The 115343-nt window shown below is 56.7% G+C and carries 110 protein-coding genes and 1 tRNA gene (2 of these 111 cut by a window edge); 58 read left to right on the plus strand and 53 right to left on the minus strand.

Going from position 1 to position 115343, the window contains the following annotated elements:
* A protein-coding gene (locus AC2FI9_RS06175; RefSeq protein WP_496766635.1) for an efflux RND transporter permease subunit crosses the window boundary here: on the plus strand, positions 1–2085 show its 3' portion. The gene continues 1053 nt to the left of window position 1, outside the view; the window shows 2085 of its 3138 coding nt (coding positions 1054–3138); the start codon falls outside the window, past its left edge; it ends in the stop codon at positions 2083–2085.
* A gap of 47 nt (positions 2086–2132) precedes the next feature.
* On the opposite strand, the gene glpD is transcribed toward AC2FI9_RS06175, so the two are convergent.
* Entirely contained in the window at positions 2133–3725 is a 1593-nt protein-coding gene (glpD, locus tag AC2FI9_RS06180) for a glycerol-3-phosphate dehydrogenase (RefSeq protein WP_496766639.1), read from the minus strand.
* A 194-nt stretch (positions 3726–3919) separates the two neighbouring features.
* Here glpD and AC2FI9_RS06185 point away from each other — a divergent pair, with 194 nt between their 5' ends.
* From AC2FI9_RS06185 to AC2FI9_RS06210, 6 genes are all read left to right on the plus strand, one after another.
* Entirely contained in the window at positions 3920–4681 is a 762-nt protein-coding gene (locus AC2FI9_RS06185) for a DeoR/GlpR family DNA-binding transcription regulator (RefSeq protein WP_496766641.1), read from the plus strand.
* A gap of 115 nt (positions 4682–4796) precedes the next feature.
* Positions 4797–4952, plus strand: a complete 156-nt coding sequence (locus AC2FI9_RS06190) for a DUF5993 family protein (RefSeq protein WP_496766643.1) — start codon at positions 4797–4799, stop codon at positions 4950–4952.
* 9 nt (positions 4953–4961) lie between these two features.
* Entirely contained in the window at positions 4962–5531 is a 570-nt protein-coding gene (locus AC2FI9_RS06195) for a disulfide bond formation protein B (RefSeq protein ID WP_496766646.1), read from the plus strand.
* A 34-nt stretch (positions 5532–5565) separates the two neighbouring features.
* Entirely contained in the window at positions 5566–5928 is a 363-nt protein-coding gene (locus AC2FI9_RS06200; protein WP_113788976.1) for a DUF3302 domain-containing protein, read from the plus strand.
* A gap of 21 nt (positions 5929–5949) precedes the next feature.
* Entirely contained in the window at positions 5950–7095 is a 1146-nt protein-coding gene (locus AC2FI9_RS06205; RefSeq protein ID WP_058273814.1) for an HlyD family secretion protein, read from the plus strand.
* Positions 7096–7106: 11 nt separating this feature from the next.
* On the plus strand, positions 7107–8669 hold the full coding sequence (locus AC2FI9_RS06210) for an efflux transporter outer membrane subunit (protein WP_282118646.1): 1563 nt from the start codon (positions 7107–7109) through the stop codon (positions 8667–8669).
* A 3-nt stretch (positions 8670–8672) separates the two neighbouring features.
* Here the strand turns inward: AC2FI9_RS06210 and mprF are convergent, their stop codons facing one another.
* Together mprF and AC2FI9_RS06220 are read right to left on the minus strand one after the other, a co-directional pair.
* The gene (gene mprF, locus AC2FI9_RS06215; protein ID WP_496766648.1) at positions 8673–11282 is read right to left on the minus strand and encodes a bifunctional lysylphosphatidylglycerol flippase/synthetase MprF; all 2610 of its coding nucleotides are present in this window, start codon (positions 11280–11282) and stop codon (positions 8673–8675) included.
* A 98-nt stretch (positions 11283–11380) separates the two neighbouring features.
* Positions 11381–11809: an Lrp/AsnC family transcriptional regulator gene (locus tag AC2FI9_RS06220; RefSeq protein ID WP_496722388.1), complete on the minus strand. Its 429-nt coding sequence runs from the start codon at positions 11807–11809 to the stop codon at positions 11381–11383.
* A gap of 86 nt (positions 11810–11895) precedes the next feature.
* Here AC2FI9_RS06220 and rocF point away from each other — a divergent pair, with 86 nt between their 5' ends.
* Genes rocF through ocd form a run of 3 tightly spaced genes read left to right on the plus strand, consistent with a single transcriptional unit; the run spans position 11896 to position 14786 of the window.
* A complete protein-coding gene (gene rocF / locus AC2FI9_RS06225; protein ID WP_496766650.1) occupies positions 11896–12816 on the plus strand; it encodes an arginase in 921 nt (306 codons plus the stop codon).
* Entirely contained in the window at positions 12816–13736 is a 921-nt protein-coding gene (gene ctlX, locus AC2FI9_RS06230; RefSeq protein ID WP_170557771.1) for a citrulline utilization hydrolase CtlX, read from the plus strand. The genes rocF and ctlX overlap by 1 nt, the downstream gene beginning before the upstream one ends.
* Positions 13737–13742: 6 nt before the next feature.
* Positions 13743–14786: an ornithine cyclodeaminase gene (gene ocd / locus AC2FI9_RS06235; protein WP_496766652.1), complete on the plus strand. Its 1044-nt coding sequence runs from the start codon at positions 13743–13745 to the stop codon at positions 14784–14786.
* 52 nt (positions 14787–14838) lie between these two features.
* Here ocd and AC2FI9_RS06240 read toward each other — a convergent pair whose 3' ends face one another.
* The 3 genes from AC2FI9_RS06240 to dctP all read right to left on the minus strand — a co-directional run bounded on the left by AC2FI9_RS06240 (position 14839) and on the right by dctP (position 17953).
* Entirely contained in the window at positions 14839–16242 is a 1404-nt protein-coding gene (locus AC2FI9_RS06240) for a TRAP transporter large permease (protein ID WP_058273820.1), read from the minus strand.
* A 3-nt stretch (positions 16243–16245) separates the two neighbouring features.
* The gene (locus AC2FI9_RS06245; RefSeq protein ID WP_496766654.1) at positions 16246–16875 is read right to left on the minus strand and encodes a TRAP transporter small permease; all 630 of its coding nucleotides are present in this window, start codon (positions 16873–16875) and stop codon (positions 16246–16248) included.
* A 61-nt stretch (positions 16876–16936) separates the two neighbouring features.
* Complete coding sequence (gene dctP / locus AC2FI9_RS06250) at positions 16937–17953, minus strand: TRAP transporter substrate-binding protein DctP (RefSeq protein WP_496766656.1); 1017 nt, start codon at positions 17951–17953, stop codon at positions 16937–16939.
* Positions 17954–18380: 427 nt separating this feature from the next.
* On the opposite strand from dctP, the gene acs reads away from it, so the two are divergent.
* The 8 genes from acs (at position 18381) to AC2FI9_RS06290 (ending at position 27776) form a co-directional block, all read left to right on the plus strand.
* The gene (acs, locus tag AC2FI9_RS06255) at positions 18381–20345 is read left to right on the plus strand and encodes an acetate--CoA ligase (protein ID WP_496766658.1); all 1965 of its coding nucleotides are present in this window, start codon (positions 18381–18383) and stop codon (positions 20343–20345) included.
* Between the two features lie 7 nt (positions 20346–20352).
* On the plus strand, positions 20353–21036 hold the full coding sequence (locus AC2FI9_RS06260; protein WP_496766660.1) for an adenylate kinase: 684 nt from the start codon (positions 20353–20355) through the stop codon (positions 21034–21036).
* A gap of 185 nt (positions 21037–21221) precedes the next feature.
* Positions 21222–21506: a DUF4212 domain-containing protein gene (locus AC2FI9_RS06265; RefSeq protein WP_496722375.1), complete on the plus strand. Its 285-nt coding sequence runs from the start codon at positions 21222–21224 to the stop codon at positions 21504–21506.
* 5 nt (positions 21507–21511) lie between these two features.
* Entirely contained in the window at positions 21512–23296 is a 1785-nt protein-coding gene (locus AC2FI9_RS06270) for a sodium:solute symporter family protein (RefSeq protein ID WP_058273825.1), read from the plus strand.
* Positions 23297–23405: 109 nt separating this feature from the next.
* Positions 23406–25229 carry a DUF294 nucleotidyltransferase-like domain-containing protein gene (locus tag AC2FI9_RS06275; RefSeq protein ID WP_496766662.1) on the plus strand — a complete coding sequence of 608 codons (1824 nt, stop codon included), beginning with the start codon at positions 23406–23408 and terminating at the stop codon, positions 25227–25229.
* Positions 25230–25253: 24 nt separating this feature from the next.
* Entirely contained in the window at positions 25254–25772 is a 519-nt protein-coding gene (locus tag AC2FI9_RS06280; RefSeq protein ID WP_496766664.1) for a hypothetical protein, read from the plus strand.
* Position 25773: 1 nt separating this feature from the next.
* A complete protein-coding gene (locus AC2FI9_RS06285; RefSeq protein ID WP_496766666.1) occupies positions 25774–27186 on the plus strand; it encodes a 3'-5' exonuclease in 1413 nt (470 codons plus the stop codon).
* Positions 27187–27275: 89 nt separating this feature from the next.
* Complete coding sequence (locus AC2FI9_RS06290; RefSeq protein ID WP_496766669.1) at positions 27276–27776, plus strand: flavin reductase family protein; 501 nt, start codon at positions 27276–27278, stop codon at positions 27774–27776.
* A gap of 3 nt (positions 27777–27779) precedes the next feature.
* Here the strand turns inward: AC2FI9_RS06290 and AC2FI9_RS06295 are convergent, their stop codons facing one another.
* The 3 genes from AC2FI9_RS06295 to AC2FI9_RS06305 are packed head-to-tail and all read right to left on the minus strand — an operon-like array spanning position 27780 to position 30012.
* A complete protein-coding gene (locus AC2FI9_RS06295; RefSeq protein ID WP_496766671.1) occupies positions 27780–28259 on the minus strand; it encodes a DUF6505 family protein in 480 nt (159 codons plus the stop codon).
* Positions 28259–28954 carry a biotin/lipoate--protein ligase family protein gene (locus AC2FI9_RS06300; RefSeq protein WP_496766673.1) on the minus strand — a complete coding sequence of 232 codons (696 nt, stop codon included), beginning with the start codon at positions 28952–28954 and terminating at the stop codon, positions 28259–28261. Before AC2FI9_RS06300 ends, AC2FI9_RS06295 begins: the two co-directional genes overlap by 1 nt.
* On the minus strand, positions 28951–30012 hold the full coding sequence (locus tag AC2FI9_RS06305; protein WP_496766675.1) for an Mrp/NBP35 family ATP-binding protein: 1062 nt from the start codon (positions 30010–30012) through the stop codon (positions 28951–28953). Before AC2FI9_RS06305 ends, AC2FI9_RS06300 begins: the two co-directional genes overlap by 4 nt.
* 132 nt (positions 30013–30144) lie before the next feature.
* On the opposite strand from AC2FI9_RS06305, the gene AC2FI9_RS06310 reads away from it, so the two are divergent.
* A complete protein-coding gene (locus tag AC2FI9_RS06310) occupies positions 30145–30873 on the plus strand; it encodes a c-type cytochrome (RefSeq protein WP_496766677.1) in 729 nt (242 codons plus the stop codon).
* On the opposite strand, the gene AC2FI9_RS06315 is transcribed toward AC2FI9_RS06310, so the two are convergent.
* Positions 30867–32819: a 4Fe-4S binding protein gene (locus tag AC2FI9_RS06315; protein ID WP_496766679.1), complete on the minus strand. Its 1953-nt coding sequence runs from the start codon at positions 32817–32819 to the stop codon at positions 30867–30869. The genes AC2FI9_RS06310 and AC2FI9_RS06315 overlap by 7 nt on opposite strands.
* 263 nt (positions 32820–33082) lie before the next feature.
* Here AC2FI9_RS06315 and AC2FI9_RS06320 point away from each other — a divergent pair, with 263 nt between their 5' ends.
* The 11 genes from AC2FI9_RS06320 to AC2FI9_RS06370 all read left to right on the plus strand — a co-directional run bounded on the left by AC2FI9_RS06320 (position 33083) and on the right by AC2FI9_RS06370 (position 42677).
* Positions 33083–33637 carry a DUF3305 domain-containing protein gene (locus AC2FI9_RS06320; RefSeq protein ID WP_082637104.1) on the plus strand — a complete coding sequence of 185 codons (555 nt, stop codon included), beginning with the start codon at positions 33083–33085 and terminating at the stop codon, positions 33635–33637.
* Positions 33634–34218, plus strand: a complete 585-nt coding sequence (locus tag AC2FI9_RS06325; RefSeq protein WP_496766682.1) for a DUF3306 domain-containing protein — start codon at positions 33634–33636, stop codon at positions 34216–34218. Before AC2FI9_RS06320 ends, AC2FI9_RS06325 begins: the two co-directional genes overlap by 4 nt.
* Before the next feature lie 4 nt (positions 34219–34222).
* Complete coding sequence (locus tag AC2FI9_RS06330; RefSeq protein WP_496766684.1) at positions 34223–34834, plus strand: TorD/DmsD family molecular chaperone; 612 nt, start codon at positions 34223–34225, stop codon at positions 34832–34834.
* 61 nt (positions 34835–34895) lie between these two features.
* Positions 34896–35084 (plus strand): ubiquinol-cytochrome c reductase iron-sulfur subunit N-terminal domain-containing protein, encoded by a 189-nt coding sequence (locus AC2FI9_RS06335; RefSeq protein WP_058273834.1) that lies wholly within the window; start codon positions 34896–34898, stop codon positions 35082–35084.
* 128 nt (positions 35085–35212) lie between these two features.
* Positions 35213–38107, plus strand: coding sequence for a formate dehydrogenase subunit alpha (locus AC2FI9_RS06340; RefSeq protein WP_496766686.1), 2895 nt, complete (start codon positions 35213–35215; stop codon positions 38105–38107).
* Between the two features lie 11 nt (positions 38108–38118).
* Positions 38119–38712, plus strand: a complete 594-nt coding sequence (fdh3B, locus tag AC2FI9_RS06345; protein WP_058273836.1) for a formate dehydrogenase FDH3 subunit beta — start codon at positions 38119–38121, stop codon at positions 38710–38712.
* Between the two features lie 111 nt (positions 38713–38823).
* A complete protein-coding gene (locus AC2FI9_RS06350) occupies positions 38824–39174 on the plus strand; it encodes a putative quinol monooxygenase (RefSeq protein ID WP_496733019.1) in 351 nt (116 codons plus the stop codon).
* A 27-nt stretch (positions 39175–39201) separates the two neighbouring features.
* Positions 39202–40401, plus strand: a complete 1200-nt coding sequence (locus AC2FI9_RS06355) for a formate dehydrogenase subunit gamma (protein WP_496766688.1) — start codon at positions 39202–39204, stop codon at positions 40399–40401.
* Positions 40402–41664 carry a c-type cytochrome gene (locus tag AC2FI9_RS06360; protein ID WP_496766690.1) on the plus strand — a complete coding sequence of 421 codons (1263 nt, stop codon included), beginning with the start codon at positions 40402–40404 and terminating at the stop codon, positions 41662–41664. It begins immediately after the preceding gene.
* 14 nt (positions 41665–41678) lie between these two features.
* On the plus strand, positions 41679–41804 hold the full coding sequence (locus AC2FI9_RS06365) for a hypothetical protein (protein WP_496722340.1): 126 nt from the start codon (positions 41679–41681) through the stop codon (positions 41802–41804).
* On the plus strand, positions 41805–42677 hold the full coding sequence (locus AC2FI9_RS06370) for a substrate-binding domain-containing protein (RefSeq protein ID WP_496766693.1): 873 nt from the start codon (positions 41805–41807) through the stop codon (positions 42675–42677).
* Positions 42678–42681: 4 nt separating this feature from the next.
* On the opposite strand, the gene AC2FI9_RS06375 is transcribed toward AC2FI9_RS06370, so the two are convergent.
* The 9 genes from AC2FI9_RS06375 to AC2FI9_RS06415 all read right to left on the minus strand — a co-directional run bounded on the left by AC2FI9_RS06375 (position 42682) and on the right by AC2FI9_RS06415 (position 51554).
* Positions 42682–43497, minus strand: coding sequence for an ABC transporter substrate-binding protein (locus AC2FI9_RS06375; protein ID WP_496766695.1), 816 nt, complete (start codon positions 43495–43497; stop codon positions 42682–42684).
* 20 nt (positions 43498–43517) lie between these two features.
* The gene (locus tag AC2FI9_RS06380) at positions 43518–44252 is read right to left on the minus strand and encodes an ATP-binding cassette domain-containing protein (RefSeq protein WP_496766697.1); all 735 of its coding nucleotides are present in this window, start codon (positions 44250–44252) and stop codon (positions 43518–43520) included.
* Positions 44245–44958 (minus strand): ABC transporter permease, encoded by a 714-nt coding sequence (locus AC2FI9_RS06385; protein WP_496766699.1) that lies wholly within the window; start codon positions 44956–44958, stop codon positions 44245–44247. The genes AC2FI9_RS06380 and AC2FI9_RS06385 overlap by 8 nt, the downstream gene beginning before the upstream one ends.
* A 153-nt stretch (positions 44959–45111) precedes the next feature.
* A complete protein-coding gene (locus AC2FI9_RS06390; protein ID WP_058274243.1) occupies positions 45112–46101 on the minus strand; it encodes an ABC transporter substrate-binding protein in 990 nt (329 codons plus the stop codon).
* A 56-nt stretch (positions 46102–46157) separates the two neighbouring features.
* Positions 46158–47003 carry an ABC transporter permease gene (locus tag AC2FI9_RS06395; RefSeq protein WP_496766702.1) on the minus strand — a complete coding sequence of 282 codons (846 nt, stop codon included), beginning with the start codon at positions 47001–47003 and terminating at the stop codon, positions 46158–46160.
* A complete protein-coding gene (locus AC2FI9_RS06400) occupies positions 47000–47932 on the minus strand; it encodes an ABC transporter permease (RefSeq protein ID WP_496766705.1) in 933 nt (310 codons plus the stop codon). The genes AC2FI9_RS06395 and AC2FI9_RS06400 overlap by 4 nt, the downstream gene beginning before the upstream one ends.
* Positions 47925–48719: an ABC transporter ATP-binding protein gene (locus tag AC2FI9_RS06405; protein ID WP_496766707.1), complete on the minus strand. Its 795-nt coding sequence runs from the start codon at positions 48717–48719 to the stop codon at positions 47925–47927. Before AC2FI9_RS06405 ends, AC2FI9_RS06400 begins: the two co-directional genes overlap by 8 nt.
* 55 nt (positions 48720–48774) lie before the next feature.
* On the minus strand, positions 48775–50229 hold the full coding sequence (hydA, locus tag AC2FI9_RS06410; protein WP_496766709.1) for a dihydropyrimidinase: 1455 nt from the start codon (positions 50227–50229) through the stop codon (positions 48775–48777).
* A 74-nt stretch (positions 50230–50303) separates the two neighbouring features.
* The gene (locus AC2FI9_RS06415) at positions 50304–51554 is read right to left on the minus strand and encodes a Zn-dependent hydrolase (RefSeq protein WP_496766711.1); all 1251 of its coding nucleotides are present in this window, start codon (positions 51552–51554) and stop codon (positions 50304–50306) included.
* Positions 51555–51725: 171 nt separating this feature from the next.
* Here AC2FI9_RS06415 and AC2FI9_RS06420 point away from each other — a divergent pair, with 171 nt between their 5' ends.
* Entirely contained in the window at positions 51726–52334 is a 609-nt protein-coding gene (locus tag AC2FI9_RS06420; RefSeq protein ID WP_496738714.1) for a TetR family transcriptional regulator C-terminal domain-containing protein, read from the plus strand.
* Positions 52335–52364: 30 nt separating this feature from the next.
* Here the strand turns inward: AC2FI9_RS06420 and AC2FI9_RS06425 are convergent, their stop codons facing one another.
* From AC2FI9_RS06425 to AC2FI9_RS06435, 3 genes are all read right to left on the minus strand, one after another.
* A complete protein-coding gene (locus AC2FI9_RS06425; RefSeq protein ID WP_496766715.1) occupies positions 52365–53822 on the minus strand; it encodes an NAD-dependent succinate-semialdehyde dehydrogenase in 1458 nt (485 codons plus the stop codon).
* A gap of 76 nt (positions 53823–53898) precedes the next feature.
* Positions 53899–54843, minus strand: a complete 945-nt coding sequence (locus AC2FI9_RS06430; protein WP_282168505.1) for a LysR substrate-binding domain-containing protein — start codon at positions 54841–54843, stop codon at positions 53899–53901.
* Between the two features lie 2 nt (positions 54844–54845).
* Positions 54846–55619 carry an aspartate dehydrogenase gene (locus AC2FI9_RS06435; RefSeq protein ID WP_496766719.1) on the minus strand — a complete coding sequence of 258 codons (774 nt, stop codon included), beginning with the start codon at positions 55617–55619 and terminating at the stop codon, positions 54846–54848.
* 145 nt (positions 55620–55764) lie between these two features.
* Here AC2FI9_RS06435 and AC2FI9_RS06440 point away from each other — a divergent pair, with 145 nt between their 5' ends.
* The 5 genes from AC2FI9_RS06440 (at position 55765) to AC2FI9_RS06460 (ending at position 60208) form a co-directional block, all read left to right on the plus strand.
* Positions 55765–56718, plus strand: coding sequence for a dihydrodipicolinate synthase family protein (locus AC2FI9_RS06440; protein WP_496766722.1), 954 nt, complete (start codon positions 55765–55767; stop codon positions 56716–56718).
* 95 nt (positions 56719–56813) lie between these two features.
* Positions 56814–57356 carry a 3-hydroxyanthranilate 3,4-dioxygenase gene (locus AC2FI9_RS06445; RefSeq protein ID WP_058273852.1) on the plus strand — a complete coding sequence of 181 codons (543 nt, stop codon included), beginning with the start codon at positions 56814–56816 and terminating at the stop codon, positions 57354–57356.
* A 24-nt stretch (positions 57357–57380) separates the two neighbouring features.
* Positions 57381–58355 carry a TRAP transporter substrate-binding protein gene (locus tag AC2FI9_RS06450; RefSeq protein WP_496766725.1) on the plus strand — a complete coding sequence of 325 codons (975 nt, stop codon included), beginning with the start codon at positions 57381–57383 and terminating at the stop codon, positions 58353–58355.
* A gap of 63 nt (positions 58356–58418) precedes the next feature.
* A complete protein-coding gene (locus AC2FI9_RS06455; protein WP_480735846.1) occupies positions 58419–58952 on the plus strand; it encodes a TRAP transporter small permease in 534 nt (177 codons plus the stop codon).
* The gene (locus tag AC2FI9_RS06460) at positions 58949–60208 is read left to right on the plus strand and encodes a TRAP transporter large permease (protein WP_496766728.1); all 1260 of its coding nucleotides are present in this window, start codon (positions 58949–58951) and stop codon (positions 60206–60208) included. The genes AC2FI9_RS06455 and AC2FI9_RS06460 overlap by 4 nt, the downstream gene beginning before the upstream one ends.
* Before the next feature lie 131 nt (positions 60209–60339).
* Here the strand turns inward: AC2FI9_RS06460 and preA are convergent, their stop codons facing one another.
* The 4 genes from preA to AC2FI9_RS06480 all read right to left on the minus strand — a co-directional run bounded on the left by preA (position 60340) and on the right by AC2FI9_RS06480 (position 64672).
* The gene (preA, locus tag AC2FI9_RS06465; RefSeq protein ID WP_496766730.1) at positions 60340–61644 is read right to left on the minus strand and encodes an NAD-dependent dihydropyrimidine dehydrogenase subunit PreA; all 1305 of its coding nucleotides are present in this window, start codon (positions 61642–61644) and stop codon (positions 60340–60342) included.
* Between the two features lie 18 nt (positions 61645–61662).
* Positions 61663–62499, minus strand: coding sequence for a methyltransferase domain-containing protein (locus AC2FI9_RS06470; protein ID WP_496766732.1), 837 nt, complete (start codon positions 62497–62499; stop codon positions 61663–61665).
* Between the two features lie 46 nt (positions 62500–62545).
* Positions 62546–63880 carry an NAD(P)-dependent oxidoreductase gene (locus tag AC2FI9_RS06475; RefSeq protein ID WP_496766734.1) on the minus strand — a complete coding sequence of 445 codons (1335 nt, stop codon included), beginning with the start codon at positions 63878–63880 and terminating at the stop codon, positions 62546–62548.
* Between the two features lie 159 nt (positions 63881–64039).
* On the minus strand, positions 64040–64672 hold the full coding sequence (locus tag AC2FI9_RS06480) for a cupin domain-containing protein (protein ID WP_496719995.1): 633 nt from the start codon (positions 64670–64672) through the stop codon (positions 64040–64042).
* 167 nt (positions 64673–64839) lie between these two features.
* On the opposite strand from AC2FI9_RS06480, the gene AC2FI9_RS06485 reads away from it, so the two are divergent.
* From AC2FI9_RS06485 to AC2FI9_RS06495, 3 genes are all read left to right on the plus strand, one after another.
* Positions 64840–65835 carry a GT-B fold glycosyltransferase domain-containing protein gene (locus AC2FI9_RS06485; protein WP_496766736.1) on the plus strand — a complete coding sequence of 332 codons (996 nt, stop codon included), beginning with the start codon at positions 64840–64842 and terminating at the stop codon, positions 65833–65835.
* 72 nt (positions 65836–65907) lie between these two features.
* Positions 65908–67200 (plus strand): O-acetylhomoserine aminocarboxypropyltransferase/cysteine synthase family protein, encoded by a 1293-nt coding sequence (locus AC2FI9_RS06490; RefSeq protein WP_282150981.1) that lies wholly within the window; start codon positions 65908–65910, stop codon positions 67198–67200.
* Positions 67201–67203: 3 nt separating this feature from the next.
* Positions 67204–67914 carry a GNAT family N-acetyltransferase gene (locus AC2FI9_RS06495; protein ID WP_496766738.1) on the plus strand — a complete coding sequence of 237 codons (711 nt, stop codon included), beginning with the start codon at positions 67204–67206 and terminating at the stop codon, positions 67912–67914.
* A gap of 2 nt (positions 67915–67916) precedes the next feature.
* Here the strand turns inward: AC2FI9_RS06495 and AC2FI9_RS06500 are convergent, their stop codons facing one another.
* Positions 67917–68612, minus strand: coding sequence for an SIMPL domain-containing protein (locus tag AC2FI9_RS06500; protein ID WP_496766740.1), 696 nt, complete (start codon positions 68610–68612; stop codon positions 67917–67919).
* A 164-nt stretch (positions 68613–68776) separates the two neighbouring features.
* Between AC2FI9_RS06500 and AC2FI9_RS06505 the strand changes: the two genes are divergently transcribed.
* Positions 68777–70933, plus strand: coding sequence for a hypothetical protein (locus AC2FI9_RS06505; RefSeq protein ID WP_496766742.1), 2157 nt, complete (start codon positions 68777–68779; stop codon positions 70931–70933).
* Between the two features lie 66 nt (positions 70934–70999).
* Here the strand turns inward: AC2FI9_RS06505 and hppD are convergent, their stop codons facing one another.
* Positions 71000–72097, minus strand: coding sequence for a 4-hydroxyphenylpyruvate dioxygenase (gene hppD / locus AC2FI9_RS06510; RefSeq protein WP_496766746.1), 1098 nt, complete (start codon positions 72095–72097; stop codon positions 71000–71002).
* Between the two features lie 146 nt (positions 72098–72243).
* Here hppD and AC2FI9_RS06515 point away from each other — a divergent pair, with 146 nt between their 5' ends.
* Positions 72244–72699, plus strand: coding sequence for an Lrp/AsnC family transcriptional regulator (locus tag AC2FI9_RS06515; RefSeq protein WP_239337826.1), 456 nt, complete (start codon positions 72244–72246; stop codon positions 72697–72699).
* 19 nt (positions 72700–72718) lie between these two features.
* Positions 72719–74599 (plus strand): monovalent cation:proton antiporter-2 (CPA2) family protein, encoded by a 1881-nt coding sequence (locus AC2FI9_RS06520; protein ID WP_496722288.1) that lies wholly within the window; start codon positions 72719–72721, stop codon positions 74597–74599.
* Between the two features lie 28 nt (positions 74600–74627).
* On the opposite strand, the gene cobT is transcribed toward AC2FI9_RS06520, so the two are convergent.
* Complete coding sequence (gene cobT, locus AC2FI9_RS06525) at positions 74628–75641, minus strand: nicotinate-nucleotide--dimethylbenzimidazole phosphoribosyltransferase (RefSeq protein WP_496766749.1); 1014 nt, start codon at positions 75639–75641, stop codon at positions 74628–74630.
* Positions 75642–75720: 79 nt separating this feature from the next.
* On the opposite strand from cobT, the gene cobS reads away from it, so the two are divergent.
* Positions 75721–76485 (plus strand): adenosylcobinamide-GDP ribazoletransferase, encoded by a 765-nt coding sequence (gene cobS / locus AC2FI9_RS06530; RefSeq protein ID WP_496766752.1) that lies wholly within the window; start codon positions 75721–75723, stop codon positions 76483–76485.
* Here cobS and AC2FI9_RS06535 read toward each other — a convergent pair.
* The 6 genes from AC2FI9_RS06535 to AC2FI9_RS06560 form a co-directional block, all read right to left on the minus strand.
* A complete protein-coding gene (locus AC2FI9_RS06535; protein ID WP_058277667.1) occupies positions 76482–77249 on the minus strand; it encodes a potassium channel family protein in 768 nt (255 codons plus the stop codon). The two genes, cobS and AC2FI9_RS06535, sit on opposite strands and share 4 nt — an antisense overlap.
* A 116-nt stretch (positions 77250–77365) precedes the next feature.
* Positions 77366–77884: a CarD family transcriptional regulator gene (locus AC2FI9_RS06540; RefSeq protein ID WP_496766754.1), complete on the minus strand. Its 519-nt coding sequence runs from the start codon at positions 77882–77884 to the stop codon at positions 77366–77368.
* A 285-nt stretch (positions 77885–78169) separates the two neighbouring features.
* Complete coding sequence (fdxA, locus tag AC2FI9_RS06545; protein ID WP_058273871.1) at positions 78170–78508, minus strand: ferredoxin FdxA; 339 nt, start codon at positions 78506–78508, stop codon at positions 78170–78172.
* A gap of 66 nt (positions 78509–78574) precedes the next feature.
* Entirely contained in the window at positions 78575–78940 is a 366-nt protein-coding gene (locus AC2FI9_RS06550; protein ID WP_496738733.1) for an RNA-binding S4 domain-containing protein, read from the minus strand.
* Between the two features lie 6 nt (positions 78941–78946).
* Entirely contained in the window at positions 78947–81778 is a 2832-nt protein-coding gene (locus AC2FI9_RS06555; RefSeq protein ID WP_496766756.1) for a helicase-related protein, read from the minus strand.
* 22 nt (positions 81779–81800) lie between these two features.
* Complete coding sequence (locus AC2FI9_RS06560) at positions 81801–82370, minus strand: tetratricopeptide repeat protein (RefSeq protein WP_496766758.1); 570 nt, start codon at positions 82368–82370, stop codon at positions 81801–81803.
* 69 nt (positions 82371–82439) lie between these two features.
* On the opposite strand from AC2FI9_RS06560, the gene AC2FI9_RS06565 reads away from it, so the two are divergent.
* The 3 genes from AC2FI9_RS06565 (at position 82440) to AC2FI9_RS06575 (ending at position 85602) form a co-directional block, all read left to right on the plus strand.
* Positions 82440–82730 (plus strand): SCP2 sterol-binding domain-containing protein, encoded by a 291-nt coding sequence (locus AC2FI9_RS06565; protein ID WP_058273875.1) that lies wholly within the window; start codon positions 82440–82442, stop codon positions 82728–82730.
* Positions 82730–83713 carry an alpha/beta fold hydrolase gene (locus tag AC2FI9_RS06570; protein WP_496766761.1) on the plus strand — a complete coding sequence of 328 codons (984 nt, stop codon included), beginning with the start codon at positions 82730–82732 and terminating at the stop codon, positions 83711–83713. The genes AC2FI9_RS06565 and AC2FI9_RS06570 overlap by 1 nt, the downstream gene beginning before the upstream one ends.
* 68 nt (positions 83714–83781) lie before the next feature.
* On the plus strand, positions 83782–85602 hold the full coding sequence (locus AC2FI9_RS06575) for a M3 family oligoendopeptidase (protein WP_496766763.1): 1821 nt from the start codon (positions 83782–83784) through the stop codon (positions 85600–85602).
* Here the strand turns inward: AC2FI9_RS06575 and AC2FI9_RS06580 are convergent, their stop codons facing one another.
* The 3 genes from AC2FI9_RS06580 to AC2FI9_RS06590 are packed head-to-tail and all read right to left on the minus strand — an operon-like array spanning position 85603 to position 87806.
* Complete coding sequence (locus tag AC2FI9_RS06580; RefSeq protein ID WP_496766768.1) at positions 85603–86490, minus strand: DMT family transporter; 888 nt, start codon at positions 86488–86490, stop codon at positions 85603–85605.
* A gap of 13 nt (positions 86491–86503) precedes the next feature.
* Complete coding sequence (locus AC2FI9_RS06585) at positions 86504–86773, minus strand: DksA/TraR family C4-type zinc finger protein (protein WP_472723549.1); 270 nt, start codon at positions 86771–86773, stop codon at positions 86504–86506.
* 58 nt (positions 86774–86831) lie between these two features.
* Positions 86832–87806: a Gfo/Idh/MocA family protein gene (locus AC2FI9_RS06590; protein ID WP_496766773.1), complete on the minus strand. Its 975-nt coding sequence runs from the start codon at positions 87804–87806 to the stop codon at positions 86832–86834.
* A 224-nt stretch (positions 87807–88030) separates the two neighbouring features.
* Between AC2FI9_RS06590 and AC2FI9_RS06595 the strand changes: the two genes are divergently transcribed.
* Complete coding sequence (locus tag AC2FI9_RS06595; protein WP_496766774.1) at positions 88031–89101, plus strand: fasciclin domain-containing protein; 1071 nt, start codon at positions 88031–88033, stop codon at positions 89099–89101.
* 41 nt (positions 89102–89142) lie between these two features.
* Here AC2FI9_RS06595 and rpoH read toward each other — a convergent pair whose 3' ends face one another.
* Together rpoH and AC2FI9_RS06605 are read right to left on the minus strand one after the other, a co-directional pair.
* Positions 89143–90039: an RNA polymerase sigma factor RpoH gene (rpoH, locus tag AC2FI9_RS06600; protein ID WP_058273882.1), complete on the minus strand. Its 897-nt coding sequence runs from the start codon at positions 90037–90039 to the stop codon at positions 89143–89145.
* 146 nt (positions 90040–90185) lie between these two features.
* Positions 90186–91220, minus strand: coding sequence for an RluA family pseudouridine synthase (locus AC2FI9_RS06605; protein WP_496766777.1), 1035 nt, complete (start codon positions 91218–91220; stop codon positions 90186–90188).
* Between AC2FI9_RS06605 and AC2FI9_RS06610 the strand changes: the two genes are divergently transcribed.
* Positions 91219–91524, plus strand: a complete 306-nt coding sequence (locus tag AC2FI9_RS06610; protein ID WP_496738744.1) for a DUF6476 family protein — start codon at positions 91219–91221, stop codon at positions 91522–91524. The genes AC2FI9_RS06605 and AC2FI9_RS06610 overlap by 2 nt on opposite strands.
* A 3-nt stretch (positions 91525–91527) precedes the next feature.
* On the opposite strand, the gene AC2FI9_RS06615 is transcribed toward AC2FI9_RS06610, so the two are convergent.
* The 7 genes from AC2FI9_RS06615 to AC2FI9_RS06645 all read right to left on the minus strand — a co-directional run bounded on the left by AC2FI9_RS06615 (position 91528) and on the right by AC2FI9_RS06645 (position 99855).
* Complete coding sequence (locus AC2FI9_RS06615; protein WP_496766780.1) at positions 91528–92511, minus strand: hypothetical protein; 984 nt, start codon at positions 92509–92511, stop codon at positions 91528–91530.
* Positions 92512–92542: 31 nt separating this feature from the next.
* Positions 92543–93541, minus strand: a complete 999-nt coding sequence (locus AC2FI9_RS06620) for a glycosyltransferase family 2 protein (RefSeq protein ID WP_496766781.1) — start codon at positions 93539–93541, stop codon at positions 92543–92545.
* Positions 93542–93649: 108 nt separating this feature from the next.
* Positions 93650–95665 (minus strand): hypothetical protein, encoded by a 2016-nt coding sequence (locus tag AC2FI9_RS06625; RefSeq protein ID WP_496766783.1) that lies wholly within the window; start codon positions 95663–95665, stop codon positions 93650–93652.
* Entirely contained in the window at positions 95662–96606 is a 945-nt protein-coding gene (locus tag AC2FI9_RS06630; protein WP_496766784.1) for a hypothetical protein, read from the minus strand. Before AC2FI9_RS06630 ends, AC2FI9_RS06625 begins: the two co-directional genes overlap by 4 nt.
* Positions 96607–96611: 5 nt before the next feature.
* Positions 96612–97595, minus strand: coding sequence for a glycosyltransferase family 2 protein (locus AC2FI9_RS06635; protein ID WP_496766785.1), 984 nt, complete (start codon positions 97593–97595; stop codon positions 96612–96614).
* Positions 97596–97987: 392 nt separating this feature from the next.
* Positions 97988–98380 carry a hypothetical protein gene (locus tag AC2FI9_RS06640; protein ID WP_496766786.1) on the minus strand — a complete coding sequence of 131 codons (393 nt, stop codon included), beginning with the start codon at positions 98378–98380 and terminating at the stop codon, positions 97988–97990.
* A 533-nt stretch (positions 98381–98913) separates the two neighbouring features.
* Positions 98914–99855, minus strand: a complete 942-nt coding sequence (locus tag AC2FI9_RS06645; protein WP_496766787.1) for a response regulator — start codon at positions 99853–99855, stop codon at positions 98914–98916.
* A gap of 557 nt (positions 99856–100412) precedes the next feature.
* Here AC2FI9_RS06645 and AC2FI9_RS06650 point away from each other — a divergent pair.
* A complete protein-coding gene (locus tag AC2FI9_RS06650) occupies positions 100413–101153 on the plus strand; it encodes an acyl-homoserine-lactone synthase (RefSeq protein WP_496738750.1) in 741 nt (246 codons plus the stop codon).
* A gap of 444 nt (positions 101154–101597) precedes the next feature.
* A complete protein-coding gene (locus AC2FI9_RS06655) occupies positions 101598–102689 on the plus strand; it encodes a response regulator (RefSeq protein ID WP_496766788.1) in 1092 nt (363 codons plus the stop codon).
* A gap of 66 nt (positions 102690–102755) precedes the next feature.
* Here AC2FI9_RS06655 and AC2FI9_RS06660 read toward each other — a convergent pair whose 3' ends face one another.
* Positions 102756–104006, minus strand: coding sequence for a cytochrome P450 (locus AC2FI9_RS06660; RefSeq protein ID WP_496766789.1), 1251 nt, complete (start codon positions 104004–104006; stop codon positions 102756–102758).
* Positions 104007–104389: 383 nt separating this feature from the next.
* Here AC2FI9_RS06660 and AC2FI9_RS06665 point away from each other — a divergent pair, with 383 nt between their 5' ends.
* Positions 104390–105823: a sensor histidine kinase gene (locus AC2FI9_RS06665; RefSeq protein ID WP_496766790.1), complete on the plus strand. Its 1434-nt coding sequence runs from the start codon at positions 104390–104392 to the stop codon at positions 105821–105823.
* A gap of 485 nt (positions 105824–106308) precedes the next feature.
* Here the strand turns inward: AC2FI9_RS06665 and AC2FI9_RS06670 are convergent, their stop codons facing one another.
* On the minus strand, positions 106309–106470 hold the full coding sequence (locus AC2FI9_RS06670) for a hypothetical protein (RefSeq protein WP_496722233.1): 162 nt from the start codon (positions 106468–106470) through the stop codon (positions 106309–106311).
* A 214-nt stretch (positions 106471–106684) separates the two neighbouring features.
* Positions 106685–106771: transfer RNA gene (locus AC2FI9_RS06675), tRNA-Leu, on the minus strand.
* 144 nt (positions 106772–106915) lie between these two features.
* Here AC2FI9_RS06675 and AC2FI9_RS06680 point away from each other — a divergent pair.
* On the plus strand, positions 106916–107575 hold the full coding sequence (locus AC2FI9_RS06680) for a DsbA family oxidoreductase (RefSeq protein WP_496766791.1): 660 nt from the start codon (positions 106916–106918) through the stop codon (positions 107573–107575).
* Positions 107576–107614: 39 nt separating this feature from the next.
* Entirely contained in the window at positions 107615–108271 is a 657-nt protein-coding gene (gene lipB, locus AC2FI9_RS06685; RefSeq protein WP_496722229.1) for a lipoyl(octanoyl) transferase LipB, read from the plus strand.
* A 298-nt stretch (positions 108272–108569) separates the two neighbouring features.
* On the opposite strand, the gene AC2FI9_RS06690 is transcribed toward lipB, so the two are convergent.
* Positions 108570–109517: a cation diffusion facilitator family transporter gene (locus tag AC2FI9_RS06690; protein ID WP_496766792.1), complete on the minus strand. Its 948-nt coding sequence runs from the start codon at positions 109515–109517 to the stop codon at positions 108570–108572.
* A gap of 84 nt (positions 109518–109601) precedes the next feature.
* Here AC2FI9_RS06690 and AC2FI9_RS06695 point away from each other — a divergent pair, with 84 nt between their 5' ends.
* A complete protein-coding gene (locus AC2FI9_RS06695) occupies positions 109602–110027 on the plus strand; it encodes a MerR family transcriptional regulator (protein WP_496738757.1) in 426 nt (141 codons plus the stop codon).
* Between the two features lie 11 nt (positions 110028–110038).
* Here the strand turns inward: AC2FI9_RS06695 and AC2FI9_RS06700 are convergent, their stop codons facing one another.
* Entirely contained in the window at positions 110039–110458 is a 420-nt protein-coding gene (locus AC2FI9_RS06700; RefSeq protein ID WP_496732967.1) for an HIT family protein, read from the minus strand.
* A 289-nt stretch (positions 110459–110747) separates the two neighbouring features.
* Between AC2FI9_RS06700 and ctaD the strand changes: the two genes are divergently transcribed.
* From ctaD to AC2FI9_RS06720, 4 genes are all read left to right on the plus strand, one after another.
* On the plus strand, positions 110748–112421 hold the full coding sequence (gene ctaD / locus AC2FI9_RS06705) for a cytochrome c oxidase subunit I (protein WP_496722223.1): 1674 nt from the start codon (positions 110748–110750) through the stop codon (positions 112419–112421).
* A 148-nt stretch (positions 112422–112569) separates the two neighbouring features.
* On the plus strand, positions 112570–113598 hold the full coding sequence (locus tag AC2FI9_RS06710) for a bestrophin family protein (protein WP_496766793.1): 1029 nt from the start codon (positions 112570–112572) through the stop codon (positions 113596–113598).
* 105 nt (positions 113599–113703) lie between these two features.
* On the plus strand, positions 113704–114303 hold the full coding sequence (locus AC2FI9_RS06715) for a 2-hydroxychromene-2-carboxylate isomerase (RefSeq protein ID WP_058273903.1): 600 nt from the start codon (positions 113704–113706) through the stop codon (positions 114301–114303).
* 44 nt (positions 114304–114347) lie between these two features.
* Positions 114348–114842: a DUF2244 domain-containing protein gene (locus AC2FI9_RS06720; protein ID WP_496766794.1), complete on the plus strand. Its 495-nt coding sequence runs from the start codon at positions 114348–114350 to the stop codon at positions 114840–114842.
* A gap of 21 nt (positions 114843–114863) precedes the next feature.
* Here the strand turns inward: AC2FI9_RS06720 and AC2FI9_RS06725 are convergent, their stop codons facing one another.
* A protein-coding gene (locus AC2FI9_RS06725; RefSeq protein ID WP_058274249.1) for a GatB/YqeY domain-containing protein crosses the window boundary here: on the minus strand, positions 114864–115343 show its 3' portion. 6 nt of this gene lie beyond the right edge of the window; 480 of the gene's 486 nt are visible here — the last part of the coding sequence; its start codon lies off the right edge, out of view — the gene reads right to left on this strand; the stop codon is at positions 114864–114866.

Genomic DNA, 115343 nt, shown 5'->3' on the forward strand with positions numbered 1-115343 from the left:
CTTGTGATTTCGGTGGTGTTTGTTTTCCTTGGAAGCTGGCGCGCGACGATCATTCCAGCGGTTGCGATCCCCGTCTCGTTGATCGGGACCTTTGCGTTCCTGCTGCTGTTTGGCATGTCGCTGAACACGATCTCATTGTTCGCTTTGGTGCTGGCCATCGGCATCGTGGTTGATGACGCGATTGTTGTGGTTGAAAACGTCGAACGGATTATCGCAGACGAAGGCCTTCCCCCTGCCGAGGCGACGCGCAAAGCCATGGGGCAGATCACCGGTCCGGTGATTGCGACAACGCTGGTTCTGTTGGCGGTGTTCGTACCCGTCACCTTTATGCCCGGCATCTCGGGGCGGCTTTATTCGCAGTTCGCTGTGACGATCTCGACCGCTGTTGTGATCTCGTCGATCAACGCGTTGACGCTGTCGCCTGCGTTGTGCGGGTTGGTGTTGAAGGCGCGATCCGGCCCACCCAAAGGGCTGTTGGCAGTGTTCGAGAACTTCATCGGTGGTGTTCGCAGTGGCTATGTCGCCATAGTCCGGAAACTACTGATCCTGCCTATCGTTGGTCTGGGCATCATCGTGGCGCTGGCCATGGGTACGGGCACAATCATGTCCAACACCTCAAGCGGCTTCCTTCCGCTTGAAGACAACGGATATCTGTTCGTGGATGTGCAACTGCCAGATGCTGCGACGTTGGAACGGACCGAAGCGGTCACTGCACGTGTCGACGCACAGATCCAACAGATCCCCGGCGTCGCAAGCACAGTTCTGATCAACGGCTTCTCGATCCTGAACGGCACAACGACAAACGGCGCCGCGATCTTTGTGAACCTCGACAACTGGGATGAACGGAAAGAGGATGACCTGAGCGCTGACGCGATCCTGCAGAAAGTACTGGCGATAGCCTATGGTGAATCCGCTGCATCGATCATCGCGTTCAACCCACCACCCATTCAAGGCTTGGGCAACTCGGCTGGCGTCGAGATGGAGGTGCAGCAGACCGGAGGCGGTACGCCTCAGGATCTGGCCTCGGCCGTTGGGTCGTTCGTCTATTCAGCCAACCAAAGACCGGAAATCGGTCAGGCCTACACCACATTCCGGGCCAACGTTCCTCAGTTGTTCGTGGATCTGGACCGCGAAAAGGCCAAGACGCTACAAGTGTCCGTGGCCGAGGTGTTCCAGACGATGCAGGCGCAGTTGGGGTCATACTATGTGAACGACTTCAACCTGTTCGGGCGTGTGTATCGCGTGATGATCCAGGCCGACGGTTCATATCGTGATAATGTCGACGATATCGCGAACCTGTATGTGCGATCGACCAAGGGTGAGATGGTGCCGTTGGGTACGCTCATCGATGTCGAAAACGTACTGGGTCCGGTCTTGCTGAAACGTCACAACCTGTTCCGTTCGGCGACCGTAACGGCGGTTCCGGCCCCTGGGTTATCCACCGGTGACGCGATTAATGTCATGACCGAGGAATCCACGACTGCCCTGCCCCCGGGCTATGCCTTTGAATGGACCGGTACTGCACAACAGCAATTGGCGACCGGTGGTCTTGTGGTCGTCATCCTCGGGCTGGCGATCCTGTTCGGCTACCTCTTCCTTGTGGGGCAATACGAGAGCTGGACCTTGCCTGTGTCGATCTTGCTATCAGTGATCGTCGCCTTGTTCGGGGCGGTGGCGGCAGTGGCAATCGTGGGCAGTGACATCAACCTTTATACGCAGATCGGGATGATCATGCTTGTGGGGTTGGCCTCAAAGAACGGCATTCTGATCGTTGAATTCGCGATGGAACAACGCGCCAAGGGGTTGTCGGTCAAAGACGCCGCAGCCGAGGCCGCTTATCAGCGTTTCCGTGCGGTAATGATGACGGCCCTGTCCTTCCTGTTGGGTGTTGTGCCGCTTCTGGCGGCCAGCGGCGCAGGTGCCGCCAGTCAGAAGGCCATCGGTGTCGCCGTGTTCGGCGGGATGCTGGCAGCCACTCTGGTCGGCGTGATCCTAGTGCCGGTCCTATACGCCCTGCTGCAAGGCATGCGGGAATGGATCAAGGGAACCAAAGATGATCCGGGCCCATCAGAAGAGGCCGCGTGATCCAAAACAAAAGCCCCGCCAAACTGGCGGGGCTTTTACTCTTTTGGTCAGGCGTTCACTGCGACGGGTTCAGTTTTGCGATCCATCCAGCCTTGAATGCCGGCGATCTGCTCGGCACTTAACCGCAGGCCCATCTTGTTTCGGCGCCAAACAACATCTTCGGCCGTGCGCGCATATTCTTTGTCCATCAGCCACGCCAATTCCCGTGCGGTTAGCGTCGCGCCGAAGTCCTCGCCCAGATCCGATGCGGACTTGGCATCGCCCAAAATTGTCTTGGCCTCAGTGCCATAGGCGCGAACCAGACGTTGCGCCCAGACACGATCCAGAAACGGGTAGTCGGCCGACAGTGCCTCGACCAAATCCGGTACGCCACCAACTGGAAAATCGCCGCCCGGAAGCGAAACGCCTGCAGTCCAGGGGCCGGGAAGATCGGGGAAATGCTCGGACACTTTGTCCATCGCACTCTCGGCAAGACGCCGATAGGTGGTGATCTTGCCGCCAAAGACATTCAGCACTGGCGCCCCACCCTGCGCGTCAACTTTTAGTGTATAATCCCGCGTTGCCGCGGTGGCGCTGCTGGCCCCGTCGTCATACAGCGGACGCACACCGGAATAGGTCCACACGATGTCATCGCGCGTAACCGGTTTTTGGAAATACTTCGAGGCAAACGCGCGCAGATAGTCCTGCTCTGTCTCCGTACAGGTCGGGGGCTCTGCTGGGTCTGGGTGATCCTTATCCGTTGTGCCGATCAGCGTAAAATCGCGCTCATACGGAATGGAGAAAATGATGCGCCCGTCTTCACCTTGGAAGAAATAGCACTTGTCGTGATCATAAAGCTTAGGCGTCACGATATGGCTGCCGCGCACCAATCGCACACCTTCACGAGAGTTGATGTGGATCTTGGTCTGGATGATGTCCCCAACCCAAGGTCCACCTGCGTTGATTAGCATTTTAGCCTGCACCGTCTGCGTGTCGCCGCTGTGCTTATCGCGGATGGTAATTTCCCACAGATCATCGACGCGTTTGGCCGCCAGAACTTCGGTCCGCACCAGAATATTCGCCCCACGTGCCTCGGCATCGCGGGCATTCAGCACAACCAGCCGTGAATCCTCAATCCAACAATCGGAATACTCGTAGGCTGTGTGAAACTTGTCCTGCAGCGGCCTGCCTTCCGGCGCGCTTTGCAAATCCAGTGAGCTTGTGCCCGGCAGGATTTTGCGCCCCCCAAGATGGTCATACATAAACAGGCCCAGACGGATCAGCCACGCCGGGCGCCGGCCCTTCATCCATGGCATTACTGTGCTGAGAAGTCGCGAGGTCGGCGTTTCGGAATCAAACCGCATATCCTTGTGATACGGCAACACGAACCGCATCGGCCAGCTGATATGCGGCATTGCCCGCAGCAGGGTTTCACGCTCGATCAACGCCTCGCGCACCAGACGGAATTCAAAGTACTCCAGATACCGCAGGCCGCCATGAAACAGCTTGGTCGAGGCCGAAGACGTCGCCGAGGCAAGATCGTTCATCTCGGCCAATGTCACGGACAATCCGCGCCCGGCCGCGTCGCGCGCTATTCCGCACCCGTTAATCCCACCACCAATGATGAAAAGGTCCGTGACCTTGTCCGTGTGCCGTTCCATGTCCGGATGATTCTCTTTGTTTGAAAAAACCGGGCTCATTAACCCGATGAACGCGCGTTTCGTCAACGTTTACTTTCGTTTATTTTCGTTTTATCACCGCAAATCGAAGTGTTTCAAGAGTTTGGTCAATCATATCTCTTGGAAACCCTTCGAAATTAGAACAAAAACGAACACACACCGTTTCGGAGCCGACCATGTCCCTTTCCTTTCGTCAGTCAGACATTCTGAACATCGCCAGACAGGATGGCCGTGTGATGGTGGATGACCTGGCCGCTCAGTTCGGGGTCACGGTTCAGACCATTCGCCGCGACCTGACTGAGCTGGCGGATCTGGGGAAGCTGGACCGGGTTCATGGCGGGGCCGTCATTCGCTCAGGCGTTTCCAATATTGGCTATGAGGATCGCCGGGCCCTGAACAATGAGGCCAAGGCGCACATTGCGTCGGCCTGCGCCCTAGACATCCCAGACGGCGCGTCGGTTTTCATGAACATCGGCACCTCGACCGAGGCGGTTGCGCGCCAATTGGTGAACCACAAGAACCTGATGGTCGTCACAAACAACATGAATGTCGCCAATATTCTGGCCGAGAACGCCGATTGCGAAATCGTTGTTGCAGGCGGTGTCCTGCGCAGATCAGATGGCGGGTTGGTGGGTAATCTGACGGTCGCAACCATCCGGCACTTCAAATTCGACTATGCGGTCATCGGCTGCTCGGCACTTGATGCCGATGGCGACCTACTGGATTTCGATTTTCAAGAGGTCCAGGTCAGCCAAACGATCCTGGCCCAGACACGGCGCACCTTTCTTGTGGCCGATCATTCAAAGTTTCAGCGTGCAGCCCCCGCGCGTATCACTTCATTGGCTGAGATCGACACGTTCTACACGGACCGGCCTCTGACGGACCGCCTAAGCAAGAGGTGTCAGGCGTGGAAGACCGACCTTCGCGTGTGCCAATAGCCCCCTAAGCAGTTCTCCTAAAAGGTGAACTGGGTAAGAGTTTTCTTGCCAGACCTCCCAGTGCCTGACAGTATCGCGATATTGCGGTCGTTGCACGGAAGGGGAGAACCGGGCCATGATAGCGCTTTTATTTGCGTTACTTACAGCCACCATGGGGCTGAATTATTTTCAACAAACAACGGCAGCCAATGCGCTGTTTTTCTTCACGCTGGCGTTGAGTGTGTACTGGCTGAAATTCCACGCCACCAGCCAATTGACCATCCAGTTGTAGGGGGCGGTGATGACACCAGAACTGTCCCGAACCCTGAACGCCATGGGCATGCTGGCCGTCAGTCTGGTGCTGCTTTTGGCCTTTGTTTACCAACTGACGCTTTACGAACTGCCCTGCCCGCTTTGCCTGCTGCAGCGCGTCGGCTTTGTCGCCGTGGGCGTTGGGCTGGGGTTGAACCTGCTATACGGCGCGCGGCCGCAGCACTATGCTTTGATGTTAATCGCAGCGCTTTATGGCGGCAGCGTTTCTGTCCGCCAGATCCTTCTGCATATCGTTCCCGGCACGGGTCATTACGGCTCGCCCGTGTTAGGGCTGCACTACTATACGTGGGCGGCCATTTGCTTTTTCCTGATCCTGTTGGGCACCGCGGTTATGCTGCTGTTTGATCGCCAATACGCTGACGACACTTCGGAGCAGCCGCGGTTTGGCGGAAGCACACTGGCCAAAACAGCCTTTTTTGTCATGTTTGGTTTGGCTGTTCTGAACGCCGGCTCGACACTGCTTGAATGTGGTCCTGGCATTTGCGCTGACCCGCCAACCACCTACAAAGTGATTGACGAACTGGGCTCCAACAATTGAGGATGGGAAAACCTTCCCGAACGGAGGCACGAAGATGGGGTTACTTGGGCAGCCGCTTGGCTACTATGACTACCTGACATTTGTTGCGTTGATCTTGCTGCTGGCCGCCGTCATGGCGCTGTTTCTATTCGTGATGGGATTGCCCGGCCGCATCGCAATTAAACGCAACCACCCTCATGCCGAGGCGATAAAGATCATGGGATGGATGGGGTTTCTCGCCATCGTACCCTGGGTCCATGCCTTCATCTGGGCGTTCCACGATGGAACGGTGGTCGATATCCGCCGTATGCCCGATGATGAGCGTGAGGCGGTTCGCAAAGAAATCAAGCGCTTGGGTGGTGAGTTGACGGAAGAATACCGTGACCCGCTGGATCCGGAAGAGACGCAAAAGAGCTAAGGCCAAAGGAAACTACAAAATATGTTTGTCGCCCTCGGCATTACGCTTTTCTACATCATTTTCGTCTGGCTTATTTTCTTCAAGTTCCAGTGGCTGAAGTTCAACATCATGTGGGGCATCGTATCCTTCTGGGTCGGTGCGCACCTGCTGTTGATCTTCCTTGTCGCCCTTCGGTTCTTTCAGCCGTTCTCTATCGACAGCCACGTGGTCCGCTCGACCATCCAGATCGTCCCACGGCTGACCGAACCGACGATATTGACTGAGGTACTGGTCGAGCCAAATACCGAAGTCACAAAGGGCGATCCACTGTATCGGTTCGACGACACTGTGTTCGCGCTTGAAGTTGAGGAAGCCACAGCGCAACTGGTCGCGGCCGAGCAGAACGCCAAGATCCTTGAACAGGACGTCATTGCCGCAGGGGAAGCCATTGAGCGTGCCAACGCTCAACTTGCCTACGCACAGACGCAGCAAGCCCGATACGAAAATCTTGTACCCGCAGGTGGTGCGCGTCAGGACGAGCTGGATCGCTGGAACGAACAGGTGACCGAGGATCAGGCTCAGGTCAAAGAGGCCACGGCCAATCTGGAAAAGGCGCAACTGGCGCTGGATTCCCAGATTGACGGCGTGAACACCGGCATCCTTCAGGCGCAGGCGCAATTAGACAAGGCCCAGTACTTCCTGGACAACACAACAATCTACGCCCCCGAAGACGGCATGATCGTGTCCCAACAAGCCCGTCCCGGTCTGGTCGTCGGCGATATTCGCCTGGGCGCCATTGCCAGCTTTGTCACCAAGGATAACCCTTATATTCTTGCGACCTACCGACAGCAGAACCTGAAATTTGTCGAGGTTGGCCAACCCGTTGAAGTTGCTCTTGATCTGTATCCGGGTGAAATCCTGACCGGCAAGGTCGAGGCAATCTGGTGGGCAACCCGACAAGGTCAGTACTTGCCGTCTGGCCGCCTGCCGGGGTTTGAGCTGCCAAAACTGCCCGGACGCATTGCCGTGCAAATCTCGGTCGATATCCCGGACGGGCACACCTTCCCTGCCGGTGGTCACGCGGCCGTGGCGATTTATACCGGTCAGGGCAAAAGCTTTGAGTTCCTAAGGCGGATCAACATTCGTCTCTATTCCTTCGCCAACTTCATTCGACCACTGGATATCTAAGGACGCATATGATGACCCGGGCCAGATTATACCGCCGACTAATGGGCACGGCCCTATGCGCCGCGCTGCTGGTCGGCTGCGCACCAGTTGGCCCGGATTTCGTGCGTCCAAGCTCTCCGGTCGTGAAGCAATGGATCGAGGTCAACAGCCCAAGCACTGGTCAAAGCGGTCTGACCTCGCGCAGCGCTCCGGTGGTGAAATGGTGGCAGACCTTCAATGACCCCACCCTCAATAAACTGATCGCCGAGGCCTATGCACAGAACCTGGACCTGCAGGTTGCCGGTGCGCGCGTTCTGCAGGCACGCGCGCAGTTGGGCATTGCATTTGGCGAGCTGTATCCGCAATCACAGGCCATCGGCGCATCCATTGAACGCCGTCAGGTCAGCGACAACCTCGGGCCTATTTCCGATATCCGTCGGATCATCCCGCTGGATACCGAGTTTTCAACCTCGCAAGTTGGGTTTGATGCCCAATGGGAGCTGGACGTGTGGGGCCAGCAACGTCGTGGCGTTCAGGCCGCGCGATCCAATCTTGCGCTGCAAGTGGCCAATTATGATGACGCACTTGTCACCCTGACCGGCGATGTCGCGGCGCTTTATGTCAACATTCGCGCCTTGCAGGAGTCGCTGGCAGTGGCGCGTGACAACATCCAGTTGCAACAGGAATCCGCAGATCTGACCCAATTGCGGTTTGACAATGGCGTGACAACCGAGCTGGACGTGCAGGAATCCACGGCCCTGTTGAACAATACCAAGGCCTTGGTGCCAGAGATTGAAAGTGATCTTCAACAGGCCAAAAATGCTTTGGCGGTGCTGTTGGGAACCACGCCGTCCCGCATGACCAGCCTACTAGGCAATTCCGGACGGATCCCCTCTGCACGTACAAATGTGTCCGTTGGCGTCCCTGCCGAGCTTCTGCGCCGCCGTCCAGACGTTCGCGCAGCCGAGTTGGCAGCGGCCACGCAATCGGCGCAGGTCGGGATCGCTTTGGCCGACCTTTATCCGCAATTCATCCTGTCAGGTGCAATTGGCCTGCAGGCCTCGGGCGGGCAGGACTTGTTTTCAGCAGGCAGCAACACCGGGCTCGCGAATGCCGGTGTGGTCTGGAACGTGCTGAACTATGGCCGGATCAAAAACAACGTCCGCGCGCAGGATGCGGCCTATCAGGCGTTGATCGCCAATTACCAGAACACTGTCCTGACCGCCTATTCCGAGGTTGAAAGCGCCATGGTGGCCTATGCCCAATCTCGCAAGCAAGTTGGCTTCTATGAAAAAAGCGTCGCGGCTTCGCGCAAAGCGGCTGATATCGCCATCGACCAGTATCGGGACGGTATCGCAAGCTATTCGCGTATCCTGAACACCCAAACAGCCCTGTTGCGATCACAAGCCAATCTGATTCAGGCCCGCCAGCAGGTGTCCAGCAATCTGGTTGCGGTTTACAAGGGATTGGGTGGCGGCTGGCAGATCCGGCAGAACCAAGAATTCCTACCAGAAACCGTTCTGGCCGAAATGGCATATCGCACAGATTGGGGCGATCTTCTGGAGAAAACCCCAACCCGTGCCAGTCTGAACTGAGTGTTACTTCGTCAGCCCGCGCAAACCGCCTGAAATCAGGATGTTCACCTCGTACAGAATACGTGGTGCTGCCAGACCACCGGGGCTGGCGAGGTAATTCGGGCTCCACTCCGGATCGAACTTCTGCTTGAAAGATCGCAGCCCTTCGAAGTGATAGAACTGCTCGCCGTGCTCATATAGGAACCCGCCGACGCGGTTCCAGAAAGACGCCAGTTGCCGGTTCTCTATTCCCGAAAACGGCGCCGCCCCCAGCGAGAACCAATGGAACCCCTGCTCTGCCCCCCAGGTCATCATCTCGGCAAACAAGGCGTCCATGATAAAGTTTGACCCGTCCGGCTCATACCGCATCAGGTCCAACGACAATTCGGACTTGTTCCCGCCTTGGAAGAGGTTGGCGAAGGCGACGATCTTTCCCGTATCTGCCTTCTTCAGCACCGCGAAATCGAAATAGGACAGGTATTCATCGTCAAACCCGCCCAAGGCGAACCCCTTCTCCTCGCCCGCCTTATGCTCCAGCCAATCGTCTGAAATCTTGCGCAGTTCGGGCAACACAGGGCCCACGTTTTCCTTCGGTATAATCTCGAACACATACCCTTCGCGTTCGGCCCGGTTCTTGGCCTGACGGAACCGCTTGCGAGATTTGCCGTCCAGCGAGAAATCCTTCAACGGCACGCGCGCGACCTCTCCGATCTTCAGAATAGACAGGCCCAGATCCAGAAACGTCGGCAAGTACTTAGTCGATACGCTGTAGAAGGCGCACAATTTGCCCTCGCGGTCCGCCATTTCGCGCAGTTGCCAGATCAGTTGCTTTCCGGCGGTTTCATCCCCAACCGGTTCCCCCTTGGTGATCAGCGCATTGCCTGTGTCGGTATAAGCCAGAAATGCGTCATCGTCCGGTGAAATCAAGAATTGCTTGTCGCCGGTCAGTGAAATCTGCGACTCGGTGTCTTCGCTTGCCATGACCAGACGTTCAACAACCTCGGGGATCTCCGTCCGGACCGGTTCCGGAACCTCGCGCCCGAACAAAGAATTCACGGCCACCACACCAAGAATAACCGCCACCACAAGGCTGGATCGCAAAAAGCGCGAGGCGTCACCGTTCCATGCGAACTCCCACCACAAGGCGTTCTGGTACTCGACATGCGAATAGGAAAACAGCCCGACCCAAAAGACGACCAGAAGCAAGGCGACCACGCTGACCAGCCACGGGATGTTCAGACGGAATATCGAGGCCCCGCTGACCCGGTAAAACGCTCCGCGAAACGTGGCCAGCAAGGCGATAGTGCCCAACATGCTGATCGCTTCGTGCGTATCCAGACCCTTGGCCAGCGATGCGACGAACCCGGCAACCATCAGCAGCATGGCCACTATCCATGCGCGATACAGCTTGCGGAACAGGCCGCGTGACACAAGGATCAGCAACACTCCAACAGCGCTGCCGGCAAGATGCGAAGCTTCAACGAAGGACAAAGGCAGAAAGTCCCGCAATGCGCTAAGGTTCTCGCTGCCTGCAGGCAACGCCCCGGACACCAGCAGAATGACGCCCGCCACAGCTGCGACACCGGCCGCGACCATCGGCACAATCGGACGGATCACGCGGTAAACCCACGTGGCGGCTCCGCTGATGTGATGTCGGTGCGTCAGGGCCGAAGCCACCGCGATGGACAGCGTCGCAATGGCGAACGGCAGGAAGGTATAAATCAACCGGTAAAGCAACAGGGCCGCGATCACATCAGACCGCCCCGAGGCCCCTAGCCCGGCGATCAAAGTCGCCTCAAATGCGCCAATCCCACCCGGAGCGTGGCTGAGAATTCCGACTGCAATGGCGCCAATGTAAATGGTGAAGAAGAACGGAAACCCGACCCCAAGGTCATCCGGCATTAAAACATACAGCGTCATGGACGCCCCAAACAGGTCGCCCACAGCCGCCAGCGTCAGCAATCCCGGCAACTTGCCGCCCGGCAGATTGAAACCCAAACCACCGGTGGCCAGTCTGCGTCCGCCCTTGGACAGCCAAGTGAACAGCGTTGCGAAACCCACAAGCAGGCACAGTCCCATCACGGTTTCGACGGTGTCACTTATGGGCAGAACTTTGGACACTCCATCCGGATGAAAGGTTAGCAACCCACCCAGAAGCAGAATGAAACCTGACCAGAATGCTATCCAGGATGTGGCAATCACCCCCGCAACCCGACCTAGATCAAGACCCAGGGACGCATAGATCCGATACCGGATCGCCGTGCCAGTAATGTAGGAAAACCCAAGGCAATTGGACACGGCGTAGCCACAGGCGCCAGCCATGCCTGCGACAGGCAAAGGGACCTCGCCATCTGCCACACTTTGCACGGCAAACACATCGTAAAGTGACAGTGACAAAAAGCTGACTGCCGTCCAGCACAGGGCGAAAAACATCAGTTTCCACGATGTGTTCGCGACGTCCGTTTTTACATCGGCCCATTTGACGTGCGAAGACAGTTCATGAAGGACAGTCAGGGCAATAAGGGTAACCAGAATCGGTATCGCGATTCGGACTACGGGCTTTTCAAGAAATCCCGATACCCGCTCGGCCAGGCGCACAGCCCAGAGTTCTTCGGCATTTTCATGAGTTGCCATGCTTTGTCCCTGCTCTCAGGCGCGATCACACTCTGAACAATCGAAACGCGCAGGCCGACTTTCGCACAATTTCGTTCTAGCTCAAAGCGCTACGGGCGTCAGACCCGACCTTTGCGCGTGGACAGCAACAGGTTAGTCTCGGATTTGGTTATCCCTTCCATGCGCCGGATCTGGAACAAAACCTCGTCCAGTTCGGCCAGGGTTTCGGTCCAGATTTCGGCGATCAGATCCCAGCTGCCGTTCGTGGAGTGAACCGCGCGCACCTGTCGCATAGCAGCAATACGAGCCATCGTACGTTCAGTCCCACGGCCCTCGATTTCCAACATCATCAGCCCGCGCACCGGGCTCTGCGCGACGTCCTGTCGGGTGAGGACGGTGAACCCAACAATTTCACCAGACTGTTTGAGCCGTTGCAGGCGGCTGCGGACAGTGGTGCGGGTTACCCCCAGCGTTTCGGCGAGTTCGGATAGCGATGCTCGTGCGTCGCGGTGCAATGCACTCAGCAGTCTACTATCCAAATCGTCCATAACCACTTCCCATTTCGCTTATCCGAATGTCATTTTGAACATTTTGCTGCCTTTTCGCAAGCCATCATGAGGGTCTAGATAGTCATATGGATACGCAAAATGTAATATTGGTTGGCGCACCGATGGACGCAGGCAAGCGTCGTCAGGGCTGCCGCATGGGCCCGGACGCCTATCGGGTGGCCGGTCTGGAACAAGCTCTAACTGACCTCGGACACCAAGTGTCTGATATTGGAAATGTCAGCGCCGATCCGTCAGATGTACCGGAGCATCCCCACCTTGTGGCCCTGCCCGAGTGCGTCGGTTGGACCAGCGCTCTGAGCCGCTCCGCACAGGAAACCGCGCCGAACGGACTGCCGATTTTTATGGGCGGCGATCACGCCTTGTCCATGGGCACAGTTGCCGGGATGGCAGCACATGCCGACGGGATCGGGCGACCTCTGTTCGTACTTTGGCTGGACGCTCATAGCGATTTTCATACACCCGACAGCACGGGCAGTGGCAACCTGCACGGCACACCGGTTGCTTATTTCACGGGGCAACCCGGATTTGACGCCTTCCCTACGCTGGCTGCCCCGGTCCCAACGGATCGAGTAGGCATGATCGGCCTGCGATCAGTGGACCCGGCTGAACGTGCACGACTGGAACAGGATCAGGCCATGCTGGCAGACATGCGCAGCATTGACGAGCACGGCATCAAAGCGCCGCTGATCGCGTTCCTCGACCGTGTCCGCGCGGCAAATGGCATTCTTCACGTATCTCTGGATGTTGATTTCCTCGACCCCTCGATCGCCCCCGCTGTCGGTACAACCGTTCCCGGTGGCGCAACCGAACGCGAAGCTCATCTGGCGATGGAGCTGCTGCATGAAAGCGGGCTCGTCTGTTCGCTGGATCTGGTCGAGTTGAACCCATTCCTTGATGAGCGTGGGCGTACCGCAAAGCTGATGGTCGACTTGGCCGCGTCCCTGCTTGGCCGTCGCATCTTCGACCGCCCGACCCGGAGTTTCTGATGAATTCCCTGCAATCTCCTTCCGCTGTCGTCATGGTTCGACCGCACGAGTTTGTGTCGAACCCAGAGACTCGCCATGACAATGCGTTTCAGACACTGGCACACCGATCCGCCGAAGCGACTTCAGCAGCCGCGCGCGATGAACATGATCGCGCAGTCGAGCAACTGCGCGATGCAGGCGTCACAGTTCATGTATTTGATGATCACGGTCAACAGAACACGCCGGACAGTGTCTTTCCCAACAACTGGTTCTCGACACATCCCGGCGGGCACGTTGCGATCTATCCGATGTTTGTTCCGTCGCGTCGACGCGAACGCCGCACAGATGTTATCGAGTTGCTGAAACAGGAATACCGCGTTCAGGACGTGATCGATTATTCGGGGCTGGAACAGGACGATCTCGCACTGGAAGGTACCGGAGCAATGGTTCTCGATCACGTCGGCCGCATCGCTTACACGGTCAAGTCAAACCGCGCTGATCCCGTTTTGTTGGAGCGGTTCTGCACGAACTTCAACTACGAACCCATCGCGTTCGAAGCTAGGGACGACGCAGGCCGAGACGTTTATCACACCAATGTCCTGATGGGGATCGGCACACATTATGCACTGATCTGCCTCGACATGATCATCGATGCCGAACGCCGCGCGACCGTACAGGCGCGATTGGAAGAATCCGGTCGCACCGTAATCGATCTGTCCCATGACCAGATCGCAGATTTTGCCGGAAACACCATCGAGCTTAGTGGTCGTGATGGGCTCGTGCTGGCTCTTTCCAGTCGCGCCAAAGATGCGCTGACACCCCAACAGACCGACATTATCGAAGACAGCGCCACTCTGCTGCCATTGTCAGTTCCAACCATAGAAACAGCCGGAGGATCAGTGCGTTGCATGATCGCCGGTATCCACCTTTCCCGCCGATAGGAGACCATGATGCAACCTTCCGACAAGGCGCTTGTGCCCTTTGTATCCGTCGACAACATGATGCGGCTGGTGCACCACATCGGGCTTGAAAAGATGATCACTCAGATCGCAGCTCAGATTGAATCCGACTTCAAACGCTGGGAGAGCTTTGACAAAACCCCCCGCATCCCGGCCCACTCACCCCATGGCGTGATTGAGCTGATGCCGACTTCGGATGGCGAGGCCTACGGGTTCAAGTACGTCAACGGCCACCCGAAGAACACGTCCGAGGGCCTGCAGACCGTCACCGCCTTCGGCCTGCTGGCTGACGTTTACACCGGCTACCCGACCCTGTTGACCGAGATGACGATGCTGACCGCGCTACGCACCGCCGCGACGTCAGCATTGGTGGGCAGTTACCTGGCCCCGAAAAACTCGCGCGTCATGGCGATGATCGGCAACGGCGCGCAGTCTGAATTCCAATGTTTGGCGTTCAAGGCCATGTGTGGAATTGACACCGTACGTATGTATGACACCGATCACGCAGCGACCGAGAAATGTGCAGCGAACCTCAAGAACACCGGACTGACAGTTGTGTTATGCAAAACACCTGAAGATGCCATCGAGGGCGCGCAGATCATCACCACCTGCACAGCGGATAAGAAATATGCCACTATCCTTACCGACAACATGGTTGGACCGGGCGTGCATATCAACGCCATTGGCGGAGACTGTCCCGGCAAGACCGAGTTGCACCGAGACATCCTTCTGCGGTCTGAGATCTTTGTCGAATACCCCGAGCAAACTCGTATCGAAGGCGAGATTCAGGCGTTGGATGACGATCATCCGGTGACCGAGATGTGGCAGGTGATGACAGGTCAGGCCAAGGGGCGCCAAGATGACCACCAGATCACGCTGTTTGACAGCGTCGGCTTCGCGATCGAGGATTTCTCTGCGCTGCGCTACATCCAGTCCGCCATCGAAGGCACTGATTTCTTTGAACCTTTGGACATGCTGGCCGATCCGGATGATCCACGGGATCTGTATGGGATGCTGATGCGGGCGAGCTGAAGAACCCGCACTTCACGTCGACTGGCCCCCGGTTCACCACCGGGGGCTTTTTCTACCCGGCCAATGACGGCAGGTAGAGTACGATACCGGGAAACGCCACGAGCAGCGCGATCGTTACGCCGTCGGCGATGAAGAACGGCGTAACGCCTTTGAACACGTCCTGAACGCTCAGATCCGGACGCACGCCTGCCACCACGAAACAATTCAGACCAATAGGCGGCGTGATCAGGCAAAACTCGGCCATTTTCACGACCAGAATACCGAACCATATCGCACACATCGGACCTGACATGCCAAAGGCGCTTTCTGCGGCGCTGACCGTCTCGCCCCCGTTCAGGGCCATGACCGCCGGGTAGACCACTGGCAGCGTTAGCAACAGCATGCCGATAGCGTCCATGAACATGCCCAAGACGGCGTAGGCCAGCAGGATACAGATCAGGATCAGCATCGGCGACATTTCCAACGAAGTGATCCAGTCCGAAAACGCGCCTGGAAGATCCGCAAACCCCAGAAACCGTACGTAGATCAGCACCCCCCAGATGATCGTGAAGATCATGGCCGTCAGTTTGGCGGTTTCCAGCAGCGCCGATTTCAGCTCGGGCCACCGCATCCCGTGGAAAAGGGCGAAACAGAAGACGATGAAGGCACCGATAGCCCCGCCTTCGGTTGGAGTGCCCCAAGCCTTTTCTCCAAACGGGTTATAGACAAAGCAAATGATGATCAGGATTACGGCGACAATCGGAAACGCGCCCGGCAGAGACGCAAAACGCTGCTTCCAGGTGAAACCTGTTACCGGTGGACCAACGTTTTTGAATACAACCGCGATGCCGACGATAAGCAGACCGTACACAACGGCCGAAAATGCACCGGGGATAAACCCGGCAAGCAGCAGTTTGCCCACATCCTGTTCCACGATGATCGCATAGATCACAAGGATCGCGGATGGCGGGATAAGGGATGCAAGTGTACCGCCCGCTGCGACCACTCCGGCTGCGAATTGCTTGTTGTAACCGACTTTCAGCATCTCGGGGATAGCGATCCGGGCGAAAACTGCCGAGGTCGCCACCGACGCGCCAGAAACGGCCGCGAACCCGGCTGTGGCGAACACAGTCGAAACCGCGAGCCCTCCGGGCACCCACGCAACCCAACGTTTAGCGGCCTCGAACAACGCGCGCGTCAGCCCTGCGTAATAGGCCAGATAACCGATCAAGATAAAGGTGGGGATCAGGCTGAGTGTATGGGCCGCAACCTTGGAATGGGGCACCTGCCCCGCCGTCTTGACCGCGACGGTTAGTGCTTTGCCGAAGCGATCAGGATCGTATCCAAACTTGGCCCAGAAAATCCAAACCAACCCGACCAGCCCCGCAAGAGCCGCCGCGAAGGCCACGCGCATTCCGGTCACAACCAGAACCAGTAGGCCACCCGTGACCCACAGGCCAATTTCAATCGAGTCCATGCGCTAGTCCTGCCCTTCGAATTGCTCGGCCTCGGCAGCGGCCTGAGCGGCCGCATCCTGTATCAGTGGAACGGCTACGGGGCTTTCGGCCCCTACGATCAGCGCGCGACCATATCCCCAGACCTGAAGCAGCAACCGCAAGCAGAGCACCGAGAACGCCACAGGTGCCAGCAATTTGGCCGGCCAAAGCGGGATGCCGATGTCGATCGAACTGTCGCGGCTCCACATAGGAGCGCCAAAGTCGAACGAGCGGTCAAAATGGGACCAGCTGCCCCACACTAAAGCCAACATCAGCAGAAGGATCAGAAGGACCGAGATTAGCTCGAACAACCAAAGTGCCCGCCCGTGCAGACGTGAGATGACAATATCCATCCGGATATGACCGCCATCGCGCTGTACATAGGAAATGCCCAAAAACGCAATCAGCGGCATCGCCTGTTCGATCCAGTCGACATAACCGGGCAAAGGTGCGTTGATCGCATTGCGTCCGCTGACCGAGACAACCGCCAGAACCATAAGACTGAACACGGCGATACCGCTGATCAGAGCCAGAAACCGTTCCAGCCTCAACAACTTACAATCCAAAGAACTCAGGAGGCTGCTGTCCTCAAGCACCGTGGCCTGTCCTGCCATTGCGGTGTTCCCCTGTATTTATTGGTGTCCGGGCGCCCCGATGGGCACCCGGATTTTTGGCTTAGTTGCCGCTACGTTGCTGTTCCAGCGTGGACTGGACCAAGTCGTACAGGTCCTGCGCAGGCAGACCCTGAGCGGACATATCTGCGATCCACTGCTCGCGGATCGGGTCAGCGGCCTTTGTGCGGAACTCGGCGATCACGGCGTCGTCGATCTGTACTTTTGCGACGCCCTTTTCATCCAGAACGCTGTCCCACTGTTCCAGCAGCGATCCATAATTGGCCAGATAGTGATCAATCGCTTCGTCGATCGAACTGTCCAGCGCCTCGCGATGCTCAGCCGGCAGTGCCTCATAGGCATCGATATTGACCACAACCGGGCAATTCACAGTGCCGGGGTTCAGGTTGGCCGTCCACCAATCTGCTTCGTTGATCGTGCCAAAAGACAGGTGCGCGTGCTGAGCAAAGGCAACCGTGTCAACGACACCGGACTCCATCGCGTTAAAGGCTTCGGTTGCAGGAACCGAAGTCGGCACACCACCTACCGCCTCGAATGCCTTGCCCAGACCACCTGTGGCACGGACACGCATGCCTTCGAACTCGGCAAGTTCGTCACGCGGGTCGCCGGTTCCGACAATATTGTACTGCGGCATGGGTGAGGTCATGATGATACGCGCATTCCACTGCGCCATCTCATCCTTAACGGCAGGGTGATCGTAAACCGCGTGGCTGACGGCAACTTCCTCATCCAAGTTGTTCACGCCCAGGAACGGCAGTTCCAGAACGGTGATCGCGCGGTTTTTGTCGCGATGATACCCGGCACAGAACTGCGCCATCTCAAACGCACCAATTTCGATTCCATCCAGATTTTCGCGCGGCTTGGACAGGCCACCATAGCTGACATTGATGGTGAAATCGCCGTTTGTCTTTTCGCTGACCAACTCAGACAGTTTCTCAACATGCTCGGTGAACGCACGACGTTTGCCCCAGACCGAAGCATTCCATTCAGTTGCGGCTGCCTCGGACACGAACGCAACACACAAGGCGGCCACAGCAGAGCCGCTCAAGATCTTTTTCATACTGATTTCTCCCTTTGCTGCACCCCCTTACCGAGGCGCTTGGCGTCAAAGCTAGCGCCAACATCGGAATGTGCCAACCCCCGGTCAACATTCCTGACCAGCTGGGAATGGCACCGTTGAGCGCTAACAACCGAAAGGTGAGTCACAGATGCAATTTAGTTGTAACCGGTCAGCCTATTTCCACAGAAATTTTCATTACAGTCAAAGCTATGTAAAAAAACTACTTTTCCCAATAATGGCCTCTTTCTTTACAAAATCACTCTGGGTCAAAAAAATAATTTACAAACTAATCGTGAGAAATCGGTAATTTATTTCCTTGTTTTCAGCTCTCCGTATTATTGCGCTTAAGGAGGAAACAGATCGACATCGCCAGTTCAGCAGGCAAAATCGGTCTGATTCAATATGATCCAGAGGGAGGAGCCTCAGAATGACAACCGCTGCCCAGGCAGAAGCCAATACCTTTCCGCCGTCCGCCGAAACCGTGGCCCGCACGCATGTTAATGCTGAAAAATACACTGAGATGTATGCGGCTTCGATCAACGATCCCGTCGCGTTCTGGGACGAACAAGGCAAGCGGATCGAATGGATCAAGCCCTACACACAAGTCAAAGACGTAAACTATGATTTCGGCTCGGTCGGAATCAACTGGTACGCTGACGGCACGCTGAACGTTTCGGCCAATTGCCTGGACCGCCACCTGAAAACCCGCGGCGATCAAACTGCGATCATCTGGGAACCGGATGATCCAAAAGACGAAGCGCAGCACATCACCTATGCCGAGTTGCACCGCCGGACATGCCGGATGGCCAACATTCTGGAATCGCTGGGCGTGCGTAAGGGCGACCGCGTCGTGATTTACATGCCGATGATCCCCGAGGCCGCCTATGCCATGTTGGCCTGCGCACGAATTGGTGCGATCCATTCGATCGTCTTTGCGGGCTTCTCACCCGACGCTCTGGCAGCGCGGATCAATGGCTGCGACGCAAAGGTTGTAATCACTGCCGACGAGGCCCCGCGAGGCGGCCGCAAAACCGCGCTGAAATCCAACGCGGACGCCGCCCTTCTGCACTGCAAGGACACCGTTAAATGCCTGGTGGTCAAGCGCACCGGCGGTCAGACCACATGGATCGACGGCCGCGACTATGACTACAACGAAATGGCGCTTGAGGCCGATGACTACTGCGCCCCTGCTGAGATGAGCGCCGAAGACCCGCTGTTCATCCTCTACACCTCGGGCTCGACCGGACAACCCAAGGGTGTGGTGCATACCACTGGCGGCTATCTGGTTTTTGCATCACTGACCCATGAGATCACTTTTGATTACCACGAGGGCGACACCTACTGGTGCACGGCCGACGTGGGCTGGGTCACTGGGCACAGCTATATTGTCTATGGCCCGCTGGCCAACGGTGCGACGACGCTGATGTTCGAAGGCGTTCCCACCTACCCCGACGCGGGTCGTTTCTGGGAGGTTTGCGCCAAGCATAAGGTCAACCAGTTCTACACCGCACCAACTGCGATCCGCGCGTTGATGGGGCAAGGCAATGAGTGGGTCGAGAAGCATGATCTGAGCGACCTGAAACTACTGGGCACCGTGGGTGAACCGATCAACCCTGAAGCCTGGAACTGGTACAATGAGGTCGTCGGCAAGGGAAATTGCCCCATTGTTGACACGTGGTGGCAGACCGAGACCGGTGGTCATCTGATGACTCCCCTGCCCGGAGCACACGCGAAGAAGCCTGGTGCCGCGATGAAGCCTTTCTTTGGCATTCAACCGGTCGTGTTGGACCCGCAGTCTGGTGTCGAGATCACCGGAAACGGTGTCGAAGGTGTTCTGTGTATCAAAGACAGCTGGCCCGGCCAGATGCGCACCGTCTGGGGTGATCATGAACGATTCGAGAAGACCTATTTCTCGGATTACAAAGGCTACTACTTTACCGGGGACGGCTGCCGTCGTGACGAGGATGGTGATTACTGGATCACTGGCCGGGTTGACGACGTGATCAACGTCTCGGGCCACCGCATGGGCACAGCCGAGGTCGAAAGCGCTCTGGTCGCGCACGGCGCGGTCGCTGAAGCTGCTGTAGTTGGCTATCCCCATGAAATCAAAGGACAAGGCATCTATTGCTATGTCACTCTGATGAATAACCGTGAGCCGTCGGATGAGTTACTGAAAGAGCTGCGCACATGGGTCCGGACCGAGATCGGCCCGATTGCATCGCCTGACGTAATCCAGTGGGCGCCCGGCCTGCCCAAGACCCGCTCGGGCAAAATCATGCGCCGTATCCTGCGCAAGATCGCCGAGAACGACTTTGGCGCATTGGGCGACACTTCGACATTGGCTGATCCGTCGGTGGTCGAAGACCTGATCAAAAACCGTGCGAACAAGTGAGGATGTGATGGACGCTGCCACGATCACCACACCCGCTGTTCTGATCCTTCTCGGCCCTCCGGGTGCCGGGAAGGGAACACAGGCCCGTATGCTCGAGGATAAGTTCGGGTTGGTTCAACTCAGCACCGGCGACCTGCTGCGCGCCGCTGTCGCAGCGGAAACCGATGCTGGCAAAGCCGCAAAGGCCGTGATGGAAGCTGGTGATCTGGTCAGCGACGACATCGTCATTGCCATCCTTCGTGATCGCCTAGCTGAGCCGGACTGCGCCAAGGGCGTCATTCTGGACGGTTTTCCTCGCACCACGGTTCAGGCCGAGGCGTTGGACGGGTTGCTGTCGGAAACCGGGCAGAAGATCAACGCCGCCATCAGTCTTGAAGTCGAAGATGGCGAAATGGTTATCCGTATCTCGGGCCGCTACACCTGTGCCGGATGTGGCGAAGGGTTCCATGACACGTTCAAGGTCCCTGTTGTTAAAGGCAAGTGTGACAAGTGCGGCAGCACCGAGTTCAAGCGCCGTGCTGATGACAACGCCGAAACCGTCGCCTCGCGGCTGGCTGCGTATCACGCGCAAACCGCGCCTTTGATTACTTATTACCAAGACCACGGCGTTCTAAAAGGCCTGAACGCCATGGGCAATATCGATGACATCGCGGGCAATCTGGAAAGGATTGTCAGCGACGCCATGAACTAAGGGAAGACGGCCCGCCCTGAATAAGGGCCCAATTCCTAAAGGAAAACTTCAAAGTACCCGCCTTGGCGGATCGGAGAAGTCGTGCCTGATGCCACCCTGGCATTCGGCATTTCGAAAAGCGACCCCGCGCGTTGGAGGTTTTGGACAACGGGTCGCCCATGGAAGAAGCGAAGGAGGAACCCGCAATGGCGGATCAATCAACACACTCCGCGCAGACTGCCGAGGCCGACAAGGGCTATTGGCAGGCGAACCTGCGTCTCATCTACATCAGCCTCGTGATCTGGGCGCTGGTGTCTTTTGGATTCGGCATTCTGCTGCGTCCATTGCTGTCCGGCATCGCCGTTGGCGGCACCGATCTGGGCTTTTGGTTCGCTCAGCAAGGATCGATCTTGGTCTTTTTGGTGCTGATCTTCAACTACGCCTGGCGCATGAACAAGCTGGACGCCGAATACGGCGTGGATGAGGAGTAAGCGGAATGGACCAGTTTACCATCAACCTGCTCTTTGTCGGCGCGTCCTTTGCGCTGTACATCGGCATCGCGATCTGGGCCCGTGCGGGTTCCACATCGGAATTTTACGCCGCCGGTCGCGGCATTCACCCAGTCACCAACGGCATGGCAACAGCGGCAGACTGGATGTCTGCGGCCTCGTTCATTTCGATGGCGGGCCTGATTGCCTTTACCGGCTATGACAATTCGACCTTCCTGATGGGTTGGACTGGCGGTTACGTGCTGCTGGCACTGCTGCTTGCGCCCTATCTGCGTAAGTTTGGCAAATACACTGTCTCGGAATTCATCGGCGACCGTTTCTACAGCCAGACCGCGCGTATCGTTGCAGTGATCTGTCTGATCGTTGCATCGGTGACTTACGTGATTGGTCAGATGACCGGTGTGGGCGTGGCCTTTGGCCGCTTCCTCGAAGTATCGAACACCTCTGGTCTGCTGATCGGTGCTTGTGTCGTGTTTGCTTACGCAGTGTTCGGTGGGATGAAAGGCGTGACCTACACTCAGGTCGCACAGTACTGCGTACTGATCACTGCCTACACAATCCCGGCGATCTTCATCTCGCTGCAGCTGACCGGCACGCCGGTTCCGGCGCTGGGTCTGTTCAGCGATACTGCCAGTGGTGAGCCTTTGCTGACCAAGCTTGACGCGATCGTGACCGAGCTGGGCTTTAACGAATACACTGCCCACCACTCGAACACACTGAACATGGTTCTGTTCACACTGTCGCTGATGATCGGCACCGCCGGTCTGCCGCACGTGATCATGCGCTTCTTCACCGTACCGAAAGTGTCGGATGCCCGCTGGTCCGCTGGCTGGACGCTGGTCTTCATCGCTCTGCTGTATCTGACCGCCCCTGCGGTTGGCGCAATGGCGCGTCTGAACATCACCGACATGATGTGGCCCAATGGTGGCATCGAAGGTGGCGCTGTCTCGGTCGAGGATATCGACAATGATCCGCGCTATGACTGGATGCAGACGTGGCAGAAAACCGGTCTGTTGGACTGGGAAGACAAGAACGGCGACGGCAAGATCCAGTACTACAACGACAAGAACGCCGACATGCAGGCACTTGCCGAAGAAAAAGGCTGGGTCGGAAACGAGCTGACCAAGTTCAACCGCGACATTCTGGTTCTGGCCAACCCCGAGATTGCCAACCTGCCGGGTTGGGTGATCGGTCTGGTCGCTGCCGGTGGTCTTGCGGCTGCTCTGTCGACCGCTGCGGGTCTGTTGCTGGCGATCTCGTCGGCGGTATCCCACGACCTTGTCAAAGGTGCGATCAACCCGCAAATCTCTGAAAAAGGAGAACTGCTGGCTGCTCGTATCGCCATGGCCGTGGCCATCGTTGTCGCAACCTATCTGGGTCTGAACCCACCGGGCTTTGCGGCGCAAACCGTGGCCCTGGCGTTTGGTCTGGCGGCTGCCTCGATCTTCCCGGCGCTGATGATGGGGATCTTCTCGACCCGTATCAACAACACCGGTGCTGTCGCAGGTATGCTGGCTGGTCTGACCGTAACCCTGGTCTACATCTTCCTGCACAAGGGCTGGCTGTTCATTCCGGGCACCAACTCGTTCACTGATGCTGATCCGCTCCTGGGTCCGATCAAGTCGACCTCGTTCGGCGCCATCGGTGCAATGATCAACTTCGGCGTCGCTTACGTCGTCGCCGGAATGACCAAAGAGACTCCGCCGGAGATCGTTGAATTGGTCGAAAGCGTCCGCATTCCCCGTGGCGCTGGCGCAGCTCAGAACAAGTGAGCATGATGCGGCATAAGGTTAACTTTCCTGTGCCGCGTCTTTCGATCAACTTTTCCCGTCCGGCACTCCACCGGGCGGGATTTTTAAACCAGAAACCAAGGAGTGATTGATGCCCCTGTCCCATGACCAGATCACCCGGTTTCTAAAGTCCGTACATCCCTATGATGCCCTGCCCCCGGAAACGTTGGATCAGGTCGCAAAGCAGATCGAGGTATGGGAGGTCGACGAGGACTTTCCCGTATACGAATTGGGGCACACCCTGCCCGGCGTCTTTGTGATCTACGAGGGGCAAGTTGAGATTACCGATGAGAACGACGCTGTCGTGTCCCATCTTGGTCTGCGAAACTCGTTCGGAGAGCGCGGCCTGCTAAAGGACGGCAAGGCCGCGACTAAAGCGCGGGCGCATACGCCATCCGTGTTGCTGGTTTTGCCCCCCGACCTGGTGCGTCAACTTATAGATGGCCACGACGTCGTTTCGAAATTCTTCAATCGGACCCGATCGAACCGGTCCGGTCCGCAAAGCCTGGCCACCAGCGCCATCGACGTTCTGATGGCACATAACCCTACGACGTGTCCGCCAGGCACACCGGTTCAGGAAGCCGCCCGGATGATGCGCGACAAGCACATTTCTTCGCTTTGTGTCACCGAGGCGGATGACCTTCTGGGCATCGCCACACTGCGCGACATCTCAGGTAAATTCGTGGCCAATGGCATGCCTGCCGACACGGCGATCTCAGCGATTATGACGGCAAACCCGATCACCCTATCACCTTCGGATATTGGCTCGGACGTTCTGCATGTGATGATGGAACGCGGGATCGGCCACATTCCGGTCAGCGAGGGGGGTCGTCTGGTCGGTATCGTGACGCAGACGGATCTGACCCACTATCAGGCGGTTAACTCGGCAGAGTTGGTCCGCAGGATTGTACAAGCGGACACGGCAGATAAAATGGCGGCGGTGACCGCTGAAATCCCGCAACTGCTGGTGCAATTGGTTGCAGCCGGAAACAGGCATGAAATCGTAACCCGCCTGATCACCGATATCGCAGATACGGCGACCCGTCGCCTGCTTAAACTGGCCGAAGACAAACTGGGACCCCCACCGGTTCCCTACCTGTGGCTGGCTTGCGGATCACAGGGGCGGCAGGAGCAGACCGGCGTATCCGATCAGGACAATTGCCTGATGCTGGATGACAGCGTTTCGGACGCGGATATGGGCTACTTCGCAAAGCTGGCAAAATTCGTCTCGGATGGGCTGGATGTTTGTGGTTATTTCTATTGCCCTGGCGACATGATGGCCACTAACCCGCGCTGGTGTCAGCCCGTCCGTGTCTGGCGCGAGTACTTCAACGGCTGGATCGCCAAACCGAACCCCGAGGCACAGATGCTGGCTTCGGTCATGTTCGACCTGCGTCCGATTGGCGGGGCCTTTCACCTGTTCGACGATCTGCAGGCCGAGACTTTGGCAGCCGCCAACGCAAATTCGATCTTTGTCGCGCATATGATCTCGAACTCGCTAAAACACACGCCTCCGCTGGGTCTGTTGCGCGGGATTGCAACCATTCGGTCGGGTGAGCATCGCAACACGCTGGATCTCAAACATAATGGCGTGGTCCCCGTCGTTGACCTTGCACGGATCTACAGCCTTCAAGGGCAACTTACCGAAGCCAATACCAGAGCACGCCTGAACGCCGCCGCATCAAGCGGTATCCTCAGTACCTCCGGGGCGCGGGATTTGCTGGATGCCTATGATCTGATTGCAGAAACCCGGCTTGAACATCAGGTCAGGCTTGTGAAGAGTGATCGGAAACCCGACAATTTCCTTCCGCCCTCGGACCTGTCGGATTTTGAGCGAAGTCATCTTCGGGATGCGTTCGTTGTGGTAAAAACCATGCAATCGGCAGTTGGTCACGGCAAGGGAATGCTGGGCTAAAGCGGCAGACACACGGAGAGATACATGTTTCTGGAACTGATCGGCACTATTTTTGCAGGCTTTGCTTTTGCCGGCATCGTAATGGTTCTAAACAAATTGACGGGTGGCCGCCTGCCCCGCTGGATGACACCCGTTGCCGCAGGTCTCGGTATGATCGGTATGACGATCACCAGCGAGTATTCCTGGTACGACCGCACCCGCGATACCCTTCCCGAAGGTATGACCGTCATTCAAGAGGTCGAAAGCCGCGCCTTCTATCGCCCCTGGACCTATGCCGTGCCTTTCGTGGACCGCTTTGCCGCCATTGATGCCGGTTCCGTGCGCACCAATGAACAGGTTCCCGAACAACGGTTGGTGGAACTGTATCTCTTTGGTCGCTGGGCCCCGGTCTCAAAACTACCTGTAGCGGTCAATTGCAAAGAGTTCAGCCGCGCCAATCTTGCGGATGGGGCAGAATTCGCGGATGACGGGCGGCTGCTGAACGCCGACTGGATCGACGTCACCTCCAGTGACCCAATTGTCGAGGCAACCTGCGGAGTGTGACATGCTGAACCGGTTAAGCCTGCGTCTGCGCATTTTCCTGTTCTTCTGCCTGCTGGCCATTGGCGCTCTGACCGTCAGCTCTCTGGCACTGTGGATCAGCTATCGGCGCGTTGCTGATCCTGACTTGGTCGACGCGTTCATCTTTGCCGAAATCCTGATGGGTTTTGGCTTTCTGGCTTTGACTGCGGCGGTTTGGTTATTGTTCGACGACAATGTTGCAAAGCCAATCGAACGGATATCCGCCCAACTCAGGGCGCGCGCGCATGCCGGGGTCAGCACGGAATTGGACGCGCAGGCTGCGCGGTATCTGGGTGATCTGGCACCAGCCGCGGCCGGGCTAGCGGACCAGCTGTCCGGCAAAACACTGGACGTGGCGCAGGCCGTGGCCGAGGAAACCGCGCACCTGGCGGCAGAGAAACAACGTCTGACGGCCCTTCTGACCGAAATCCCAGTTGCGATGCTGTTGGCCGGCCCTACCCACAAGATCGTTTTGTATGATGGTCAGGCTGCCGAGGTGCTTGCACAGATTGCGCATCCCCGGCTGAATGCTTCGTTGCTGGAATATCTGAAGTCTGATTCGTTGGAAGAAGCTCATGCCAAGTTGGTGAAGACCGGGCTAGAGGTCACCTGTACACTGACCAGTGTTGATGGTGCCCAGAGTTACAGGGCGCGCATGAAACCCTTGGGCAACGCACCGGGGTATATGCTGGTTTTTGAGGACAGTGCTGCAAACATCGCGCCCGAGGCTGCTCGACCCTTGGTCTATGACTTCGACTTGTTGAACACGTCCACGGACGAGGCCATCGACAACCTTGCTCTGCGGGACTTGTGCTTTGTCGTGTTTGACACCGAAACCACCGGACTACTGCCCCACAAGGACGAAATTGTTCAGATCGGGGCCGTGCGAGTTGTCAACGGGCGGATCGTGGAAGGAGAACAACTGGACATGCTGGTTGATCCCGGCATCCCGATCCCGCCGGCCTCGACCAAGGTGCACAAGATTAGTGATCATATGGTTCAGGGTGCGGCGGGCATTGCCGAGGCCGGGCGGGTGCTGCATCAGTTTGCCCGCGATGCAGTGATCGTGGCCCACAACGCGCCATTCGACATGGCGTTTCTACGGCGGCATGCCAAACGCATGGATGTCGATTGGGATCACCCCATTCTGGATACAGTTCTGTTGTCTGCCGTGCTGTTCGGGGCAAGTGATAAACACACGCTGGACGCCCTGTGCGAACGGTTGGACATCACCATCCCCGAACAACTGCGCCATACCGCTTTGGGTGATGCGATTGCTACCGCCCAAGCGCTGGTCAAAATGCTACCGATGCTGCAGGCGCGCGGCATGACAACCTTTGGCCTGGTCGTTGAGGCAACGCGCCAACATGGTCGTCTGTTGGAAGACCTGAACTAGTTCGGAAAACACGCATACCGGACGCAGCTTTTAATGGACAAACCCCGCGCGTCGTGGCACCTGAGGCACGGCCACGGGATGAGCGCGCAATGACGGAAAAACAATTCACTCCAACCCCGGATCGAAGCACCGCTTTCCGTGAAGCGTTGGGGTGTTTCGGAACCGGTGTGACGGTGATCACCACAAACACTGATCAGGGCCCTCGGGCCATCACGGTCAACTCATTCGCGTCGGTATCGCTGGACCCGCCCCTTGTCTTGTGGTGCTTGGCCAAAGACTCCAACCGGTTCGACGATTTCAATGCCAGCCGACATTATTCGATCCATGTGATGGGGCAGGATCAGCAGGAACAGGCCCTGCGCTTTGCCCGCGACGGCAAGGATTTTTCGCACGCGGAATGGGCCCACGACACTGCGCGCCGACCGCAATTATCCGGTTGTCTGGCCCGGTTCGATTGTCAGGTGCACGCACAACACGATGCGGGGGATCACCTGATCATTGTTGGCGAGGTTCAAAAGGTCATGTACCGCACCGGCAAAGGTTTGATCTTTAAGCGCGGTCAATTTGGCGGCTTTGCGGATCTAATCTGACGGTTATTCGTCCAACGACCCATGTACGGCCAGAGCCTCTAGCTGAGTCTCTTGCGGCGTGATCACACGGAAAGCCTCACGCACTCCGGCGTCTGAAAGCTCACGCGAGACGGTCAGCAGCGTGTTTGGGTTATGCTCATCACACAGCTCGGACATGTGGGCGATCTCGACCCGGGCGACGTCCATGGCGGCCTCGACCGACGGTGCCCCGTAAAGCTGTACAAAGTGTTCAGCAAGGCTCTGCGCGATCTGATCCAGCTCGGCCTGTTCCACCTGCGTGACCGCGACGAATGTCACCCGCCCAAAGGTTTCCACACCCAACCAACCATTCGCAAAAGCCTGACGCGCCTTGCCTTCAAGATCGCCTTCGCCCCAATTTGAGAACTCGAATCCGCCCGAAATGCACCATTCCCCGGTTCGCGCCGGGGAGTGGAACACATTCATGTCGCTTTCGTCGAAATGGATTGCGCGCGCTAGTTTCATCATCCGTTCTCCAACAATTCCGTCAGCGGGCGAAGCTGTGTATCTGAACCTTGCCGGATCAGCATGCCGAACCGTTCATCCGTTCCAAGAAACACACCCGTTTCACCAATGGGCTCTCCGACACCGCGCAGCAGGCCTATCCATTCTCCGTGCACAGGCGCGTTGCCGTCCTCTTGCCAGCGGTTCAGCCATGTCATCATGTGCCGCGACCAGCTTTCGACAAGCTGCGTCGCTGCGACATCCGCGCATCCTTCGTCGTAAAGGGCGGTGATATCAGGGTTTTCGCCCGGTGCCTGACTGGTTTGCAGCAGCGTCAAATCCCATCCGACGATCAGCCAATCCGGTTCCGCTTCTGGATCTGTATCCGAAGCTGCCACGCGGAACATCCCGCATTTCGCCCCGTTTACACAGATCAACCCGTCCCAGCCCAGATGAACCGCGACCTCAGGCGGGGCCAGCGCGCCCAGCGCGTTCTGAAACCCTACGGCACAGAGGGGCAGCATTGCCATCGCTTCGCTCAAGACAACCTCGGGGGCAAAAACGATGGCCACACGCAGACGATCGGCCTGAATGTTATAGACCACGGTACCGGCATCACAGCCCAGCGCGGCCATGGCCTGCGCGCGCTCGAACGGGTCTTCCCCACCCTGCACCGGGTGGCCCGTCAGCAATGGGGGAAAGACCGGCTCGCTCATGCGTTGCCCTTGGCAATCATGCCGCGCGCAATTTGGCGGAACGCTTCGGCTTGCGGACTGTCGGGCTTGCTGACCACGATCGGTGCACCGCCATCAGCGGCAACGCGGATATCCAGATGCAGCGGGATTTCACCCAGCAAGGGAACGCTCAGCGCCTCTGCCTCGGACTTTACGCCGCCATGGCCGAACACGTGCTCTTCATGGCCGCAGTTCGAGCAGATATGCGTCGACATATTCTCAATCATCCCAAGGATGGGCGTCTTGAGCTGGTTGAACATGTCGATCCCCTTGCGGGCATCGATCAGGGCCACGTCCTGTGGGGTCGAAACAACAATGGCGCCGTCCACGTTGAACTTCTGGCTCAACGTCAACTGCACGTCACCGGTGCCGGGCGGCAAGTCGACGATCAGCACATCCAGAGCGCCCCATTGCACCTGACCCATCATCTGTTGCAGCGCGCCCATCAGCATCGGGCCACGCCAGACAACGGCCTGACCTTCATTGGTCATCAGACCCATCGACATCATGGTGACGCCGTGGTTGCGCAATGGCAGGATCGTTTTGCCGTCAGGGCTGGCCGGGCGGCCAGAAACACCCAGCATCCGGGGCTGCGACGGGCCATAAACATCCGCATCCAGCAGACCCACGCGTCGCCCTTCGGCTGCCAATGCACAAGCGAGGTTGGCGGAAACGGTGGACTTGCCAACGCCACCCTTACCCGAAGCCACAGCAATAATTCTGTCCACACCCGGCACGGCCTGCGGTCCGGTCTGCGAAGGTTTCGGCTTGGGCTTCAGATCCGGCGGTGCTTTTTCGGAATGTGCGGTCAGCATCGCGGAAACTGTCGAAACACCATCGACCAGTTTCGCGGCCTGTTCGGCAGCGGCGCGGACGGGCTCCATACGCTCAGCCTGCTTGGGGTCGATCTCCAGCACAAAGCGCACTGTATCCCCTTCAACGTTCAGCGCGCGGACGACACCGGCGCTGACGATGTCCTGTCCAGAAACCGGATCGGTGATCTTTCTCAGGTTTGCAAGAACTGCGTCACGAACACTCATGCGTCATTCTCCTTTTGGAACCCGGTGGTCAGGGCTCTGCGTATCGACAAGCTGTGGTTGCCGTTCATTGCACGTGTCTCCGTCTCATTCAGTTCATTTGACGCATTTGGTGCCGTGCCGTTAGGCTGAGGCATGCGCTTTGTCCTCTTGTGCCTGAGCCTGACGCTCTCTGCCACCCCCTCTTGGTCGCAAGAGGCGATTGGTCTTGCCGCGCCGGACGAGGTTGCTGACTCAGGTCTGCTGCAACATATCCTTCCTCGCTTTTCTCTCAAGACCGGGATCCGGGTTATTGCAGATGATGCCGGCGTTTTGGTGCTGGAAACCGCGCCTCCGGGTGATCCTGTGTTTGCGCGCGACGGTGTGATCTATCACCTTCGGATCGAAGAGGACGTCAAACATGAGCGATTCCGCGACTGGCTGCTGTCCGATATCGGAAAACGGACGGTTGAAAGCTATGCGCCAGAGCAAGGCGCGCCCTTCTCGGCCAGCTTCGACATTGCAGCCGTGGAAACCGAAACAGTGATCGACGGCGATACGCTGCGCGGCGAGGAACTGTCGATGACCCATTGCGGCCGGTGCCATGTGATCGGGCCCAAGAACCGGATGAATGGTCTGGGTTCGACCCCCTCTTTCGCGGTGCTGCGCGCCATGCCGGACTGGTCAGAACGGTTCGAGGCGTTCTTCGCCCTCAACCCGCACCCCTCGTTCACACAGATTGACGGGCTGACACCTCCGTTTGATCCACAGCGTCCATCGCCCATATATCCTGTCGAAATGACGTTGGACGATCTGGAAGCCATCCTTGCCTTTGTCTCGGTTATTACCGCAGCGGACTTGGGTGCACCGTTAAAGCTTCAGTGATCCTTTCGTTTTAAGAAATAATCCTCGGTCGTGACGACACGAGGTTTCGGGTTAGACTGGAACGGGTTGTCCTGTTGCTGGAACTGAGCGTTCACGCGGCAATTGTCACACATCTGGATCATCCGCGCCTTGTCCGAGGTGGCAAACATCGGATGTGTACCCGCAAGCTTTTCCATGATCCGTTCCACGGTGGACTTAACTCCGAACAATGCCCCGCATTCTACACAAGCAAACGGCTCCTCTTCATTCAGCACCTGCTGGGACAGGGCTGCATCGCTCAGGTCAAGCTGCGGGACAAGAGCAATCGCATCCTCCGGGCAGATGCCTTTGCACAACCCACATTGCAAACAGGCGTCTTGCTGGAAGTTCAATTGCGGCTTGTCCGGGTTATCGATCAAAGCACCCGACGGGCACAGCGACACACAGCTGAGGCACAAAGTACAGGCATCCGTGTTGACAGCGATCGCCCCATAGGGCGCGTTTTCCGGCAAGGCCAGCGGCTTTTCAGCTTTGGGGTTCAGTGCCTGCGCAGCCAAACGGGCGATCTGGCGGCGGTTACCCAATGGCAATACCGGGTCGGCCAAAGGCTGAGGGACATCTTGCGCATAAAGGACATCAGACAGCGCATCCGGGTCGGCCTCATCCAACAACCCCAGGGCATTCGCCCCCGCTATTGCCTGTGCCAAGGCCAGTTCACTGTCCAACGCATCGCGCTCGGTCGTTGGGGATAGCAAGACGTCCACTCGCGCGAAACCATGCGCCAAAGCAGCCAGCATCTCGGCATGGCCAAAGCCTGAAATCACACTCAGTTCCAGTGGGACCACATCGGCAGGCAAGCCACGTCCAAAACGGGCGGCCAATCGGATCATTTCGGCCCCGTGGGCATTATGCACCAACAAGCGTGGCGCGGCTCCACCAGCACGGCGGTAGGTGCGCGCCAGGATGTGCATCCGCGACAGCAACGCCGAAACCGGCGGATCTTCGTAGGTGATCGCAGTTGACGGACAAACCGCCGCGCATTCACCGCACCCGGCGCAGATCATGGGGTCGATTTCCACATGCTCACCGGCAGGTTTGATCGCACCGGTCGGGCAGATGTCCAGACAGTTCGTGCAAGCGACCTGTTCGGCCCGTGAATGGGCACACAGCGTTTCTTCCATCCGCACGTAAAGCGGCTTTTCGAACGTGCCGACCAATTGAACCGCCTCAAACGCCAACCGTTCGACGGACAATGGATCTTTGGGATCAGCCCGCAGATAGCCTTCGCGCTTGCCCGGTGCCTGAACCAAGGGTGTGTCGCCGGTCAGGTCCAGAACGATGTCACAGCCCGATTGTGCCCTGTCACGTGCCTCTGTCCACATAAAAGCTCCGCGACCGCCGGGCTCAAGCTGCTGAAACGCGTCAAGCTGCAGGGTAAACCCACCCAATGCACCGTTCAGCGATTTGATGCGACCGCGCACGACGTCGAACGCGCGCGACATAGGCTCGGCCTCATCCGTGACCAGTACCGTAACCGCCAGTGTAACGGCCAGTTTTTCAGCAAGTGCAAATGCAACGTCGCCGGGACCGATGATCAGGCATGTGCCTTCGCTATAGACGTCTACGCTGGGCGTCACCGGCTGCGGCAACAAGGCTTCGGCGGCCAGGGCAGCCATCTTGGGGGCCGCATCCGCGCCCTCATCAGACCACCCGGCCCTGTCACGAAGATCAACAAAGCCCGGGGCGTCCACATTCAGTTCTTCGGCCAGGGCCTGAAACACTTCCTGCTCTTGTCCGCAGGCAATGATGGTGTCCCCCTGTTGTATCTCCGCGGCCGCCGCTTCCAACTCTCGCGTGCAAAGCGCTGTGAAAACCTTGGAACATTCCATCTCGCAGGCCGAACCGATCTTGTCGGAATTCAGAGGTTGAGACCCGGCGCAATCGCATAACAGTAATTTGGTGCCCATGATCCTCCCCCGGATACTTCTCCACCTCTTCGCATCGCAGGCTGTATCCCCGTTGCTGGAATGTAAACCCTTTGGGACAGCGGGCCATTTGGCCACGGAAACCCCTTTCTTTACAATAAACAAAGGCGTCCGTTTGCGGGGATCACTATTTTGCTACCGGCCATTACGACTAAGGTCGTACGACGCGGGCTTGGCACCTGAGCGCTTTGTGTACCATAGTGGACCTATGGAAAGGCATGGGAGAGCCTTCCGGGGAGGAGCCAGTGGCCAAGGCCGCAAGCCAGATTGAAATGCCAATCGGCGTCGTCGTGCGCAAGACACCCGGTGTAACTCGCTGGGCGAAATGGAATTGGCGCGCCATTGCCGTGTTGCCCGGTGCCGGACCTGCGGACTGGCACGAAATGCGACGTGAAGGCGAGGCCATTGAGTACCACGCAGCGACCCTGCCCCTGACGCTTTGGGCGGACGAAACCGAGGCCTATATGGTGAACCTGTCGGACGGCCAGCCGTCGATCTACCTTGTCCTTCGTGATGCGCTGGACGGCGAAAGGCCGATGGATGCGGTGCTGGTAACGGCGTCGCCCTTCGAAGGTCAGGACTATGCCGATACCGGTGAAGAGATCGTTGAGAAAATTCCGATGACCGATGGGTTGATCGCCTGGGTGCGCGACTTCGCTCTGGAACATCATAACGACGAAGTATTTGTGAAACGCCGTCGGGACAAAAAACGGATCGATTTGGTCGAAGACGGCAAGGGCGACGCACGCATCCGGCAAGAGTCAGACGTGTACCGCGCCCCGCGGAGGATCGTGCAGTGACCCAAGCTCGCGATTTCTGGTCCCGCCGCAAGGCAGCAGTACAGGCGGAAGCCGAGGCCGAGGTCATCGCGGTTGAAGAACAGGCCATTGCCGCCCAACACGCCGAACTGGAAGAAAAATCCGATGCGGAGATTCTAAATGAACTCAACTTGCCCGACCCTGACGAATTGCAGGCGGGCGATGACGTCTCGGGCTTTATGGCCAAGGCGGTGCCTGACCGTCTGCGCCGTCGCGCCTTGCGACGGTTGTGGCGGCTGAACCCGGTTCTGGCCAATGTCGATGGCCTTGTGGACTACGGCGAGGATTATACCGACGCCGCCTGCGTGATCGAAAACATTCAGACCGCATATCAGGTTGGCAAAGGTATGCTTGCACATGTCGAGGCGCTGGCGGCTGAGGCCGAAGACATCGAAGCGGACGAGGCATTTGAATTGGATGAACCGCAGGAAGAACCCGTGGCACCCTCAGAACCCGCGCCAGAGCCCGTTGTGATAGTTAAGGCTGAAATAACATCGGACGCGTCGGAGGATGCAGAAATCACCCCTGCCCCACGCCGCATGAAATTTGAATTCGAAGGATAACCTGATGACCGCAAGTGAAGCGCAACAGATGAATGTCACGACAGAGGATCGTATGCGCGCGGATTTCTACAACTTTCTGGGGCTGCTTCTGTCTGCGCCGCCTGATCAGATGCTGCTGGATCAAGTTTCCGGTCTGACTGGCGATGAAACCGATCTTGGACAGGCCATTCAGGCCATGGCCCGCGTCGCCAAAGTGACCAAGCCCGCCGCTGCGGAACGCGAATTCAACGCGCTGTTCATCGGGTTGGGACGCGGCGAGCTGCTACCTTACGCCAGTTTCTACCTCACTGGATTCCTGAATGAGAAACCTCTGGCGCAACTGCGCAACGACATGGCGATGCGCGGCATTACCCGAGCCCGGAATGTTTTTGAACCGGAAGACAACATCGCTTCATTGATGGAGATGATGGCGGGCATGATCGTTGGTCGCTTCGGCGCAGCTGCATCTTTGGAGGACCAGAGGGCATTCTGGAACAAACATGTCGGCCCTTGGGCCATGCATTTCTATTCGGATTTGGAAGGCGCCGAAAACTCGGTTCTCTATGCCTCGATCGGCACAGCCGGTCGGGTCTTCATGGAGATCGAGCGCGAAGCCTTCCGAATGACGGCAGCGTGAACCGCTGTCACTCGCCGGCGCCCCAAGGGGTGCTAACTCGCAAATGGGAGAGGAGAAACCCATGAGCAAGACCAAGGAAGAAGGCGCAACGCGCCGCGACTTCCTCAAATTGGCTGGAACCGCAGCTCCCGCTGCCGTTGCTGCCGCCAGCCTGAGCGGAAAAGCCGAGGCAGCCGAGCTGCCTACGGACGAGAACCGCATTCAGGACACCGCGCACACGCGCGCATACTTGAAAAGCGCACGCTTCTAGCGCGACGACAGCGCCCGGTTCTAACCCGGACGAGGTCACACCCGACTGACGGTTGCGATTGGCCCTGACGTCGGCACCAGCAGTACCAAGCCAGCCGTGGCTCACACGGCGCGCAAGGGAGGAAAGAAATGCTTAGGAAAAAGACCAACGGGGTTGCGAGACGCCCCCAGCGGACAAGTATCCTGTCCCAGGTCGGCGAGAAAACCGTCGATCGCCGCGCATTCCTGCGTGGCTCGGGCCTGACGATCGGCGGCCTTGCCGCGATCAGCGCCACGGGTGGAACCGTGACGCCAGCCAGTGCCCAGACAGCGGCCAATCAGGCCGTCGAAAACATCAAGTCCATATGCACCCACTGCTCGGTCGGCTGTACCGTCGTCGCCGAAGTGCAGAACGGCGTCTGGATCGGGCAAGAGCCCGGTTGGGATAGCCCGTTCAATCTGGGTGGACATTGCGCCAAGGGGGCCGCAGTTCGCGAGCACGCCCATGGCGAGCGTCGCCTCAAGTATCCGATGAAGAAGGAAGGCGGCGAGTGGAAGCGCATCAGCTGGGAAGAGGCGATCAACGAGATCGGCGACGGCATGATGAGCATCCGCGAGGAATCCGGTCCAGACAGCGTCTATTGGCTGGGTTCTGCGAAGCATAACAACGAACAGGCCTATCTGTTCCGCAAATTCGCCGCCTATTGGGGCACGAACAACGTGGACCATCAGGCCCGTATTTGCCACTCAACCACGGTTGCAGGTGTCGCGAACACATGGGGCTATGGCGCCATGACCAATTCGTACAATGACATCCATAACTCTCGGGCCATCTTCATCATCGGCGGCAACCCGGCCGAGGCGCACCCTGTCTCGCTGCTGCACGTTCTGCGCGCGAAAGAGCAGAACAACGCGCCGCTGATCGTCTGCGACCCGCGCTTTACGCGCACCGCGGCGCATGCGGATGAATATGTCCGCTTCCGCCCCGGTACAGACGTTGCTTTGGTCTGGGGTATTCTGTGGCACATCTTCGACAATGGATGGGAGGACAAAGAATTCATCCGCACCCGTGTCTGGGGCATGGATCAGATCCGTGAAGAGGTTGCCAAGTGGAACCCGGAAGAGGTCGAGCGCGTCACCGGCACCCCCGGTTCGCAGCTGAAGCGTGTTGCGCGCACCATGGCCAACAACCGTCCTGGTACGGTGATCTGGTGTATGGGTGGTACGCAGCACACCAATGGTAATAACAACACCCGCGCCTACTGCGTGTTGCAGCTTGCGCTTGGCAACATGGGCACCTCGGGTGGTGGCACCAACATCTTCCGCGGCCATGACAATGTTCAGGGCGCAACGGACCTTGGTGTTCTGTCCCACACCCTGCCCGGCTATTATGGCCTGTCAAAAGGTGCATGGGGTCACTGGGCACGTGTCTGGGGTGAAGAGCCCGAATGGCTGGCGGGCCAGTTCGCCACGATCAAGGACAAGGAAGGCAAGGACAAACCGCTTCAGAACGAACGCGGCATCCCTGTTTCCCGCTGGATCGACGGTGTTCTGGAAGACCCGGCAAACATGGATCAGGACAACAATGTCCGCGCCATGGTGCTGTGGGGCCACGCGCCCAACTCGCAGACCCGGATGACGGAAATGAAGACGGCGATGGAGAAGCTGGACATGCTGGTCGTGATCGACCCGTATCCTACAGTTTCCGCCGTTTTGCATGACCGTACCGATGGTGTCTACCTGTTGCCCGCCTGTACGCAATTCGAAACCCGCGGCTCGGTCACGGCATCGAACCGCTCGCTGCAGTGGCGTGACAAGGTGGTGGAACCGCTGTTCGAAAGTCTGCCAGACGAGGTCATCATGGCCAAGTTCGCCAACAAGTTCGGCTGGGCGGACCGTCTGTTCCGAAACATCGAAATGGACGACCCGGAAACACCGAATGTTGAAAGCATCACACGTGAGTTCAACTCGGGCCTCTGGACCATCGGTTACACCGGTCAGTCACCGGAACGTCTGAAAAGTCACATGGCCAACCAGCACACGTTCGACAGAACCACGCTGCAGGCCATTGGTGGACCCAACGACGGCGAGTTTTACGGTCTACCCTGGCCTTGCTGGGGAACGGCTGAGATGGGTCATACGGGGACACCAAACCTCTATGACATGTCCAAACCGGTGGCCGAAGGCGGCCTGACCTTCCGCGCCCGTTTCGGCGTGGAACGCGATGGTGACAACCTGCTGGCCGAAGGGGTTTATAGTGTCGGGTCGGAAATTCAGGACGGATACCCTGAATTTACGATGCAGATGCTGATGGACCTTGGCTGGGATGGCGATCTAACCGCCGAAGAACGCGCGGCCATAGACGCCGTTGCGGGACCAGAAACCAACTGGAAGACCGACCTGTCCGGCGGCATCCAGCGGGTTGCGATCGAGCATGGCTGTGCGCCCTTCGGGAACGCCAAAGCCCGCGCGGTTGTCTGGACCTTCCCGGATCCGATCCCAATCCATCGTGAGCCGCTTTATACGCCACGTCGCGATCTGGTAGAGGACTATCCGACCTACGAGGACCGTCAGGCCTATCGCCTACCCACGCTTTATGCATCGATCCAAAAGAACGACTTTTCAAAGGATTATCCGATAATCCTGACGTCTGGTCGTCTGGTCGAGTATGAGGGCGGCGGTGATGAGTCACGGTCAAACCCGTGGCTGGCCGAGCTGCAACAGGACATGTTCGTCGAGATCAATCCGCGCGATGCCAACAATCTGGGCATTCGTGACGGGGCACAGGTCTGGGTCGAAGGTCCCGAGGGCGGCAAGGTCAAGGTGATGGCGATGCTGACCAACAGGGTCGGTGCCGGCGTGGCCTTCATGCCGTTCCACTTTGGTGGCCATTTTCAGGGTGAAGACCAGCGGAATAAATACCCTGCTGGTGCCGACCCCTATGTCTTGGGTGAAAGTTCCAACACCGCCCAGACTTATGGCTATGATTCAGTGACCCAGATGCAAGAGACCAAGTGTACTCTCTGCAAGATCTCGGCAGCGTAAGGAGAACGATAATGGCTAGAGCAAAGTTTCTCTGCGACGCTGAACGCTGCATCGAGTGCAACGCCTGCGTAACCGCGTGTAAGAACGAGCACGAGGTGCCGTGGGGCATCAACCGCCGCAGGGTGGTGACGATCAATGATGGCAACCCGGGCGAACGCTCGATCTCGGTGGCCTGTATGCATTGTTCGGATGCGCCTTGCATGGCGGTGTGCCCGGTCGACTGCTTCTATCAGAACGAGGAAGGCGTCGTCCTGCACTCCAAGGACCTGTGCATTGGCTGTGGCTATTGCTTCTATGCGTGCCCCTTCGGTGCGCCGCAATACCCGCAGGCGGGCAACTTCGGATCACGTGGCAAGATGGACAAATGTACCTTCTGCGCCGGTGGTCCCGAAGAAAACAACTCGACCGCAGAGTTCGCAAAATATGGTCGCAACCGGATCGCCGAGGGCAAACTGCCCATCTGCGCCGAGATGTGTTCCACAAAGGCCCTGCTCGCCGGCGACGGTGATGTTGTGTCCGCCATCTACCGTGAGCGCGTCGTGGCGCGCGGGTTTGGCTCGGGCGCATGGGGTTGGGGCACAGCCTACGATCAGAAAGACGGATAAATCCGTCTGACAAGAAAAGACGGTCCCGTGTTCATCCACGGGACCGTCACAGCGCGACCAAAGGGATTTGGTCGAGCTTAGGTTGCATGTCCAATCTGCGCGGAGCATTTCATGACCGAAGATATTTACTGGCTGCTGAAACTTGAGTTGCAGGCCGATCAGGATGCTGCATTTGATGCGCTGATGGCGGAAATGGTGGATGCGACACTGAACGAAAGTGGTGCGAAATCTTATGAGTGGCATCGTACAGGGTCGACTGTTCACATCTATGAACGCTACGCCAGTTCAGATGACGCAATGATCCATATGCAGAACTTCGGAGCGAATTTTGCCGACCGTTTTCTGGCAATTCTCACCCCCACCACGTTAGAGGTTTACGGACCAGCAAAAGATGACCTGCGCGATACCCTGACACCCGTAGGAGCAGTTTTTCACGAACAAGTCGGCGGCTTTGACCGATAACCCCGTACGACACAGGAGATTCGATAGATGCGCCTGATCCAAATGCTGCTGATACCACTTTTCCTTGCCAGTTTTGCCTGGGCACAGGAAAACACTGAAGTTCCTGCAGAATCTGACCGCAGCGCCACAGGCGGTGCAACCACTCTGCAAGATATCATGGCCCGTCAGCGTGGTGAAAAGGTCGACAACAGCTATCGGTCCGAAAACACCGGCCAAGGCAATGCCGAAGGCTTGCTTGGACAGCTTGGAACGCGCGGTGTGACCTCGGACAGCGATGTCTATCGCGCACTTCGCTACGGTTTGGCGGATGTGACCGTGTCATCTCATGGACCGGCCGCGACTGTACTGATCCAGGACGGCGGCATGTGGTGGCTGAACTTCCGCACCGGCCCTTTGCGTGAATACGGATCTTACATCATCGGCGGTATGCTTGTACTGTTGCTGCTGTTTTTCCTGATCCGCGGAAAGATCAGGATTGATGGTGAAAAGACCGGGCGGAAGATTCTGCGTTTCAACGGGATTGAGCGGTTTGGGCATTGGCTGTTTGCCGGGTCCTTCCTGATCCTGGGCATTACCGGCCTGCTGACCTTGTATGGCCGTGATTTCCTGATCCCCGTTTTCGGCAAAGAGGGGTTTGCGACGATCGCTCAAGGCTGCAAATGGCTGCACAACAACCTGGCTTGGGCCTTTATGCTGGGGCTGATTATCGTGACCGTGAACTGGATTTCTCACAACATCCCGAACCGCACCGACCTGAAATGGCTCGCTGCCGGTGGGGGGTTATTCACCAAAGGCAGCCACCCACCCGCCAAAAAATTTAACGCCGGGCAAAAGATCATATTCTGGCTTTGCATTCTGCTGGGCGTCTCGATCAGCCTGTCCGGTCTGTCGTTGCTGTTCCCATTTGAAATGCCACTGTTTGCCAAGACTTTCTCGATCGCGAATTCGACCGGTATTCCGCAGATGCTTGGGCTGAACCTGCCCGTGCAGATGTCCCCGCAGGAAGAGATGCAATACGCCCAGATCTGGCATGTCATGGTCGCCTATGCGTTCATCGCGATCATACTGGCCCACATCTATTTGGGATCAGTCGGTATGGAGGGCGCGTTTGACGCTATGGGAACCGGAGAGGTGGAAGAGCAATGGGCACGCGAGCATCACTCGTTGTGGCTGGAAGAGGTGCAGGCAAAAGAGGCCAGCGAAGGGGCGGCCTCGCCCGCAGAATAAATGCGCAAGTTGGTTCTGGCTCTGGCGTTGATGCCCCTGCCCGCAATGGCCGAGTTCTTTACGCTCAAGGGTCACGGCGGACCCATCATGGGGATCGCCACAGCACCAGACGGCCGGATTGCTACCGCCAGTTTTGACAATTCGGTCGGTGTGTGGACGGATCAGTCCCCAAAATGGCTGGAAGGCCACGAAGCGGCTGTCAATTCCGTCGTTTTCAACGGCACCGCGATCTATTCGGCAGGAGATGACTTCACTCTTCGCCGGTGGCCCGGAGGTCAGGTTGTAGGTCAGCACAAAGGCAAGATCGTGGGCGTGGCCGCATCCAAAACTCACGTTGCAACGGCCAGTTGGGACGGAACAATCGGCCTATGGCCGGTTGACGGTTCGGCATCGTCGATCCTGGGTCCCACTGGCAGTGGCATAAACGCCGTCGAATTCTCGACCGATGGTTCCCAGCTCTATTCCGCAGGCATCGACGGGTCATTGCGCATATGGGACGTCGCCAGCGGGCAGGAAACCAATCGGTTCGTGGAACATGGCTTTGGTATCAACGAACTGGTGCTGAACGAGCAGGACAACTGGATTGCTTATGGCGCAGTCGACGGTGTTACCCGCATCCTTGACCTGACAACCGGTGATGAGCGTGATTTCACCTTGGAACGCCGACCGATCCTTGCCCTAGCGCTCAGCCCGGATCGCAGCATGCTGGCTGTCGGAGATGGCGAAGGCTATATCATGGTAATCGACACGGTCGAATGGCGCATCGCGCAGGACTTCAGGGCCACCCTACGCGGTCCGGTCTGGGCGCTGGCCTTTTCGCCTGATGGACAGAACCTGCATGCCGGCGGCATTGACGAGGCCATGTATAGCTGGCCGGTAGCCGCGCTTAGCGATCAGGAACAGATGGCCGCGACAGAACCCAGCTTTCTCAAAAACCCTGAGGAAATGGAAAACGGAGAACGCCAGTTTGCCCGCAAATGTTCGATCTGCCATAGCCTGACCCCGGATGGTCAGCGCCGCGCAGGTCCAACGCTACATGGTGTGTTCGGGCGCAAGGCCGGCACGCTTACGGGATATTTTTATTCGGACACGCTGCAAGACTCTGATATCATTTGGAATGAAGAAACGATAAACGCTCTGTTTGACGAAGGGCCGGACCATTACATTCCGGGGTCGAAGATGCCGATGCAACGGATCATCGAACCTAGGGACAGGGACGATCTTATCGCCTTTCTACGCCGCGCCACGGCGCCAGAAAACTGAGCCGGAGGAGACCTATGAAAGCCTTTCTAGCTGCTGTCGCCGTAATGGCGGTGATTACTGTCGCCGCGCCTTATACGCTGCAACAGATCGGTTTCAGTGCTGCGGATGCCGGCACCAGCTCGGCTGTGCGTCTCGACTGAATGTCCGAATATCTGACCACCAAGGAACTGGCCGATCTGCTGCGCATTGGCGAACGGAAGGCCTATGACCTGGCCTCATCGGGTGAGGTGCCTTGCGTGCGTGCCATGGGCAAACTGCTGTTCCCGCGGGCCGAGGTGATTGCATGGCTGAACGCCTCGCGATCCGGCCCGGAAGTGGCCGAACCGCCCCTTCCCCCGATTGTCGCTGGCAGTCACGATCCGCTGCTGGACTGGGCGCTGCGCGAAAGTGGTTCGGGGCTGGCGACCTATTATGATGGCTCGTTCGACGGGCTGACCCGTCTGAAAGACCGCAACGCGCAGGCGGCAGCGCTGCACATTCATGAGGATGGCGGGTTCAACACCCAGACCCTGAAAGACGCTTTGGGTGAGGCCCCGGTCGTTCTGTTCGAAATCGCGCAGCGGCAGCGTGGGTTGCTGCTGGCACCGGGCACGTCGGATATTCAGGGTTTTGCGCAGCTAAAAGGCCGACGTGTCATCCTGCGTCAGGACAGCGCGGCCAGCCAACGGTTGTTCGACGCACAGCTTGAGGCCCACGAAATAACCCGCAACGATCTGGAAACCCTGCCCACCTGCGCCCGCACAGAAGAAGAGTTGGCCATTGCCCTGCATGACAACAAGGCCGAGGTCGGGTTCGGACTAGGCGCATTGGCTGGGCTGTACGATCTGGGATTTGTTCCCACGCATACCGAACGCCTGGACCTGGCGATTTGGCGTCGGGCCTATTTTGATGACCCGATGCTGAAGTTGCTCAGCTTTGTGCAGTCCGAGCGGTTCCTGACCCGCGCCAATGAGTTTGGTGGTTACGACCTGTCCGGTCTGGGAACGATCCACCATAATGGCGCCAGCGGGTGATCTCTTATTTCGCGTTCGGAAAAAACAGCTGCTGACCATTCAACTCAAAGGCCTCGATGGCTGCCTGCCCGTCCGGCCCGATCAACCAGTCGATGAACCGTTGGCCAGCCGCCGCCCGTACCCCCGCATGTTTTTCAGGGTTCACCAGAATGACGCCGTATTGGTTGAACAAGCGCGGATCACCTTCGACCAGCAGCTCAAGGTTTCCACGGTTGCCGAAGGATTCCCACGTCGCACGATCCGTCAGGGTATAAGCATCCATGCCACTGGCCACGTTCAACGTCGCGCCCATGCCTGAACCGGTTTCCCTGTACCACGTACCCGATTCCGCAGCTGGATCTACTTCGGCGTCGTTCCAGTGGCGCATTTCGGCCTTATGCGTTCCGCTGTCGTCCCCGCGTGACGCAAAGGGAACTTCGGCCTCAGATACCGCGGTCAAAGCGGCCACGATATCCGATCCGCCCTTCACCTTGGCCGGGTCTGATTTCGGACCGACAAGAACGAAGTCATTATACATCACGTCAAATCGTTCAACGCCCCAGCCGTCTTCGACAAACTGCTCTTCGTCCGCCTTTGCATGGACCAACAGAACGTCACCATCCCCATTGATTGCGTTACGGATCGCCTGCCCGGTGCCCACAGCAACAACGCGCACGTCGATCCCGGTTTCCGCCTCGAACCATGGAAGGACGTAATCCAACAGTCCCGAATTTTGGGTCGAGGTCGTTGATTGCACCACGATAAATGGTTCTTCGGCCATGGCCGGACCTGAAAACAAGCCAAGTGAAACCAATGCTGCCCGAATGAAATTCCGGATCATTCTAAACTCCAGATTTTTTGTTATGTCACCAATCCGCCTGCAAGATACCTGCGCGAGGCATCACTTTTGGGATCGTCCAATACCTGACGCGCATCGCCATGTTCAACCACATGACCGCCCTGCATCATGACGACATCCGATGCCAGCCGGCGCGCCTGACCGATGTCATGGGTCACCATGACAATGCGCACCCCCCCTTCTGATGCCCGCAGGATCATGCGTTCAATCACCTGAGTGGCGCTGGGGTCCAGCGCGCTGGTCGGTTCGTCTAGAAACAAGGTATCCGGGTCCAGCGCCAGCGCGCGCAGGATGGCCAGCCGCTGCGCCTCACCTCCCGACAGCGATCTGGCCGATTGCCGGGCTTTGCCTTCCAGCCCGCCTTGGGCCAGCAAATCAGCAATACGCGTCTTGCGAGCAACGCGCTGCAGGCCCTGCCGTTTCAGGACAAAATCCAGATTGGCTGCAACGGACCGGCGCAGCAAGACGGGTTGCTGAAACACCATCGCCTGCCGGGCCTTGTGATCAGCATTCAAAGGAACTCCATCTTGCTCCACGTACCCTTTGTCCGGCGCAATCAGCCCATGCAGGCACCGCAGCAACAGGCTTTTGCCCGCGCCGTTCGGTCCAAGGATTAAGGTCGGCCCCGGCCCGCTCAATGTCAGGTGCGGAACGTCCAGCAATGCGGTGCCATTACGCGCAATCTGCAATCCATTAACGGTGATGCGCCGCGCCATTTCCGAGACCAGATCACGCATGGCGCAACCCCTCTCTCTCAGCCCGCAGGCTGAGCGTGCTGACCATGGCGTTCACCGCTATGGCAATACCGATCAGGATCGCGCCGAGCGCCAGGGCCAGCGCAAGATTTCCCTTGGACGTTTCCAACGCGATGGTCGTCGTCATCACCCGTGTCACGTGGTTGATGTTGCCGCCAACGATTATGACCGCCCCAACTTCGGCAATGGCGCGACCAAATCCGGCCAGCAACGCCGTGACCAGCGCCAACCGCGCATCCCACAGAAGTACTGGCACAGACGCCAGCCGCGACACGCCCAAGGATCGGAGCTGTTCCGAGTATTCCTCGGCCAGCATCTCGACCACCTGCCGCGTCAACGCAGCGACGATGGGCGTCACCAAAACAACCTGCGCGATGATCATCGCGGTCGGTGTGTAGAGCAGTTCAAGGACGCCCAAAGGCCCGGATCGCGACAACATCAGATAAACCAGCAGGCCTACGACAACCGGCGGGAACCCCATCAGCGCGTTCATAAGAATGATCAAAACCCGCCGCCCCGGAAAGCGTACAACAGCCAGCGCAGCGCCAACAGGCATGCCAATAAGTGCAGAAATCAGGACGGCAAAAATGGAAACTTTCAGGGAAAGCAGCACAATCGCCCAAAGCTCTGGATCCCCATTCAGGATCAGAGTGAACGCCGTATTGAATTCCGCTGCAAATCCCTGCATTTTATTCGGACTATCGCCAGTTTCGTATGAAATGCGCTGTTATTCATAGAATTCTACGCCATTTCGATCTCAAGTACAGACACATTTCCGACATAAGAAACAGGAAACGCGGCCCCGATTGGGACCGCGCCTTTTCAGTCAGTGCGAAGCGGATCAGTTCAGAGCCGCATCCGTGATCTGGTGCGTCCAAGCGCCGTCTGGCTGCTTGGTGATCACAGGATCGGAACCGCCCGCCAGCAGCGTGGCAACGGTGCGCTCAAAATCGGCAGGGTCCAGCGAACCGTTCGAACCTGAGGTCAGCTTCGCGATCTCGCCCATCATGCGTTTCTGGTGCTCTTCGGTCTGGGCGCCGGTCTCATCGTTTTCCAGCACGATATCGGCTGCCTCATCCGGGTGTTCTTCGGCGTATTTCCAACCCTTCATCGAGGCGCGAACGAAGCGTTCCATCTTGTCGACAAACGCCGCATCCCCAAGGTTCTCTTCCAGAACATACAGGCCGTCCTCCAATGTCGCGACGCCCTGATCTTCGTATTTGAAGGTCACCAGCTCATCCGGGTTGACGCCGGAATCGATGACTTGCCAGTATTCGTTGTAGGTCATGGTGCTGATGCAATCGGCCTGACGCTGCAGCAACGGATCGACGTTGAAGCCTTGCTTCAGAACCTCGACACCGCTTTCGCTTTTGCCACCCGTGTCGATGCCCAGTTGGCTCATCCAGCTCATGAACGGGAATTCGTTGCCAAAGAACCAAACGCCCAGCGTGCGGTTCTTAAGGTCTTCGGGTGCCGCGATCCCGGCATCTTTCCAGCAAGTCAGCATCATACCCGAGCTTTTGAATGGCTGCGCGATATTGACCAGAGGCAAACCCTTTTCGCGTGCAGCCAGCGCGGCGGGCATCCATTCGACGGTCACGTCAGCGCCGCCACCTGCGATCACCTGCGTCGGTGCAATGTCTGGTCCACCAGGCAAAATAGTGACGTCCAGCCCCTCTTCCTCGTAGAACCCCTTGTCCTTGGCAACATAGTAGCCCGCGAACTGAGCCTGCGTGACCCACTTCAGTTGCAATGTCACCTCATCCGCAGCGAAAGCCGAACTGGCGGCCAGACTAAAGGCGGCTATCGCCCCGCTGAGTAGCTTATTCATCTTCATATCTCCTAGTTGCTGTTGGTGCCCCTTTTGGGGTCTGTTGAATTATCGTTTTATCCACGTTGCGACGGGTGCCAGAAGGTCACCGCCTTTTCGATCATTGCGACAAGACCATAAAATGCGGTCCCGGCCAAAGCGGCCACCACAATCTCGGCCCAGACCATATCCAGCGACAATTGCCCCACGCTGGTGGATATCCGAAAGCCCATGCCTAGCGTGGGCGAGCCAAAGAACTCTGCCACGATAGCGCCGATCAATGCCAGGGTGGTAGAAATCTTTAAGCCGTTGAAGATAAAGGGCATCGCGGCAGGTAACCTTAGCTTGAGGAAGCTCTGCCAATACGTCGCCGCATAGGTCTCCATCAGGTCACGCTGCATGGCCGTGGCCTCGCGCAACCCGGCCACTGTGTTGACCAACATGGGAAAGAACACCATCACCACAACGACGGCGGCCTTGGAATGCCAGTCGAATCCGAACCACATCACAAGAATGGGCGCGGTCCCGACAATTGGCAGCGCTGCGACAAAGTTCCCAACGGGCAGCAACCCAAGTCGCAGGAATTCCCAGCGATCCACAGCGATTGCCATCAGGAATGCAGCGCCACAGCCTATCAGATAGCCGCTGAGCGCCCCCTTGATGATGGTCTGCACAAAGTCGGCCCAAAGGATCGAAAGGCTGTCGGCAAATCGCACCGCAATGACGGACGGCGCTGGCAGAATGACCAAGGGAACGTCGAGCCCCCGGACCACCAGCTCCCACATAGCGATGATGGTCAGACCGAAAATCATCGGGGCCAAAAACCGAACTGCGCGGCTGTCAGCCTGAGGTCCGCTGGCGAGACGGCTGTTCAACCACCACCCAAAAAGCCACAGGAAGATTGCAAAGAAAACCAGGATCATTGCGACATCCCCATCCGCTTTAGCACCGAGCGTTCAAGAACCCCAAGCAACCCGACCAGACAGGCCGCCAGAATGGCCGCTGCAAACAAGGCTGACCAGATTTGAACCGTCTGGCCGTAGTAGCTGCCTGCCAGCAACCGCGCGCCTAGTCCGGCGACGGCACCCGTCGGCAACTCACCCACAATGGCCCCGACCAGCGACGCTGCGATACCGATCTTCAATGAGGTAAACAGATACGGCATCGAGGCCGGCAAACGCAGTTTCCAAAACCCCTGAGACCGGCTGGCATTATAGGTGCGCAGCAGGTCAAGTTGCATTGCATCGGGACTGCGCAGCCCCTTCACCATACCGACAACGACAGGAAAAAAGCTCAGATAGGCCGAGATAATTGCTTTGGGGATGATCCCCTGAATGCCGATCGAATACAGCACCACGATGATCATCGGTGCCAGAGCGATGATGGGAATGGTTTGGCTGACGATGGCCCAGGGCATGACAGACAGGTCCATCACGCGGCTATGCACAATCCCCACGGCCAGCAGAATGCCCAACCCCGTGCCAATCGCAAAGCCCAGCATAGTGGCACTGAGTGTAACCCAGGCATGATAGATCAATGATCTTTTCGAGGTGATTTTCTTCTCGACTGTCGTTTCCCACAACTCTTCAGCCACCTGATGCGGTGCGGGCAAGCGTGGTCGGTCTTGGTCCCAAGTCTCATCGATGGCGTAAGGATTGTCGAATACCAGCTCAAACTCGCTCATGTCGCGCCGATCAACCGCCTTGGGCGGATCAACCGCCTCCCCTGCGCGTTCAAATTCCGTCAGAACACCCTTGATGTTCATTGGCACGCTGGCGGCATACCAGAACAGGATAATAACGCCCACGACAGTAAGGACAGCCCAGACAGCTCTGATCCCTGCACTAGTCATCTGTATGCCCCGCCCGCAGGCCCTCACGCACGCGATGAGCGACTTCTATGAACTCAGGCGTGTCGCGAATATCCAACGGCCGCTCTTTCGGCAGAGGGCTGTCGATCACATCCGTAATCCGACCCGGGCGCGGGCTCATCACGACGATCTTGGTGCTGAGATAGACCGCCTCGGGGATTGAGTGCGTGACGAAACCGATGGTCTTTTCCGTCCGCGCCCACAGCGCCAGAAGCTGTTCATTCAGATGATCACGCACGATCTCATCCAGCGCCCCAAAGGGTTCGTCCATTAGCAGGATATCGGCGTCAAACGCCAAGGCGCGCGCGATACTGGCCCGCTGCTGCATTCCTCCGGACAACTGCCAGGGAAACTTGCCTCCAAATCCTTCAAGATCAACTAGTTCCAGAACGTTTCTCACACGTTCATCTTGCTCAGCGGCCGAATACCCCATGATCTCAAGTGGTAGCTTGATGTTCTTAGCGATTGTGCGCCAAGGATACAGACCCGCCGCCTGAAACACGTACCCATAAGCCCGGTCCCGCCGCGCTTCGTCCGGGGTCATGCCATTGACAGTCAGGGTTCCACCCGTTGGGGTTTCCAATGCCGCGATACAGCGCAAAAAGGTAGTTTTGCCGCAGCCCGAGGGGCCAATAAAACTGACGAATTCGCCCTTGCCGACAGTCAGGTTGACGTCTTTCAACGCGTGAATCGGTCCGTCATTGGTTTGGAAGGTCAGATCCAGCTGCCTTGCCTCGATCACAGGCTGGGTAGTGCTTTCAGTATTCATTCCATAGCCTTGAAAAGATTTGATTTTGGGCCGCCACAAAGGCGACCCACACGCGTCATACGCCCGTCGCGGGGATGCCCGACCGCTCGATCGGTCGAGGCGCGGTCAGCTCTTTCCAGGTGCTCAACGCCTTGTTCACATGGCCATTAGGTTCGCGTGCGACAAAATCACCGTGACCTTCCTGCGTGCGAATCTCGCCGTCATGCACAGCCACATGCCCCCTCGTCAGGGTAAAGCGCGGCAGGCCTTTGACCTCTTTCCCCTCAAACACGTTGTAATCAATCGAGGATTGCTGGGTGTCCGCGCTGATCGTCTTTGATTTCTCAGGGTCCCACACAACGATATCCGCATCTGCCCCAACAAGGATCGCGCCCTTTTTGGGATAGCAGTTCATTATCTTGGCGATGTTTGTTGACGTCACCGCGACGAATTCATTCATCGTCAGACGGCCTGTATTCACCCCATAGGTCCACAGCATAGGCATCCGGTCTTCCAATCCGCCCGTGCCGTTCGGGATTTTGGTAAAGTCGCCAACACCGTACCGCTTTTGCTCGGTCGTAAAGGCGCAATGGTCTGTCGCTACAACGCTCAGCGTGCCCGAGTGTAGACCGTTCCACAGGCTGTCCTGGTGCTGCTTATTCCGGAACGGAGGGCTCATGACCCTCCGTGCGGCGTGATCCCAATCTTGATGGAAGTACTCGCTTTCATCCAATGTCAGGTGCTGGATCAAAGGTTCGCCCCAAACGCGCTTGCCCTGCATTTTGGCCCGGCGGATCGCTTCATGCGCATCCTCGCAGGACGTATGCACCACATAAAGCGGCACGCCCGCCATATCGGCGATCATGATCGCACGGTTGGTCGCCTCACCTTCAACCTGCGGCGGGCGGGAATAGGCATGCGCCTCGGGGCCGTTGTTCCCCTCGGCCAGCAGCTTAGCGCTGAGTTCAGCCACCACATCGCCATTCTCGGCATGCACCATCGCTATACCGCCCAGTTCGGACAGGCGCTTGAACGAGGCGAACAACTCATCGTCATTCACCATCAACGCGCCCTTGTAGGCCATGAAGTGCTTAAACGTGTTGATCCCCCGCGTCTCGATCACCGTCTTGATGTCATCGAACACCTGCTCCCCCCACCATGTCACGGCCATGTGGAAGGAATAGTCACAGTTTGCACGGGTGGATTTGTTGTCCCATCGCTTCAGCGCGTCCAACAGGCTTTCGCCCGGGTTGGGCAGTGCGAAATCGACGACCATCGTGGTGCCGCCCGCCAAAGCGGCCCGCGTTCCACTTTCGAAATCGTCACTGGAATAAGTGCCCATGAAGGGCATCTCAAGATGTGTATGCGGATCGATCCCGCCGGGCATGACGTAGCAGCCCGTGGCGTCCAGTTCCTTGTCGCCCTTCAAACCCAGACCGATTTCAGTGATAACACCGTCCTCGACTTTGACATCTGCTTTGTAGGACAGATCGGCGGTAACGACGGTCCCGTTCTTGATCACAGTAGACATGTTTTTCTCCCTGCGGGCGCTTTGCGCCTCATGTTGTTTTGATGTGAGAACCCGGCGGTCAGGCCGATTCCCTTTTATTCAACGATTTCTGCAGTTTCGACGACGGCGTGAAGCAAGACATCCGCACCTGCCGCGGCCCATTCCTTGCTGATCTCTTCGGCTTCGTTGTGACTCAATCCGTCAACGCACGGGCACATGACCATCGCAGTCGGCGCCACGCGGTTGATCCAGCAGGCATCATGCCCTGCTCCCGAGATGATATCGGTATGCGAGTATCCCAGCCGCTCTGCCGCATCGCGAACCGCTGCAACGCAGCCATCGTCAAATTTCACCGGATCAAACCCGCCAACCTTTTCAAATTCGATCTGCAGGCCCATCTCATCGACAATGTCCTCAGCTGCCACGCGCAGACGGTTTTCCATATCAGTAATGACATCCAGCTCGGGCGAACGGAAATCGACCGTGAACACAGCCTTGCCGGGGATCACGTTACGAGAGTTTGGATAAACATCGATGTGTCCAGCTGCGCCAACAGCGTGAGGTGCGTGGGACCACGCTATCTCGTCTACCTTCTCTAGAATGCGCGCCATCGCCAGCCCAGCGTTCTTGCGCATTGGCATCGGAGTCGAGCCGGTATGAGCGTCCTTGCCGGTCACGGTGACTTGGGTCCAGCTCAGGCCCTGCCCGTGTGTCACAACACCGATATCCTTGTCCTCGGCTTCAAGGATTGGGCCTTGTTCGATATGCAACTCAAAGAAGGCATGCATCTTCCGAGCACCGACTTCCTCGTCGCCCCGCCAACCAATACGCTGCAATTCATCCCCGAACTTCTTGCCCTCGGCATCTTCACGGTCATAGGCCCAGTCCTGCGTGTGCATTCCTGCAAACACGCCCGAAGACAGCATTGCCGGTGCGTACCGAGTGCCCTCTTCATTGGTCCAATTGGTCGCGATGATTGGATGCTTCGTCTTGATCCCCAGATCGTTGAGCGTACGAATGATCTCCAGCCCACCAAGCACCCCGAGAACACCATCATACTTGCCACCGGTTGGCTGCGTATCCAGGTGCGAGCCGACATAGACGGGCAGCGCCTCGGGGTCGCTTCCTTCACGGCGAGCAAACATGTTGCCCATCTGGTCCAACCCCATGATGCAGCCAGCATCCTCGCACCAACTCTGGAACAAAGCGCGCCCTTCTGCGTCTTCATCCGTCAGGGTCTGGCGGTTGTTGCCGCCCGCAACACCGGGGCCGATCTTGGCCATTTCCATCAGGCTGTCCCAAAGTCTGTCGCCATTGATCCTGAGGTTTTGCGCCGGAGCTGCCATCTTGTTCTTCCCTGTTGCTTGCGATTTGGCTCGCTTTTGGTGTCTTGATTTGACCATCTGGTCAAACTCACGCTATCACGGGTTCGACATCAGTCAAGAAATTGCATGGTGCCGCCGGAAAATTCGGCATATTTGGTGCCCGCTTGGCGGAAAAAGAGACAGTCAGGAAACATGCCCAAAGACCGCGCCCCGACCCGAATTCAGAAAAAGAACCGCGCCGCGATTCTCGAGGCCGCGCTGAACGTGTTTTCGGCGCATGGTTTCCGTGGGGCGACCGTCGATCAAATCGCCACCGAGGCCGGGCTGAGCAAGCCGAACCTGTTGTATTATTTCCCGTCGAAAGAGGCGATCCACACAGCCCTGCTGTCAGGCCTGCTGGAGGTCTGGCTTGCCCCACTGCATGATCTGGACGCGGATGGCGATCCGATGGAAGAAATCCTCGCCTATATCCGCCGCAAGCTGGAAATGAGCCGAGATCTGCCGCGCGAAAGCCGCTTATTTGCAAACGAGCTGGTTCAAGGCGCTCCGCGCATCCACGAATCTCTGTCGCACGACCTAAAATCTCTGGTGGATGAGAAGACGGCAATACTCACACAGTGGATGGATCAGGGCAAAATCGCGCGCCTGCACCCCCATCACCTGATTTTTTCAATCTGGGCGCTGACACAGCATTACGCCGACTTCGACGTTCAGGTCCGTGCCATTCTGGGTGACGAAGATCCCTTTGAGGGGGCCGAACCGTTTATCGACACGCTGTATCGGAAACTTCTTACGCCATAGAAGAACCGCTTTTTTCGGCGGTCCCTATTCTCAGGTAATATTGGCGGAATGCCACACATTCTTGACAACCATGTAGTTGTCCAGCCCCTCGGTGCCGCCTTCGCGACCATAACCGCTGGATTTCACCCCACCAAAGGGGGTTTCGGGCATGGAAGCCTCCAGCGTGTTGATCGACAGGTTACCAACCTCAACCTCATCAATCAATCGATCAATATAGTCTGCGCGATTTGTAAATGCATAACCGGCCAGCCCATAGGGCACTGAGTTTGCCTTGCCGATTGCGTCATCCAGTGAGGACACTGGATTGATCACAGCCACCGGACCAAAAGGTTCCTCCTGCATGATCCGGGCGTTGTCGGGCACGTTCAGCAGGACGGTGGGCTGAAAAAAATATCCTTTGTCGCCATGTTTGGCGCCACCCGTGGCAACCGTCGCACCCTTTTCACGGGCGTCTTCCACCAATTCGGTCAGTGCAGGCGCCCGCCGGTCATTTGCCAGAGGCCCCATTTCCACATTTTGGTCCATTCCGTTTCCGACAACAGTTGCTGCAGCGCGTTCAACAAAAGCTTTGGCGTAATCTTCAAAGATGCTTTCATGCACAAAGAACCTTGTGGGCGATGTGCACACCTGCCCGGCATTGCGCATTTTTCGAACTGCGCTTGAGGTCCCGGCCACTTTCACATCTGTGTCTTCGCAGACAATTACTGGCGCGTGGCCACCAAGTTCCATCAGCACCGAAGTCATATGTTCTGAGGCCAAGGTAGTCAGATGCCGCCCTACAGCGGTTGAGCCGGTGAAAGCCACAAGCCTTACAGGATCCTGCGGGATGAGGTGGTCTGAGATTTCTTCCGGCTCTCCGAACACCAGGTTCAGGACGCCCGCAGGAAGACCGGCATCTTCAAAGGCTTTTGCAATATGTATTGCCCCGGCGGGTGTTTCTTCTGCCGCCTTCAGTATGATCGAGCAGCCCGAAGCCAGTGCTCCGGCAATTTTTCGTGCTGGTTGGCTCATCGGGAAGTTCCAGGGTGAAAAGGCCGCGACGACACCGATAGGCTGGTGATGAACGGAAAACTTGTGTCCCGGAGCCGCAGGGATGACCCGCCCATAGGTCCGCATCGCCTCGCCCGCGTCCCATTCAAAGAACTCGGCCCCTCGGATCACTTCGAGACGGGCCTGTTTCAGTGGTTTGCCATGTTCCAGAGTGATGGCCTGGGCAATTTCTTCCTGACGCTCACGCATCAGCGCGGCGGCTCGCAAGATCGTGTCAGAACGGTCGCGCGGCGAGGTGCGGCTCCATAGTCGGAAACCTTTGACGGCCGCATCCAGGGCGTCATCCAGATCCTGCTTTGACGCGCAGGGAAGACGCCCGATTTCGCCCTCGGTCGCTGGATTCACGACCGGTATGTTCCGGTTGGCTGTGCGCCATTTGCCTGCAATAAACAGCTTAAGCTCAGGATACATGAAACCGGTGCCTCCGACTTTGACCATTTCAAATCACGCAATGGCTGGCATTACTTCAAGTGAATTGGGTGAATACTGATATCAATTTGACGAATACCTGACCTCATTTCTGTTTCACCGCCTGATGCAGCGCCGATTTAAAGGCCCGGCCAGCGGGGGAAAGATCATCATCCGCTCGGAATGAGACACCAATCGGCCCCTGCCCAAATGGGACATCCCAATCCAATGGCGACAGGTAGCCGTGGGCGATGTCCTGCGACACGACCTCGGCCGGCATAAGCCCGATCAGATCGCGCGACTGCAGCAAAGCGCGATTGGTCAGGTAGGACACGGATTCGATCGTCACGGGCGGAACGTATTGCTGCTGGCCAACAAAGAAATGATCCAGCTGACGCCGCAATGTGGTTTCCAGCGGCGGGACGATCCAGCCAAAGGGTTTGGTCTGAGCGAAGGAAACATCCGGGCGACCCGCAAGAGGATGCTGATTGCCGACAATCGCCAAAATGCGGTCTTCAAACAGCTTTTCCTGCCTGATCTTGTCACGGTGCCTATGAGAGGGAAGCCGCCCGACTACCATGTCGATTTCGCCCGAAAGCAACCTCGGCATTAGGACTTCGTTCGTGCCCTCGTTGATCTTGATCGCCACATTCGGGCGGTCAGCCAAAAGGATTTCAATGGCGGCCGGCAGCAGGCTGGTTGAGGCCGCCAACAAAGTGCCCACCACCACGCGGCCTGCATTGCCTTCGTTCAGGTCATCCAGTTCCTGCGCAGCGTTCGAGACCTGGGCAAAGATTAGCTTGCCGTGACGTATCAAAGTTTCTCCGAACACGGTCGGAATCACACCCCGATTGGTCCGGCTAAACAGCTTGACCTCAAAATCCAGTTCCAGATCCTGAATCATCTTGGTTGCTGCGGGTTGAGAAATACCCAGCTCGCGTGCTGCGTTCTGGATGTTGCCATGCGCACCCACAGCAACCAGCAGGCGCAGTTGGCGCAGTTTCAGCCGGGTCAGGGCGCGATCGACGATGCGTGAGTGACGTCCCACCATGGTCAGATCACAATTGGGTCCAGAAGCTGCTCGAGCTTTGCCACCACACTCATCGCGGCCAAGGCCGAGCTGCGTGGATTGTCCGGCAGGGACTTGCCGCTGATCTGGAAATGAAACCGCCCGAATTCGCCTTGGGCCTCGATCTCGTGAGTGTTGCCGTTGGCTGAAGGGTCCGCAATCAGTTGAACCTGCGTGTCGTCGAACCCTAGCCCAGCCAAAGCGACTGCCGCCGCCACGTTTGCATTTTTGGGATAATTCAACGCGGCCTCACGAGCGGTGCCATTGAAATGCGTTTCCGGCTTGGTGAGATTTGCGAGGTCTAACTTGTCCTCAGCGATTGAACCTTTCCAGCCCTGCGGTGGCTTGCGCCCGACATAGATAACCTTGTCCAACTTGCCGGTCGCAGCCGCACCAAGACAATCCAGCGCACCGATGGCGCCACTGGCCAGGTGCAGCTTGGCCCCCCCGCCGCGAGCAGAGGACTCCAGTGCATCCGCGACCTGCCGGTCTGCCAATGCGCCGATGGATACGGTGACCATATCAATTCCACGGGACAAAACCTGAGGACCGTACTCCGCCAACGCGTGATGGCCCGCGCAGTCGATCACCAGATCTGCTCTGGAAGTGAGATCTTTTACAGAGCTCACAAATAAATCCGGATCCTGCGAAACGCTGCTTGCGCGAACCAGAACCGCATGAACCTGATGCCCTCGCGCCTGAATCGCATCCAAGACATGCTGCGCGATCGCGCCTTTTCCAATCAATCCAATCTTCATGCGGCAAACTTAACCCAGAGCCAAAGATTCCTAAATTGATATTCTATGAATATTCTAATTTCTGATATCCAATTCCCAGCTTTCGCATTGGATCAGAAGAGATGATCGGGCTTTCATAGCAGCATAACCAGAAGGTCCGCCTGATATGAATTACTCTAAACACGATGCAAAAGCCTATGCGCGCGCGCACATGACCGGTATCTGGGCGGCGGCCCTGAACCCGTTCAACGATGATTTGTCACTGAATGAGGCAGGCCTGAGGTCAAACATTCGTCACTGGATCGACGATCTGGATATTCAGGGCCTGTTCGTTGCGGGGAAACAGGGCGAGTTTTTTTCGATGAGCCTTGATGAGCGCAAGCGCAACTTTGAAATTGCGGTCGATGAATGCGCGGGCAAGGCCGGTGTGATCGTCTCGGTCTCGGACCAGAACATGGACACCGCGCTGGAACTGGCCCGTCATGCGCAGGATTGCGGAGCTGATTACATAGTTCTGCACGCGCCTGTCCTGAGCTTCGTTCAGGATCGTGGCGAAGTTCTCTACCAGTACTACAAACGGTTCTGCGATGAACTGGACATCGGGATCGCGATGTGGAGCCACCCTGACAGCGGCTACCTGATGCAGCCCGAGGAGTGCGCGCGAATTGCAGAGCTGCCCAATATCGTGGCGATCAAATACTCAGTCCCACGTGAGATGTATGTGAAACTGACCCATATGGTTGGAGACAAAATCCATGTCTCAACCTCGGCCGAACATGAATGGTTGGACAATATTCTGGAGCTTGATTGGAAATTGTACCTATGCTCGTCCCCGCCCTATCAGATCCAGTCCAAGAACGATCAGCGCATGAACGAATACACGCGGCTGGCTTTTGCCGGCAAAGCAGATGAGGCGCGCAAGGTGTTTGACAGCCTGAACCCGGTGCGGGACGCGATGAAGCGAACCAAACCTGCAGGCAAACCCACCGCTTTTGGAAAATACTGGCAAGAGTTGCTGGGACAGGTCGGAGGGCGTGTGCGACCCCCAATGCTGGAACTGACCGAGGCGGAAAAAGAGATCATCCGCAAAGGGTTCGCGGAAAGCGGCCTGAAGCCATAGCCACATCGATATAAGCAAATCGGATATCTAGATGCGGATAATTTCTTTGCGGTTATGAAAAAACCGGCCAAACTTCTACTAACAGGGAGTGGGACATGTCGAAGTTAAGTGCATTCAACTTTCAGAAATGGATCGACGAACACCGTCACCTGCTGAAACCTCCAGTCGGCAATCAACAGGTGTGGGAGGATGCCGACCTGATGGTCACCGTCGTCGGCGGGCCGAACAAGCGAACCGACTATCACGACGATCCAGTTGAAGAGTTCTTCTATCAGCTGGAAGGCGACATGGTGCTGAAGCTGTATGACGGAGAGGAATTCTATGACGTTCCGATCCGCGAAGGTGAGATCTTCTTGCTGCCGCCGCATGTGCGCCATTCACCACAAAGACCGCAGGAAGGCTCAATCGGATTGGTGATCGAACCCAAACGGCAGACAGGCGAGCTGGACGCGATCGAATGGTATTGCTTTGAATGCGGCACCCGCGTTCATCGGGCCGAGATGCAATTGCAGTCTATCGTCAAGGACTTGCCGCCGGTCTACGAAAAATTCTATTCATCAGAAGAAGACAGAACATGCCCGAACTGCCAGACCGTGCATCCGGGAAAAGAGCCGCCAGAGGGCTGGGTCACACTCTGAGATGAACAAACAACAGGGAAGAACATGAAACATTTTGCTAAGATCGCCGCTTCGGCTGCAGCGCTTGCTGTGACATCGCTAGCTGCCCATGCAGATGAATTCCGTCTGGGCCTGATCACGCCACCTCCGCATATCTGGACCAAGGCGGCCGAGTCCTTTGGGGCCGAGCTGAACGAAGCCAGCGGTGGTGCCCATACCGTATCTGTATTCCCCGCCCGTCAGTTGGGCAACGAGGCAGAGATGCTGCAACAATTGCAGACTGGCGCGCTGGATATGGCATTCATGACCGTGGCCGAAGTGTCGAACCGCGCACCTGATCTGGGTGCGTTTTATGCACCGTATCTCGCGGATGATATCGGCCACGCGGGGCGCATCCTACGTTCGGATACCGCAAAATCGATGCTGGAACCCCTGCCTGGTCAGGTTGGCGTTGTAGGCTTAGGTTACGGTATGGCCGGGCTGCGCCAGATCGTCAGCCGGGGCGATGTGTCTTCGGCAGAGGACCTGTCTGGTCTGAAACTGCGGATCACGCCGTTCACGCCGATTTTGGATTTCTACAACGCGGTCGGAGCTGCACCAACACCAATGCCGCTGCCTGCTGTCTATGACGCGCTGGCCAATGGGCAGGTCGATGCCATTGATATGGATGCAGAACTGATCTGGGTGCTGAAATACTATGATCACGCCGACACGATCGTTCAATCCGACCACATGATGTTCCCGATGGTCGGGCTGGTCTCGGCCAAAGTCTGGGCGGGACTGTCCGAAGAAGACCGCGCGATGATCGGTGAACTGATGGCCAAGCATGTCGACAGCACCATCGATGCCTATGTTGCCAACGAAGCGAAGTGGCTGGAACAGATAGAGGGAACCGGCAAGGCCTACAAGAAAGTCGATGCCTCATTCTTTGGCGATGCGATTGAGGAATGGAACGGCATCTGGTCTGAAAAAACCTCGTCCCTTGACGCGCTGCGCGAGACTGCGGCAGAAACCAAATAAAGTTGAACGTTTCAGGGAAAGGGCGCAGGTCAATCCTGCGCCCTTTTTCATAGGGGATCGGCTATGTTATACCGGCTGTCTGCAGCGTGGGCGTGGGTTGAGTTATGGTGTGCCGCAGCACTGGCCGTTTGCGTCACCCTATTGATCTTGTTGAATGTCGTGACACGCACGGCGGGTAACGCCTTGTTCTGGGTGGATGAATTGGCGATCTATGCCATGGTTTGGATGACATTCCTTGGCGCGTCAGCCGCGTTGCACCACCGCAATTCGGTCTCGATCACGATCCTTGCCGATCTGGTTCCACCTCATATCCGGGCAATAATCCGAAAAGCAGTCGACATCGTTGTCTTCGCGTTTGCAATCGCGATGCTGTGGTTCTGCTGGCGGTGGTTTTTGCCACTGGACATCGCTCGTACAGGGTTCGATGTCGTGGTTTTTCAAGGCAATACGTTCAACTTCATCTATGCCGAACCGACCTCAACCCTCGGGCTTCCGAAGTTTCTGTTTTGGCTCGTGATGTGGCTGTTTGCTTTGGGGGCAACGCTACATTCTACGATGCATCTTCTGACGCGTCCCGGACAAGGGTCACCGGCATGAGCCCGATTGTCTTTCTAGCCACCCTGCTGTTGTCGGTGCCCGTTGCCATCGTGTTGGCGATCACTGCAATCTGGTACATCTGGGAAAGCGGGAACACGGTTCTGTACGACAGTTTCGCGCAGAAAATGTTTGGCGGGTTGGAAAACTACGGCCTGCTGGCAATCCCGCTGTTCATGCTGACCGGAGAACTGATGAATGAAGGCGGCATGACACGCCGCCTGGTCGCTTTGGCGCGTGTATTCGTGGGCGGATTCCGGGGCGGGCTCGCCTATATCAACCTGCTGGCCAATATGTTCATGGCCGCCATCATCGGCTCGGCAACCGCACAGATCGCTGTGATGTCCCGCGCCATGGTCCCCGCGATGGAGGAAGAGGGTTATAGCAAGGGCTTCGCCGCCGCCACGACAGCAGCCGGGGGCCTGTTGGCACCGGTCATCCCGCCGTCAATGATGTTCGTTATCTTTGGCGTTTTGGCGCAGATTCCCATCGGCGACATGTTCATCGCCGGGATCATACCCGGCCTGCTGCTGGCAGGAGCCTTTGCTTTGGTGATCACGCTTGTCGGTTGGGTTCAGCAATTCCCAAAAGGCGTCTGGATGTCCCGCCGCGATGCTCTGCAGGCCCTGATCGCCGCCCTTCCCGCGATGCTGATCCCGGTTTCGATCATCGGTGGTATTCTGTTTGGCATCGCTACGCCGACAGAATCCGCAGCCATCGCTTCGCTGATCGCATTTCTGGTCGGGTGGCTCATTTACGGAGAGCTAAAGCCGCAACATCTGGGCGAGATGTTCAAGCGAACAGCCGCAAACGCATCGATGATCCTGTTCATGATTGCGGCGGCCAACGTTTTTGGGTGGGTGATCATTTACGAAGAAATACCACAGCAGCTGGCGGGGCTGATCACGTCGATCACCTCAGATCCGTTCATGTTTTTACTGATCGTAAATGCTGCACTGCTTTTGGTGGGGATGGTGATCGACGGGATCGCCGCCATCATCCTGATCACGCCCATTTTGTTGCCAATTGCCACTGGGTCCTACGACATCAGCCCCTACCAGTTCGGAGTTGTCGTATGCCTGAACCTTGTTCTTGGCCTGCTTACGCCACCCGTCGGCATTGGCCTCTATATCGCCTCATCCATGAGCGGCACGACCCCCGGAGCAATTCTGAAATCGCTTTGGCCGTTCCTGATTGCAGTGGCCGCTGTGTTAATACTGCTCAGCTATGCGCCGATCTTGTCGACCTACCTGATCTAGCGAAACGAGATGAAGCTGCGGGTCTTTGGAGACACTGTTCAGTTGGGGCAATAACAGCCATCCACGTGGTCAACAGCACAATTAGTAAGGGGCCCACGCTTTGGGGCCCCTTCTTGTTTTTAGCAACCAAATTACTCGGCAGCTTTGGCCATCGGGTTGTTTGGATGGGTCGTCCAATTCGCATATTCCGGCTGAACTTCCTGCCCTGTACGCGGATCAACCTCGCCCGCGGCCATTGGCACCATTGAGATACATCCATCCACTGGGCACACGTCTACGCACAAGTTACAGGCGACGCATTCGTCATCCATGACCTCGAATACCCGATCATCGGACATGGAAATCGCCTGGTGGCTGGTGTCTTCGCACGCGGCATAGCAGCGACCGCATTTGATGCACTGGTCCTGATCGATCTTGGCCTTGGCCACGTAGTTTAGGTTCAGATACTGCCAGTCAGTCACGTTCGGAACGGCACGACCGACAAACTCGGACACGTTTGTGTACCCTTTTTCGTCCATCCACTTGGACAGACCTGCAGTCAGTTCGTCGATGATCTTAAAGCCGTAAGTCATAGCTGCAGTACACACCTGGACGTTTCCACAGCCCAGAGACATGAACTCTGCCGCATCGCGCCATGTGGTCACGCCGCCAATGCCGGAAATCGGCAAGCCATGGGTGGCTTCGGCGCGGGCGATCTCGGATACCATCGACAGGGCAATTGGCTTGACCGCCGGGCCACAATACCCACCGTGGCTGCCCTTGCCATCAATCGATGGTTCCGGGCTGAACGTGTCCAAATCAACGCTGGTGATCGAATTGATCGTGTTGATCAGTGACACCGCATCCGCGCCACCGTTTTTCGCCGCCTCGGCAGGCTTGCGAACATCAGTGATGTTTGGCGTCAGCTTCACGATCACGGGCCGGTCATAGTATTTCTTGCACCAGCGGGTGACCATCTCGATATATTCCGGCACCTGCCCTACGGCTGCGCCCATGCCACGCTCGCTCATCCCGTGCGGGCAGCCAAAGTTCAGCTCGATCCCGTCCGCGCCGGTTTCTTCGACACGCGGCAGGATTGCTTTCCAGGCCTCTTCCTCGCAGGGCACCATGATCGACGCGATCAGCGCGCGATCTGGATAGTCCGCCTTAACCCGGGCCATTTCTTCAAGGTTCACCTCAAGCGGGCGGTCGGTGATCAGTTCGATGTTGTTGAGACCCAACAGGCGGCGATCCGCGCCATAGATCGCGCCGTAGCGCGGCCCGTTCACGTTTACGACCGGCGGCCCCTCGGACCCGAGCGTTTTCCAGACGACACCGCCCCACCCGGCCTCGAATGCGCGGCGCACATTGTATTCCTTGTCTGTCGGCGGCGCCGAGGCGAGCCAGTAAGGATTGGGGCTGGAAATGCCCAGAAAGTTTGTTGTCAGATCGGCCATGGCTTCTCCCTTCCCGGCTCAGCCGGTTTTCTTGAATATCATTTCGGTCGGACGAATGCGCCCGGCCTTGAGGTTCGTGACGTAGTTTTGAAACTTTTCAGGCGCCGTCTCGCCCATCATCAGGTGGATGCCCAAGGGCGGCGGGCCGCTTTCGGCGATGCGCGCAAACACCTCTTCGAAAAAGGTCAGCGCGAAGTCGGTCCGGTCCGTCTCGGTGACCAATTCGAAGCCCGCCGCTGCGGCGGCGTCTTTGTAAACCTCTGGCGCATCAACAAAAGATGTCTCGGCGACAATCGACCATGGCAAAGGATAGGCCAGTGGCTCGGCAACTTCCCCACCCATCACATCAAACAGGGCAAAGGTCCCATCCCAGGCCAGCGCGCGCGACACTTCCGTGAAAAGGCCAGCCTTGTTTTCGATGTTCATCCCGACATGCATCATGACAGCAAGATCGAAGCCTGCATCCGGCACAGGCATGTCCAGCGCGCTGCCCACCAGAAAACTCGTCTTTTCGGAATGACCGACAATCTGACTCAAAGCCGTGGCCGTTTCGACAAACTCCGGTGTCAGGTCGACCCCGGTCACCGTTGAGTCATAACGATCCACGATGTACCGCGACGTCCCACCGATGCCGCAGCCAACATCCAGCACACGGGTCGCGTGGGTCGGTGACAATTGCGCAAACAGGTTGTCTGTCGCCAGAACGCCGCCGGTGTGGAACTCATCCCCCGCCTTCAGATCGGCCACAGTGGCCGCGTCCGGGTCAATCCCACTGGCCTCAAGCGCCGCGCGAACGCGGTCAGTCAAGGCTCCGGTGGTATAGTGTAGGGCAACGGCTTGTTCGATCTGGGACATGGGAATACCTCAGCAGCGAAAGGAATGGGGTGAATACCCCACCCTATCACGAAACCAGAGTTGCGTGGATGTCCATCGCGGCATCACGGCCCTCGGCCACTGCGGTAACGGTCAGGTCTTCGCCTCCCGCCGCACAGTCGCCCCCAGCCCAGACACCCGCCATCGAGGTACGCCCGGCACCAGACACAGCAATCTTGTTGCCGTCGAGCTTCAGCCCTTCCGGCGCGCCGTCCAGCTTTTGGCCAATGGCCTTGAGGACCTGATCTGCAGGCAAGCGGATCATTTCCCCGGTGCCCGAAAGCTGACCGTCGTGGCTGGCAGTATACTCCAACTCGATCTCGACCGCGGCCCCGTTTCCATGGATGGCCACAGGTTGCACATTGGTCATGATCTTGACGCCGTGCGAGGCTGCGAGGTCCTGTTCGTACCGGCTGGCCCCCATTGCGTCGCGTCCACGGCGATAGGCAATGGTGACATGTTCGGCACCCAACAGTTTCGACTTCACCGCAGCGTCCACTGCAGTCATGCCGCCGCCGATGACGACCACGTTGCGACCCACGGGCAAATCAACCAGATCAGAGGCCTGACGCACGTCCGAAATGAAATCCACTGCAAAGCGAACACCATCTTTTTCCACCCCGTCGGCGCGCAAGGCATTCACCCCGGCAAGACCAATAGACAGAAACACTGCATCATAGTTCTCGGCTAGCCCTTTCAGCGAGATCCCCTCGCCCAGAACTGAACCGGTCTCAATCGAGATTCCGCCGATTTTCAGCAGCCAGTCGACTTCGGCCTGAGCAAAATCGTTGGTCGATTTATACGCTGCGATCCCGTATTCGTTCAGCCCACCCGGTTTGGGGCGGCTTTCGTGGATCACCACGTCATGCCCAAACATGGCCAAGCGGTGCGCACAGGCCAGACCCGCAGGTCCTGCCCCGATTACGGCAACTGTTTTGCCGGTTGGTGCGGCCCGTTGGAACGGATGACTCCCGCCAACCATCACACTGTCTGTTGCATAGCGCTGAAGACGACCGATTTCGACCGGTGAACCTTCGGCGGTTTCGCGCACGCAGACTTCTTCGCACAGCGTTTCAGTCGGGCAAACGCGGGCGCACATGCCGCCCAGAATGTTCTGCGCCAAAATGGTCTCACCCGCCGCTTCGGGCTGACCAGCCTGAATCTGGCGCATGAACAGCGGAATGTCGATGTCTGTCGGACAGGCTGTGACGCATGGTGCGTCGTAACAAAAATAGCACCGATCCGCTGCCACGGCGGCCTCATGGGGGGCCAGTGGCGGATGCAAATCCGTGAAATTCGAGGTCAGCTCATCGCTGGACAGCCGCCCGGAGACAATGCCGGGGGCAATCTGGCCCTGTGCCATCACTCTACTCCCTGTAGATATGTTTGTTGTGGCCTCAGCTTGCCACAAAGTAATTTTTTATCAAATGGTAAAATTTGCCAAATGGTCAAAAAATGAAAAAACCGGACCAATCGACCCGGTTTTCCTTTGTTTCTGCCTGTTTTTCTTGCAGCGAACGTATCAGACCATCTGAGCCAAATGCCCTGTTTTCGTCCAAACACGCGCTCCCGAAGCACCCGCCACGGCGGTAGATCGCGCGCCCGGAGGCAACCTCAGCCAGTCCCAGGTCGTGAAATCCTCGTCAGATTCCCTCAGCGAGCCTTCGATCACAAACAGCTCCATTCCGTGCGACGCGTCCAGATCCAACGCCTCGCCCGCCGCAAGATTGAACACGCGGACATCCTCATGCGCGTCTTTGAACAGTTGAGTATTCCCCTGACCATTGATCGAGCGGCGTACCTCTGTCCGATCATCCGGGTCAAACTGATGCAGCTTCACCAAGATCGTCGCCCCCTCTTTAGCCGAAGGTGTGTGCGACGAGGTCGGAGGGTTTCTCACATAACTGCCGACCGGGAAATCTCCGGTTTCGTCCTGAAAAACGCCGTCCAGAACCAAGTATTCTTCTCCCCCGTCATGGGTGTGGGCCGAAAATGCGCTGCCCGGAGCGAAACGGACGATTGTCGTTGCGCGGGCAACCTCCTCGCCGATGCGATCCAGCATCTTGCGTTCGACACCGGCGGCGGGTGACGCGATCCATTCATTCTGGTCGAAATGAACTGCAACACGTTTGGTGAAATCTGCGTTGATCCTCATGGGGGCACTCCTGAACGGGGACGTGTCCCTAACATGGGATTGCGCCGACATTTTTCAAATTGCACGCATCGCATCTGGTTTTGACGGGCGCGCCTGCATACTGTACGTCCGACAAGAAACCCGAGCAGCGCCGGACCACGGCACCCACAAGTACTGAAAGTCACCGGATGCAGGCCAGCGCCCCGAAATTCAACATCGTTATCATCGGGCAAAACAACCGTCTGCAATACGAAGCCCTTTTGTTTGCCGCCTCGCTGCGGCACAGCAGCCCTGATTTTTCCGGTCGACTGTTCGTGGCTGTTCCACAACCCGGTCCACGCTGGCCGCAGGACCCTACCATCCAGAACGAGGATCTGCTGAAAGCACTCCGTCAGCTGGATGCCGAGATCTTGCCGTTCGAAAACAAAGTATTTGGCGCCAGTTACCCTTATGGCAACAAGATCGAAGCTTTGCTGGCCATGCCCGAGGGTGAGCCCTTTGTGTTTTTCGACAGTGACACACTGATCACCGGCGATCTGACCAGCGTCCCCTTCGACTTTGACCGCCCCGGCGCATCGCTAAGGGTCGAAGGAACCTGGCCCAAACCAACCTTGTATGGTCCTGGACTGGATGGGATCTGGAAGGCGCTTTATCAAAGGTTCGGACTGGATTTCGACAGCTCGCTGGATACCAGCCAACCGGTGGATTACTGGCGGCGCTATCTGTACTTCAATGCCGGGTATTTCTTTCATTCCTGCCCTCACACCTTCGGAAAGCGCTTTCTGGACTATGCCTGCACGATCCGCGACGGCGAAATCCCCGAGATGGCAGGACAGAATTTTGACCCCTGGCTGGATCAGGCTGCACTGCCGCTGGTTATCCACTCGTTCGGCGGCGGTCGCGATGCCCTGCCCGCAGGTCTTCTGGACGGATCGGTCAGCTGTCATTACCGCCTGTTCCCCCTGCTCTACGCCCGTGAAAGCGATCACGCTGTCGCGGTGCTGGAAACCGTGGTTGCGCCAAACCGGGTCAAGAAGGTCCTCAAGGGATATGACCCGATCAAGAAGCTGGTTCTGCAGCGCAAAGGTCACAAGATCAGGGACATGTTCGACCGCGAGAACCTTCCCAAACGCGAGCAGGTTATTCGCAACACGATACGCAAGAATGGTCTTTGGATGCGCTGACAGGAATGTTGTCTGCGCGCGCCCAATCGCCTAGAGATTCAGCAACGCACTTTCCAACAGGAGATTTCCAAGATGTCTGACGGCCCCACCTACGGTTTTGATACGCTTCAAATTCACGCGGGCGCCCGACCCGATCCTGCAACTGGCGCGCGTCAGACACCGATTTATCAGACGACAGCCTATGTGTTCCGCGACGCGGATCACGCGGCCGCCCTGTTCAACCTGCAAGAAGTTGGTTTCATCTATTCCCGCTTGACCAACCCCACCGTGGCCGTTCTGCAGGAACGTGTCGCCACGCTGGAAGGCGGCGTCGGCGCGGTTTGCTGCTCGTCAGGTCACGCAGCACAGATAATGGCGCTGTTCCCGCTGATGGGTCCGGGCTGCAATGTGGTCGCCTCGACGCGCCTCTATGGCGGCACGGTCACGCAGTTCAGCCAGACCATCAAACGCTTTGGCTGGTCTGCCAAGTTTGTCGACACCGATGATCTGGACGCCGTGAAAGACGCAATCGACGAAAACACCCGTGCGGTGTTCTGCGAATCCATTGCCAACCCCGGCGGCTATGTCACTGACATCCGCGCGCTGGCGGATGTGTCTGACGCTGCGGGCATTCCGCTGATCGTCGACAACACCTCGGCCACGCCATACCTGTGCCGCCCGATCGAACACGGCGCGACTCTGGTCGTGCACTCGACCACCAAATACCTGACCGGCAACGGCACTGTCACCGGCGGCTGCATCGTGGATTCGGGCAAATTCGACTGGTCGGCAAATGATAAGTTCCCCTCTCTCAGTGAGCCGGAGCAGGCGTATCACGGCCTGAAGTTCCATGAGACGTTTGGCCCTCTGGCCTTCACTTTCCACGGGATTGCCATTGGCCTGCGTGATCTGGGCATGACAATGAACCCGCAGGCGGCACACTATACGCTGATGGGGATCGAGACCCTGTCTTTGCGGATGGAGCGTCACGTCGAAAACGCTCAAAAGATCGCCGCATGGCTCGAGGCAGATGACCGCGTGGAATACGTCACTTATGCTGGGCTGCCGTCTTCGCCCTACAGTGACAGGGTCAAAGCGCACTACAAGAAGGGCGCGGGTGCCTTGTTCACCTTCGCGGTCAAAGGCGGCTATGACGCCTGTATCAAGCTGGTCAACGCGCTTGAGATTTTCAGCCACGTGGCCAACCTGGGTGATGCACGGTCGCTAATCATTCACTCGGCTTCGACCACGCACCGGCAGCTGACCCCAGAACAGCAAGAGGCCGCGGGCGCTGGCCCCGGCGTTGTGCGGGTGTCCATTGGTATCGAAGACGCAGATGACCTGATCGCCGATCTTGATCAGGCGCTGGCCAAAGCGTCGGCCTAATCCATGAGCGGGCACAACACCAATGATCTGGGCCAACCCATCGGATTGCCGGTAACGGGCGATTTCCCTCGCCCGACACCACCTTACACGCCGATGGAGGGCCGATATTGTTCCGTTGTCCCGCTTGATGTGAATAGGCATGCGCCCGGGTTATTCCGGGCGTTTGCCAACGACACGGATGGCCACAACTGGACCTACCTTGCCTATGGACCGTTCGACGGCGAACGCGAGTTTGAGGATTGGACCCGTGAGACCTGCATGGATTCCGATCCGATGTTCCACACGGTACTGGATAGCAACGAAACGCCGGTGGGTATGGCTTCATTTCTGCGGATTGACCCGGCGGCGGGTGCGATCGAGGTGGGACACATCCACTTCTCACCCTTATTGCAGCGTAGCCCGCAATCGACCGAGACTATGTTCCTGATGATGCGGCGCGTGTTCGATGAGTTGGGCTATCGCCGTTACGAATGGAAGTGCGACGCGCTGAACGCGCCGTCCTGTCGCGCGGCCGAGCGTTTGGGCTTTACCTTTGAAGGTATTTTCCGACAGGCCACCCATTACAAAGGTCGCAACCGGGATACGGCGTGGTATTCCATCCTCGACAGCGAATGGCCCCGCATCCGCAGCGCCTTTGAGGATTGGCTCTCGCCGGACAACTTTGACCAGACGGGCCAACAAAGGCAACCTTTGAAGGCCCGCGCAAGCGTCTGAGGTTACTCAGAGATTTCGAATTCCATTGTGACGGTGACCGAAACGGACACCTCGCCACCTGCGACCGCTACACCACCTGCATCCGCAGCGCTGAATTCCCGCATCATGGCCACGGCGCGCGCGCCACCGACCTGTTCGCTGATCTCTTGAACTGGTCCGAGTGTCACGTTAGCCGCCTGTGCCAACTGCTCGGCCTTGGCGGTCGCTTCGGCCACAGCGTTGGCCCGCGCCTGCGCTTGCAACGGTTTCGGATCCTGCACGCCAAAGCTCAACCCGCCAAAATCATTGGCTCCATCCTGGATAACCGAGTCCATGATCGTACCAAGCTGCGACAGGTCACGCACACGTACTACGACTCGGTTCGAGGCGACAAAACCGGAAATCTCGGGTCGATCTCCGCTGGCGCTGTTCCGGTTGTTCCAAACCGGCGACAAAGACACATCGCGGGTCTGCACATCACGCGTTTCGATCCCAAGTTCCTGCAACCGGCTCAGGACCTGAGACACCGATTCCGAAGTGGCCTTCATCGCGTTTGAGGCCTGCCCGTCTTCATTGGTCACGCCCAGAGTAATAGTCGCCATATCAGGCGCGGCCTGCACGGTTCCCGCCGCGTCAACGGTGATGCGACGTTCTTCCGCATGGGTCATGCCCGCAACTGACATCGTCAGAACTGCAGCTAGAAAAGCGATTTTATTCAAGGTCTTCCCTCCAATTTTCTTTCTTCCAACATGGGGTGGCGGGGGTCTGCCGAACAAGGGGAAAGACCGGCTTTTTCTTTCCCTCGGCGGGATCCTGCTTTAATGTCGCTCTGCGGGCGAATGATCGTTTGCACAGATGCTGACAACTATGGTTTTTCCGGATTATGAAACCCGCCTTTGCGCTGTCTTTTTCTTCGACCGGAATATCCTTGCACCACCATTCGGATGGTGACTGGTACTGCATTGGCGAGGTTGCTCTGGATGCGCCCGACCTGAATACGCAGATCATCGCATTGCGGGATCAGGGCTTTGCCCTTGAAAACGACCTGAACTGCAAGCTGGTGATACCAGCGGATCAGGTACGATTTTTGTCCGTATCAACAGAGGGCCTAAGCCCCGAGGAAAGCGCTGAAAAAGTGCGGGCGGAACTGACCGAGGCAACTCCCTATGCGCTGGATGAGCTCGCCTTCGACACCGCAACCGTCGGTCCGACAACCCATATTGCCGCTGTCGCGAGGCAAACCCTGGATGAGGCCCGGACATTTGCCGCCGAGCACGGGTTTGTTCCGGTGCAGTATTCAACCCCGATCGAAGGTCAGGGATTTCCGTCCGAACCTCGGTTCGAGATCGATACCCACGGCACAGTCGTTGCGGCGGAACCGTTCGAGGTTGAGGATTCTGCCAAAACTGATGAAGAAGCTATCGCAAACACGACTGCAGATTCCGAGACCTCGACAGAGTTTCCTTCAGCCCCCGACACGGTCGGTGCAGTGGAAACGTTTGAGGTAGAGGAGATCGCAAAGGAAAATGAAGCTGCCGCCGATCGGGCAATCGCTTTTACCGAGCCCCAAACGGAGCTTCCTTCCGCGCCCAATGCGACCGCGGCGGTGGAGCCCGGTGAGGGCGAAGAACCCGCCAAAGAACATGATGGCCCTGCCATTCACGCGATCGCTGATACCGAGATCCCACCAGAGTTTCGTTCAGCGCCCCACGCGAACATTGCTGCCGAAACGAAAGCCACACACCCAATCAACCGCTACGCCGTTCCAGCTGCGGCAGCCGCTCTCGTTGCCGGTATTGCCCTGACCGTGTGGTCGTTGACCGGATCTGACGACCCCGAACCCTCAGTAGCCGAGGCGGTTTCGATTGAAGAAACTGTGCCAAACCCCACACCTGACGAGCAGATCGCCGAAACACAGGAGGTTGACGACGATCCGGAGCTTGGATTCGAGCCTGAGGCGGCCGCAACCGCGCCAGAGGAAGAGCCGCAAACCGAACCTGTTGAAGAAACCGCCGCTGATCTCAGCGCGACCGATGCTGCAATCCTCGAAGCGCTGAATGTGGCACCGACCCAAGTTGAACCGGTGGGACAAGTGGCTGAGCCCATAGAAATCCCGTCGCAGGTGGGCATCGAGATCTTTGCTCCTGATCCTTTACCCGATCCGGTCCTGGAATCGGCAGAGGACCTGTATCTGGCATCCCTGGACAGCACTGAGTTGTCGCGGGACGCGGTGGCGCTGCCCCCCGTCAGCAGCTTCGAAACTGACCTACCGTTTGAGCAAAACGCCCTGCCCGCGCAGGCCGGAGTCCAGTACGAACTGGACGAACGCGGCCTCGTCACGCCTTCAGCCGAAGGAACCCTGAACCCCGACGGAGTGGTCGTTTACCTTGGCCGGCCCGCCAAGGTTCCCCCGGCAGTTCCGGTTCGGTTCGAACAAGAGCCGATTGAGGAAGATCCTACAGCCCGCTTAGCGCAGAAAAGGCCAAATCCACGTCCCGCCAATTTGCTGGAAAGCTTTGAACGGCAACAACTTGGCGGACGCACACGCGAAGAACTGGCGGTTCTGCGTCCGAAACTGCGCCCCAAGTCCCTGCAAAGCAGCCCTCAAATCGACGAAACGCCGACGGCTTTGGCTGTTGTCCGCGTTCCGCGCCCCAAAACACGACCAGCCGGACTTGCCCGCCCGGCCAGTACAAACACAAGCACCGCCAATCTTGGATCGACTGCAGCGGTCGATCAAAGCTCGGACGAAGCTGGTTCTTTCCAACCAAAGGCCGTGGCACCGAAAATCCCGTCGACCGCCTCGGTGGCGCGGCAGGCGACCATCGACAATGCGCTCAATCTGCGCAAGCTGAACTTGATTGGGGTTTACGGGACCCCGGCCAACCGGCGCGCGCTGGTCCGGTTGCCCAGTGGTCGGTACAAAAAACTGAAAGTCGGAGACAGGCTGGACGGCGGCAATGTTATCGCCATTGGCGACAGCGAATTGCGATACCAAAAGCGCGGAAGAAACCTGACGTTGAAAATGCCGCGAAGCTGACGGTTCAAAAAGCAAAGGCGGTCGAGGGATATCCCCGACCGCCCTTTGGTGAATTACTTTACGCCGTTAAGCAGCTGAAATTTCACCGCTTTCGATCTGCTCGCGTTCGATGGATTCGAACAGGGCCTTAAAGTTCCCTTCACCAAACCCATCATCGCCTTTGCGCTGAATGAACTCGAAAAAGATCGGACCGATCACGGTTTTTGAGAAGATTTGCAGCAAGATCCGGGTCTCGCCACCGTCCAGCACGCCCTCGCCATCGATCAGGATGCCGTGCTTGATCATCCGGTCCAGAGGTTCATCATGATCCACGACACGTTCCTTAGACATGTCGTAATAGGCCTGGTTCGGACCCGGCATAAACTTCAGGCCCTTTTCCGCAATCGCATCGGTCGAGGCGTAAATATCTTCACTACCCACCGCGATATGCTGAATACCTTCACCCTTGTACTTCTTGAGGTATGATACGATCTGCCCGGTTTCGCCCCGGTCTTCGTTGATCGGAATACGAATACGACCACAAGGCGATGTCAGCGCGCGGCTAAACAGGCCAGTGAATTTACCCTGAATGTCAAAAAAGCGGATTTCGCGGAAGTTAAACAGGCTCTCGTAGAATTTGAACCACTTATCCATGTTGCCCTTGTAGACGTTGTGCGTCAGGTGATCGAGGTAATAGAACCCATCGCCGCGCGGTTTGGACTGTTTGTTCCAGGTGAATTCCTGATTGTAAGGCGATGTTTCATAATACTGATCGATGAAATAGATCAGCGAACCGCCAATACCCTTGATCGCTGGGGCCTCCATGGTCTTGTCCGCCGCGTCATAAGGTTCAGCGCCTTTTGACACCGCGTGTTCATAGGCTTTCTGCGCGTCCACGACACGCCATCCCATCGCAGGGGCACAGGGGCCGTGTTCTGCCACGAACTTAGCGGCAAAGCTCTCCGGGTCGGCATTCAGGATGTAGGTCACGTCCCCCTGCTGCCACAGCTCAACCAGTGGCTTGTCCGTGTGGTGTCCGACCAACTCGAACCCCATTTTGGCGAAAAGGTCGCGCAGTTCTTGCGGCTCAGGGTGGGCGAATTCGACAAATTCAAACCCATCGGTTCCGGCTGGATTTTCAGGGCTGATGACAGATTTCGGGGCGTTGTGCGGGAAAGGACCCATGGCGCGTCTCCGTAAAAACAGGAATTTCTTTGCTGATTCCAAAATACGCCTTACCAAGCGCTGTTTCTGCGCATAGTTTTCGTGTAAACTATGATCATATGCGTAAATCACGCATGAACTTGGGAAATTTTGGAGAAATTCCGCATATGCTGGATTCCACCGATACGCGTCTGCTGTCTGCCTTGCAAAAGGACGCACATCTGACCGCGCATCAATTGGGTGAAATGCTGAACCTGTCACCAAGCCAGGCCGGGCGACGCCGTCAGCGGCTTGAGGCCGAAGGCTATATCACCGGATATGCGGCACGGCTGGATCCCCTAAAACTTGGTCTGCAGGTCCAAGGGTTCATTCAGGTGCATTTGGGCACTCATGGCCCGGAACAATCCGAGAGCTTTGCTCGCATGGTCAACACCCGCCCAGAAATCACCAGCGCCTGGACGATGACGGGAGAGGCAGATTACCTGCTGCACGTCTATTGCGACGATCTTTCCGCGCTCAACCGCTTGCTTCACCAGGTGATACTGCCGCATCCTGCAGTGGCACGGGTGCACAGCCAGATCGTGATGGACCAACTTAAACGCGACGCGCCATTGCCCACCTGACCGGGCCGAGAGGACAAACATGGACGATTTCCTTTACCAGGCTTCGATCTATCTGGCTGCCGCCGTGATTGCAGTGCCCTTGTCGGCACGTCTGGGGTTGGGTTCTGTTCTGGGTTATCTGGCCGCTGGCATCGTCATCGGCCCTGTCTTCGGTCTTGTGGGGGCCGAGACCGAAAGCCTGCAGCATGTAGCGGAATTCGGTGTGGTCATGATGCTGTTCCTGATCGGGCTAGAGCTTGAGCCGCGCGCTTTGTGGGACATGCGAGACCGGCTTCTGGGTTTAGGCGGCCTGCAGGTGTTGCTTTCCACCGCAGTCATCGCTGCAGTGGCCATGTATGCAAATCACCCCTGGTCGGTCGCCCTGGCCGTCGGGTTGACCTTATCACTGTCCTCAACCGCTATTGTGCTGCAGACCCTCTCGGAAAAGGGGCTGATGCAGACCAATGGCGGGCGAGCGACGTTTTCGGTCCTGTTGACACAGGACATAGCCGTCATTCCCATTCTGGCAATGCTGCCGCTTTTGGCGCTGCCTGCCATGCCTCATATCGAAAGCGACGGATCTATCGATCGCGGCGCGGACGCACTCCATGACGCGGGCCATCACAGCTTGTCACTGGTCGAAGGTTTGCCTGGCTGGGCTGTTACGCTGGTCACCATCGGCGCGGTTGCCTTTGTCATTTTGGCCGGTATCTACCTGACGCGCCCACTGTTCCGCTTCATCCACGCAACCCGGTTGCGCGAAATGTATACGGCGCTAGCGTTGATGATCGTCGTGGGCATTTCCTTCCTGATGACACTAGTCGGGCTCTCCCCTGCTCTGGGCGCGTTTCTGGCGGGTGTTGTACTGGCCAGCTCGGAATTCCGGCACGAAATGGAAAGCGACCTTGAGCCGTTCAAAGGCCTGTTCCTGGGCCTGTTCTTCATCACGGTTGGTGCCGGGATTGATGTCGGCTACTTTTTCAACGACCCGCTTGATCTGATTGGTCTGGCACTGCTGGTCATACTGGCAAAGGGCATCATCCTGTTTCTGGTTGGCCGCGCGTTCCGGTTGCGTGGTCGGGATCACTGGTTGTTCACATTGGGTCTGGCGCAGGCAGGCGAATTCGGCTTTGTGCTGTTGGCTTTCTCAACGCAGCAAAACGTCATCCCACCGGATTTGTCGCAAAAACTGCTGATGATCATCGCCTTGACAATGCTGATCACCCCGCTGTTGTTCATCATCTATGATCTGATGTCGCGCCGTATGGGCGATGGCGCCGCGGAAGTCGAACCCGATGAAATCGACGAGAAAGGCCCTGTCATCATCGCCGGGATTGGTCGTTTTGGTCAGATCGTTAACCGGCTTGTTCGCGCCAGCGGCTTCAAAACCGTCGTTCTGGACCACGATATCGAGACAATCCAGTTGATGCGCCGGTTCGGCGTCAAAGGGTTTTTGGGTGACCCCACGCGGCCAGAACTGTTGCGTGCCGCCGGGCTTGAAAAAGCTTCTGTTCTGGTCGCTGCGATGGATGACCCCAAGCAGGTCACGCGGTTGGTTGGCTTCGCCCGGCGTCAACGCCCGGATCTGCATATTGTGGCCCGCGCACGTGATCGTACCCATGTCTACCAGTTGTATCAGGCCGGAGCGAATGACATTGTCCGCGAGATGTTCGACGGGTCACTGCGAGCCGGCCGCTATGTTTTAGAAAACGTAGGTCTGAGCGAATATGAGGCGGCGCAGGCCGAGCAGACATTCTATCACCACGACCGCGCCTCTGTGCGTGATCTGGCAGAGCTGTGGATTCCCGGAATGCCAACCGCTGACAACAAGAAGTACATCGAGCGGGCGCGGCAGCTTGAGAAAGACCTGGAAACCGAGCTGTTGGAACTGGCCGAGAAACACGCAAAGAAATCAGCCTGACGCGGTCTTGCCGGATCAGGCTGCTCGATCAACCGTCCGAAACACCTGCTTCGGCAAATGTCGCCATTCCGGAATGGCACGCGACGGCACTTTTGAGAATGTTGATGGCCAGCGCTCCGCCAGAAGCTTCGCCCAGGCGCAACCCAAGGCTCAACAGCGGCTCTTTACCCAATTTGGCCAATACGGCTGTGTGGGCACCTTCGGCGCTTTGGTGGCCTGCGACCGTGTGATCTAAGGCACCTTCGGCCACGCCTGCCAGACAGGCTGCAGCCGCCGAACAAATAAAGCCGTCAAGAATGACCGGAATGCGCAACGCCCGCGCAGCGGCGATGGCCCCGGCCATAGCCGCGATTTCACGCCCGCCCAGACGGCGCAAAATTTCCAGTCCGTCGCCGGAACCGGCGTGCAGGGCCACGCCTTCAGCCACGACGCGTGTTTTGTTAGCCAAACCGGCATCGTCTACCCCAGTGCCACGCCCGGTCCAGTCTGCGGCGTCGCCACCGAACAAAGCGCATGCGATGGCAGCCGCCGGTGTCGTGTTGCCGATACCCATCTCTCCAACCACAAGCAAATCGGCATTGTGGTCCACGGCGGTCCAGCCCACGCGCAGGGCCTCAAGCAATTCTTCTTCGGACATCGCGGGGCCCGCGGTGAAATCCGCCGTGGGCCGATCCAGATCCAGCGCGTGCACATTCATGGTCGCACCCGCTGCTTTGGCCAGCTGATTGATCGCCGCACCGCCATGTTCAAAGTTCATGACCATCTGCACGGTCACTTCCGGCGGAAAGGCGGATACACCTTGCGCTGTGACGCCATGATTGCCCGCAAATACGATTACCTGAGGGGCAGAGATCTGCGGCCGGGCATCCCCACGCCAGCCCGCATACCAAATTGCCAAATCCTCAAGCCGGCCCAATGCGCCGGGGGGTTTAGTCAGTTGTCCGTTGCGCTCGGCAGCACCTTGCAGCGCATTTCCATCCGGTCCCGGAGCGTTACTCAGGGCCTCGCGAAGGGTATTCAGGTCTTTTAATTCCGGCAGCATCCAAAGCCTCGTTGCATCAGAGTGGTCCTGTGTGTTTAACCGAAGCGTCCGATCCAACAAGACCCCGAAAGGCGCGGGAGTGAACAAAAACGACACCAAACTGTTTTCCGCGTGGGATTTTCCGCTGTCGCTGGTCCTGTTGACGCGTCTGCCGATGCCACGCCTACCGGAATATCTGTTTGCGCGGCAGGCCAATGCGGCCTGGGCCTTTCCCCTGGTGGGGCTGGTCGTTGGGGCGTTGGCCTGTACCGTCGGTTGGGCGGCCGGTGCATTCGGCCTGCCCGCGTTCGCCAGCGCCGTGATACTTGTGGCGGTGCTGGTGATCGCAACTGGCGCGATGCATGAAGACGGGCTTGCGGACACGGTTGACGGGTTTTGGGGCGGGTTCACCACCGAACGCCGCCTGGAAATCATGAAGGACAGCCATATCGGTGCTTACGGCGTTCTAACCCTGATCTTTACCCAACTGCTGCGCGTCGCGCTGATCGCCGCGCTTCTGTCGGCCAACGCATATGCGGGTATTCTGGCGGCCTGCATCATCTCACGCGCAGTCATGCCCATCCTCATGGCAGCTTTACCCAATGCCAGAAAAAGCGGGTTGAGCCATTCCGTCGGCGGCACAAAGACCGAGACAGCGGCGATCGGCTATGGCCTTGCGGTCATCTTATCTCTGCTGCTGATTGGACCAAGCGCGCTGATGGCAACGGTATTTTCCGCGCTGATCGTTGTAATCTTGGCACTCGTCGCCAAGACCAAAATCAAAGGGCAAACGGGCGATGTTCTGGGTGCCTCGCAACAACTGGCAGAACTCGCGTTCCTTATGGCATTGGTTGCAACGCTCTAAGTCGTCCCGCCTGTTTCGATCCTCAGGGTTTCGCCGCAGTGTTTGCAGTGAACTGCGTCAGGGTCATGACGGTAGAGGCCACAGTTGGAGCATTTGTGACGCACTTTCTGCGGCATGAAAATTGCCTGTGCCAACCGGACAAACAACGCCACGCCGACGATCATGATGAAGACCGAAAACAGTTTGCCCCCCGGGGTCGCCAGCGTAATGTCTCCGAACCCGGTGGTCGTCAGGGTTGCCATGGTGAAGTAAAGCGCATCGATATAGGCGTGCGGGCTGTTTTCTGGGATGAAGAACACCAAAACAGCGGTGGACGTGGCGAACACAAACACCAACAGGTTGATCGCCGCGATCACTGCGTCCTCATGCGTCCGGAAAAAATCGCTGTCCCGTCGCAGATCCCTTAGCAGGTGATAGGAATGGATCAGACGTAGCGCTCGTAAGATACGCAGGAACGCCAGATTCCACGGTAGAAACAGATCAAGAAACAGCGAAACGATCACTACAATGTCGGCCATCGTGTAGACTTGGCGCAGCAGCTTCCAGCGATCTTTCGAAATCCACATCCGCGCCGAAAAATCCAGCACGATGAAGAACCCAATGATCAGGCTGGCAACGGTGAATCCCGTGCCGTGTTCGCCATTTGCTGTGGCGACAAAGAAAACGATGGTGATCGCATCAAACAGGATCAAGCCATAGCGAAACCAGACGGAAATGGGGTCGTGGCCGATATATAGATATTTAACTGTCTGTTTTAGGTTCACTGTCTACGCGCCTCTTCTTGCTGGAAAATTAGCCGTAAACTGAGCTTTCACCAAGCCATCAACACGAAAAAGCCGCCCCCTTTCGGGAGCGGCCAGAAAATTGACTGGAGAAGCGATCAGGCAGCCGCGGCCGCGCGCGAGGTCAGAACCTCATCAATCTGCTTAGCCGCCGATACTTCCACTGCGCCGGACACAGCCGCGACTTCGCGGGTCAGGCGTTCCAGCGCGGCTTCGTACAGCTGACGTTCAGAATAGCTCTGCTCGCGCTGGTCATCAGTGCGGTGCAGATCGCGCACAACCTCGGCGATCGAGATCAGATCACCGGAATTGATCTTTTGTTCATATTCTTGCGCCCGGCGCGACCACATCGCACGTTTCACCTTGGCCTTACCCTTCAGGGTTCTCATCGCCTGGCTGATAACGTCAGGTGAGCTGAGGGACCGCAAGCCGGATTCGGTAACCTTGTTGGTCGGCACCCGCAGGGTCATCTTGTCTTTTTCAAAAGAAATGACGAACAGCTCGAGCGAGTATCCCGCGACTTCCTGCTCTTCGATCGAGATGATCTGGCCCACACCATGGGCGGGGTAGACAACATAATCGTTCGGGCGGAACTCAAGCTTTTTCGACTTAGACATACAGGTTCATCCTTGGTTACAAGAGAGAGGCAGAGACAACAAAAGACCCCAAACCGTGCCAACATCTGGTCCGGTCAGGCGGTAAGTTTGTCAAAAAATCAGAACTCCAAAGCGTACATACTTACGGAGTCATCCCCATCTCATTCATCATTCAGTTTCTGAGTATATCACAAAATTGCGACACCCGAAAGTCCGCCCCCCACAATGGTGAAGAAACCCCAGACTTTTCAAAGCGATACAGCAGAAGACCGCTATTCAAACCACCCGGTTCAGTTACCGAATCGCTTAACCGCCTTCACCGGGTGCTTCGGAGAAATACTTCTCCATTTTGCCCTCTTCGCCGTCACGCTCTTCCGCTTCAGGCAAGGGGTCTTTCTTGGTCACGATAACCGGCCACTGTTCCGAGAATTTTCGGTTGAACTCGACCCACTGCTCCATTCCAGGCTCAGTGTCGGGACGAATGGCGTCCGCAGGGCATTCGGGTTCACACACACCACAGTCGATGCATTCGTCCGGGTGAATGACCAATGTGTTCTCACCTTCGTAAAAACAATCCACCGGACACACTTCGACGCAGTCGGTGTATTTGCAGCCAATGCAGTTTTCGGTGACGACATAGGTCATTGTGGGATTCCCATTCTCGGTTTGGGCGTCTAGCTAATTCAGTCTGGCCTTCTCTTCAAGGTAGGATCAACCATCCCGGGGGCGAGAAAGATCAAGCGCGCGCCTATCTTTCTTTGTTGGACGACCCTTTCCCTCAAATCCCGGATTCTTAGGAGGCACGTCCTTCTTTTCCGTCATATCGAAGTATAACGTTTGTGCCTCGGACGCCGGGCCACGCCTTTCCCCCAGTGCTTCGACGCGTACTACGCGCACGATACGGCCTTGGGGGAAGGTCAGAACGTCACCGGGCCCAATGGCCTGTGCCGGCTTCAGAACCCGGTTTCCGTTCAATCGGACATGACCGCCGCTGACCTGTTTGGCGGCCAGGCTGCGGGTCTTGAAGAACCGCGCCTGCCACAACCATTTGTCGATCCGCAGCTTGGCCTCGGCCATCGCGGATCAGTTGCCGTCCTTCAAACCCATAAGCGCTGCTGCAAACGGGTTATCGGGATCGATCGCCTTTTCCTTCCGGGGTGGACGGGACGAGAAGGTCTTGCCACCTTGCGGTTTGCCACCCTTCTTGCCCTGCGGTTTGCCGCGACCATCCTGCGGTTTGCCGCGCGGTTTGCCTTTGCCCGGCCCCTGCCCTTGCCGCTGTTCACGACGCGGAGCGCGATTGGCTGGACGCTGACGACCCCAGGTGAAAGTGTAGAACACCTCAACTTCGGTCTCATCTGAGGCGGGTTCGGTTGCCGGAGCCTCGGCTACCGCCTCGGTGCTTTCGGTGGCCTCGGCTGGCGCCTCGGCGGTCGCAACGACCTCTTCGCCTTCTGCCTCGGGCGCCGGGGTTTCTTCGGCGGCAGGCTGTTCCGTAACGTCAGTCGCGGGCTTTTCGACCTCGACCGGTGCGGCTTTGACCTTCTCTCGCTCACCGCGCTCGGCCTTGTAGCCCAGCCCTTGCATCAGATCCGCGAACTGCTCAAGCGTCATGCCGGTGATCGACAGCATATCGGGCTTGGCCTCGAAACCACCCCGGCTGTCTTCGGCACGCAGCATGTCTGCCAGACGTTCCAGCATGTCGATGCGGATCGAACGCTCACCGGCATCGCGGTAACCGCACATGGTATCGTAGCCCTCGGGCGCACCTTTGGCGACCGGAACAGTGACCAGACCCGGAGGCGGCGCGTCAGGGAATTCCTGCAATCCACCGGCCAGCGCCCAAAGAACCAGACGCAAACGCGTAGGCGCGGGTTTCAGCAGAAGCGGCATGAAGATTGTGAACTGACCAAACCGGATACCGTGCTTGCGCAGGGCTCCACGGGCGTCCTGATCCAGATCTTTGACCTCTTGCGCAACACCTGCGCGGGGCAGAACGCCCAGCCCTTCAACCATGCGGAAGGCGAACCCTTTGGCCAGACCTGACAACTCTTCATCGCGCGACAGGTTCAGCAGCGGCTCGAACAACGCCGCAACCTTGCGGTCGATGAAGTGCTGCAAACGGCGCTGCACTTTCTGTTCGACATCCGGGCCTGCGGCCTCATCCACAAAAACCTCGACCATCGGCTTGAGAGGCTCTGCCCCGGCAACCAACTTGCCAACAGCATACTCGCCCCACATCAGGCCACCCTGATCGGTAAAATCAATTTCGGTATCGGGCGCGTTGTAGAAGCGGTCTGCACGCAGATGGAATTGCGGTGCGAGTGCTTGCAGAGAGGCCGATTTCAAAGCTTTCGCCTCGGTTCCCTGTGCGCTTTTGTCCGGGGTAAACCGGAACCCTTCCAGACGACCGACGAATTCTCCTTCGACGGTCACTTCACCCTTGTCATTTACTTCGGCCAAAAGGGCCTCCTTCTGTTTGAGCCGGCGCAACAACACTGACGTGCGCCGGTCCACAAATCTCTGAGTCAAACGATCATGCAGAGCGTCCGACAGCCTGTCTTCTACAATGCGCGTTTCCGCGCGCCAATGTGATTCGTCACGCACCCATCCGTTTCGTTGCGCAACATATGTCCAGGTGCGAATATATGCCAACCTTTTGGACAGTGCATCAATATCCCCATCTGTTTTGTCGATGCGGCGGATTTGCCGCGCCATGAACTCGTCAGGGATAGCGCCGCGTTCATGCAGATGACCATAGATCACCTCAAGCAGGCTGGCGTGCTCCGCGTGGCTGATACCGCGAAAATCGGGGATTCGGCACACATCCCACAGCAATCGGACGGAAGAGCCATCGCTGGCACGGGCGATAACCTCGGCATCCTGAGACAGCGATTTCAGTGCGTTCAGGTCGTCTGCGGGTCGGGCCTTGATCAGATGTTCGCTGTCAGGGCTAACCTCAAGCGAGTCGATAAGGGCCTCAACCGAGCCAAATCGCAAAGCGGCATTTCGCCAATTCAGCTTTTTCATCGGCGTGAACCGGCTGTCCATGATCGCCTGCGCCACCCCGTCGTCCAGCGGTGGGGCTTCACCGGTCACGCCAAAGGTGCCATCCGACATCCCGCGCCCTGCCCGGCCTGCGATCTGGGCCAGTTCATTGGGCGCCAGAAGCCGCATACGCCGGCCGTCAAACTTGGTCAGAGACGAAAACGCCACGTGGTTCACATCAAGGTTCAAACCCATACCGATGGCGTCGGTTGCAACGAGGTAGTCCACCTCACCATTCTGGTACAGCTCGACCTGCGCATTCCGGGTGCGCGGGCTAAGAGCACCCATGACCACCGCTGCCCCACCCTTTTGGCGGCGCAGAAGCTCGGCAATGGCATAGACGTTATCGACCGAAAATCCGACGATGGCACTGCGCGCGGGCATGCGGCTGATCTTTTTCGAGCCGGAATAAACCAGTTGCGACATGCGATCGCGGCGCACAAACTGCGCTTCTGGCACCAGCGCTGCAATAGGCCCACGCATGGTGTCAGCGCCCAGAAACAACGTCTCACTCGTGCCTCGCGACCGCAGCAGGCGATCAGTAAATACATGACCGCGCTCGGGGTCAGCGCACAGCTGGATTTCGTCGATGGCCACAAAATCTGCGCCCATACCTTCGGGCATCGCCTCAACGGTACAGACCCAGTATTTAGCACGCGGCGGAACGATCCGTTCTTCACCCGTGACAAGGGCAACGACCGACGGCCCGCGGATCGCGACGATCTTGTCATAGACCTCGCGCGCCAGCAGACGCAGCGGCAGGCCGATTACACCTGTCCGGTGCCCCAGCATCCGCTCGATCGCGTAATGGGTTTTACCTGTGTTGGTCGGGCCCAGTACGGCCACGATTCGGGATGACCCGCTCACCTTTGCCCCCTGCCCCAACTTATTAGAGGGCCGAGCCCTCGACCCGGGGCTTCAGTCGATTCACGGCATTGGTTACTTCTTCGTGATGGGGATGTATAGCTAAAGCACGCTCGTAAGCGTCCAGCGCTTTGTCGGGTCGATCGATGATCTCAAAAATCAGTCCCAATCCGTAGATAGCCTCGTAGTTGTTGGGGTTCAGCGTCAGGGCGTATTCCAGATCAGCCGCAGCCATACCGAAACGTTCGATCCCAAAAAAGGCCGATGCCCGCACGTGCCAGGCTTCGGCGAATTGCGGCGCGTGATCTGTTAGCGCAGTCAGATGCTGGATCGCGGTCAGGGAGTCGCCATCCTCTAATGCCTCGCGCCCGCGCTCAAGCAACAGATCCGCCGAGGCCGAGCCAGACTGTGCCCACAGCGCCTTGAGCTGACGATCTATGTTCATCGCCTGTTCGGGGGTTGCCTGCGACAGTTGCAACAATAGCTGTTCTTCATCCTTGGAATCCGCCGTTTGGGCGAAAGAAGGAATGGAAAACGTGACTAGAAGCGCTGTTGCCGCGACGATACCTTTGAGATTGGTGCTTGCAATGCTCATAACAACGTTCAGTGTAGCGCTGCGCCCGCGGATGTCCATTCCCGGCGCACAAACATAGTGAGGAGAATCATGAGCGACACTCTGGAAAAAGCGGCAGCCGCATTGAACGAAAAACTGTCGGGCGGCGATTTTACCGCGTCGGCAAAATTTGCCATAGCAGATCTGGGCTCAATCGTTCTGGACGCAAGCGGCGCGCGCGTCAGTGACGAAGAAACAGACGTCACCATGAACGCCGATGCGGACACGTTCGAACAAATACTCAGCGGTGAATTGAACCCCACCGGCGCGTTCATGTCAGGCAAGCTGACCGTGGACGGTGACATGGGCGTTGCTATGCAACTGGCATCGGCACTGGCCTGATGGACCTGTCGCCGGCCCCTTTCTTTGCAGACATGGCCGGCGTCCCCGCCGGTGGTCAGGCTCATTGGCTGAACACAGCGGACAACACACGCATTCGGGTGGGCCACTGGCTGCCCGAAGGCGGTACCTGCGGCACGGTGATGATGTTTCCCGGCCGCACCGAATATATCGAAAAGTACGGCAATTGCGCGACCGAGTTTACGGATCGCGGCTTTGCGTTTCTGGCTGTCGACTGGCGCGGTCAGGGCCTGGCCGACCGGTTACTGGATGACCCGCGCGTCGGGCATGTCGAGCAGTTCACGGACTATCAACAGGACGTTCAGGCCACGCTGGACCTGGCAACCGAACTGAACCTGCCGAAGCCTTGGTTCGTGATCGGACATTCCATGGGCGGGGCTATTGGTATGCGCGCGGCTTTGGAAAAGAACTGTTTTGCCGCCTGTGCCTTTACCGGACCGATGTGGGGCATTTTCTTTACCCCGATCATGAAACCGCTCAGCCGTCTGACAGCCTATTGGGGGCCGCGGATTGGGTTGGGGGAAAAGACCCCTCCGACCACGTCATTGGAAAGCTATGTGGCCTCCCAACCGTTCGAGGGGAATGTACTGACTCGCGATCCGGACATGTTCCAAATGATGAAGGATCAACTGGTTGCACAGCCCGAACTGGCGCTTGGCGCGCCTTCGACCATCTGGCTGCGCGAAGCATTGGATGAATGTGCCTGGTTGATGGACCAGACCGCTCCGGATACGCCATGTCTGACCTTTCTGGGCAGCCATGAGCAGATTGTCGACCGTAAGGCTATCCGCGCCCGCATGGCGAACTGGCCTAGCGGCACATTGGTGGAAATCCCGGATGGCGAACACGAAGTTCTGATGGAAGCGCCCGACGTACGCGGGCCGGTCTTTGACCAGCTGGCCGCTCATTTCAAAGCAGCGCAAACTGACGCGGTGCCGGAACCGGTTCTGTCTTCCGAAGTCTGATCACGCACCGCTTGTGATCCCCGCCTCGCGCGCCTAGATGTTGGCCAAAGCTATTTTCGAGGTGATCCATGCGCGACCTTCCCTTTCCCGTCCGAGACGCAAATGCTGCCGGAGGTGCCGGCAATCTGGGCAACCTGCCGGAATGGGATCTGACCGATCTCTACACCTCAGAGGATGCGCCCGAACTGTCCCGCGATCTGGACTGGTTGGAAAAGGAATGCGCCTCGTTTGCCGAAGACTACGAGGGTAAGCTGGCTGATCTGGATGCCGCGGGTCTGCTGACCTGCGTCGAGCGCAATGAGAAGATCAATTCAATCGCCGGGCGCATCATGTCGTTTGCCGGCCTGCGCTACTATCAGCTAACCACAGATGCCGAGCGTGCCAAGTTCCTGTCCGACATGCAGGAAAAGATCACCATCTTCACCACCCCGCTGGTGTTCTTCACGCTTGAGATCAACCGCATCGACGATGATGTCCTGAAGGCGCATTTCGATGTGAATGCAGATCTGGCGCGGTACGAGCCGGTCTTCCGCCGCATCCGCGCGATGAAACCCTACCAACTATCTGACGAGCTTGAGAAATTCCTGCACGACCTCGGCGTTGTTGGCGACGCGTGGGAGCGTCTTTTTGACGAAACCATTGCCGGGTTAACCTTCACCGTCGATGGCGAAGAGCTGAACATTGAAGGCACCCTGAACTTTCTTACAGAGCAGGACCGTGCCAAACGCGAAGCGGCCGCGCGCGAGTTGGCCAGCGTGTTTCAAGACAACGTCAAAACCTTCGCCCGTGTCCACAACACACAGGCCAAGGAAAAGGAAATCGTAGATCGCTGGCGCAACATGCCAACGGCGCAAACCGGTCGCCACTTGTCCAATGACGTGGAACCCGAAGTCGTCGAAGCTCTGCGCGAGGCGGTCGTAGCCGCCTACCCCAAGCTCAGCCATCGCTACTACGAGCTGAAACGCAAATGGCTGGGCCTGGACGTAATGCAGGTTTGGGACCGCAACGCGCCGCTGCCGATGGAAGACACGCGCATTGTTGACTGGGATGAAGCCGAGAAGACGGTCATGGACGCCTATACTGCCTTCGATCCCCGAATGGGTGAAATCGCGGCTCCGTTTTTCTCGAAGGGTTGGATCGACGCGGCCGTGAAGCCCGGTAAAGCTCCGGGCGCATTTGCGCACCCAACCGTCACCGAGGTTCACCCCTATGTGATGCTCAACTATCTAGGCAAACCGCGCGACGTGATGACACTGGCGCATGAGTTGGGGCACGGCGTCCATCAGGTACTGGCGGCCGATCAGGGCGAGATGCTGTCTTCTACCCCACTGACGCTGGCTGAAACGGCGTCGGTCTTTGGTGAAATGCTGACTTTCCGCAAGATGTTGGACAAGGCCGAAACTCCGGAACAGCGCAAGGTGCTGCTGGCCGGCAAGGTCGAGGATATGATTAACACGGTCGTACGTCAGATCGCCTTTTACGACTTTGAATGCAAGCTGCATGCGGCCCGCCGCGAGGGTGAGCTGACCCCGGATGACATCAACGCTTTGTGGATGAGCGTACAGGCCGAAAGCCTTGGGCCCGCATTTGAATTCATGGATGGGTACGAGACCTTCTGGGCTTATATCCCGCACTTCGTCCATTCACCGTTCTACGTCTACGCCTATGCGTTCGGTGACGGTTTGGTGAACGCGCTATACTCGGTCTACGACAGCGGTGCGGACGGGTTCGAAGACAAGTATTTCGAAATGTTGCGCGCTGGTGGGTCCAAACACCACAAGGAGCTGCTGGCCCCGTTCGGATTGGATGCAAGCGATCCCAAGTTCTGGGACAAGGGTCTGTCGATGATTTCCGGCTTTATCGACGAGCTGGAAGCGATGGAAAACTAGTCACTTCTGGCTTTTGGTCGTCAGGAAAATGGCGACCACAATCAACACAGCCCCTAGGGCCGCGACCGGCGTGATTGCGGCCCCCAGAAACAGGGCTGAGTTGACGAACGTGAACACCACGGATGCGGCGAACATCAAGGTCGCGGTCAACGTCGAGACCCGCGCGGCGGCCTCGTACCACAGGTAGTAGGCCAAAGCGGTCGGCAGCACCCCCAACAAAATCAGGAACACGACATCGTTGGCTGTAGGTATCTGCAGTGAAAAAGCGGCCAGCGGGACCAAAAGCACACCCGAGCACAAGAATATCCCAAATAGGAAGTTCAGACGTTCTCCGGTCGTTTCAGAATTTCGCATCGCCCGGCTGCTCGAGATTAGGAAAACCGCCCAGCTTAGCCCTGCGCCGATTTCAAGCAAGTCCCCGAACAGGGGCTCTCCACCGCCTTGGAAATCCTGATAAACTGTTAGGAAGACGCCGAAAATCGCCAACCCCGTGGCAAGTATGTCTGTGCGCGTAACGGGCGTGTCTGCAAAGAAATACAAAAAGATCAGCACAAAGAATGGCGCCGTGTTCTCAAGAACCATGGCATTGGCTGCACCGGTATGTTCAAGCCCGATATGGAACAGGATGTAGTTGACCACGGTGGACAGAACGGCCAGCCGAAAATTCCAGTCATTCAACCCGATCGAAACAGCGACCCGCATCACGCGCAGCATGCAATAAATAGCGATGGCTGCGATGAACAGGCGCGTTACCGCGATTTGCAGCCCTCCCAGATCGCTGGTCAGGTAGCGGACTATGACGCTGTGCGTGCCCCACAGGAAAGCCGCAAGAAACCCAAGAACCAGCCCGTTTTGCAAGAGTGGCTGCTTCTCTTTGGTGTCGGGCATCCTTGTGCCCCGCTTACTTCAACTGACTGTCTTTAGAACCGCGCCGATTGATTCCGCCACGCGCCTGGAATGAGCTGTCCCGATCCTGTTGGCAATCCAGGCAAAGTTTAACACCGGGAATGGCGATCCGTCGCTTTTCTGGAATCGGCTCTTCACATTCGGCGCAATGGGTCAGGCTTTCCCCGACAGGCCGCTTTTGCGCCTGCATCCGGGCCAGTTCGTCCGTAATGGACGCTTCAATCTGTTCGCTCACCGCGCCATCACGCGCCCAACCGCCTGCCATGGTCTCCCTCCTGAACAGGTGACAGCCAGATTAGTCCAGCCGAGCGCTGCGTGGCAAGTCAGAGGGCGACTGCGCCCTCGAACACCCTGTCAATCATTGCCTGCGTACCCTTCGAGAATTCCAGCGGGCATGGGTAATCAGCCCCGTCGCGGACTGACTGGCAAAACGCCTCGACCTGAAGCTTGTAGTGATCGTCGCCCGGGAATCGCGTGACCTGGACCTCAAGACCCGGACGGTGCAGTTCCACCCGCGCCTCACCAAAAACACGCGCGTTGAAGGGCGCGGTCAGGCGGATCACGCCACCCTCGCCATGGAACACCATTTCCTGATGCGGGTGCATCCGGATCGAGACGTAGCTGGAATAGGTGAAATCAGGGAATTGCGCGCGTATTTCGGTGAAGGCATCAATGCCGTCTTCCCAGCGGATTGCAGATTGTACCGAGACCGGTTCTTGCCCGGTGGCGAACCGGGCGCTGCCGATTACATAAACGCCAATGTCGCGCAACCCACCGCCCCCGGTTTCGGCCCGGTTACGGATGTTTCCGGTGTCTGCGCGGTTGTCAAAACTGAACGCGCCCGTCACATGCACGAGCTTTCCAATGGCCCCATCCGCAATCAGTTGTCGAACGAAATGCCACTGCGGGTGGTGCACAATCATGTAGGCTTCGGCCGCCAGCAAACCGGTCTGATCCCTCCTTTCGATCAGCGCATCAAACTCGGGCGCGGACATGGCCATGGGCTTTTCACACAGAACATGCTTACCCGCGTCCAGCGCCTTGAGGCTCCATTCGACATGCAGATGGTTGGGCAGCGGGATATAGACCGCGTCGATCTTGGGATCGGCCAAAAGGGCGTCATAGCTGCCATAAACCGTCAGATCAGGGCAGTACTGCTGGAACGGCTCAGCCTTGGCTGCGTCCGACGTGGCGAGACCTGCCAATCGGGCCCCGTCCGCCGCGTGAATTGCCGGCGCCATGAACTGTCGTGCGAATTTCGCGGCGCCAAGAACGCCCCATTGAACAGGTTGCTGCATACCGCCGCCTCATCCTTTGTTAGCTTGTGCCGTCTCTATCAGGGAATCGCTTTAAAGTCAGGGGTTTCGTGGTGTTTTCCGCCCAATAACGCACGCAAACCTGAGAATTTCTTGATCCGTTTCATTGTCCGCGCCGTAGCAGCTATGTCACCGGGTAATCGGCATTGTCCGCTCAAAGCACCCGGGATTGATGTTGTGACCAACTGGGTGGGAGATTGCCAGACATGCCAACACCGACAGAGACAATTACCGGAATCGTGTTGATGAGCGGAGCCGTCGGCTCGTTCGATGACAACAACGGAGATTTTGACATCCTGCGCGAGGCCGTTGTTGCCGCTGGCCTTGCTGGTGCACTGGATGACCCCGAGGCCAGCCTTACGGTATTCGCCCCAACCGACGCCGCCTTTATCGGACTTGCCCAGGCTCTGGGCTATGCGGGTTCGGACGAAGCAGGCGCGTTGCGGCACATCGTCAAGGCGCTGACCCTGTTGGGCGGAGGGGATCCCATCCCCCTGCTGACAGAGGTGCTGAAATACCACGTGGTCAACGGGGAATTCGACCTGGCTGCGGTCGCCGGCTTGGGCGACTGCGCACAGATCGAAACGTTGCAGGGTTCGTCGGTTGAATTGAACCTTCAAAGCGCCCCACCAAGTCTGGGCGATGCGGATGACGGCATCGCCGATCCGGGTATCATCCAAACCGATATTGAAGCCACAAACGGGATCATTCACGCCCTAAACGGAGTCCTTCTGCCTGTATCGGTTACGGACATTCTGGGTCAGAAGAACACCGATTTCATCCTCGGCGACGACTCGGACGAGTTCTACTTTACCGGGCGCGGTCAGGACTTCGTTCATGGTGGTGGCGGAAATGATGTCATCAATACTGGCCGAGGCAATGATGTCGCGCTTGGAGGCGCTGGACACGACGTGATCTTTGGCGGTCGTGGCAAAGACATTCTGCGCGGTGATGAAGGCGAAGATACGATATTCGGCGGCAGAGGGGCCGATGTGATCGACGGTGGAGCCGATGATGACATCCTGTTCGGCGGTCGTGGCAAAGACATGTTTGTCATTGAAAACGGGGATGGCGATGATTGGATCGTCGACTTCCGGGTCGGAAAGGACAAGATTGACTTGTCCGGCTACGAAGGCATCGCCGGATTTGAAGATATCAAGGATGATATATCGGGTGGCTTCTTCCAGACCACCATCGAACTAGGGGACGGGGACAGTATTGTCCTTACGGGCGTTGGAGCCGGACATCTGACCGAAGACAGCTTTATTTTCGCCTAAAGAAAATCAGCCCGCCGTTGTGGCGGGCTGAACCAATGGGGTCAGACAGTACCCAGCATGCCCTTTTCACGGGCCAACTCGCGCATCTTTTTCTGCAGCTTCTCGAAGGCACGAACCTCGATCTGACGAATACGCTCGCGGCTGACATTATACTGCGTGCTGAGCTCTTCCAGCGTGACGGGCTGATCCATCAGACGGCGCTGAGTCAGGATGTCCTTTTCCCGGTCATTCAGGACATCCAGCGCAGCCGCCAGAAGCTCGCGGCGGGCGTCAAGCTCGTCGCGAGCTTCGTAATCGCCGGCCTGATCTGCATCTTCGTCCTCAAGCCAGTCCTGCCATTGCATGGTGCCTTCGCCTTCGGACCCGACGGTCGCGTTCAGCGAGGCATCACCACCAGACATCCGGCGGTTCATGCTGATGACTTCAGCTTCGGTCACGCCTAGATCAGTAGCAATCCGCTTGACGTTTTCCGGACGCAGGTCGCCTTCTTCCAGCGCACCAATACGAGCCTTGGCCTTGCGAAGGTTAAAGAACAGCTTTTTCTGCGCCGATGTCGTGCCCAGCTTGACCATCGACCACGACCGCAGAACGTATTCCTGGATCGAGGCACGAATCCACCACATTGCATAGGTCGCCAGCCGGAAACCTTTTTCCGGATCAAACTTTTTCACGGCCTGCATCAGACCCACATTGGCCTCGGAAATCACCTCGGCCTGTGGCAGGCCATAGCCGCGATAGCCCATAGCGATCTTGGCCGCCAATCGCAGGTGCGACGTGACCATCTTATGTGCAGCTTCAGTGTCTTGCTCTTCGACCCAACGCTTGGCGAGCATGTACTCTTCTTCCGGCTCAAGCAGCGGAAATTTGCGAATTTCCTGCATGTAGCGGTTCAGGCCGCCCTCGGGCGTCGGCGCGGGGAGATTTGCGTAATTTGCCATGATTCATGTCCCTCCGACAAATGTTTACTTCGTTAACATGGGATATGGGAATAAGTCCCGATCCATTCAAGAGGTACCGTTAACAGTTTGAAATTAACGATTGATAAAGGAAAGCTAAGAACGCGTTACTCACGTATGTTTGCGTATTATGTCAGCGGCGCGCGCAGTTGTTCAATCAGAAATTCCATATCATTTGGCAAATCGGCCTCAAACCGAAGGTTTTCGCCTGTCACAGGGTGCTCAAAGCCTAAAACTGCGGCATGCAGCGCCTGTCGCGAAAAACCGCGCACGGCCTCGGCAGCGGCCGGGTTGAAGGCTTTCGCCGCAAGCTTGCGTTTACCCCCATACACCGGATCGCCAACCAGCCCATGCCCGGCATGGGCCATATGGACACGGATCTGGTGCGTTCGGCCGGTTTCCAGCCAACATTCAATCAGCGCGATGCCTGCCGGGTTGCCAAATGTCTCGACCAACCGCGCCCGAGTTACCGCATGCCGACCACCGTGGAACAGAACCGCTTGTTTCTGCCGGTCGTTTTTGTGGCGCGCCAATTGCGTGGTCAGGCGCATGATATTGCCCGGTTCAAAGCTGACACCCTTGATGCCGCGCAAACGTGGGTCATTCGCATCCGGTACGCCGTAGCAAATCGCGCGGTAATAGCGTTCGACGCTATGCGCCTCGAACTGCGCCGCCAGACCGTGATGGGCCGCGTCAGACTTGGCGACCACCAGCAAGCCGCTGGTCTCTTTGTCGATGCGGTGCACGATGCCAGGGCGTTTGACGCCCCCCACACCTGACAGGTCCTCGCCACAATGATGCAGCAACGCATTGACCAGCGTTCCGTTGGGCGAGCCCGGCGCAGGGTGAACGACCATGCCTGCGGATTTGTTGATGACGATCAGGTCCGCGTCCTCATAGACGACGTTCAGCGGGATATCTTCTGGACCGATATGGCTTTCTTCTGCTTCGGCGACGGAGATCGACACCGAGGCGCCTTCGGCCACCTTGGCCTTGGGGTCCCGGACTTCGACACCGTCGATTGTCACCTCACCGTTCTCGATAAGACGGGTCAGACGGGTGCGCGACAGGTTTTCATCCGCTGGTACATCCCGCGAAAGCGCCTTATCAAGGCGTGGCGGCGGATCGGCCGCGATCTGAAATTCAATCTGGCGGGTACCCATGACTGTCCCTTCCGAACCCCAAGAACCGCAGGAAACACCTCAGCTTCGCTTGCTGCGGCGCATGGTCATGCTGCTGACCGCGGTGATGATTGGCGGGGTTCTAGTGACATTCGCACTGATTGTCATCCGACTATCGGACAGAACCCCTACCCTGCCCGATCAAATCGAACTGCCGGATGGTGCCAAAGCTCAGGCCGTAACGATCGGCAGCAACTGGTACGCCGTCGTGACCGATGGCAACCGAATCCTGATTTTTGACAAGACGACCGGAAAACAGCGCCAGGAAATCGTCGTGCAGGAATAGCGATCAGCTGTCCAAAGCCATACGGAACACGATCTCAGAGGCTTTACGCAACGCCTCATACTCTTCGGGCGTATCCCGGCGGAACATCTTGTCCTCATCGCTTAGTTTTGTCGGGGTGAACAGTTCAGGCCTGTCGGGAAAGAACTCTTGCTGAAAGGCGGTATCCTGCTTGGCCAGGAATTCGTCCAGCCAAGCGCGCTCATCGGGTTCCAGAACATCATTCCGGCGCACCATGACGGGATCATCGACAAAAATTCGGCGTAACTGGCGACTTTTCTTACGCCCCAGTGCACGGGAGATGACACCAAAAGCTTCGCTCGCCGCGCGGGATTGCGACGGGTTGGACACGGTTTCTGCTGAAACCTCCTCCGCCAATGGCGTACCGATCCGCGACAGGAAATCATCAACGACGTTGCCCCGCACCATGCCCGAGCGTTCATACAAAAGCGGAGCAACGGTGACGCCGGGAAAGGCGGTCCGGATTTCGGCGATTTTGGCAGAAAAGCTCAACCGTTCCGGGTGGTTGCGGATAAGATCAAGTTGCTGGCGGATGTATTCAGTGCCGCCGTTGGACAGCCGCCCTGCCTTGGCCCGCTGTTTGTAATCCGCCTCGAAGAAATCGGAATACCGGCGGCAATAGTAGGTGATCGTCAATGCACGCGAGGGGATATCAGCAAAAACCTCGGCCAGCCGGTTCAGATTGCAGGAATAGAACATCTCGGACGAAACAACACAGGTCTGATCTGCATGCGCATCGTATTCAGTGGTCATGGCAGACCGAAACGGATCCATCGGATCAGCGCTCTGGTTGATGTGAAAGGCGACGATGTTGTGACTTATCGCCAGACGTGTGCCGCCATCCAGCCGACGCCGGCCGGTTTCCATATAATGCAGGCCGATCTCGTTCATGACCGAATGTTTCCGGCGCAGAAATCCCTGCAAGGCGGTCGTGCCAGTTTTGGGCATTCCCATGTGCAGCCAAAGCATTACCTAGCTCCTGTCCCCGAACTGTGCTGCGTCATGCCTGCTGGCTGGCCGTGAAACCTGCGGTCATCTGCTGCATGAGGTCCTGCATCTCGGGCAGGTCACGCAATTGCGCGATCTGTTGGCGGTGAAGATCGCAAGACGCATGATGAAGGCGCGCAACCTCGGGGTCAGAGAGCATTTCGTAATAGAAACCACGTTTGCGATCCAAAACCACATCGATCGAGGTATTCATCTCAGCGTTCTGGTTCATCATGTTCCAGTATTCCAGGCCAAGGCTTTCCCCCAAATGGTGAGCGCGACCGCGCATCTTTTTGACCAGATAACTTTCGCAGGATTTCAGAGCATAGTGGTTGACCTGCACGAACTCATAGCCGACCGAGTCACGGGCGGATCGCCAGCTTCTGTCATAATATCGTTCAGGCATCAGCTGACCCGACCCGTTGTACCAATGGCACTCTTCAATGGTTTCGACTGTCGGCTTTTTGGGACGATGAACGCCCAAGCCATCCCAGATCTCACGCTGGAACATGGTCTTAAAGCCCCAAGCCTGCGGCGGTCGGTAGATCTTTTCCGGAGCGGCCTGTCGGAACTGATCCGACAAAAACCGGTCTTCGTACCGCACGACACCTGCGTTTCCGAACAACCGCCATGTCATTGAAATCGTCTTGGCGTTAGGGATGGCATCGGTCAATGCCCGCAGCGTATGATCCCCGGTCTTGATGTTGATATGTTCATCGGCGTCGATCACCACGACCCAATCCTGCGGGCGTGCGACTTCCATCTTCAGGAAAGTATTATAAGCACGCTTTTGCGGGCTGGTTTTGCGGCGTGAATTGTTGTCGATATGCGTCAGCACGCCCTTTTCATCCAACCGTTGCAGCAAGGCATCGGTGCCATCGGTGCAGTCATTGGTCATCACAACCATCTGGTCGATACCAATCGCACGGTTATGGGCCACCCACTCTAGCACGAACGGGCCTTCGTTCTTCATCGGAGTGACACTGATATATCGAGGGTCCTGATCGGTCATGATTGACTGCCCTGTTCGTTGTTTTTGCCCGGAACTAATCGGGATCATTCTGAATTTGCCGGTAAATTAAGTTGAATTAATGGAACTACCAAGGGGAAATCCGGTCAATTACCCACCTGCCCGTTTAAGTTGGTTCGAGAACCGCTTGAGTTTGGGGCAAAGGTCACGCGCCCGGGACAGGTATTTTCGGGCTTTGGCCTTTTCTCCCTTTCGAAGCAATAATTGCCCTGCAGCACCCTGTATTGCCGCTGTATTGTCATCGATGTCGGCTGCTTCCATAATTTGTTGATGTGCCTGCTCTTCTGCGCCAATCCGGTCCAGAAAACACCCCATCGCGAAAATCAGAAACGGATTACCGGGATCACAGGCCAATGCATCCGCCATCGCCAAACGCGCCCGCGAATTGTCGCCTTCCGCTTCATATAGTTCTGACAGACGTTTCTGATAAAGAGGATTGTCCGGACGTTGTGTACAAACCCATTGCGCAACATCAATGGCCTTTTCATTTGGCATCCGGCCCAGACGAACCTGCAGCACGGATGTCAAACTTTTGTGCTCGGGGCTATCCTCGGAAAACTGGGCATCTGGTGACAAGTTCTTCATGGTCTTAAGACCATCTTGCAGCGCCAAAAGACGTTCTCTGTTGCCTTTCAAACGCCGCGCGCGCTCATCCAGAGACAGAACGGACCAATCCAGAAGAATGAGATCAAAGTTACACGGACGGCGGGCAATAACCTTCCGTTGCGCAACATGTGCATTGAAATTGAACCAAGATCTACGAATTGATTTCTGAACAGCCCAGTCGATTGGTGGCAGTGCCCTGAAAGCAAGTTGATCACGGAACAACAGGCGCGACCCAAAAATTGTAACATCCGGCCGCAGAGGTTTGGCCCAAAACGCCAAGCTGAATTCTCGTGCCGCCATCCACCTTTTTTTTTGAGAGCCCAGAACCGCAGCCCTCAACGCGCGCGCTACCGCGTGGTCCTCGGGCCAGAGGTTAATATCTCCCAACGCCCGATCGGCCATCTGCAATGCTTCGTCGCCTCGCCGCAAATAGAAAAGGTTAATTGCCTGTAACACTGGCAGGAACGCATTGTCCGCTCCGGCCTCAAGGATCTGGCTTCCAATCTCCGTTGCCAATGCAGTGCGATCCTCAGCGCGAAAATCAAACAGATGAAACGTCGCTTTTGCGTAAATGTGTGCAGCTTCGGACGGATTTAGAAACCCCGTATCTCCTTTGGACAGTCTCTGAACGACTTTCTCGTTAGCGGCATTGAGTTCGTCTTCTGAGAGAACGTCCCGAAACACCTTGCTTTGATGTCCTGCAATCCGTGAGGCCGCCATCGAAAATGCCGAAACTGCAGGCGCAATTACCAGATCCGCCCGCGACATCGTGTAGAGTTCCAGAAAGTCCCGTTTTGCACGTGTCATTCCCGACACATCGGCAACGTCAGACATTTGCATCAACTTTGGAAACTGTTTCTGAAACCGTTCAATCAGTTCCGGCTGGTCCGAGAACATAATGGCCGCTTTATCGGCGTTCTTCTCTAGATGCGCCTCATACAGTTCTTCGGGTTCGATCTTTGCGGGCCAGGTTGTGTGCTTCCACGGCAGCCCATTCAGAATATCACCGCGGCGGATGTGATAGGCAGATACGCCCTGCCCTGACAGCCTGGCATCCGCGCAATCCATGATTTTGCGTATTTCTTCGGTGAACCCGACCCGGTGAATGAAGTCGCGATATCGCGGGCGGATGGTCTCGACGTCTTCCCAAGGAAAGGCAAGCACTTCGAAACCTTCCTCTACCAGCACCGACCGTCCGGCGTTGAGATGCGCAATCAGGCGGTCGGGCGACGTGTCGCTTTGGAAGGACCAGATCGGCAAGGCATTCTGTGCCAGGGTTCCGAACTCCTTGGGAGTAAGGAAATGTTCATCCATCCAGTCCTGCGCGAACAACTCTTGTGGGTGGTCCAGCTCGGGCGCGTCCGCGCCCTGCGGGAACCAATTCACCCGGTAGGTCGTGTTGAAATCTTCGGCCAGCCGGATGCAGGTCAGCATCATCAGCAACCGCGCGCCCATGCGGTCCTTGCGCTGACCGACAAACACACCTTTGGCGGCGGTCACGAGGCGTCCCTTTCCTTCTCGGCCATGGCCTGCCGGCGCAGTCGGCGGAACCGCTGCCGGGCTTTTGCCGCCAAGTCAGGGTGCCGCTCGGCGCCGATGGCCTCAATCCCCCGAATATACATAGGCAGGCGACGTCGGGCGCGCATCATCTTGTAATACCCGACCTTATCCAGTGAGCCGTCCATCGCCCCCAGCATTACGGGCTTGAGGATATCCAGCTTGCGCAACATGGGCGCCGCGAAATGGTTTGAAAACCAGGTCTTGAGCAACATCACGTTGTCGCCCTGCAGACGCTGGACCTGCTGCCGGTCCAGATCAAAGAAAGGGTCGTAAAAGACGTAAGCCTTACCAGCCGACTGAACAGTTTGGGCCGCATCGCTCATCGGCAGGTCCCAGTCCTGCACGCGGCCGAACCGATAGCGGGTTTCCCAAGGCACCAGCCGTTCATCCAGCGTTGTCTGAGGGTTGAACGCGATCACATGCGCACCGGGCACATGCGCTGAAAAGGTCAAAGCCCCAAAGCCGCCCATAGACGCGCCTGCAAAAACAACTTGGTCAAACCGGTCAAAGAACCCTTCGGCGACCTTGTTCTCAAAATAAGCAATTATCTCGGGGTCGCGATACCATGCCTTGGTACGCGCGAAGACGCCCATGTGGGACCACCCTTCGTCGCGAAAGAATTTCCAGCCCCACGGCTCGCGCGCGAAGGATAGGTCATTGGCGTTGGCGATATTGTCGAAGCTGACTACCAGACGCTTTGGGTAGCGCTGATGGAACAGGATCGAGTGGCGTTCCAGCTTTTGAAAGAAGCCAGTGCCGTCGCCGCCGGGGTACAGCTCGACAAACCAAGGCGGAGCGGGATCCGTCAGAATACGCTCATACCCTGTCTTGCGGTCAGGGTGTTCCGGTTTCAGCTGCTCTTTTGAAAGGTCTTCGGCCATGATGATCAGATCAGGTTATCGGCGAGCCAGACGCGAAACTCTACCCATTCCGGGCGCATCTTGATTTCGGACACTTTGGCCCGATGCCAGTCGCAGGCCTGCGCGTGCAATTCGTTCAACTCTTCGTCTGCCTTCAGTTCGGCCAGCAGAGGTGCGGCGCGGAGCGCGGCGGGCAAGATGGATTGGTCAGACTCTTTGTTGGCATTCATGTCCTGCCAATAGGCTTGCCCCTGATCTACCTTGATGTGGTTTGTTCGACCCCGGTCGCGCTTGACCAGAAACCCATCCATGGACCGGACTGAATAGTGGTGGATGCGTCCCAAGGAATGGTCAAACCCACGCCACGCTCGCCAACCGACCTTGTCTGCTGGAAACAGCTTTCCGCCAGCATCTGACCAAGCGATGTCTGGCGCTACTTCCTCGTCAAAGCCCTTTGGGCGATGCGGACCAAACCGAGTGAACTTGCCATTGTTTCGGAACAGCGTTTTCAGCCCAAAAGCGCGGCTTGAATGATAGGGGAACTCTTGATCCCCCATCGAGAATACCTCTGTCACCGGTCTGTCTTCGAAACTGATGTTTCCAGAACTTCCAAACAACTTCCACGCAAGAGATATCGCATCGACCGGTTGACCTGCCTTTTGTTCGACCTCGGAAATCAGGTCATGAAATCCGTTGTCGCCGCAGCGGATATTCCAGAATTCATCTACATCCAGACATAACAGCCAATCGGCCTCCTTGACCTTGGGCTGACGGCGCGCGCGGCGCAGCATCTGGTGCTGGGGATTGCCCCCTTCTTTCACTTCATTGCTGACATGAGTGGCCAAGCCAAGCTCTTGCAATCTTGCAGCAATCTTGTCCGTTCCGTCATCACAGTCGTTGGTGAAAATCACAAAATGATCAATGCCGAGTGTTTTGTGGAACGCGACCCATTCCAGCATATACGGGCCTTCGTTCTTCATCGTTGTGAACACGGTGATGGACTGAGACATATTACCCTTCCCAAATAGTCTTGCCCCACTCATACACATCCCGATCCACGTGGGCGAGATAGGAAATTGCGGTGCGGGCATTCCGACGCGAACTGGTGCATCTCTAAACGGCAGATGCACTGATAAATCGCTAATTTCAGCTGGATAATGGTGCGGTCGAGAAGCATCTGGCGATTTCGAACTAGCTTCTCAGACCCAATATTTTTATGAGCAAAACGCCCTTCTTTAGCCATCAGGTTTCCCCAAATGTGTGCTGTGTAAGGAGGTATTGTGTGTTGTGGAGGCTGTCAATCGGCTCCGGTTTTTTCGTCCAGATAGTTATGGCACACGCTTTGCACATGCAGAGGGTTTTCTGCTTCACACCGTGCCGCTGCCTCCGCATGGCGAAGTTCCTACTCTTTATCAATTCGAACTAATTCGGCAGTATACCGTTCCGGGCCGATATCCGCCATTTCGGAAATCCAGAGTTCTTGGTCCTTGTCTTTTAGCGAGGGAAGGTATGCCTCTGGGTTGTCATGTTTAAGTAACGCTGGTTCAACTTCATCTTGTTTGTTTACGATGCTAAGTGACCTGAACGTGGCTGGCATCCCCACGAAGGACAATACAGCGAAGCTAAAACCTCTATGGCCCAGCTTGAGCTTAGGCAGCGGCTTGATCAGCGCAAACCCCGGCACAAGCAACAGCAATAAGCCCGTGACGAAACCTAACTCAGGCGATACGACAGCCAAAAATACTGACCCGATTAACAGGGCAATTACTATACCAATGTCGTTTACTAATTCCATATTTTTCAATATCTTAACTGCTGCACTCAAAACTGAACCCTCATACAAAACTGTGCCAAGAAGTTGGAGAGTTCGAAAATTCCGCAGAACTCTTGGGATTATTTGAGAACCTGAGGGGGCCCCAAATATTGGTAATGGTCACGCGGCAAACCGAAGGACCAAATTGGAGGAATTGCCGTCAGCGGCCCAACCCACTTCGCTTGGGTCTACAGAGCAAGGCGCAGAAACAAATGAGCGCATCTTGGGTGTGAAGCCATAGAAAGATAAGAGTTTACTATTCAGGGAATGAAAGAAAGGCGGGGATACCAGATCTCGCATCAAGTCGGACCCCGAGAAAAGGCTGACGGGTTCTTTCTCCGAATTGTTGCCGCCGGATGGGCGCTAGGATCGAACAAAGTAGGGCAAATGCACACAGTTTGACCGCCCTATGAATGAGCGCGTAGCTTTTCTTCCCCCCAAAAAAAACTTTGGGCGTTTTAACGTGCTCTTTCCACCAGTATCTGGTCATAATCACCATCCATGTGTGCAGTTTTTCAACCGATATTCGCCGCTCGACCCTCCGACATTTCAGCCATTTCGACGGCCTTGTCTATCAAGAACAACGCCTCCATCTTGGTTTTGGATTTTAGCATAACTTCTTCGCTCACCTGGAAGCCAATTGGCCGGCCTGAAGTGGCATCACCGGAAATATCTTTCAATGCTTCCGGAAGCGGAGCACCCAACTGGTCCACTCTCAAGTCAATTTGATTGTCGTAGATCACCAAGAACACGCCATTCCCCCAATAGGTCGCCACTTTACGCCCTTCCTGATTAGCTGACAGAACTGCTGTGCCAGCTAAAGTCATGGCACTACGGAATTCACTGACCGTGCTCGTCTTATAGATTTGTTCAGCGCCTGTGCATTTAACCGCCACAAGTTTTGCAGCCATGGAGTGCATAGTTGAAAGCTGAATTACGTAGTTCTCAAATTCAGCTAACCCAATGAATCCGGGCAATTCTCCGAAACATTGTGGATCACTTAAGCGAACGTCCGGACTATTGTCAAAACACAACTCAAAATCCGCTTCAGCTTCGAGCACCTCGATTGCGGCTCTGCGTTCCGCTGCCATCCTATACGCGTCGGACAACCTCTGCTTCAGATCAGAGAACTCAAAAGGCTTTGTAACGTAGTCTGTGGCCCCAACTCCGAATGCCTCGTCGATGTACTCTTTTTGCACCATGGCGGTCACCATGATAATGGGCGTGTACGTGTGTTCTGGTAGTTTTCGCACTTCTTCGCAAAGAGTAATGCCGTTCATTTGCGGCATCTGCACATCCAGTAGCAAGCAGTCAAACGCTTCGTTAGGTCTCGACAGTATTTCAATGGCCTCCCGCCCACTTCTGGCGGTGACGACATCTTTATAACCGAACGCGTCCAGAACTCTATCTAGCAACTCCAGGATACTCGGATCGTCATCTACAGCAAGTATACGCATAACTTTTCACCAACCTTTTGCACCTCACCAAACGTTAGGCATTGCAGACTTAAGGCAACGTTTGGCCGGCGCATAAAACACTCAGGGTTTCTTCATCCTCTCTTACGAAGGCGGCAAAACGGTGACATAAGGCGGGCTTCCTTATGTCTGTGCATTTTTTTTAATTTGCACAATATTTTCCGCGCAAGTGCGCATATTGAAAAGTAAATCCCTCAAATTCTTGATGCCATTTTGATTTTACTCCTATCAGCCGTCACGGCTGCCTCGAAACATTATCGGAGAGCGAGACGGCGCCTGATCCATCGTGGATTCGAAAAGAATACGCAAAAGAAGCTGTCTTTTTTCAAAGTGTTGCCAGACGCGAAGAAATAAATGAAGCCTGCGGGAGAAAATAACAGCCAAGAACTATCTAAAGTTTTTGGTCAGTCAGTAAACTCAACCAAAGGGAGGGAGGAGATTTAGACACACCTATCCATCTATTCGGACAACTACCGCATAGGGTTGTGGACTTGCTGAACTGAATCTTGCCATAAGTGTGTCAAAAATATGAGTAAAATATGGACAGACCACTCAGGTATAAGCAGACATACCCGCTCTCGGAGGGGTTTCCGAAACTAACACCTGCTAACGGGACTTCAGGCGCACCAAGTGCTTTGGCGCGACTAGAAATTTTTGCTGTCAAAAGCAGTCCGCCAACGTCACGTGGTGACATTGGCAATATTCGCGCGACTACACTTAATTTTCGCAATATTTACGAGTATGGCACCCTGCTGGCAAAATACCTTGAAACCAGAAAGTCAATTTTCATTGACCAGTTAAAGTGGCAAGTTGGTGAAGCTGACGGGATGGAATTCGACCAATACGACACGCCAGCCTGTCGATGGATTGTGTTGCATGAATTCGGTGAAGTTTTAGGCGGTGTGCGACTTCTACCCACGACCGCAGAATGCGGCGTATATAGTTATATGCTGCGCGACGCGCAAAGAGGTATCCTTAAAGGAATACCATCTGACGTTTTATTTATGGACGCCCCGGTAAAGCACTCTGTTTGGGAAGCATCCCGTTTCTTCGTGGCAAAGGATGTTGCATCGTCACGCAGGCTGCTGGTTCAACAGGAGTTGTTTCACCAGATGACTACTGTCGCGATGGAAGGTGGTGCGACCAGCATACTGGGCATCGTCCCCTCAGTCTGGGCACGGTGGTCACGGCGACTGGGCATCAATGCCTCGCCTGTCGGCGCAAAGTTTTCCATCGATGGCACCGTCAGTCAGTCAGTTTTGTTCAACATCCATAAGTAAATGGAACCACTCAGCCACTAGAGCGTCTTTTGTACTCTTGGACGCTCGGCGCAGATTTCTTAGCAACTATGATTGATTTTCAGACTATTGGGAAACCGCGGCTGTTTTGCATGTTAGTGGGGTTTCCAGAATTGATGTTTGGACTTCCAACCGTTGTTCAATTCCGTAGTTTTGCGATCTTAGACTGCTCTTAGGCACGAACACATTGCCAAAAAAAAATGTTAAGAGAATGCGACGGTAGTTCACAACAATAACTGGCAACTCGTCGTTGAAGCCGCTGGCGCCAAATAAAGGTCAAGAAAAAACCCCTTTCTACGACAATTTTCTCCATTTTTGCCGCTGTTTCGACCCACTCGCCTCATAAGTTTAACCCGTTATGAGGATATCGGTGGTTCACCAGTTATGAGACATTCCACATTCGTAAGTGATCGGTTCCAAAAAAAGTTGGAGCTTCGAGCACAAAGAAAGACCGCGCTTGCTGTTCTGGCGGTTGATGATGATCCTGACATTCTGAAATTGCTCCAATCAGCACTTCCTGAACTCGAAAACTGCAAAGTGGTTGCCGCCAGTTCAGCTGATGAAGCGCTTCGGCAGATAGAAGCAGCGGAATCCCCATTCGACTGTCTGCTTGTTGACATTCAGATGCCCGGAACCTCTGGGATAGAGTTGCTTTCGCAAATCCGAAACTTGCCGGACAATCTGGAAACACCTGTTATAATGTTAACTGCTCTAGATGACAGGCAGAACATCGAGAGGGCATTTTTAGAAGGCGCATTTGATTACATAACTAAGCCCTTCGACTTCTTCGAATTGCGCAGCCGTATGAACGCCGCCCATCTTCTAATGATGGAGAGAAAGAAAACACAATCCTCTTCAGCGTCGATAGAAAGTCTTCGTAGTGAACTGGATTTTAATCAGAAATTCAGTTTTGAAGACCCCCTGTCTATCGACGAGCAGGAACAATGCTTGGGGTATGTCGAGTTCGACAACTATGTGGAGCAGCTTTCACGGGGGCGCCGATTTGACTCCTGGGTTACAGCAATCAAATTTCGCGATGCGGGGTACCACTTTGATCTGAGGGAATTTGGAGATTTTCGGCGCGCTGTTTCCGACATTGGATTTTGCATTCAAAAGACAACACAGGTCGCCGGAGGAGTCTATTCCTATCGAGGGAGTGGCGTTTTTCTCGTTATTACACATGGACGGGAACGCACCCTGAATATTCCAACCGAAGCTTTTCTAAACCAGGAACTAAGGACCGTTCTCAGTAACCGATGCGCCTCTGTCCATCTTAAGGTGGTGAAGAGTACACCGGTGTCGCTTCGTTCAATTACAAAGGTTGGAGCATTCGCATCTTTGGACACCGCTGTTAAAATGGTGAATCTTCGTGAGACCAATCTCAGAAAGGGCCTTGTTGCGACCTGCCCCTCGATTTCAAAGCACACGCCGCATCGCAAAGAAATGGCCAACAATAGATTGTTTGATACCGTCCTGCGTGAAATGTACGGCGATGACACTTACCTCACTCGCCGGTAGCAAGCTTTGTCTTTGGCAAAGGCCGACCTCGAACAGAAGTCGAACACTAGGGTTTAGATATTAACTTTAGTCGCGAACCCGTTCGGCATTGAGGATGAGTGGGCCACTGGTACGCATGGTGAACGTCAAAACTGGTTCCGGTATTTCTGACTCAGTAGTCGAAAAATTTATTCTACGGAGCACTGAAGCCATAAGCACCATGATCTCAGTTTCAGCGTACTGAGCGCCAATGCAGATTCTGGGACCATCTCCGAACGGAATGTACTGACCTCGAGGCAGTGTAGATCCCAGGAACCGTTCCGGCCGATAGTCGTTGGGAGCATCCCATAATTTTTCATTTCTGTGCAAAGAGTAAACTGGGAAAAACAAAGCATCGCCATTTTCAATCTTTACCCCTTTAATTTCAAGGTCCGCAGCTGCGTCTCTGGCAAAAAACGCGGCGGAGGGATAAAGCCGCAGCGTCTCTTTAACATGCGCGCGCAAGAGTGGCATTGCCTCCAGGTCCGAGAATTCCAATAGGCCTTCTGGGCGAACAGATCGAATTTCTTGTCTAACCCTTGCTTGCATATCTTGGTGCAAGGCCAGCAGATAGTATCCCCAGGCCAATGCGTTAGCGGAAGTTTCATGACCAGCGACGACAAAGGTCAAAAGGTTGTCAACAGTTGTCGCTTCATCTTCGAAATCGGTTTTCAAGGCCTCAATCATGAAATCGAGGAAGTCCAATGGCTCGCTACGGCCTTCGGCCCGACGCTGATCTATGACCCGTCTGGCGAGGTCTCGCATATTAGTAACCGGGGCCAAGCTGCGTAGCCACTTTTTCCGCGGCAACCACTTTGGCAAACCCATTAAATCGAAAAGGGACAGATCAGAAATGTACTCGAAATACTTGATCAGCCCCACTCGTACCTGCTCTGAACTGACTTCCTTATTACCTGAAAAAATCACTCTAGAAATATTCGTCAATGTTGATGCAGGCGCAATTTGTGCAATATCCACTGGGCCTTCGTGATCCGCCAATGAGTCTGCAATCTCGACACCAGTCTCTGCAAAATGCCGAGCCAGAACCGGGAGGTTTCTGGCGGCGAACAATGGAGAATACCTTCGCCTCTGCTGACGCCATTTTTCCCCTTCTGAGAGTATTAAACCGTTGCCTACAGCCGATCCAATAATGTCTTTGGTGAACTTGGCTTTGGGAAACGAACGGCCCTGGCCGACGAGTAATTCGGTTACCATTTCAGGATCGCAGATATAGTGTATGTTCAAAGGTCCACGAACATAAGTTTCACGCAGAGTTTCTGCCGGGATGACTTCAAACATGTTGCGGCCAGCTGACCTTGCAAACTGAAGCAGTGTCACCGGCTTTGTCGCAAGCCTAGCGGTAACAGGAGCGACAGTACCCTGCCTCAACTTCGTATTTTCAACTGCAGTCAAGCCCCAACCCTTTTAGAATTATTCTTTCTTTCGGACACATTAAGGTGAAAAAATTCCCACTTAGCAACGAGATCCTCGATTTTGGGTACCCTGCTCTGCAATTGTGCAAAAAATTTGCGGCCTCCTATACCAAAAACTTGCGTGAATCGCCCAACAATCGCGGTAGGCTTCAAAGGATTGGCGCCAAACTGTGAACCCAATTTGGACCAACTAAGTCCTCATTATGCCGGTATTGGTACTTTCCAAGCGCGAAAAACGAAGACATTTGGATGACAGCCACCGACGCCAATCTGCCGGACCGGGATTCCGGTGAAACGGAAAACCGGCTTCTGCAAAACATCATAGATTATACTGCCATGAGCTTTGCGCTTCTGTGGCAGCGGCAGGCTATTTATCTGGCCACGACCATTTTGACTGCGTTCTTCTTCGATCCCTTTAACGCCATGTTGTTCTATGGGACGATCCTCATTTGTGAAGTGCAAGATTTATTGCTGGCCAAACGCGTACCGCGCTTAAAGCCAGACCAGCACAAAGCAATAGGTATGATGGTTGTTTGGATTCTGTTGAACACGGTCCTGAGCTCAGCCGCAATCTGCCTGTACGCAGTTTCAGTTGCTTTCGCACAGCCCGCCGGTGGTCACTTTACGCCAATGTTCTTCTTGTTTGCTGCGGCGTTGTTTGCAGCAATGAACAACCATCAGTTTCTGTGGGCGATGATTGTCCGTTTGGCCATGTACGGCGTTTCGTTCATGTTGATTGTCGTCAAGGATATCTGGATCGAACGCCCCGAGCTTTCATCTGAACTCTGGCTGCACTTCTTCACCGTTATCTTTGTAATGTATTTTCTGATCGACTGTTCGATGGTGTTTCTGAAGCTCTACCGCAGGAATTTGGAGCAACTCGAAAAGCTCAAAGCAGAGCACGAAAGAACAAAAGCGGCCTACATTGCAAAGACTCAGTTCATATCGACAGTCAGCCATGAGCTGCGTACGCCTCTTACATCGATCAAGGGGTCACTTGACCTAATCAACACAGGCGCATTGGGTGAAGTTCCAGATTCAATGCAAAGCCTCATACACTTAGCGTGCAAAAACAGCGAACGGCTAGCATCACTTATCAATGATGTGCTGGACATCCAAAAAATGGAGGCCGGTGAAATGAACTACCGTGAAGGAACTATTGATGTACATACGCTGGTTCAGGAAGCGATTTCCGTTAACACCGGTTACACCAGTGCTCACAACGTAGAAATTGTGGAGGACATAAGGGGAAACAAAGATCTGTTCGTTAAAGGTGATGCGTCCCGCCTTCTTCAAGTGTTGGCCAACATGATCTCCAACGCAGCCAAATTTTCCCTTGATGGAGGCGAGATAACGGTCGGATGCGAAAAAGTCCGTGGGAAGATTCGCCTCTTCGTCAAAGACCACGGCATAGGGATACCCGAGGGGTGCCAGGACAAAGTCTTCGATCGTTTTTCACAGATTGACTCTTCCGATGAACGTCACGCAGGCGGTACAGGGCTCGGGATGCACATTTCAAAAGAAATTGTGGAGCATTTTGGAGGAGAAATAGACTACAGAAGCAAACTTGGTGAAGGCACAGAGTTTTTTATTATGCTTCCCGCCATAAGCGGGCATGAAGTAGGTACCGCCGGAGACGAGCAGACCTCACTACCCTGCGCCATGCAATCCAAGCAACATTAGCGGAATCCTACTGAGCAATTTCGATGGCACATCACCGTACTTCTTCGAAGCAATCCCATGGTTCCCGAGCGGATTTTCCATGGTAGAGTTAACCCTAAAATCACAAGACCTCGTGGCACACTCGAAACCGCCTGTGGTGAAAAGAGGGATTCTGCGTAATGCCAATGCAACTCCAAAAAGAAAATGCTGTTCCGATCATGCGATCGGAACAGCAAACTCGTTACTAAGTACATTTCCTAAGATGCGGTAGGTTCACAACTTTCGGCAAAAAGGCCTCCTACTTGCAGGCCGCGATATCACAAGATTTATATTAAGGTATGAACTATCCAAGCACTGAGAATTTCTCGTGTTTTGTTCGTTTCCGCTGTTCCAAATGATAGAAACTGGAAACAAAGAAGCCAATGGCCACCAAACTGTTAACGTTTTTCAGCTTACCCATCGATTCGGCACTCTCTATTTGAACTAATTCACTCGTTGTCCTGCGCTTAAATATCCAGCATGTCGAACAACATCGGCTTCGGGGGTTCCCGATTAAGGTTCAGGATAGCGGCTACAACTTCGCGGGCCTCTCCACGGGCTTCTAGGCTTTCCCCCACTAGCCGACGGGTCCAGCTATCGTCGGGGTCCAACCCTTGAACACCCGCCATTTAATGCTTTGCAAGTTGCTGGGCGTCGATGAACTTCTGAGTGGCAGATCTAGTGGCAACCTCAGGTTGCCGCCTGTACGTAAGCAAACGATGCCGTTCAATTTATGCGTAATCGATGCGAAAATATTGCGTAAAGGTCTACGAAACAGTTGAATTTTTTTTTTGAGCTTCACTCCGAAAGGTATTGTTTTTATTTTCAATAACTTACAAGATATGGTGCGGTCGAGAAGACTCGAACTTCCACGGGTGTTACCCCACAGCGACCTCAACGCTGCGCGTCTACCAATTCCGCCACGACCGCACTGCCAATGACTTGGTAGAGGGGCATATAGACGGTGGTGAGCAGGATGTGAAGAGGCAAAAAACACGCCGATTTGAATTCCGCGGTGCCATCCATATCTGTACTGCAGACAGCGTATATTTCCCCCTTCCCCGGAGCCCGCCCATGACCGCGCAAGATCCCCGCCCAATTGTCCAGATTGATATCGTCTCAGACGTCGTGTGCCCCTGGTGCATCGTGGGGTTTCGCCAGCTTGACCTGGCTTTGAAAGAACAAAACGTGCTCGCCAATCTCAGATGGCATCCTTTTGAGCTGAACCCCAATATGCCGCCAGAGGGTCAGAATCTGCGCGAACATATCATGGAGAAGTATGGCTCGACGGTCGAGCAGAGCCAGCAGGCCCGCGATCGGCTGACCCAGATCGGCGCCGAGCTTGGCTTTACGTTCAATTTCAATGACGACAGCCGGATGGTAAATACGTTTGCCGCACATCAGCTGCTGGACTGGGCCGAAACGCAAGGCCGCCAGCATCCGTTGAAGACGGCCCTGTTCGAGGCTTATTTTACCAATCAACAGGACGTATCCCAATCCCAGGTCCTTCTTGATGCGGCCCAAGCGGCGGGTCTGGATCGGGACGCCGCCAAAGCGGCTCTGACTTCGGGCGATCACATTGCGTCGGTTCGCGAAAAGCAACAGTTCTGGACCAGTCGTGGTGTTTCAAGTGTTCCGTCGATGGTGTTTGCTGGCAAGTACCTGGTGACCGGTGCGCAAGGGGCTGAAACCTATTCTGACCTGTTGCAGCGGTGCCTGACCGAGGCTGCGTGACCTCTTTTCTTCGCCCTGCCCCGGCGGTAAGGAGCACTTATGGAATGGAAGATCACTGACGGGCTGACCGATTACAATGACGCCGTCGCCTTCATGGAGGCGCGCGTGGCTGCAATTGCGGCCGGAGAAGCGGATGAGTGTGTGTGGCTGCTGGAGCATCCGCCGCTATACACCGCCGGCACCTCAGCCCGGATCGAAGACCTGACCGACCCGGATCGCTTTCCGGTCTTTGAGGCCAAGCGCGGCGGTGAATACACCTATCACGGCCCCGGCCAGCGCGTGGCCTATGTGATGCTGGATCTGAACAAACGCGGCAAGGATGTGCGTCGTTTCGTCAAGCAACTGGAAGAATGGGTGATCGCAGCGCTGGCCGAGTTCAACGTGCATGGTGAAATCCGTGACGGTCGCGTCGGTGTTTGGGTGCGGCGCAACGACAAACCACTGACCGCTTCGGGCCAACCTGCCGAGGATAAGGTAGCGGCGATCGGATTGCGCCTGCGCAAATGGGTCAGCTTCCACGGCATCTCGATCAATGTCGAACCTGACCTCGAGCATTTTTCAGGTATTGTCCCCTGCGGCATCACCGAACATGGGGTTACGTCGCTTGTCGATCTGGGGTTGCCGGTCACCCTGGTGGACGTGGACACGGCCCTGCGGAATACTTTTTCAGAGGTTTTTGACCTCGATAGGGCCTGAATTGATACCCGCGAATCGTTCAGAGTCCATGTGCTGTTAACAATATCGCGATTTTTGGCAGCTCTGTTTCCACATTGGACCGAAATTCCCCAATATTTGCAGTGCAAAATGAGCAAATTAGCCAAAAGCTCACTCAAATAGATACATCCCGCGTATTTGGGAGTAGTATAGACTTACCGTTCTTAGAGTGAGTGGTGTGTTAACCGGTGATCTTGGGTCATCCCGAGTAATCGGAAAGGTATTAGTTAACGAGTCTGCCGTTCCGACCCCAAATCGGAGCGGCAATTCACATTCAACTCTATGGATTCTCTTCTGTATGCCCGAAACGTGACGACCCGACACACGCGCGGTCGATCTGCTCAAGCTCAAGCGTGGTGTGACCAATGGCAAATCGGTCGCGGAGCGAATGTCTGACGCTGGCTCTCACCCCTTCCGCATCAGCCCAGGCCGCCGCGTCCACGACCAGATGGGCCGTCAACGCAGGCTCTCTCTCCTGCATGCTCCACAAGTGGATATGGTGAACCTCGGACACTCCGGGTATGTCCTCGATGGCCGAGGCAACTTCTTCCGGGTCCAGATCGGGGGGCGCTGCCATCATCAGAACGCGGATCGTTTCGCCAATTTCACTTTTGACATGCCACAGTATGTAGACCGAAATCAGGACCGTGACGGCGGGGTCTACCCAAGTCCAGTTGAACAGGATCACCGCGGTGCCGGCAATAATCACAGCCACCGATCCCAAGGCGTCCGCAACATTGTGCAGAAACGCCGCCCGGATGTTCATGCTGTCCTTGGCCATCGAGTAAGTTAGCGCAGCCGTGACAAGGTCCACAATCAAAGCCAGCGCCGCAATCCAGACGACCATCCAGCCGTTAACCGGCTCAGGCTCAAAAAACCGCATCACGCCTTCGTAGAACAAGTACACCGACAGCACGACCAGAGTGGTGTAGTTGACCAGCGCTGCGACGACCTCGGCCCGGCCATAGCCGAAGCTCATGCGTGGGTCGGCAGGTCGGCGGGCGATTTTGCGGGCAAAAAACGCGATGACCAGCGCAATAGCGTCAGAGAAGTTATGCAGGGCGTCGGCGATCAACGCCAGCGACCCTGAAAAAATGCCCCCAATGACCTGCGCCAGCGTCAGGAACATGTTGACGGCAATGGCCCAGGCAACGCGCGTGTCCCCTGCTTCCGGGTCTATGTGATGGTGCGCGTGGCTGTGCCCCTTATGAGAGTGATTATGTGCCATCTGAAATGTTTGTCCCTTGTTACGGCTGCACATTGCATGTAATTCCTCTAGTAACTAGAGGTTCAAGAGCCCTGAGGAAAAAAGATGTATTCAATTGGGTTTCTGTCGCGTCATACGGGGGTCAAGGTTCCGACCATCCGGTTTTATGAAGACAAAGGGCTGTTGCCGCGTCCGGACCGAACAGCGGGTAATCAGCGCCGGTACGACGACACTGCATTGAAACGGCTGCTTTTTATTCGCCATTGCCGCGATCTGGGTTTACCGCTGACCGATGTCGTAGGTTTGCTGTCTCTGGAAGGCGCGTCTGGCCGCGACCTTAACCAAGCGCATGAAATTGCCGAAAGACAGCTGGCCGACCTGCGGGACCGTATTTCCCGCCTGCGCAGCCTTGAGGCCGAACTGACCCGAATTTCCAAAGCCTGCGATGGCAAGCACGACCATGTCTGCGCCGTGCTTCACGCATTTGGCGATCACAGTGAGTGCGCGGGGCCACACGCGCACTCGAAGTAACTGCTTGCCGGTCAGCTCAGCGCGGCTTTGATCTTTTCGGCATGCTGCGCGATCAGGTCGAAATCGCCCATCGTTCCGGGTGCCCGCACGGCAACACCATCATGGCGTGGCAGGATATGGAAATGCAGATGGAACACCTCCTGCCCTCCGGCGGCCTCGTTGAATTGCTGGACCGTGACCCCATCCGCATCGAACGCTGCAACGACGGCCTTGGCCATTTTCTGGACCGTTGCGGTCACAGCAGCCAGTTGTGCAGGCGTTGCATCCAGAATGTTGCGGCAGGGGGTTTTAGGGATCACCAGCAGATGCCCGTCCGCGCGCGGCATGATATCCATGAAAGCCACCGTATCGTCATCTTCGTATACTCGGCTCGAAGGGATTTCTGCGCGCAAAATCTTGGCAAAAATATTCTCGGGATCATAAGCGGTCATTTCAATTCTCCGATTAACGCGTTGCCGACAGTTCTGCGGCGCACCCTGGCCCGGGTCAAGCGGGGAACGCAATTCCCAGCCGCCCCCTTGAATTCGAGGCGCTGATACCCAGATGAATGAGGAATTTGGTGAAAATTTCGCGGGTCGCCCTCCTGCCCGCGACAATTAATCTTGATCCAGATCAAACTCGACCATTGAAGGTCGTCCCCCCGCAATCTAAAACCAGCAGGAATCCCGCGCCTTGGAGAGGTCCAACTGCGCGGTGCAGTTGCAACAGGAGGCACCTATAATGGCAGACGCAGCCATTCATGGTCACGACCATGAAGACCAGCGCACATTTTTCCAGCGCTGGTTCATGTCGACCAACCACAAGGACATCGGGATTCTATACCTGGTCGTCTCGGCACTTGCCGGTCTGATTTCAGTTCTGATGACTGTTGTCATGCGGATCGAATTGATGGAACCCGGGGTGCAGCATATGTGCCTGGAAGGCTTCCGACTGTTCGGCAGCGGAGCCGAGCTCTGCACCCCTAACGGACACCTGTGGAACGTTATGATCACCTATCACGGTGTTCTGATGATGTTCTTCGTGGTCATCCCCGCGCTTTTCGGCGGATTTGGCAACTATTTCATGCCGTTGCAGATCGGTGCACCGGACATGGCCTTCCCGCGGATGAACAACCTGTCCTTCTGGCTTTATGTCGCTGGTACGTCGCTGGGTGTGGCCTCGTTGCTGAGCCCCGGTGGTAACGATCAGCTCGGTTCGGGCGTTGGCTGGGTTCTGTACCCGCCGCTGTCGACGACCGAAGGCGGCATGTCCATGGACCTTGCGATCTTTGCCGTGCACGTATCGGGCGCCTCCTCGATCCTCGGCGCGATCAACATGATCACCACCTTCCTGAACATGCGTGCCCCGGGCATGACTCTGTTTAAGGTGCCGCTGTTCAGCTGGTCGATCTTTGTCACCTCGTGGCTGATTCTGTTGTCCCTGCCGGTTCTGGCGGGTGCGATCACCATGTTGCTGATGGATCGCAACTTTGGCTTCACCTTCTTTGATCCCGCCGGTGGCGGCGATCCGATCCTGTATCAGCACATCCTGTGGTTTTTTGGCCACCCGGAAGTGTACATCGTGATCTTGCCTGGGTTCGGAATTATCAGTCACGTCATCGCCACCTTCTCGCGCAAGCCGGTCTTCGGTTACCTGCCGATGGTTTGGGCGATCATCGCGATTGGTGTGCTGGGCTTTGTCGTATGGGCGCACCACATGTACACCGTTGGCCTGTCACTGCGTCAGCAGGCGTACTTCATGCTGGCCACGATGGTCATTGCGGTGCCGACCGGGGTTAAGGTCTTCTCGTGGATCGCGACCATGTGGGGCGGTTCGATCGAGTTCAAGACACCGATGCTGTTCGCCTTCGGCTTCCTGTTCCTGTTCACCGTAGGCGGTGTGACCGGTGTGGTTCTGTCGCAGGCCGGTGTGGACCGTGCGTATCACGACACCTATTACGTGGTTGCGCACTTCCACTACGTGATGAGCTTGGGTGCCGTGTTTGCGATCTTCGCGGGCGTGTACTTCTACTTCTCGAAAATGACAGGTCGTCAGTACTCGGAATTCTGGGGCAAGGTTCACTTCTGGCTGTTCTTCATCGGCGCCAACCTGACCTTCTTCCCGCAGCACTTCCTGGGCCGTCAGGGCATGCCGCGTCGTTACATCGACTACCCCGAGGCATTCGCTCAGTGGAACTTTGTATCGTCGATTGGTGCGTTCATCTCGTTCGCTTCGTTCCTGCTGTTCTTCGGCATCGTGATCTACGCCCTGCTGCGCGGCGCGAAAGAAACACGTCCGAACCCGTGGAACGAATACGCGGACACGCTGGAATGGACCCTGCCTACCCCGCCGCCCGAACACACGTTCGAACAGCTGCCAAAGCAGGAAGACTGGGATAAAGGCCACGCCCACTAATCCCGGCAATATAGACTGACAAAGCCCCGCAGATGCGGGGCTTTTCATTTTTCACGCCTCAAGAATTAAACAACGCTGGCATAGACTTGCCCGAGAATAAGCCGCTAGACTGATCTGCAATCGCCAATTGCGCAGGACCCGGTCGGTCATGATCCTTCACGACGGAATTACTGTACGACAGATGGTCAAGGGCTCCTTTGGCTTTATCTGCATCGTGCTGACATGGACGCTGCTGGTTGTTCTGGCGGACGAGATCACGACAATCGAGTTGATCTCGAACCCCAGCCCGCCCGTCACCATGCTCGGGCTGGCAGTGGCATTCTTTCTGGGCTTCAAAAACACATCGGCCTTTGCGCGCTGGTCCGAAGCGCGCAGCATCTGGGGCGAGATCGTCAATGCCAGCCGGGACTGGGGCAACACTATTAGCAATCTGGTGCTGCCCGACGGCACACCGATTGATCCCGCGCTGCGCGACGAACTGATCGAACGTCACATCGCGTGGCTCAATATGCTTGCCTTTCAGCTGCGCCAGCCCTCGCCGACAGGACGCAGCCGACGCCCATGGATGTTTGGGCACAAACCTATTTCTGACCGAACCGAGTTGCATCAAATGCCCGAATGCTGGCGCGAACGCCAGTTGCCAATCGACTTGGCAAGGCTTGAGGGCAAGAGCAATCGCGCCGCCTATCTGTTGTTTCTTCAGGGCGAAAAGCTAGCAGAATTGGCACGCAGCCGCGGCATTGACCCCTATTGGCACGTCGCCCTGATGGACCGCCTCGCGCGGTTTACGACGACACAGGGGCAATGTGAGCGCATCAAGAACACACCCTTCCCAAGACAGGTTGCCGAGGTCGGTCGCGTCTTCAGTTGGATCTTCATCTTCATGCTGCCGCTGGCGTTCAACGACGAGCGATCAATCATCCCCGGGGCAGATATCTCTGTATGGCAGCTTGTTATCTTCGACTGGCTGACATTTGCGCCGGTTGGGGCGCTGGTCTGCTGGATCTTCTTTGTCACCGAACGCGTCAGCGCCTCGATGGAGGATCCGTTCGAAGGGGATGTGACCGATGTTCCGATCTCGGCCCTTTGTCGCAGCATCGAGATTGACTTGCGGCAGATGACCGACTGCGGGGTTGCGCCTCAACCCGCGCAACCCATCGAAAAAGTTCTGTTTTAGAGCGACCCGATTTGGCGCGTGTGCAACGCCATTTCAGGGTGCGTTCGATAATCTGCCCAAATTAGGGTATCATGTATCCAGAAACCCTGGGATCGGAGCCATCAGATGCCCGAAATTGACTTTTGGTTTTCCATCGGCAGCACATACAGCTTCCTGACAATCATGCGCCTGGATGATTGGTGTGATGAGCATGACGCGACCGTCAATTGGCGCCCGTTCAACGTGCGCACCGTGATGTCCGAACAACAGAACATTCCCTTTGCGGGCAAACCGGCCAAATCCGCATATATGTGGCGTGATATCGAGCGGCGCGCCGCAAAGTACCACCTGCACGCAACGCTTCCTGCACCCTACCCGATCTCGGATCTTGCGCTGGCCAATCAGGTCGCTGTGCTGGGTATGTCGGATGGCTGGGGCAAGTCCTTTACCCAAAACCTGTACCGCATCTGGTTCGAAGAAGGGATTGAGGCGGGCAGCGAAACGGCGCTGTCAGAAGCACTGCACCGGTGTCAGCAGGACCCGCGCCTGACCCTTGCACGCGCCCGCAGCCCGGACACGATCTCGGCGCTTGAAACCGAAACAGAACAGGCCACAAAGCTGGGCGTTTTTGGCGCCCCCAGCCTGGTCGTTCGCGGCGAGGTTTTCTGGGGCGATGACCGGCTGGATGACGCGTTGTCGTGGGCCAGAGTTGGGCACGTCATCTGATCTTTCCTGTTAGACACCGGCAGGTGTTGCGCTATTTTTGCACCATGCCGTATCGATGGAATCAAACCTCAAGTTCCGAGCAAGAGTTGCGCCTGTGGCCGCATAACTCTCTGCCCCCACGCTGGGCGATGCGTGTCGTGTTGGCGGTCTTCCTGTTTGGCTTGATTCCCCTGATGGCTGTTCTTGGGTCGGTTATGCTGTGGGGTTTGCTGCCATTCATGCTGTTGACCGTTCTGGGACTGTGGTTCGCGATACATTCCAATTACCGTGCACGCAGCGTTTTCGAGGTGTTGACCTTGACCGGCTCGCAGGCCCGTCTGGTGCAGCATCACCCACAACGGGGGCAGCAGGAGTGGTCCTGCAACCGCTATTGGGCGCGTCCCGAAATGCATGAGCGCGGCGGCCCGGTCCCGAACTATGTCACACTGACCGGTGACGGCCGCGAAGTTGAAATTGGCGCCTTTCTGTCTGAGGAAGAGCGGATTTCGCTGTTTGATGAGCTCACAAAAAAACTGCGCGAACCTGTCGCGCAGCCTTAGCATCTTAGCAAACAATAATGCTTAGCAGCTGCCGCCTGGCGCAGCGCAGAGCTGATCTTTGACCATCGGGCCAACCTTGCCGAAATCCATCTGGCCGGTGTAACGGGTTTTCAGCTCACCCATCACTTTGCCCATGTCGCGGATCGACCCGGCGCCGGTGGCCGTGATTGCGGTCTGAATGGCCTTGCTCACCTCGTCATCGTCCAATTGCTTGGGCAGGAATTCCTCGATGACCTCGACCTCGCGCAGTTCCCGTTCGGCAAGATCCAATCGGCTGCCCTCTTCATAAGCACGGGCGCTTTCCTTGCGCTGCTTGGTCATTTTACCAAGAATTTCAAGCACCTCTGTGTCGCCGCAGCCTTTGGCTTCTTCGTTGTCAGACGCGCGCGAGGCGATGTCACGGTCCTTGATCGCAGCATTAATCAGGCGCAGCGTCGACAGACGCTCGGCATCCTTGTCTTTCATTGCTTGCTTCAGGGCAGTGTTCACCCTTGATCGCAT

The sequence above is a fragment of the Ruegeria sp. CDSA246 genome (assembly GCF_059611225.1).

Bases quoted from the DNA above. Each gene is read 5' to 3' on its own strand.
- glpD (WP_496766639.1), bottom strand. From the start codon at position 3,725: ATGGAACGGCACACGGACAAGGTCACGGACCTTTTCATCATTGGTGGT.
- AC2FI9_RS06185 (WP_496766641.1), top strand. From the start codon at position 3,920: ATGTCCCTTTCCTTTCGTCAGTCAGACATTCTGAACATCGCCAGACAG.
- AC2FI9_RS06190 (WP_496766643.1), top strand. From the start codon at position 4,797: ATGATAGCGCTTTTATTTGCGTTACTTACAGCCACCATGGGGCTGAAT.
- AC2FI9_RS06195 (WP_496766646.1), top strand. From the start codon at position 4,962: ATGACACCAGAACTGTCCCGAACCCTGAACGCCATGGGCATGCTGGCC.
- AC2FI9_RS06200 (WP_113788976.1), top strand. From the start codon at position 5,566: ATGGGGTTACTTGGGCAGCCGCTTGGCTACTATGACTACCTGACATTT.
- AC2FI9_RS06205 (WP_058273814.1), top strand. From the start codon at position 5,950: ATGTTTGTCGCCCTCGGCATTACGCTTTTCTACATCATTTTCGTCTGG.
- AC2FI9_RS06210 (WP_282118646.1), top strand. From the start codon at position 7,107: ATGACCCGGGCCAGATTATACCGCCGACTAATGGGCACGGCCCTATGC.
- mprF (WP_496766648.1), bottom strand. From the start codon at position 11,282: ATGGCAACTCATGAAAATGCCGAAGAACTCTGGGCTGTGCGCCTGGCC.
- AC2FI9_RS06220 (WP_496722388.1), bottom strand. From the start codon at position 11,809: ATGGACGATTTGGATAGTAGACTGCTGAGTGCATTGCACCGCGACGCA.
- rocF (WP_496766650.1), top strand. From the start codon at position 11,896: ATGGATACGCAAAATGTAATATTGGTTGGCGCACCGATGGACGCAGGC.
- ctlX (WP_170557771.1), top strand. From the start codon at position 12,816: ATGAATTCCCTGCAATCTCCTTCCGCTGTCGTCATGGTTCGACCGCAC.
- ocd (WP_496766652.1), top strand. From the start codon at position 13,743: ATGATGCAACCTTCCGACAAGGCGCTTGTGCCCTTTGTATCCGTCGAC.
- AC2FI9_RS06240 (WP_058273820.1), bottom strand. From the start codon at position 16,242: ATGGACTCGATTGAAATTGGCCTGTGGGTCACGGGTGGCCTACTGGTT.
- AC2FI9_RS06245 (WP_496766654.1), bottom strand. From the start codon at position 16,875: ATGGCAGGACAGGCCACGGTGCTTGAGGACAGCAGCCTCCTGAGTTCT.
- dctP (WP_496766656.1), bottom strand. From the start codon at position 17,953: ATGAAAAAGATCTTGAGCGGCTCTGCTGTGGCCGCCTTGTGTGTTGCG.
- acs (WP_496766658.1), top strand. From the start codon at position 18,381: ATGACAACCGCTGCCCAGGCAGAAGCCAATACCTTTCCGCCGTCCGCC.
- AC2FI9_RS06260 (WP_496766660.1), top strand. From the start codon at position 20,353: ATGGACGCTGCCACGATCACCACACCCGCTGTTCTGATCCTTCTCGGC.
- AC2FI9_RS06265 (WP_496722375.1), top strand. From the start codon at position 21,222: ATGGCGGATCAATCAACACACTCCGCGCAGACTGCCGAGGCCGACAAG.
- AC2FI9_RS06270 (WP_058273825.1), top strand. From the start codon at position 21,512: ATGGACCAGTTTACCATCAACCTGCTCTTTGTCGGCGCGTCCTTTGCG.
- AC2FI9_RS06275 (WP_496766662.1), top strand. From the start codon at position 23,406: ATGCCCCTGTCCCATGACCAGATCACCCGGTTTCTAAAGTCCGTACAT.
- AC2FI9_RS06280 (WP_496766664.1), top strand. From the start codon at position 25,254: ATGTTTCTGGAACTGATCGGCACTATTTTTGCAGGCTTTGCTTTTGCC.
- AC2FI9_RS06285 (WP_496766666.1), top strand. From the start codon at position 25,774: ATGCTGAACCGGTTAAGCCTGCGTCTGCGCATTTTCCTGTTCTTCTGC.
- AC2FI9_RS06290 (WP_496766669.1), top strand. From the start codon at position 27,276: ATGACGGAAAAACAATTCACTCCAACCCCGGATCGAAGCACCGCTTTC.
- AC2FI9_RS06295 (WP_496766671.1), bottom strand. From the start codon at position 28,259: ATGAAACTAGCGCGCGCAATCCATTTCGACGAAAGCGACATGAATGTG.
- AC2FI9_RS06300 (WP_496766673.1), bottom strand. From the start codon at position 28,954: ATGAGCGAGCCGGTCTTTCCCCCATTGCTGACGGGCCACCCGGTGCAG.
- AC2FI9_RS06305 (WP_496766675.1), bottom strand. From the start codon at position 30,012: ATGAGTGTTCGTGACGCAGTTCTTGCAAACCTGAGAAAGATCACCGAT.
- AC2FI9_RS06310 (WP_496766677.1), top strand. From the start codon at position 30,145: ATGCGCTTTGTCCTCTTGTGCCTGAGCCTGACGCTCTCTGCCACCCCC.
- AC2FI9_RS06315 (WP_496766679.1), bottom strand. From the start codon at position 32,819: ATGGGCACCAAATTACTGTTATGCGATTGCGCCGGGTCTCAACCTCTG.
- AC2FI9_RS06330 (WP_496766684.1), top strand. From the start codon at position 34,223: ATGACCGCAAGTGAAGCGCAACAGATGAATGTCACGACAGAGGATCGT.
- AC2FI9_RS06335 (WP_058273834.1), top strand. From the start codon at position 34,896: ATGAGCAAGACCAAGGAAGAAGGCGCAACGCGCCGCGACTTCCTCAAA.
- AC2FI9_RS06340 (WP_496766686.1), top strand. From the start codon at position 35,213: ATGCTTAGGAAAAAGACCAACGGGGTTGCGAGACGCCCCCAGCGGACA.
- fdh3B (WP_058273836.1), top strand. From the start codon at position 38,119: ATGGCTAGAGCAAAGTTTCTCTGCGACGCTGAACGCTGCATCGAGTGC.
- AC2FI9_RS06350 (WP_496733019.1), top strand. From the start codon at position 38,824: ATGACCGAAGATATTTACTGGCTGCTGAAACTTGAGTTGCAGGCCGAT.
- AC2FI9_RS06355 (WP_496766688.1), top strand. From the start codon at position 39,202: ATGCGCCTGATCCAAATGCTGCTGATACCACTTTTCCTTGCCAGTTTT.
- AC2FI9_RS06360 (WP_496766690.1), top strand. From the start codon at position 40,402: ATGCGCAAGTTGGTTCTGGCTCTGGCGTTGATGCCCCTGCCCGCAATG.
- AC2FI9_RS06365 (WP_496722340.1), top strand. From the start codon at position 41,679: ATGAAAGCCTTTCTAGCTGCTGTCGCCGTAATGGCGGTGATTACTGTC.
- AC2FI9_RS06370 (WP_496766693.1), top strand. From the start codon at position 41,805: ATGTCCGAATATCTGACCACCAAGGAACTGGCCGATCTGCTGCGCATT.
- AC2FI9_RS06375 (WP_496766695.1), bottom strand. From the start codon at position 43,497: ATGATCCGGAATTTCATTCGGGCAGCATTGGTTTCACTTGGCTTGTTT.
- AC2FI9_RS06380 (WP_496766697.1), bottom strand. From the start codon at position 44,252: ATGCGTGATCTGGTCTCGGAAATGGCGCGGCGCATCACCGTTAATGGA.
- AC2FI9_RS06385 (WP_496766699.1), bottom strand. From the start codon at position 44,958: ATGCAGGGATTTGCAGCGGAATTCAATACGGCGTTCACTCTGATCCTG.
- AC2FI9_RS06390 (WP_058274243.1), bottom strand. From the start codon at position 46,101: ATGAATAAGCTACTCAGCGGGGCGATAGCCGCCTTTAGTCTGGCCGCC.
- AC2FI9_RS06395 (WP_496766702.1), bottom strand. From the start codon at position 47,003: ATGATCCTGGTTTTCTTTGCAATCTTCCTGTGGCTTTTTGGGTGGTGG.
- AC2FI9_RS06400 (WP_496766705.1), bottom strand. From the start codon at position 47,932: ATGACTAGTGCAGGGATCAGAGCTGTCTGGGCTGTCCTTACTGTCGTG.
- AC2FI9_RS06405 (WP_496766707.1), bottom strand. From the start codon at position 48,719: ATGAATACTGAAAGCACTACCCAGCCTGTGATCGAGGCAAGGCAGCTG.
- hydA (WP_496766709.1), bottom strand. From the start codon at position 50,229: ATGTCTACTGTGATCAAGAACGGGACCGTCGTTACCGCCGATCTGTCC.
- AC2FI9_RS06415 (WP_496766711.1), bottom strand. From the start codon at position 51,554: ATGGCAGCTCCGGCGCAAAACCTCAGGATCAATGGCGACAGACTTTGG.
- AC2FI9_RS06420 (WP_496738714.1), top strand. From the start codon at position 51,726: ATGCCCAAAGACCGCGCCCCGACCCGAATTCAGAAAAAGAACCGCGCC.
- AC2FI9_RS06425 (WP_496766715.1), bottom strand. From the start codon at position 53,822: ATGGTCAAAGTCGGAGGCACCGGTTTCATGTATCCTGAGCTTAAGCTG.
- AC2FI9_RS06430 (WP_282168505.1), bottom strand. From the start codon at position 54,843: ATGGTGGGACGTCACTCACGCATCGTCGATCGCGCCCTGACCCGGCTG.
- AC2FI9_RS06435 (WP_496766719.1), bottom strand. From the start codon at position 55,619: ATGAAGATTGGATTGATTGGAAAAGGCGCGATCGCGCAGCATGTCTTG.
- AC2FI9_RS06440 (WP_496766722.1), top strand. From the start codon at position 55,765: ATGAATTACTCTAAACACGATGCAAAAGCCTATGCGCGCGCGCACATG.
- AC2FI9_RS06445 (WP_058273852.1), top strand. From the start codon at position 56,814: ATGTCGAAGTTAAGTGCATTCAACTTTCAGAAATGGATCGACGAACAC.
- AC2FI9_RS06450 (WP_496766725.1), top strand. From the start codon at position 57,381: ATGAAACATTTTGCTAAGATCGCCGCTTCGGCTGCAGCGCTTGCTGTG.
- AC2FI9_RS06455 (WP_480735846.1), top strand. From the start codon at position 58,419: ATGTTATACCGGCTGTCTGCAGCGTGGGCGTGGGTTGAGTTATGGTGT.
- AC2FI9_RS06460 (WP_496766728.1), top strand. From the start codon at position 58,949: ATGAGCCCGATTGTCTTTCTAGCCACCCTGCTGTTGTCGGTGCCCGTT.
- preA (WP_496766730.1), bottom strand. From the start codon at position 61,644: ATGGCCGATCTGACAACAAACTTTCTGGGCATTTCCAGCCCCAATCCT.
- AC2FI9_RS06470 (WP_496766732.1), bottom strand. From the start codon at position 62,499: ATGTCCCAGATCGAACAAGCCGTTGCCCTACACTATACCACCGGAGCC.
- AC2FI9_RS06475 (WP_496766734.1), bottom strand. From the start codon at position 63,880: ATGGCACAGGGCCAGATTGCCCCCGGCATTGTCTCCGGGCGGCTGTCC.
- AC2FI9_RS06480 (WP_496719995.1), bottom strand. From the start codon at position 64,672: ATGAGGATCAACGCAGATTTCACCAAACGTGTTGCAGTTCATTTCGAC.
- AC2FI9_RS06485 (WP_496766736.1), top strand. From the start codon at position 64,840: ATGCAGGCCAGCGCCCCGAAATTCAACATCGTTATCATCGGGCAAAAC.
- AC2FI9_RS06490 (WP_282150981.1), top strand. From the start codon at position 65,908: ATGTCTGACGGCCCCACCTACGGTTTTGATACGCTTCAAATTCACGCG.
- AC2FI9_RS06495 (WP_496766738.1), top strand. From the start codon at position 67,204: ATGAGCGGGCACAACACCAATGATCTGGGCCAACCCATCGGATTGCCG.
- AC2FI9_RS06505 (WP_496766742.1), top strand. From the start codon at position 68,777: ATGAAACCCGCCTTTGCGCTGTCTTTTTCTTCGACCGGAATATCCTTG.
- hppD (WP_496766746.1), bottom strand. From the start codon at position 72,097: ATGGGTCCTTTCCCGCACAACGCCCCGAAATCTGTCATCAGCCCTGAA.
- AC2FI9_RS06515 (WP_239337826.1), top strand. From the start codon at position 72,244: ATGCTGGATTCCACCGATACGCGTCTGCTGTCTGCCTTGCAAAAGGAC.
- AC2FI9_RS06520 (WP_496722288.1), top strand. From the start codon at position 72,719: ATGGACGATTTCCTTTACCAGGCTTCGATCTATCTGGCTGCCGCCGTG.
- cobT (WP_496766749.1), bottom strand. From the start codon at position 75,641: ATGCTGCCGGAATTAAAAGACCTGAATACCCTTCGCGAGGCCCTGAGT.
- AC2FI9_RS06540 (WP_496766754.1), bottom strand. From the start codon at position 77,884: ATGTCTAAGTCGAAAAAGCTTGAGTTCCGCCCGAACGATTATGTTGTC.
- fdxA (WP_058273871.1), bottom strand. From the start codon at position 78,508: ATGACCTATGTCGTCACCGAAAACTGCATTGGCTGCAAATACACCGAC.
- AC2FI9_RS06550 (WP_496738733.1), bottom strand. From the start codon at position 78,940: ATGGCCGAGGCCAAGCTGCGGATCGACAAATGGTTGTGGCAGGCGCGG.
- AC2FI9_RS06560 (WP_496766758.1), bottom strand. From the start codon at position 82,370: ATGAGCATTGCAAGCACCAATCTCAAAGGTATCGTCGCGGCAACAGCG.
- AC2FI9_RS06565 (WP_058273875.1), top strand. From the start codon at position 82,440: ATGAGCGACACTCTGGAAAAAGCGGCAGCCGCATTGAACGAAAAACTG.
- AC2FI9_RS06570 (WP_496766761.1), top strand. From the start codon at position 82,730: ATGGACCTGTCGCCGGCCCCTTTCTTTGCAGACATGGCCGGCGTCCCC.
- AC2FI9_RS06575 (WP_496766763.1), top strand. From the start codon at position 83,782: ATGCGCGACCTTCCCTTTCCCGTCCGAGACGCAAATGCTGCCGGAGGT.
- AC2FI9_RS06580 (WP_496766768.1), bottom strand. From the start codon at position 86,490: ATGCCCGACACCAAAGAGAAGCAGCCACTCTTGCAAAACGGGCTGGTT.
- AC2FI9_RS06585 (WP_472723549.1), bottom strand. From the start codon at position 86,773: ATGGCAGGCGGTTGGGCGCGTGATGGCGCGGTGAGCGAACAGATTGAA.
- AC2FI9_RS06590 (WP_496766773.1), bottom strand. From the start codon at position 87,806: ATGCAGCAACCTGTTCAATGGGGCGTTCTTGGCGCCGCGAAATTCGCA.
- AC2FI9_RS06595 (WP_496766774.1), top strand. From the start codon at position 88,031: ATGCCAACACCGACAGAGACAATTACCGGAATCGTGTTGATGAGCGGA.
- rpoH (WP_058273882.1), bottom strand. From the start codon at position 90,039: ATGGCAAATTACGCAAATCTCCCCGCGCCGACGCCCGAGGGCGGCCTG.
- AC2FI9_RS06610 (WP_496738744.1), top strand. From the start codon at position 91,219: ATGACTGTCCCTTCCGAACCCCAAGAACCGCAGGAAACACCTCAGCTT.
- AC2FI9_RS06605 (WP_496766777.1), bottom strand. From the start codon at position 91,220: ATGGGTACCCGCCAGATTGAATTTCAGATCGCGGCCGATCCGCCGCCA.
- AC2FI9_RS06615 (WP_496766780.1), bottom strand. From the start codon at position 92,511: ATGCTTTGGCTGCACATGGGAATGCCCAAAACTGGCACGACCGCCTTG.
- AC2FI9_RS06620 (WP_496766781.1), bottom strand. From the start codon at position 93,541: ATGACCGATCAGGACCCTCGATATATCAGTGTCACTCCGATGAAGAAC.
- AC2FI9_RS06630 (WP_496766784.1), bottom strand. From the start codon at position 96,606: ATGGCCGAAGACCTTTCAAAAGAGCAGCTGAAACCGGAACACCCTGAC.
- AC2FI9_RS06635 (WP_496766785.1), bottom strand. From the start codon at position 97,595: ATGTCTCAGTCCATCACCGTGTTCACAACGATGAAGAACGAAGGCCCG.
- AC2FI9_RS06640 (WP_496766786.1), bottom strand. From the start codon at position 98,380: ATGGAATTAGTAAACGACATTGGTATAGTAATTGCCCTGTTAATCGGG.
- AC2FI9_RS06645 (WP_496766787.1), bottom strand. From the start codon at position 99,855: ATGCGTATACTTGCTGTAGATGACGATCCGAGTATCCTGGAGTTGCTA.
- AC2FI9_RS06650 (WP_496738750.1), top strand. From the start codon at position 100,413: ATGGACAGACCACTCAGGTATAAGCAGACATACCCGCTCTCGGAGGGG.
- AC2FI9_RS06660 (WP_496766789.1), bottom strand. From the start codon at position 104,006: ATGTTTGAAGTCATCCCGGCAGAAACTCTGCGTGAAACTTATGTTCGT.
- AC2FI9_RS06665 (WP_496766790.1), top strand. From the start codon at position 104,390: ATGACAGCCACCGACGCCAATCTGCCGGACCGGGATTCCGGTGAAACG.
- AC2FI9_RS06670 (WP_496722233.1), bottom strand. From the start codon at position 106,470: ATGGCGGGTGTTCAAGGGTTGGACCCCGACGATAGCTGGACCCGTCGG.
- AC2FI9_RS06680 (WP_496766791.1), top strand. From the start codon at position 106,916: ATGACCGCGCAAGATCCCCGCCCAATTGTCCAGATTGATATCGTCTCA.
- lipB (WP_496722229.1), top strand. From the start codon at position 107,615: ATGGAATGGAAGATCACTGACGGGCTGACCGATTACAATGACGCCGTC.
- AC2FI9_RS06690 (WP_496766792.1), bottom strand. From the start codon at position 109,517: ATGGCACATAATCACTCTCATAAGGGGCACAGCCACGCGCACCATCAC.
- AC2FI9_RS06695 (WP_496738757.1), top strand. From the start codon at position 109,602: ATGTATTCAATTGGGTTTCTGTCGCGTCATACGGGGGTCAAGGTTCCG.
- AC2FI9_RS06700 (WP_496732967.1), bottom strand. From the start codon at position 110,458: ATGACCGCTTATGATCCCGAGAATATTTTTGCCAAGATTTTGCGCGCA.
- ctaD (WP_496722223.1), top strand. From the start codon at position 110,748: ATGGCAGACGCAGCCATTCATGGTCACGACCATGAAGACCAGCGCACA.
- AC2FI9_RS06710 (WP_496766793.1), top strand. From the start codon at position 112,570: ATGATCCTTCACGACGGAATTACTGTACGACAGATGGTCAAGGGCTCC.
- AC2FI9_RS06715 (WP_058273903.1), top strand. From the start codon at position 113,704: ATGCCCGAAATTGACTTTTGGTTTTCCATCGGCAGCACATACAGCTTC.
- AC2FI9_RS06720 (WP_496766794.1), top strand. From the start codon at position 114,348: ATGCCGTATCGATGGAATCAAACCTCAAGTTCCGAGCAAGAGTTGCGC.